Here is a 115,343-nt window from a genome sequence, read left to right on the forward strand (position 1 = left end):
GGCGGAGCTGGACTGGCAGGTGTCGGGTGAAGTCGTTCAAACCGCGGAAGGAACCGGCCGGTTGGTCGTGACCGCCGCCGACGCGGATGGAACGCCGCTCTACGGGGTCGAGGTTCACGCCCTTTTGCGGCATCCGGCCCGCGAAGCATCGGATATCGAAGCCTTTCTGAATGCGGATGGCGGCGGACGCTATACCGCCGATCTGGAGAAGGTTCCGGCAGGCAACTGGACACTTATTCTTGAGATCGAAGAGGGCGGTGCGCGGAAATTCAAATCCGAGAACCGGATTTTCCTGAAGGAATAAGGCAATCGACGTGACGGTTCATCAGCGCGACTGGCAGGCTTTCGTAACGCCCGGCAAGGACGGTGCTGTCCACATGGATCTTGCCGTCGACGGCATCACCTGCGCGGCCTGCATGGGCGATATCGAGCGCGGGTTGAAGCGCCTGCCGGGCATCCGCGCGGCTCGCGTCAATCTGACCAGCCAGCGCCTGGCGGTCGACTGGGTGGAGGACCAGACCGGAGCGGACGAAATCGTCGCCGAGCTGGCACGGCTTGGCTACACCGCCCATCCGTTCGACCCGGCAAGCCAGAAAGACCGTCAGGACCGCACTGGCAAGGAGCTTTTGCGGTGCTTGGCGGTGGCGGGCTTCGCCGGCATGAACATCATGCTCCTGTCGGTCTCCGTCTGGTCGGGCAACGCGACCGGGATCGAGGCGGAGACGAGGGACTTCTTCCACTGGCTGTCGGCCCTGATCGCCTTGCCGACGGTGGCCTATGCCGGACGGCCCTTCTTCAGGAGCGCCTTCAAGGCGCTGGCGTCCGGGCGCTTGAACATGGACGTGCCGATCATGATCGGCGTGGTCCTGGCTGTGGCGCTGTCCGTGGTGCAGACGGTGCAGCACCAGCATCACGCCTATTTTGAATCGGCCGTCATGCTGCTGTTCTTCCTGCTGGTCGGCCGGTATCTCGATCACAACATGCGCGGGCGCACCCGCTCCTTTGCCGAAAACATCGCCGCCCTCAAGGCGGAAGTCGCCGCCCGGATCCTGCCCGATGGCAACGTGCGGGAAGTTCCGCTGTCCAGGATTGCCGCAGGAGATCTCGTTCTGGTGTCCGCGGGCGAACGCGTTCCGGTGGACGGCGTGGTGGAAACGGGCACCTCGGAAATCGACCAGAGCCTCGTCACCGGCGAAAGCGGTCTTGTGCCCGTGGATCCCGGCCAGCGCGTCTATGCGGGAACGCTCAACGGTTCCGGCGCGCTTCAGGTGCGTGTCGAGGCCGCCTCCGGAGCGACGCTGCTCGATGAGGTCAACAGGCTTCTGGAGGCCGCCTCGCAGGCGAAATCGAAATATGTCCGCATCGCCGACCGGGCCGCGCGGCTTTACGCGCCGCTCGTCCACGGCGCGGCCGGGCTGACGTTTCTGGGCTGGCTGCTCGCGGGCATGGAGTGGCAGCCGGCGCTGGTGATCGCCATCTCGGTGCTGATCATCACATGTCCCTGCGCGCTTGGCCTTGCCGTTCCCGCCGTTCAGGTGGTTGCCTCCGGGCAGCTTTTCCGCCGCGGCGTGCTGCTGAACTCCGGCGACGCCATAGAGCGCCTCGCCGACATCGATACCATCCTTTTCGACAAGACCGGCACGCTGACCCTTGCCGAACCGGAACTCTGTGGCCCGTTCGACGCAAAGGATCGTCTGGTGGCGCTGGCGGGTCGCCTGGCGCTTGCCAGCCGTCACCCGTTGTCGATGGCCCTGGTCAGGGCAACGCACGCCATCACGCCCTTGCCGGAGGTGAAGGAAGTCCCGGGGGCGGGACTGGAGACCGTTGTGGAAGGTGAGCGCTTGCGTCTCGGCAGCCCGCAGTTCTGCGGCGCGACGGCGCGGCAGATCGAGGGTGCCTTGAGGGAGGTTCCCGGCGCATCGCTTCTCGCGATCCGCTTCGGCGACGGGCCGGTGCGGCTTCTGCCCTTCCGCCAGAGCCCGCGGCCGGACGCGCGTGCGGTGATCGATCATCTGAAGGCCGCGGGATACGCGCTCGAGATCGTTTCAGGCGACACGGAACCGGCCGTGGCCGGTTGCGCGGATGTGCTTGGCATCCCTCACTGGCAGGCCGGAATGAAGCCCGCGCAGAAGATTGCCCGTCTCGAGGTGCTGCAGCAGGCCGGCCGCAAGGTGCTGATGGTGGGCGACGGCCTGAATGATGCGCCTGCGCTCGCGGGCGCCCATGTCTCCCTGTCGCCCGTCTCGGCGGTCCACCTCAGCCAGGCGGCCTCGGACGCGGTTTTCCTGGGTGACAGGCTGCAGCCCGTTGCCGATGCGCTGCTTCTGTCGCAAAGGGCCCGCGCGGCCATCGAGCAGAACCTTTGGATCTCCGTCCTTTACAATATGATAGCGGTTCCGGTGGCTGTCGCCGGCTTCGTGACGCCGCTGATGGCGGCCGTTGCCATGTCGGCCTCCTCGCTGGCCGTCACGGCCAATGCCCTCAAGCTGCGCTGGGGGGAGGGGCGTCCCGAAGTTAGGGCCGCGCCTGCTCGGACGTCGGGCGAAAGGGCTCAAGGATGACGCTGCCATGGATGTCCTGATCTACCTGATCCCGATTGCGCTTTTCCTCGGAGCACTGGGTCTGGGCGCTTTCCTGTGGTCCTTGAAGAGCGGCCAGTTCGACGATCTGGAGGGCGCCAAGTGGCGCATTCTGGAAGATGACGACTTGCCTGACGACTGAACGAAGCTAATCCTTGCAAACCTCCCGGTGCATCGCTAACGAGTGCCTCATTGATATGGAAGAGGTACAAGGGATGGAACAGTTTCCGGACGCGCACAAGGCGGGCTATGCGGTCTATTCGAAGACATCGCTCGCTATCTATGACGCATTGGTGCTCGGGCTCTCCAACCGGCTCATCTGGCGCTGCCCGAGTCGTCATATGATTGACCTCTACAATCGCCACCTCGCCGCGGACCACCTGGATATCGGCGTCGGTACCGGCTATTTTCTGGACAGGGCGAAATATCCCGTTTCCGGTCCGAATGTGACGCTGCTCGACCCGAACGAGCACTGCCTTCAAAAGGCAGCCGACCGAATTCGGCGTTACAGGCCTCATACAGTCCAGGCGGACGCCCTGCTGCCCTGGCCGGCATCGCTTGGCACGTTCGGCTCCATCGCGCTCAACTATGTCCTGCACTGCCTTCCTGGAACCATGTCCGGAAAAGCGGTGATCTTCGATCGCCTGCTGCCGCATCTTGCCGAAGACGGCGTCGTTTTCGGCGCAACGATCCTGCAGGGCGATGTGCCCCGCTCCGCCGCTGCCCGCCAACTCATGCGCATCTATAATCGCAAGGGCGTCTTTTCCAATGAACACGACACGGCGGAAGCTTTGGAGGCCGAGTTGTCACGCAGGTTTAATCTGGTCGAGATGAAGCTGATCGGCTGTGTCGTGCTGTTTTGCGCGAAGACGCCGAAGGCCTGAGCGCATTCCGTTTCAGGAAAAAAGGTTGGAAAGCACCATGCCGGAGGCCAGCAGCAAAAGTCCGATACCGGATAAAAGCAAAAGATTGTCCCGGATTTTTTCACCGGAAACAGGTTCGGACGGCTTGCGCTCACGCGAAAGCGAATCGTCCTGTTCGAATGATTCCGGATCCCGGGACATGGTTCGTACAATCGTTGACAAAGGTCTCTCGCCTGTTGCTGTGCCCTGGCTGACAATGGTGTCCCAGGCTTGAAAGACCCGTTAACGCCGCTTCGGCAAAAAGATTAACTCCGCGCAAGATTACCGGGCTGTGAATACCGGTGTGTCGTTTCAAAATGTTCCGTAAAGCCCTGATCAGCAATGATCGGGCGCGGCCGCGATATCACGTTCACCGGAGGGCTCATTCATCGGGAATCTCGGGGCTAACCCATTGTTCAGACTTTCATGACAAGACTTGCCTTGAAACTTAGGAGGATTTGGTGAGCCTGGATCTTGCCTCACTGACATTCCTGCTGGTCGAGGACAGTGCCTATATGCGCACGATCCTGCGGACCATGTTGCAGGGTTTCGGCGCACGCCGGATCGTTGAAGCCGAGGACGGAGCGTCCGGCCTCGAGGCGATGGACCGTGCCAATCCGGATATCCTCATTCTGGATTGGGTCATGCCCATTCTGGACGGGGCCGATATGGTCCGCATGATCCGCAGCCCGAACAACCCCTTCGCTTATATTCCGATCATCATGGTTACGGCCCATACCGAGCGTAGCCGGATTGTGGAAGCGCGCCGCCTGGGCGTTCATGAGCTCCTGTCCAAGCCGATCTCGGCCAAGTCCCTATATCAGCGCGTGTCGAGCGTGATCCTGCATCCGCGCGATTTCATAAAAACCGCGACCTATTTCGGACCGGCGCCTCGGGAAATCCGCAACCGCCAGAAAATCTGGCAGGCCGGCCAGGGACCGGAACCGGCTGAGGGCGAACAAAGCGCGGCTCCTATCGGATAATTCTGGAATTTTTGAAGAGTTGCCGCCTGCTGTCAGGCCGCGGATTGCGCATTTGTTTCCGCCGCGTAGGCGTTGTTGCGCGCATTTTCGGACCTTGCTTCCAGCGCATCGGCGAACTGCGCCAGCACATCCAGATCCACCGTATAATGGTCAAGCAGAAACTGGGAGAGAACATCGAGCGGAAGGTTCTGATAGCCTTCTATGGCCGCCATCAGAGCTTCAAGAGTGTCCAGCCGTTCGCGCAGTTTGATCATGGGATTCCGTTGATCTGTTTCATTTCAAACTGGAATATTATTGTTAATAATGCGTAAACCATGTTTAGGCAAGTCGGGGTTGAAATTTATACATTGTATCGGGTCATCATCCACAATCCTATGGTGCAAGACGCGGGTTTGACTGGAACAAAACGCCGCTAAACGCCATTCTGTCGCTGCAAATCAAGGGAACTACTTATGGTTAAGGTCATCTACGTTCTGAACGGACCGAATCTCAATCTTCTCGGCAAGCGGGAACCTGAGATCTACGGATCCAGGACGCTGGATGATGTACGCCTGCTGTGCGAGGCGGAGGCCGGGAAATCCGGACTGCAGGTCGTTTTCCATCAGAGCAACGCGGAACATGAATTGATCGGCTGGGTCCATGAAGCCCGCGAAACCGCGCAAGGGCTGATCATCAATCCCGCGGCCTATACCCATACGTCCATCGCGTTGCTGGATGCTCTTTCCGCCTGCAGCTTTCCGGTGATCGAAGTACATATCTCGAACATCCACAAACGGGAGAGTTTCCGGCACCACTCCTATGTATCCGCCCGGGCGGACGCGGTGATCGCGGGTTGCGGTGTGGACGGCTATCAGCTCGCCATGCAGCACATGGCAACACTGATTTCCGCATCCTGATCCGGTCATAAAAGAAGAGGAGAGAGGGACGGTCCCTCTCTCCTCTTTCAAGATCGGCATACCTTCATCTGAACCCACATGAAGGCAGAAAAGTTGATCGATTTTGAAGTGTTGGAGCATCCAGCGTTGGTTTGAACACAGGATGCTCCCGACTCTGTTGTTATGCCGTCCTTCGTTTATTTGACCGGTTGCATGAGATCCGGTTTCGGCGTCCCGCTGGTGCTGATCGGCAGGATCGGATAGTCCACGCTCGGCCGCTCACCCGTGAGGGTACGCAGGAAGGCGACGATCGCATCGATCTGCTCCTCAGACAGGTCAGCCCCCAACTGTGACGAGGCCATGATACCGACGGCCTGCTTCAGTTCCCACACCTTGCCCGAATGGAAATATGGCGCGGTCAGCTCGATGTTACGCAAGGGCGCGGCGCGGAAGACATACTCCTCGTCCGCCGTCTGGGTCACAGCAAAGCGGCCCTTGTCTTCTACCGGCAGGATTTCCGAGCCGGGTTTTTCGATAACACCGAACGGATAATACCCCTCGCCGCCGACATTGACGCCACCGTGGCAGCTTGCGCAACCGGTATCCATGAAGAGTGTCAGGCCTTCCTTCTCCTGTTCGCTCAATGCTGCCTCGTTGCCTTCCAGGAAGAGATCGAACTTCGAAGCGGGGGTGATCAGGGTGGCCTCATAGGCCTCGATGGCCCGTGCCATCTTGTCGAAGCTTATGGCGGGTCCGTCATTATCCGCAAATGCCCGCGTAAAGCGCTCGACATATTCCGGCATGCTGTTCAGTGTGGCTTCCACCCGTTCCGGCGTGCTGGCCATCTCAACACCGGCCTGCACAGGCCCCTTGGCTTGCGCCTTCAGGTCCGCCGCCCGGCCGTCCCAGAACTGGGCTTCGTTGAAAATGGCGTTCAGGACGGTCGGCGCGTTGCGCGGCCCCTTCTGCCAGCCATGGCCGATCGACGTTTCCAGATTGTCGTCTCCACCCATGCCAAGGTTATGGCACGTGTTGCAGGAAAGCAGACCCGAGCTTGAAATGCGCGGATCGAAGAACAGCATCCGGCCCAGTTCGATTTTCTCCTGCGTCACGGGGTTATCCGGTAGCGAGGGAATGGCATGGGGAACCGGCTCGAAATAGTCACGCGCGTCTTTCAGCAGGTCGGATTCGGCTTTGGCGGCCGAAAGGGAAAGTGCGAAAACGGAGAGCGTGGCTAGGAGAAAACTGGCATGCTTCATCAAAACCTCCATTGTTTTGGGCCTGCTGGAGCCATATCCAGCTGGCTGGCCCAAATTGGTTCTCATCCGGAGCATGGGACGAAGTTATCTGCTGAAATCGGGTGTCCGCCGGACAAGATCTGAGGGTGGGCTGGCTCGGCCAGATCCCTTCAGGAACACGGACAGCTTAGAGAGGGTCTAAACTGACGGCATTGACTCACATGATTGACAAGTAATTTCTGGAGTTCCGAGATTAATTTCCAAAAATTTGATAAATCAATATTTATGTACGACATATTAGAAGTATATTTGTTGAAATTAAAGTTTTCAAACATACATAATATTAAATTATGTCGCGTCTTCTTTTCAACGTTGATTTCCTGATAGATAATTTAAATTCAAAGGCTTGAGGCGTGGCCGGAAATATTGGCATGTAAGTAGAAGCTTCCGGGAAATTGCGGCAATATTTAAATGGCCTCTAGGGAATATTTGCGAGTGTAAAAAATTTCAAAGTCTGCGGGCTTGCGGCGGATTGTCCCGACTGCCATTTCCAGCCTGCGACAAATTCAGCGCTATTCTTGGTAATCGTAATTTATAACAGGTTTGTCCGCTCGTCCGCGCGTTGAGTCCGGAAGGGTTTGCGGACGATAAGCAAAAGGCCTTAATAGCCGCTGCCCCCGAAAAATTCCTGGACGACCGTGTCGGCGAGGATCTTGACGTCAAGCAGGACCGACTGTCTTTCGATGTAACTGAGATCGTGTTCCAGGCGCATGCGGGCGGCATGCCTGTCTTTGGTTTCTCCTCGGAAACCGTTCACCTGGGCAAGCCCGGTGATTCCCGGACGGACCCGATGGCGGTCCATGTACCGGGCATCGAATGCTTCGTATTGGACCCCGGCCGCCAACATGCCGGGCACATGGGGACGCGGTCCCACCAGTGACATGTCACCTTTCAGAACGTTGAGAAGTTGCGGCAGTTCGTCAAAATTGCTGCTGCGAAGAAATCTGCCGACCCAGGTCACGCGCGGGTCATTTTCGACGGTCTGCGAAATACCGGAATTGTCGCACATGTGCAGGTGCATCGTGCGGAACTTGAGGACGGTGAAAAGCGCGCCGTTCAGGCCATGTCTTTGCTGGAGGAAAAAGACCGGCCCGCGGCTGGTCGATTTAATGGCAATCGCAATAAGGGCGAAGAGCGGGATCAGCATCGCCAGTCCTGCCGAGGCCCCGGCAAGATCGAGACTTCTCTTGAGCACTTTCCCGGTGAACCGGTGTAATTTCCACCGCTGAAACAGGACAGGGTTGTAGCCGCCCAGACGCTTTTTGAGTGGAAAGCCGAGGACCTCGTAACCGGGGAATTCCATCGCCTGCCGATGGCCGTCCTTCCGGTCATATGAAACAGTTTCGTCAACCAACTTTGACAGCCTCAACCTATTGCGCGGGGACTAAAACGTTTCCTAAAACCAACATATCCGGTTGCTTTAGCTCACGCCACGGCATCGTTACTAAATGGTTAACAAGTCTTGGAAAATTTTAATCCGTTAAGGATTTGATTACCATGCGGAACACAGCAGGACAACATCGCGAAAGCGAATTCCGCATGAAATATTGGTAACATTTCGCACGCGAATACCGGCCAAATGCAATCCGGCGTTTAAGGCGGGGTGTAGTCACGCGATGGCGGTTGGACGCGGTGCGATCCGCCGCGTTCCTCGAAAGACCAAAAGGGCCACGAAAGCGGCCCTTTTGGTCTTATGCGTTCCGGCGTTTGTGACGCCGTCCGAACTGGCTGTCAGGGAGCGGGTTTTAGTAGCTCCGGCCGACGCTGGTATATTCGAACCCATGCGCCGTCATGTAATCCTGCGTGTAGATATTGCGCAGATCGACAACTTTGGGAGCGTTCAACAGCGACTTGACCCGCTCAAGATCCAGCGCGCGGAACTGGTCCCATTCGGTGACGATCACCACCACATCCGCGTTTTCGATGGCATGGTAGGGACCGTCGCAGAACAGGACGTTGGACATGACATGGCCCGCTTCTTCCATGCTGGCCGGGTCGTAGGCGCGGATCTTCGCACCCGCGGCCTGCAGCTTTTCGACGATATCGATGCTGGGAGCCTCGCGCATGTCGTCCGTATTGGGTTTGAAGGCGAGCCCGAGAAGCGCGACGGTCTTGCCGCTGACGTCGCCTCCCATGAAGTCGATGACCTTGTCCGCCATCTTCTTCTTCCGGGCGGCGTTCACCTCGATCACCGAGTCGACGATCTTCAGGTCGCAGTGGGCATCGGCGGCAATCCTGGAAAGCGCGAGCGTATCCTTGGGAAAGCATGAACCGCCATAACCGGGGCCCGCATGCAGGAATTTCGAGCCGATGCGGTTGTCGAGCCCGATGCCCCGGGAAACTTCCTGGACATTGGCGCCGACTTTCTCGCACAGATCGGCGATTTCATTGATGAAAGTGATCTTGACGGCGAGAAACGCGTTCGCGGCGTATTTGATGAGTTCGGACGTCCGGCGCTTTGTGACGATGATCGGCGTCTCATTGAGGTAGAGCGGACGATAGAGCTCCTTCATCACGCCGACGGCCTCTTCGCTGTCGGTCCCGACGACGACCCGGTCCGGCCGCTTGAAATCGTTGATCGCCGCGCCCTCGCGCAGGAACTCCGGATTGGAAACCACGGCGAATTTGGCGTCCGGATTGGTCCTGCGGATGATGGCCTCGACTTCGTCGCCGGTCCCCACAGGGACGGTCGACTTCGTTACGATCACGGTGAACCCGTCGATCAGCCCGGCGATTTCCTCGGCCGCCGCATAAACGTAGGAAAGATCCGCATGCCCGTCGCCCCGGCGCGTGGGCGTACCGACGGCAATGAAGACCGCATCGGCATCCCTGACGGCTTCTTCCGTCTTCGTGGTGAAAAAGAGCCGCTCTTCCGCCACGTTTTTTGCAACGAGGTCCTGAAGCCCTGGCTCAAAGATCGGGATCTTGCCGGTATTGAGGGCGTCGATCTTGCCGGCGTCCTTGTCGATACAGGTCACCACATGACCGAAATCGGCAAAACATGTCCCGGAAACCAGACCGACATAGCCGGTCCCAATCATTGCAACGCGCATGGCAAGTCCTAAAGTTTTTCAGTGCCGTTTTCATCCGGACTAGGCTGCGTCCATGTCGGGTGGCACGGATGCAGCGATATCCGGAAGGCCGGGCGGAACAATCCTGTGCCACCGAAGCCGTAAACTCAATTCGAGCGCGTTGGTACCGGTTTTCGCCGCGCCAATCAATCGGCTCGAATCGAGATCGATCTCAATGCCCGGATTTTGGCGAAATGCCGCACCATTGGGCGGTAAACAGGGCGATCGTCCGGGTCACCCGTTTCAAGGACGGAAGATTCACGCATTCGTCGATCCCGTGAATGTTACGCGAGAGCGGACCATACGTGAGGGCGGGAATGTTGCCGTGGTTCATGTAGAGCGCCGCATCCAGGTAGCAGGCCATGATCGATCTTCCGAGCCGATCGCCTGTCGCCAGCTTGTGTGCGGCCGAAAGCGTTTCTTCGGCCTGTGTGCCTTGCTCCAGCCGGTAGCCGGCCTGACAGGTGCCGATCCACTCCAGCTTCGGTTGGGCTTTTTCAAGACGCGGGTCTGCGGAACAAAGGCTTTGCAGCGCCCGTTCGACTTCCTCCATCCGGCCGGCAGGAGCTTCCCCCGGGAAAAAGCCGATGCGGCCCTCGAACATGCATTCGAAGGGCACGGAAGATGGCCATTCCCCCCCTTGAATGGTGCCTATATTGAGACTTGCCGGATTGCTCAGCCGCTCGAATCCGGGATGCTTGTGTTTTTCGTCGTTCCAGCGCTTTTCTATTGTCTTCAATTCCCCGATGACGAGAAACGCAGCTTCAATAGCACTTAACCCGGCTTCGGGTTCGCGGGGATGCGCCGGGACGCCCCGGACCGAGATCCGGAACTTGATGACGCCGGAATTGGCGTAGATGACATCTTCATCCGTCGGTTCGGGAATGAGGACGGCATCGGCTGCCGCGCCGCGAAGAATGGCCATGGCCGCGCCGTTGCCGGTGACTTCCTCGTCAATGACGGACTGGAACTCCAGCGGGCCCTCGAGCTGGAAGCCTGCCGCCTCGATCGCATCGACAGCAAAGAGATTGGCCGCGAGCCCGGCCTTCATGTCCCCGGCGCCACGGCCGTAAAGCCAGTCGCCCTCGCGGATCGCGGCAAATGGCGGATGGGTCCAGTGAGCCGGATTGGCGGTCGGCACGACATCGACATGGGCATTCAGGATCAGCGACCGGCCTGCCGCGCTCTGCGGCGGTTTCCGGCCGCTGACATTGAATGTGCCCGCGTAGTCGATCGTTGCCGGCGAATAGGCCGGATGGTTTTTCAGCGCTTCGGTGTCGATCGGATAGGTCTCGACCTGATAGCCTCTTGTTTTCAGCGCGTCCGCGACGGCGCTCTGGACGCCCGCTTCCTCTCCGCGCAGGGAAGGGATGCGGACGATCTCCTGCAGAAAGGCGATTTGTTTTTCGAAGTTCAAGTCAACCGCGTCTGTAATGGCGGAGATGGCGTTTTCAGGCAGGGAGGAGGGCATGGCGGTCCATATCGGAATGTGAAGGCGGGCTGACTATATGCCCGCACCCTATCAATCCGGTCTGCTTCGTCAAATCCCGCGTTGAAGAGAAGGAGGCCTCAACACATCCGGCCGCCTCCCTGGGAGGGCCCATCCAAACAGCACTCTTGCTCGATAGCACTTCGCTGAACTGCCTCGGCAGATTGGTTGCCGGGTGGATCCCGTCACACTGTCAGAAAGCGCCTGACTTCGGTTTCCGACAGATCCGCTCCGGCTCCGGACAGAACGATCTCGCCCCTGTCCATCACGGCATAGTTGTCGGCGAGGTCCCGGGCGAATTCGAAATACTGCTCCACGAGGACGATCGCCATGGTGCCCTGGTCGCGCAGCCAGGAAATCGCCCGGCCGATATCCTTGATGATCGAGGGCTGAATGCCTTCGGTCGGTTCGTCCAGAACAAGCAGTTTCGGCCGGGTGACCAGCGCTCTGGCGATGGCGAGCTGCTGCTGCTGTCCGCCGGAGAGGTCGCCCCCCCGGCGGCCGAGCATATCCTTGAGCACCGGGAAGAGTTCGAAGATGGTCTCGGGAATGAACCGGTCCCGGCGGGCGATCGGCGCGTAGCCGGTTTCGAGATTTTCCTTCACCGACAGCAGCGGAAAAATTTCCCGGCCCTGCGGGACGATGGCAATGCCCTTTCTGGCGCGGGCATGCGCGGGCAGCGAGGAGATGTCTTCCCCGTTCCAGACGATCCTGCCGGACGAAATGCCGTGCTGACCGGCGACCGCGCGCAAGGTGGAGGTCTTGCCGACCCCGTTGCGGCCCATCAGGCAGGTGACCTTGCCCGTCTCGGCAGTGAGCGACACGCTTTTGAGAGCCTGGGCGGCGCCATAGTGAAGATCGATATTGTCAACTTGCAGCATGGGTTCTGACCTAACGGACACAATATCCTGGAAGGAGTTCCGGACTCTGTGTTTCAATTCGGCTTCGGGGATGACGGCGGAGGGACTTCATACCTGATCGTCACCGTCCCAGATAAACTTCGACGACCCGATCGTTGGCTGAGACGTGGTCGAGGGATCCTTCGGCAAGCACGGATCCTTCGTGAAGGACCGTGACCTTGACGCCCAGGGAACGCACAAACACCATGTCGTGCTCGACCACGACGACTGAGTGATCATTGGCAATATCCTTCAACAATTCTGCTGTTTCCGCGGTTTCGGCATCGGTCATGCCGGCCGCCGGCTCGTCGACCAGAAGCAGTTTCGGGTCCTGGGCCAGCAGCATGCCGATTTCCAGCCATTGCTTCTGGCCGTGACTGAGATTGGCGGCAAGCTCGCTGCGTTTTCCGCCGAGCCGGATAAGCTCAAGCAGATACTCGATGCGCTTCTTCTCGCCGCCGGTAATGACATGGAACAGGGTTGCGAACGGCCCGCGCGGCGCCTTCAGCGCCAGTTCCAGATTGTCCCAGACCGTATGGCTTTCAAAGACCGTCGGTTTCTGGAACTTGCGGCCGATGCCCAATTCCGCGATGGAGGCTTCGTCCTCGCCGGTGAGATCGATGGTGCCATCGAAAAAGACCTCGCCGCTGTCCGGCCGGGTCTTTCCGGTGATGACGTCCATCATGGTGGTCTTGCCGGCGCCATTGGGGCCGATGATAGCGCGCATTTCGCCGGGGGCGATGGTCAGGGACAGTTCGTTCAGCGCCTTGAAGCCGTCAAACGAGACCGAAACCCCATCCAGATAAAGCAGACTAGTTGCTCGTGCCATTTTTCTTACTCCGCTGGCTGTGGCTCGGCGCCGGCCGAAGCGGACGGGGTTGGGTTGGGCTTGGTGGCGCTCACATTGGCCGTGGCACCCGGTGACTGCGGTGGCGCGCCTGGCGGAACGTCCGACCCGGCTTCATAGGCGGCGGACACCTTGCGCTGCCGGAGAGCCGTCCAGCCCTGGCTGACCGTGCCGACGATGCCCTTGGGCAGGAACAGGGTGACGAACACGAAGAGGCCGCCGAGAGCGAACAGCCAGATGTCCGGCAAAGCGCCGGTGAACCAGGTCTTGGCGAAATTCACCAGAACCGCGCCGAGCACCGCGCCCACCAGCGTTCCGCGTCCGCCGACGGCGACCCAGATCACAACTTCGATGGAATTGGCCGGGGCGAATTCGCCCGGATTGATGATGCCGACCTGCGGCACGTAAAGCGCGCCGGCTATGCCGGCCATCATGGCGGAGAGCGTCCAGACGAACAGCTTGTAGTGCTCCACCCGGTAGCCGAGAAAGCGGGTCCGGCTTTCCGCGTCGCGCACCGCGACCAGCACCTTGCCGAGTTTCGAGCGGGTCAGGGCCCGGCAGATGATGAAACACAGAACCAGCGCCACACCCGAGGCTGCGAACAGGCCGGCGCGGGTCGTGTCGGCCTGAATGTCGAAGCCGAGGATGTCCTTGAAATCGGTCAGGCCGTTGTTGCCGCCAAAGCCCATGTCATTGCGGAAAAAGGCGAGCAGAAGCGCATAGGTGAGCGCCTGGGTGATGATCGACAGATAGACGCCGGTAACCCGCGAGCGGAAGGCGAACCAGCCGAAGACGAAGGCCAGAAATCCGGGCACCAGCAGCACCATCAGGGCGGCGAACCAGAACATGTCGAAGCCGTACCAGTACCAGGGCAGTTCCTGCCAGTTCAGGAACACCATGAAATCCGGCAGGTTCGGGTCGCCATAGACACCGCGCGTGCCGATCTGGCGCATCAGATACATGCCCATGGCATAGCCGCCGAGGGCGAAGAAGGCGGCATGGCCGAGCGAGAGGATGCCGCAATAGCCCCAGACGAGATCCACCGCGAGGGCCAGCAGGGCATAGGTCAGATATTTGCCCATCAGGGTGACGGCGTAGTTCGGCACGTGGAAGGCGGAGCCTTCCGGAGCCAGGAGATTTGCGGCGGGGACCAGGATGATCGCCGCGGCCATGATCGCCAGGAAGATGCCGGCCCGGGCATCCAGGGCGCGAAAGAGGAAGGACGTCATCATGCTTCAACTGCCCGGCCCTTGAGGGCGAACAGCCCCCGCGGACGCTTTTGAATAAACAGAATGATGAACACGAGCACAAAGATCTTGCCGAGCACGGCTCCGGCATAGGGCTCGAGGAACTTGTTGACGATGCCGAGGGTCATGGCCCCGACCAGAGTGCCCCACAGATTGCCGACCCCGCCGAAGACCACGACCATGAAACTGTCGATGATGTAGCCCTGGCCGAGGTTCGGCGAGACGTTGTCGATCTGCGACAGGGCGACCCCCGCGATCCCGGCAATGCCGGACCCGAGACCGAATGTCATCGCGTCGACCCACGGCGTGCGGATACCCATGGAGGCTGCCATGCGCCGGTTCTGCGTGACCGCGCGGGTGTAGAGCCCGAACGGCGTTTTCTTCAGGACCAGCATCAACCCGGCGAAAACGAGCATCGCGAAGACGATGATCCACATGCGGTTATAGGTGATGGTCATCTGGCCGATCTCGAAAGCCCCGGACATCCAGTCCGGATTGCCGACTTCCTGGTTGGTCGGTCCGAAGATCGAGCGCACCGCCTGCTGCAGCATCAGCGAAATCCCCCAGGTGGCGAGCAGGGTCTCCAGCGGGCGTCCGTAGAGCCAGCGGATGACGCCGCGTTCGATGGCGACGCCGATGACGCCGGAAGTCAGGAAGGCGAGCGGCAGGGCGATGAAGAGGGAATAGTCGAATAGGCCCGGGGCCGAGGTGCGGATCAGTTCCTGGACCACGAAGGTGACATAGGCGCCGATCATGACCATCTCGCCATGGGCCATGTTGATGACCCCCATGACGCCGAAGGTGATCGCCAGACCGATGGCCGCCAGCAGCAGCACCGAGCCCAGTGACAGTCCGTACCAGATATTCTGGGCCGCATCCCATGCGGCGATGGATTTCTGGATCCTGGTGACCGCCTGCGTCGCCGCATCGCGCACCGCGCCACCGGCACTCGACTGGACGCCGATCAGGAGAGACAGGGCATCCCGGTTGCCCATGACCGAAAGGGTCTGGACCGCGTCCAGCTTCTGGGGTTCGTCCAGATCGGAATTCAGCACTGCCGCCGCCCGGGCTTCCTCCATCACCTTGCGCACGCCGTCATCGGTTTCCGCCGCGAGCGCCGCATCCAGCGCTTCGATGCCGTCCGGGTCCCGTGCCTTGAAGATAGCCTCCGCTGCGGCCATGCGGACCTGCGGGTCCGCCGCCATCAGGGTGAGCGATCCCAGTGCGGAGCGCAGGACGCGCCGCAGCTTGTTGTTGACCTTGATCTTGGAAACGTCACGGCGGCCGGCCTCTCCGGCCTGTTCCAGTGTCAGCGGATCCGTGAGTGCATAGCCCTTGCCGGCTTTTGTGGCGATGAACACCGCACCGTCCGACTTGCGGACATAAAGATCACCTTCGCCAAGAGCTTCAAGCGCCGGGGCAACCGCAGGATCGCCGGTCGCGACCAAAGCGCCGATCTGCTTCTCTGTCTCGGCATATTTGCCTTCGGCCAGCCCGTTGATCAGCGGGCGCAGGGCTTCCGGACCGGACTGGGCGAAGGACGGCTCGCTCGCGGCGCAGACCATCAGGCCGACAAGCAGGAAGAATGACTTCAGAAGCGACATCGTGTCCGCCTTGCGAGGGTTGGTATTCTTGCGGTCTGGTTTTTTGAAAGAACCCCCCCCCTAACCCCTCCCCACAAGGGGGAGGGGGATTTGTCCCTGCCTGTCGAGACGCACTGACCCGGCCAACCTGGTTTGGTAAAGTTGGAGACAGTCGGCGGCTTCAGCCAGGTTCCCCTCCCCCTTGTGGGGAGGGGTTAGGGGTGGGGGTGTTTTCCGAGCCCGTGACCGGAGTGAGATTGGGACGGGTCCCGAAAGACCCGTCCCAACGTCGTTTTCCCTTAGGAACCGGAACCGCCGCACTTGCCGGTTGCGGTGTTGAAGTTTCCGCAGGACAGGGGAGCGCGCCAATCGGAGATCAGATCCTTGGAGCCGTCCAGATAATCGGACCACGCATCGCCGACGACGAGGCCGGAGGTTTCCCAGACGGTCTCGAACTGGCCGTCATCCTGGATTTCACCGATCAGCACCGGCTTGGTGATGTGGTGGTTCGGCATCATCGCGGAGTAGCCGCCGGTCAGGTTCGGTACGCTGACGCCGACGATTGCGTCGATGACCGCGTCCGGATCGGTGGTGCCGGCCTTCTTGACCGCTTCGACCCACATGTTGAAGCCGATGAAATGCGCTTCCATCGGATCGTTGGTCACGCGGTTGTCGTCGCCGGTATAGGCCTGCCAGGTGTCGATGAATTCGGCATTGGCATCGGTGTCGGCGGACTGAAAGTAATTCCAGGCTGCCAGATGGCCGACGAGCGGCGCGGTGTCGAGACCGGCGAGCTCTTCTTCACCGACGGAGAAGGCAACGACCGGAATATCTTCGGCCTTGATGCCGGCGTTGCCGAGTTCCTTGTAGAAGGGAACGTTGGCGTCACCGTTGATGGTGGAGACGACGGCGGTCTTCTTGCCGGCCGAACCGAAGGTCTTGATGTCGGACACGATCGTCTGCCAGTCGGAATGACCGAACGGCGTGTAGTTGATCATGATGTCTTCTTCAGCGACACCCTTGGCTTTCAGGTAGGCTTCGAGGATCTTGTTGGTCGTGCGCGGATAGACATAGTCAGTGCCGGCCAGAACCCAGCGCTCGACGCCTTCCTCGTTCATCAGGTAGTCGACGGCCGGAATGGCCTGCTGGTTCGGAGCTGCGCCCGTGTAGAAGACGTTGCGCTGTGACTCTTCGCCTTCGTACTGGACCGGGTAGAAGAGAAGCGAGTTCAGCTCCTCGAAGACCGGCAGAACGGATTTGCGCGAAACGGACGTCCAGCAGCCGAAGACGGCGTCGACGCCGTTGACTTCGATAAGCTCACGCGCCTTTTCGGCGAACAGCGGCCAGTCGGAGGCCGGGTCGACCACGACGGCCTCAAGCTGCTTGCCGAGAAGGCCGCCCTTCTTGTTCTGCTCTTCGATGAGCATCAGCATGGCGTCTTTCAGCGTGGTTTCGGAAATCGCCATCGTGCCGGACAGCGAGTGCAGGATTCCGACCTTGATCGTGTCTTCCTGGGCGGAGGCGCCGCCGATGAGCGTGGAGGCCAACAGGCCAGCCAGAGCGAGTTTGGTGAAGGTCTTTTTCATTGAATTCCCCTTGTGCATGACGCCGCCGGTTCCCATGCCGGCGGTTGGCGGCTGGAAGGAGTGCCGCTGTCGGGGAAGGATCGTGCGCCGGAACTATCGCGCCGCAACATACGTCGTTTGACGTAGTGGGAGGGAGGGGGGCCGGTTTGTCACATTGTGCGCTCGATCCGGCATGAAACGTGCTCTATAGAGGGCTCGGCGCAAACTACGGGGCGAAAAACCGCAATATGGCAAGGGGCATTTGCCTGAAAATTAGGCAAGTGGTGATTTTTGGGGCGATTACCTTAGGTCTTTCCAGTCTTAGGGCAGGAGGCAGCTTGCGGGCAGTCCGTCCTGAAGAGGGGAAAGCCACATGACTGCCCGTCAGCGCATTCTTCCGGTCCGCCGCCAGTACAACAAATGGGTCAACAACCAGACCCTTGAGGACTACGCGCTCCGCTTTACCGCCAAGAGCGCGCGCCGTTTTTCGTCCCGCGCGATTTCCCAGACAGCCATCGGCGCGATCTCCTTTCTGGCGCTGGAGGCGATCGGTGGGGCGATCACGCTCTCGCACGGGACCGCCAACGCGTTCATCGCCATTCTCGTCGGCAGCATTGTGCTGCTCGTGGTCGGCCTGCCGATTGCCCGCTATGCCATGCGCTATGGCGTCGATATCGATCTCCTGACCCGCGGCGCCGGCTTCGGCTATATCGGCTCGACGGTGACGTCGCTGATCTATGCCAGCTTCACATTCATCCTCTTCGCGATCGAAGCCTCGATCATGTCGAGCGCGCTGGAATTCGCCTTCGGCGTGCCGCTCTGGCTCGGCTATATCGTCAGCGCGGTCGCCGTCATTCCGCTGGTGACCCACGGCATCACATGGATCAGCCGGTTTCAGATCGCCACCCAGCCTTTCTGGATCGTCCTGAACATCCTGCCCTTCGTCTTCATCGCCTTCACCGACTGGCAGGCGGTCGGGAGCTGGCTGATGTTCACGGGCATCGATCCGCTGACACAAGCGCCGAAAGCCGGCCCCGGAGGCTGGGAAAGCGTCAATCTGGTCAGTTTCGGGGCCGCATCGGCGGTCATTCTTGCGCTGATGGCGCAAATCGGCGAGCAGGTGGATTTCCTGCGCTTTCTGCCCGCCCAGGACTTCGGCCGCCGGCGTCACCGGCTGGCGCTGTTCCTGGCGGGGCCCGGCTGGGTCGTGCTTGGCGCGCCGAAGATGATCGCCGGATCGTTCCTGGCCGTGCTGGTGCTTTCCCACGGGGTGCCCGTGCAGCATGCGGACGAGCCCTCGCGCATGTACGCGGTCGCTTTCGGCTACATGATCCCCAACGAGACCTTTGTCCTGCTGCTGATGGCGGCTTTCGTCGTCGTCGCCCAGCTCAAGATCAACGTCATGAACGCCTATGCGGGCTCGCTGGCCTGGTCGAATTTCTTCTCCCGTCTCACCCACGCCCATCCGGGCCGGGTGGTCTGGCTGGTGTTCAATGTCGGCATCGCGCTCCTGCTGATGGAACTCGGCATTTATCGGCTTCTGGAAGAAACGCTCGGCGTCTTTTCCATCATCGCAATGGCCTGGCTGTCCGCCATCTCGGCGGATCTCTTCATCAACAAGCCGCTCGGTCTTTCGCCGCCCGGCATCGAGTTCAAGCGGGCCCATCTTTACGACATCAACCCGGTCGGCACCGGTGCGATGCTGCTTGCCGCCGGCATCGCGCTGGCGGCCCATTTCGGTCAGTTCGGCGAGGCCGCCGCGGCCCTGGCAACCTTCCTTGCCATGGGGGTCGCCTTCATCGCCGCGCCCGCGATCGCCATTGCCACCGGGGGCAGGTTCTATCTGGCGCGCAAGCCGCGCAAGAGCTGGCAGGACATGCAACAGATTGCCTGCTCCATCTGCGAGAACCCCTTTGAGCCGGAGGACATGGCCTATTGCCCGGCCTATCAGGCGCCGATCTGTTCGCTGTGCTGCACCCTCGACGCCCGCTGCCACGATTCCTGCAAGCCGAAGGCCCGCTTCGCCCATCAGGTCGGCACAGTCGCCGGCTATGTCCTGCCCGAGTCTCTGCTGGTCTATTTCCGCACGCGCCTCGGGCGCTACGCCCTGACCTCCATCCTGTCGGTCGCCGCCATCGGTCTGGTGCTGTGGATCATCTATGGCCAGGCCGCCAGCCGGCTCGGAGACCCGACAGGCATCATCGGCCAGACTGTCGGGCTGATCTTCTTCGTCTTCGCCATTGTCGCCGGCATCGCCTGCTGGTTTCTGGTGCTGGCCAATGACACGCGCAGGGTGGCGGAAGAGGAATCCGCCCGCCAGAACGCGCTCCTGCAGAAGGAAATCGATGCCCACGGCGTTACCGACGCCGCGCTCCAGAAGGCCAAGGAGGACGCGGAGGCGGCCAACCTGGCCAAGAGCCGCTATGTCGTCGGCCTCAGCCACGAGCTCAGGACGCCGCTCAATGCGGTGATGGGCTACGCCCAGGTGCTGGAGCGCGACGAAACGCTGCCGGCGGCGCGAAAACCCGCCGTCAGCACCATCCGCCGCAGCGCGGAACATCTCTCCGGCCTGATCGACGGGCTTCTGGACATTTCCCGGATCGAGGCCGGGCGGCTGCAGATCTATTCCAACGAAATCAACATTCACGAATTTCTCGAGCAGATCGTCGACATGTTCCGCATGCAGGCGGCCGCCAAGGGCCTCGGTTTCGACTATGTCCGTGCCCCCAACCTGCCGGTCTTTGTCCGAACCGATGAAAAACGCCTGCGCCAGATCCTGGTCAACCTGCTTTCCAACGCCATCAAGTTCACGCAAGAAGGCAAGGTTTCCCTCTCGGTCGGTTACCGCTCGCAGGTCGCCGGCTTCGTCGTCGCCGACAGCGGGCCCGGCATCGCGCTGGACGAACAGGCGAAGATCTTCGAGCCCTTCGGGCGCAGCAAGGCGGCCTATGGCGCGCGCACGCCCGGCCTCGGGCTGGGGCTGACGATCACCAAGCTCCTGGCCGAATCCATGGGCGGCGCCATCGCCCTGTCCAGTGAGCCGGGCAGGGGTGCTTCCTTCGAGGTGCGTCTCATGCTCTCCGCCGTCGACCGTCCGGTGGATACCGTCCGTCTGGAGCGGCAGGTGCGCGGCTATGAGGGCGCGCGCCGTACCATCGCCGTCATCGACGACAATTCCGATCATCGTGCGCTTGTCAGCGACATTCTCAAACCTGTCGGCTTCGCGGTTGTGGAAGCGGAGCACGGCGCGGCCTGTCTGGAGCATGTCCAGGGGCTGAACCCGGACCTCTATCTTGTCGATATCCTGATGCCCGGCATGAACGGCTGGGAACTGGTGGACACCCTTCGGGCGCGGGGTGAGACCGCTCCGATCGTCATGCTTTCGGCCAATATCGGCGATCAGGCCTTGCGCCCGGACGGTCAGGTCCATCACAATGCGACCCTCGCCAAACCCTTCACCATCGGCCAGCTTCTCGATCTTCTGCAAAAACACCTGGGTGTCGTCTGGACGGAAAAGCCGCAGAACGCCGTCGCGGCGTCAGGTCCCGGCAGCCAGCTCCGCTCTCCGGGTGCGGATCATGTGGCGGATCTGATCTCGCTGGCGGAGATCGGCTATGTGGAGGGGATCGAAGCTAAGCTGAGCGAACTTGCGCAGACACCGGAGAACGGCCCGCTGATCGACACGCTGCATGGACATCTCAACCGTTTCGACTTCGACGCCTACAGGCGAGTGCTCAGCGGATTGGAAACCCATGACGGATGATCGCCGCGATACGGTCCTGGTGGTGGACGACAGTCCGGAGACCCTCGGGTTCGTCACCGAGGCGCTGAAGAAGACCGGCATTGCGGTTCTGGTGGCGACCAGCGGCGAGGCGGCGCTGACCGTGTGCGGGAAAGTGACCCCGGACACCATCCTCATGGATGCGGTCATGCCGGGACTGGACGGCTTCGACACCTGCCGGCGGATCAAGGACAATCCGGCGCTCAGGCATGTCCCCGTCATCTTCATGACCGGGCTTTCGGAAACAGAGCACATCGTCAAGGCGCTGGAATCCGGCGGTGTCGATTTTCTGACCAAGCCGATCGACGTCGATGAGCTTAAGGCCCGCATCAAGGTTCACCTGAAAAACGCAAGGTCCGTTCAAAGCGCCCATGTGGCGCTCGACGCGGCGGGTCGTCACCTGGTGGCCGTTTCGACCGACGGCGGCGTGCTGTGGTCGACGCCGCAGATCCAGCACCTTCTGGCAAGGACCGGCGCCGCGGAGGCCAGCCTGTTCCGTCTCGGCCGGGCGCTCGGCGAGTGGCTGGACAGCGCGGAATTCGCGGGCGACCGGCGCAAGAGCTTCATGCTGGGTCTTTCGGAAGACCTCGCGGTCCAGCTTCACCCGCTCGGCCGGGTCGGTCCGGACGAGAATCTCTTCCGCGTGACGGCGGAAGACGAAGCCGGCCAGATCCGTGCCCTGCAGCAGCGCTTCGAGCTGACCCAGCGCGAGGCCGAAGTGCTGATCTGGATCGCCAAGGGCAAGGCCAACAAGGACATCGGCGAAATCCTCGGCCTGTCGCCGCGCACGGTGAACAAGCATCTGGAGCAGATCTTCATCAAACTCGGCGTCGAAAACCGCGCGTCCGCGGCGGTCAGGGCCGCGGAAGTAATCTATGCGCTGTGAGGGAGCTGTTCAGGCGGCGGACGACAGCTTGGACCGGCGATAGATGTAGCGCCTTCGTCAAGGCAAGGAAAACAGATGCCCGTGTTGTCTGCGTGCGGTTTCGATTTCGCGGCGGATCCAGTCTCGCAGATGGCGGTAACCGTCCGTTTCCGCATAGGCAGCCGTCGTTACCAGCCAGTATCTTGCCTTTGAGGCGACAGGCTTTCCGACAACTTCGAGAAAACCTGCCTCGATATCATTTTCGATCAGGAGCGTCCGGCCGAGGGCAACCCCCATGCCGCTGATGGCGGCCTGGATCGCAAGATCGGCCCGGGCAAGGGAATTGCTTATCTTCCCGGGAGCGTCCGGCCAGTTGCGCCCGTTGTAATAGGCGCTCCAGCTGAAGCCCGTTCCATCCGTCTCGCCGGAACTGTCGGCCAGAAGCTGCACGCCGCCATCCCCGGACGCCGGAGCCAGACCGCCGGAAACGAGGCCCGGACGGGCGACCGGGACCAGGTGAGCGCGAATGAGGGCATCTGCGTGGAAACCCGGATAGGGCCCGACACCGTAGCGGATCGCCGCCTGGGCTTCGCCCCCGTGGAGATCGGCCAGCCGATCCTCGACATCGACCACGAGGTCAAGGCCGTCCGCCTGGGCGCGTTGAAGCGCCGGCACGATCCATTTCATGGCGAGGGACGAGGACACGGAAAGGCGAAGGGTCCTGGACGTCTTCACGTCGGCGATCCGCACCAGGGCGCTGCCCCAGATTTCCTGGCAACGCTGCGCGGCCTCGCACACGATCCGGCCCGCCTCTGTCGGCACGATCCGGCGTGTCGTCCGCTCGAACAGCTTCGTACCGAGCACCGTCTCAAGCGACTTGATGCGATGGCTGACGGCCGATTGTTCCAGACCGACCGCCAAGGCCGCCCGGGAAAAGTTTCCTTCCTCGACGATTGCATTCAGAAGGGTCGCATTCTGCATCAGGCGGTTGCGGAGAGCATCTTCGCTATTCATGAATTTCACTCATGTATTCAGGCATTGCGGCTTTGGTTTATCCGGATGATTGTTGTTATCAGTTAATGAGAACAAGGTCACGGATATGAATGAAACCAGAAAAATCGCCGCCCGTATCGTCAACGGGTTCGTCACGCGCAAAAACGCAACACAGGCCCATGGCGGCAATCCCGCCGGGGTCGTGCTCGATGCGGATATGCTGTCCGATGCGGACATGCTTGCGATAGCCGGCAAGATCGGACTTTCCGAGACGGCTTTTGTGTCGAAATCCGCATCCGAAGGCTTCAAGCTGGACTTCTTCACGCCCAACCGGCGGATTGCCCATTGCGGTCACGCCACCATCGCCGCCTTCAGCTATCTGGCGGAACTGGGCCGGGCGCGGGACGGGGTCACGTCGAAGGAGACCGTCGACGGCCCGCGGAAGATCATCATCAAGGACGGCGCCGCCTACATGGAGCAGCTCGCACCCAGGTACGAACACAGTGCGGACTGGGCCGAACGCGATGTCGGCGAGGCGGATGTGCTGGCATCGCTCGGTATTGGCGAAAACGAGCTGGACGTTCGCATCCGCCCGGTGCTCGTCAACACGGGCAACAGCTTCATCGTCGTGGCCGTACGCGACGCCGGCGTTCTGAAGCGGATTGCACCGGACCAGGCAAGGATCGACGCTATCAGCAACAAGCTGGACCTGATCGGTTACTATGTCTTCACGACCGACCGCAGTGCCACGCAGGCGGACGCCACGGCGCGCATGTTTGCGCCGCGATATGCAATCGATGAAGAATCAGCCACCGGCATGGCGGCAGGGCCTCTCGCCAGCGTGCTCCACGACCTGCTGGACATCAAAAAGCCCCGTCTGGTCATCGAGCAGGGCCATTTCATGACGCCGCCTTCACCGAGCGTCATCACCGTCGACCTCGATCTCGAGGACGGAAGGATCACCGGTCTGATGGCAGGTGGCTACGGATCGGTCATGGAGGAAATGACCGTCACGATCTGACGGCGAAAAGGCCGCGCGGTTTTACGCGGCCTTTTCGCGGGGTCACGACGTATCGGCTCATGGCGGGGACAGGCCCAGCCCCGTTGTTCGGTCAGGATCGGCCGGCGAAGACAGACAGGCATTCTTCACAGGAAGATGGTCGCTGCTCCTGGAACCAGAATGACGAGCACCAGAACACACAGCATCACCGCAATAAAGGGGAGTGTGGCGGCGAATATCTGCTCCACCGAGACCGTTGGATCGTTGAGGGTGTTGTGAACGGTGAAGACCGATATGCCGAAGGGGGGCGTCAACAGTCCGATTTCCACCGCGATCACGATGACGATGCCGAAATGGCTGAGGTCGATCCCCATGCTTTGAGCGATCGGGGCCGTAATCGGGACCATGATCAGCAGGATCGATGTACTGTCGAGGATCATCCCCATGACCAGGATGATGAGCGCGCAGAACACCAGAAAGCCGAACGGCCCTAGCCCTGTATCGCTCACGAGGCCGGCGATGGCGTTCGGCAGTCCGGCGATTGACAGCATTCGGGAATAGAAGCTCGCCGCGATCAGCAGCAGCAGGATCGAGACCGAGATCACGCCGGTCTGTTTCATCACCTGCCACAGCTTGTGCCGGTCGAGGGAACGCCGCGACAGCGCCACGAGAAACGCGCCGAAAGCGCCCACGCCGCCGGCCTCGGTCGGAGTGAAGTAGCCGGTATAAAGGCCGCCGAGCACCAGAATGACCAGCAGGACGATAGGGATGAGCTTGCCGATCATCTGTCCGGCGGGCATGCGTTCGATGTCCCGGTCGAGGCGGCGCTCGCGTGAGGCAGCCGGGTCGGTCAGGACGAAGCCCGGGAACAGCGCGGTGACGGTGATCAGCATCGTCACGAAGCCGCCCGCGAGCAACAGGCCCGGCACGATGCCGGCGATGAACATGCCGCCGATGGAAACCTCGGCGAGCACACCGTAGATGATCAGCAGCAGGCTTGGCGGGATCAGCATGCCAAGCACCGAGGACCCGGCCACCGTTCCGGCGGCAAAGGACGCGCGATAGCCGTGGCGGCGCATTTCGGGCACGGCGACACGGGTGAAGACAGCGGCGGAGGCGATGGACACCCCGGTGACAGCGGCGAAAATGGTATTCGCGGCGACGGTGGCAACGCCAAGCCCACAGATCACCCGGCGCAACAGGTCTTCGGCCACTTCGAAGGTGTCCCGGCCGACATTGGACACACTGACGAGCAGGCCCATCAACACGAACAGGGGGATGGTGGCGAAGAGGTAATCGGCGATGCCGCTATAGACCGTCAGCTCCAGCATCCGGAAGGCAAGACCGACATTGTCGCGCATGATCCAGATCCCGGCGAAGGCCACCGTGAACAGCGCGTAGGCGATCTGCATTCCCACAAGGACCAGCACGATCAATGCGCCGACAAGCAGAAGGCCGATGGTAAGCGTCGTCATGCGAGGCTCCGGAACCTGCGGGCTTCATCCTGCGCCCGGTACAGCGCCGCGAGCGCGGCGACAGCCGATCCCAGGACCGTGATCCCGCGGAAGGGCCATGTTGGAACGGTAAAGACACCCTGGACGCCGAAGAACTCCGACGTTTGCCAGGCATCGGCGAATTTCGGCCAGGAGGCCCAGAGGATCGCGGCCAGCACGATCACCCCGGTCAGCGCGAAGATCATTTCGATCATCGCGGCCGCGCGCGGAGAGCTTCCGTTCAGGCGGCGAATGAGAAAGTCGGCCCGGGTCAGGCGCTTCTGCAGGATCGCTGCCGCGATCTGCAGGAATACGATGGCGACGACGGTGCGCCCGGCGATCTCGGCAACCCCGGTGATGGGGGCATTGAAGAAGTTACGGCCCAGCACATCGGCAACGATCAGCACCATCAGGGCACCTATGCCAAGTGTGCCGATGGAAGACATGACGGCGGCGACCGTGCCCAGAAGCGCTCCGAAGGGAGCCTCCGAGTATTTCGGAATGAAGGCGTCGTCATTCTCGGCCGCAATGTCGTCGCTCATTCTTGCATCCGCTCTGTCTTGAAAAAGCCCGCCCGGACATGGTGCCGGGCGGGCCTGTGGTCAGTCAATGGTGGCGATCAAAGACCTTCGTCCCACGCCCGCAGAGGTTTTGCGCCCCGATCGCGCAAGGCGTCGAAATAGGCCTTCAGCACCACGCGTCCGGCATCGCCTGTCTGCTCGAGCCAGGGCGTCACGATATTCGGCAGGCCATTGACCCAGGCGGTCTTTTCAGCCTCCGGCAATTCGTGGATGGTCAGGCCGGCTTCCTGCATTTCGACAAGGGCCCGCTTGGCAAGGTCCTCGACGTATTGGCCATGCGCGGCGGATGTGGCTTTCGCGGCCTCGCGGAACGCCGCCTGAACGGGCTCGGGCAGGCCGTCGAAAAACGCCTTGTTGGCCGCGATGCCGCCGAAATACATCGACCCGATCCCGACGCGGGTCAGTTCGGGAGCAACTTCATAGACGCGCGTCGGCAGGATGCCGGAGGCGAAGGACAGGGTGCCCTCGGTCACGCCGGTCTGGATGTTGGTGTAGTAGGTCGTCAACGCACCGTCGACCGGTGTAGCGCCGGTTTCCTGGAGCCAGTTGGCCGATGTTCCCGGAGCGTTCAGCTTCCGGTTCTGCAGGTCCGCCATCGTGTTGACCGGGAAGGTCGCGTAGATGTCGTAGCTGTCGGTGATGAGCGAGGACAGATGCACCATGCCGTTGTCCGCCCAGCTGTCGCGCAGCTCGGGCAGGTTCTCGGAAAGGTCATCGAAAATCTCGATGATCATCTTGTGGTCTTCGGTCGCGAAGGGCGTAAAATAAGTCACGTTCTGGAGCGGCATGTTGGCGCCTTCCCAGACAGTACCGACCATGCCGACATCGACGATGCCGTCCATGACGGCTTCCCGCGTATCGGTGAACTTGTAAAGTGTGCCGGCATAGGCCTCGACCCAGTCGACCTTGTAATCGCCCGCTTTTTCAAGAATACGGTTCACCTCCGGCTGGAAGGTGTTCTTCATCGCGTAAACCCAGATATTTTGTTCCGGGTGCGACGAGCCGATATTGACCGTGATCGTTTGTTCCGCGGCGGCCCAGCCGGCGGAGCCGGCAATGATCGCGGTTGCTGTTGCTAGAGTTATGAATTTCATTTTTTTTCCTCCCTGGATGAGGGGCTTTTCCTCCAAAGCCCCCGTTGGTTCAGTCCTCCAATACGCCCAGTGCCCGCAGGATCCGCTCCGGTGTGAACGGCATCTCGGTGACCTGCGCGCCCCTTGGACGCAATGCATCGTTGATCGCATTCATGACCGCGGCCGGGGCCCCGGCCGTACCTGCTTCGCCCGCGCCTTTCGCGCCGAGCAGGCTTTCCTTTGTGGGCGTTTCCACATGTCCCACGACCATGTCCGGCATCTCGGCCGCCATCGGTACGAGATAGTCGGCCATCGACCCGTTCAGCAACTGGCCGTCCGCGTCGTAGTGGATTTCCTCGAAAAGCGCTCCGCCGAGGCCCTGAACGATGCCGCCGCGGATCTGCTCGTCGACCAGCTGCGGATTGATGATCCGGCCGCAGTCCTCGACGCACCAGTGTTTCAGCAGCTTCACGACCCCGGTTTCGATATCGACCTCCAGATAGGAGGCCTGCACACCGTTGGTGAACGCGAAGGGATAGTCGGACGTGATGAAATGGCGGGTCTGCACCAGTTCCCTGGGCAGCCCCTTCGGCAACGTGTCTCCACGGAAATAGACGATCCGGCCCAGCTCCTCGAGCGGCATGCGGCTCTCGCCAGTGGCAGCGTCGACGACCTGCCCGTCGCGGATGTCCAGCCGGGATTGCTCCGTCTGCAGCATCGCCGCCGCGACCGTCAGGATGGATTCGCGCAGCGCCCGGGCGGACTGCAACGCCGCCTCGCCGCCGATGCCGGCCCCGCGCGAGGCCCAGGTGCCGCCGCCATAGGGCGTAACCTGCGTGTCTCCGGTAATGACGCGCACCTTGTCCGGCGACACGCCGACACCCTCGGCCACGATCTGGCTGAGCATGGCCTCGGTGCCCTGGCCCTGCTCGGTCACACCGGACAGGGCGACGACGGAGCCGTCCGGATCCATTCGCACGGTGCAGCCGTCCTGCGCCGAAATGCGCGCGCCGCCGATGCCGTACATGAAGGGGGATGGGTTGGTGAGTTCGATGAAGCTCGCGATGCCGATGCCGCGGTGGATCCCCGCCTTACGCAGCTCGGCCTGTTCCGCGCGTAACCCATCGTAATCCATGAGTTCCATGAGTTTGTTCATGGATGCATGGTGCGACAGGCCCTCGAACCGCATGTTGGCTGGGGAGGTCACCGGATAGGCGTCATCGCGGAACATGTTGCGCCGGCGGATCTCGACCGGATCCATGCCCAGCTCCGCCGCCGCCTGATCGACCAGGCCTTCCGTGATCGCCACGGCGATGGGATGACCAACGGCGCGATACTGACACGTTGGGGTCTTGTTCTGGAACACCACGGTGGTCTGCGCGCGGTAATTCTTGAAGTCGTAGGGGCCGCCGCACAGGTTCACCACCTGATTGCCCTCGATGGCGGAGGTGCGCGGATAGACCGAATAAGCGCCGATCGCCGTCCAGTCGTCGATGTCCATGGCAGTGATGCTGCCGTCTTCCTCGACGGCGATCCTGGCTTCGATCTCGTGGTCGCGGGCGTGGATGTCCGTGGTGAAGCTCTCCAGGCGGTCAGCCACGAATTTCACCGGCCGGCTCATAATTTTGGCGATTGCCGCCGTCGCCACTTCATCGGGATAGACATGGACCTTGATGCCGTAGGATCCGCCGACATCGCCGCAGATCACCCGGACCCGGCTTTCCGGAACGCTGAGATGTTCGGCGAGCACCGTCTGCATCATGTGCGGCGCCTGCGTCGCGTGATAGGCGGTCAACTGGCCTTCGGCGGGGTTCCAGTCGACAAGAATGGAGCGCGGTTCAAGCGTCACGCCCGTGTGCCGGGCGGTGCGAAAGCGCGTCGAGACGACTTTATGCGCGGACTTGAACGCGGCCTCGATATCGCCTGCCTCGTGCAGGCGCCGGAAGGCAAGATTGTCGCCCATATCCTCGTGGAGGACGGGCGTCTCCGCATCGAGGGCGCTCATCATGTCGGTCACCACCGGGAGCGGGTCGTAGTCGACGTCGATCAGGGCCGCACCGTCTTCGGCGGCCGCGCGCGAGGTTGCCACCACCGCGGCGACCGGTTCTCCGACCCAGCACGCCCTGTCCACGGCAATCGGATATTCGGGCGGCGACTTCAGGCCTTTCAGGTGCGCCAGAACCGCCACCCAAGGGGTGCAGACCTCGGCGATGTCCTGACCTGTGAAGACCCTGAGCACGCCCTTGACGGACTTTGCCTCGTTGGCATCGATGCCGGCGATGCGCGCATGAGCGAATGGCGAGCGCACGAAGGCGACGTGGACCATGCGCGGCAGCACGATATCGTCGACATATCGCCCGCGTCCCTGCACCAGCCGGCCGGCATTCGGACGCGGCACGGTCTTGCCGATATAGGAGTTTGGTCGGTCGGGATTGCCGAACTCGATGGTCATGCCGCTCCCTTTCCGGCGCGCGCCCGCGCCACGGTTTCAACAGCGTCCACGATGGCTTCATAGCCGGTGCAGCGGCAGTAGTTTCCCGACATGTGCTCGCGGATCTCCTGCCGGGAGGGGATGCCGCCACGGGAAAGCAGGTCTTTCGCGGCGACCAGCATGCCCGGTGTGCAAAAGCCGCACTGGAGCGCGTTTCTCGCCACGAACGCCTCTTGCAGATCCTTGATAGCGTCGGTGTCGCTCAAGCCCTCGACGGTCCATACCTCTGCGCCGTCCGCCTGCGGGGCGAGCATCAGGCATCCCCGGATGGGGGCGCCGTCGACCTGCACGGTGCAGGCACCGCAGACCCCGTGTTCGCAACTGGCGTGCGCGCCTGTCAGCCCGAGTTCCAGCCGCAGAAAGTCCGTGAGATGCTGACCGGCGGGCACGCGTGCCTCGACGGGCTCTCCGTTCACGGTCAGGGAAATGTCCACCTTGTCGCGGAATGCCTCGTTCATGCGGTCGCTCCCTCAATCCTTGCAACGGCGCGGCGCAGGAGAACCTGAGCGAGATGCCGGCGGTAGGCGCCGCTGGCCTGGGTGTCGGAGGGCGGGTCGAGTTCGTCGTGCAGGGCTTTCGCGGCGCCTTCAACGTCACCCCGGTCGAGGGCGGTCATCGCGGTCCTGGCGAGAAGCGGTTTGGGTCCGACCGAAAACAGCGCCACACGATGACCGGCTGCCCGTTTCACCAGGCACAGTCCGGCCAGCGCGTAATCGCCGGACCGGCGGGCGACTTCCTCTATCAGATGCGCTTCTCCCGCCTCGGCTTTCGGCACCGAGATCCCGGTCAGGATTTCGCCTTCGCCGATGGAGGTCTCGAAGATGTCCTGAAAAAAGTCCTCGGCTGCGACGTCCCGCCGTCCGTGCAGTCCCTCGATATGCAAGGTCGCGCCGAGGGCAAGGATGCAGGCCGGGAATTCGGCGGCCGGATCGGCATGGGCGAGGGCGCCGCCGATCGTTCCCCGGTTCCGGATCGCCGCGTGAGCGATATATTGAACGGCCCGGGACAGAAGGGGCGCGTGTTCGCGGATGAGGGGATTGCCGGCGATCTCGACATGCCGTGTCAGGGCGCCGATCAGGAGCCTTTCCCCCGTATCGGAGACCCCGGAGAGGTCTGAAACGCGCGAGATGTCGACGAGGAGATCGCCTGCCGACAGGCGCATGTTCATCGCGGCGATCAGGCTCTGGCCACCGGCCAGAACCCGGCCCAATCCGCCAGACCCCGACAGCAGCTCAAGCGCATGCCGCAAATCGGATGCGCGGGCATATCCGCCCACCGATGCCTTCATGGCCACCCCTCCCGTAATGCCCGCAACGCCTCCTCGCGTCGCTTATTGAGCATTTGATCAATCTTATTGAGCAGATGATCTATAATTCTCGCGCGAATGCAAGTAGAATATTTGGCGAAGCAAAAGCGCGGGCGGAAATATGGATATCAATGGACAGGCGGAAGGCTCCGTCATCGAGGAGCGATCAGCCCGGCGGAGACTGCCGCCGCAGGAGCGCCGCCAGCAGATTATCGACGGCGCCGTGGCCTTCTTCGCCGAGGTCGGTTTCGACGGCAAGACGCGCGATCTTGCCAAACGCCTTGGCGTGACGCAGTCGCTTCTGTTCAACTATTTCGCCACCAAGGACGAACTGATCGAGGCGGTCTATGAGCAGGTCTATCTCAACCGGCTGGCGCCCGACTGGCCCGACCGCCTGACAGACCGGTCGGTGCCGCTGCGCGGCCGGTTGCTGGCGTTCTACTCCGAATACAGCACGCTCATTTTTCAGTACGAGTGGATGCGCATCTTCATGTCCTCCGGCCTGTCCGGAGCCGAGCTGAACCGCCGCTACCTCAAGCATCTGGGCGACGTGATCCTGAGGCCGCTTCTGGGAGAGATCGAATTCGCCGCGCGCTCCGGCGAGATCCCCACCATGGAAGACATCTGGAACCTCCACGGCGGCATCGTCTACATCGGCATCCGCCAGCACATCTACCGCACCCCGTGCCCGGACGATCCGTCTGTCGCAATCACACGCGCGGTCGACCGCTTCCTGCTGGCGTTCGGGATAGACGAGGCGTGACGGTAATCAGAGGCTTGGATGGGACTGGGCAGAGCAACCCAAAAAGGGTGTTCTCTCGCATTGAAGGTCTGAGACTGGCTGGTGACCAAACACCAACAGTTTCAGGATCGATGGATCAACAACCCGCACCGGAATGCCTCGCCCGGCCCGGCCGCGGACTGATGCGGGCTGCAAACTTCGTTGAACTTGCGAAGGCAAGTCGTCCGGGGCATGTTGAACTTCACGGTCATCCAAGCGGAAAGGTGAACTCCCGTAGGTATCTTGAAGGCTGAAAACCGGAAAATCCTGTCTCGTCCTCCCCGCAACACCTTGAGACTGCTCGCGCGGCCGGAACTGGAGCACCGCCTCATCTCCGGCCTCGACGGCCAGGTCGTCCTCATCCATGCCCCCGCCGGTTACGGCAAGACGGAAGTCATGGCGAAGCTGTTCCGGACAGCGGAGCGCCGGGGCAGGGAGGCTGTCTGGTTCAGCCTGAAGCCGGAAGACGGACTGGAAGACCTCCAGCGCCGCCTGGCGGAAGCGCTTTCCATCGAGCGCCATGGCCCCGATTGGCTCGCGGCCCATTTCACCACTCATGACAGGATCGTCGAACTCTATTTCGACGACGTCGACCGGTTGAAGGGCCCGGAGCTTTTCTCCTGGTTGCTGGATCGTCTGCCGGACACATTGCGCATCGTGATCGCCGGCCGCAGGTTGCCCGAGCTTCGCCTCTCGCGGTTGCGCATGCGCGGTCTTCTTGCGGAAATTTCCGATCAGGACCTGCGCTTCAACCGCGGCGAGACCCGGCAGTTGCTCGGCTCGTGGCTGACGACGCAGGAACTCGACAGGGCCGGCGAGACGCTCAACGGCTGGCCGGCTTTGATGCGGCTGGCGCTGATCGAACTGGAGCACGGGGTCAACGGCCTGGAGAGGGCGGCTCTGGTGGAAGGCGAGTCGCGTGTCTACCGCGAGTTTCTTCTCGATGAGGTGATCCCCAATCTGGATGAAATCGAACTCAAGGTTCTGAAAGCTGTCGAGGGCCTGGACAACTTCACGCTCAGGATTGCGTCTTCGCTGGCCGAACTGCCCTTCGACTATCATACGCTGCGCCAGATCGAGCAGCTTTCCCCTTTGATCCAGACCGAGGAGCAGAACGCCGGCTGGTTCCGCCTTTCCACGGTGGTGTCCCGTGCCCTGGCATTTCACGATATCCAGGAGGACGGCGAGAGCCGCAAGGATAGGCACATCCGGGCGGCGAAGCTGTTCGCGGAAAACGGCAATCTGGCAAAATCCGTGCTGCATGCGTCCATAGCCGGCGAGATAGACCTTGCCATCGACACGATCGAACAGGCGGGCGGCGTCGAACTTTTCCTGCGTGCCGGCTACACGGTTCTGCGCGGGATCATCGACGCGGTTCCCCATTCCGTCGTGCTGAAGACGCCGTCGTTGCGCCTCTGCCGGGCGGTGATGCTGGGCAAGACAGGGCAGATCCAGGAGGCTCGCGCGGTCCTCGATGCGCTGCTGGACGACACCAGGGCGGGACGCATTCCAGGCACGGAAAGCTGGGTCGCGATGCTGCGCCACATCGACAGTCTCAACGAAGTCTACGAGGACCGGGCGATGGATGTCGCCGGCATCGCGAGACTGAGGGAGGAAGCGGATGGCGAGCGGAATGAAAACACCTGGCGGCTCGGCTGGATCTACAATCACCTGACTATATGCTACACGCGCCTTGGAGATCTGGAGGCCGCGAAAACCACGGCCCAGCACGGCCTGTCGCTCTACCGGGAGGAAAGGTCGAGCTATCCGCAGGCCTTCATGCTGGCCCACCTGGCGTTCATCGACATGCTGGGGAACAATTTCTCGGCGGCATTCGGCCATCTGGACGAGGCCTTTGGCATTATTCACGGACAGTACTGGAACGACGCCAATCTGCTGGCCATCGCCAACGTTCCGCTCGCGGGCCTGCGTTATCGGCAGGGACAGACGGGCGATGCCGGACGGCTGATGCAGCAAGCCATTCCGATTATGGAAACTGCCGAGGGCTGGGTCGACTTCTATGTCGAGGCCTATGGCATACTCGCCCGTGTGCGGTTCGATGAGAGTGGTATTGCCGAAGCGGAGAAAATTCTCGAAGGCGGAGTAGAAGTCGCCGAGAAGCGCGACTTGCCGCGCCTCCGTCTGGCGCTCTCCATTCTGCGGATGGAGCTCCAGACATGGGCGGGTCTGCACGAGCAGGCGGAACGGGGGCTGAAGCAGTGGCCGCATCCGGAGGATGCGGGCGCCTGGCCGACGGTACGCGAACGCCGGGATGCGGCCTTGGCCATCGGGCGCCTGCGGCTGCGCCAGGACCGTCTTGACGAAGCGCTTGCGCTGCTGGCGCCTGCGGCGAAGGAGGTGCGCGAAACCCGGCGGGCCGACCATCTCATCCGGGTTTCACTGCTCCTTGCGGAGATACACGCACGCAAGGGCGACGATGCTGCCGCGGTCGCGGCGCTCAACGAGGCCGCGTTGCTGGCCCATCCCGGCGGTCAGATCCAGCACTACCGGGACGAAGGCAGGGACTTCGCCGAAGTCATACGCAAGCTCGTTCGCCGGGTCGGGCTTCGCCGGATGGGGCACACCACCTCGCAGTACCTGGCTTCCGTCGTCGTTCCGCAGGTGCGCCGGACACCGAGCGGCAGTCTGCTGAGCCGGCGCGAGCGGGAAGTGCTGACGCTGTTGGCCGAAGGCATGTCCAACAAGAGTATCGCCCGGCGGCTCGATGTGGGCGAGCCGACGGTCAAGTTCCACCTGAAGAACCTCTTCGCAAAGCTCGGCGTCTCTCGCCGTGCGCTCGCCGTCAATGTCGCGCGCACCAGCGGGCTGCTGGATTGAACGCAAAGCGCTTTAGGCTCCTCCAAGAGCGACGTAGTCGGCGTCGATCCCGAATGCGCCCGGACCGAACACGGCCAGCGCTTCCGGGGTGCGCATGATTTCCGGCACCCGGATCCCCAGGATATCGACCCTTTGCCCGTAGCGCAGCCGCTCGGTCGGGATGGCTTCGACAGTGTCGATGTCCAGCACGCAGATCAGGTCCGGCACGACCGCCAGGATCTCGCCTGACTGCTCCAGAAGAAGGTTCTCGTTCTGGATACGGATCTTGTAGGGCTCGCTGTCGTCGAACGGCACGATGGTCACCACGCCAACCGACCAGCCGTTTTCCACCTTGCGTTCGATATCCGAGATCTTGCCGCTGCCCAGAAGCTTTGCGTATCCGTAGTGGGTGGTCGACAGGAAGTCGATCAGGGTAGGGAGAAGCGCTTTCTTTTCCCTTTTGGCTTCCCGCAGGACCCGGCCGATATCCTGGGCCAGAGACATGGTGGCCGGTACGGAGACCCGCTTTGCCGTCGCGCCGTCCATCGGATAATTCACCAGGCAGACTTGCCCGCCCATGCGGATGCACAGCCCCCGGGCCAGAAACTCGGCCTTGGCGGCATCGTCCGCCTCCACCATGGCCAGATTGCCCCGTTCGTCGGCGAGTGCAACGGGAGCAGCCTTCACGCCGTAAACGTTGAAGGTCTCCATTTCCAGTTGGGGAAAAGCCCGGCCCATGCCGTCGGCGTCGATCAGAGGCAGGCCCGTCTGCGCGGCGAGCACGATCGGCAGGCAGGAGTTGAGCCCGCCGGCTTCGAACGGCATGAGCGCCGTCACGGTCTCGCCCGTCACGTCCTCGTAGTGTCTGAGGGCCATGAGCATCTCCTCGCCTGAGGGAATCTTCTCGATAAGGATCGTCGGAGCACCCATGGCACCGCAGGTCACGACCTTTGCATCGTCCGGCAGTTCCTCCAGCGAAATCATCTTCACGGGAGCGTTGGCCTCGATGGCTCCGCGGGCGAGCAGCTTGCCGATATAGGGATCGCCGCCGCCACCGGTCCCCAGGATGGCGGCGCCGACGGCGATGTCTTCCAGATCCTGGGGGTGGATTTCTCTCATGCGGAAAGGTCCTCGATCTTGGTGTAGGGCTCGTCCAGTCCGAAGCAGGAAGGGCCGAACACGGCGAGTGCCTCCGGCGTGCGCATGAGCTCGGGAACCGAGACGGAAATGACCGTCACGCGCTGGCCGTAGCGCAAGTTTTCCGTGGTGATAGGCTCGGCGGTCTCGCTGTCCATGATGCAGATAAGATCGGGAACGATGGCGCGCACCTTGCCGTCCACACGGGCAATGAGATTTTCGTTCTGGATCTCGATTTCCATCACGCCGTCATATGGAGCGAAACCGTCGATCTTCGCCCGGCCCAGGGAAAAGCCGTTGCGGGTCTCGCGCTGCAGATCCGAGATCTTGCCGGAATAGATAATCGTGGCGAAGCTGTAGAGTGTCCCGGGCATGAAGGCGAGCAGGACCTCGAACGGGTTCTGGTGGTTCGCCTTGGCTTCGCGCAGGACGCGGCCGATCTGAATGGCCAGCGACAGGGTACGCGGCACCGCGGTGCGCTTCACATCGGCGCCCGACATGGCGTATTCGGCGATATAGGCCGCCCCGCCCATCCGGATGGCGACGCCGCGCGACAGCCACTCCATCATCTCGTTGGACCGGGCCTCGATCAGCGTGCAGTCGCCCCATTCGTTGGAAACCGCCATCGGGGAGCCGGAAATTCCGTAGACCCCGAAGGTCTCCATCTGCAATTCCGGAAAAGCCCGGCCCATGCCGTCGCCGTCCACGATGGGCAGTCCGAGGCGGGCGCCGACCAGCAGCGGGATGGTGGAATTGATGCCGCCGACCTCGATCGGCATGGTATGGGTCGCGCTCTTGCCCAGTCTCTTTTCAAGCCGTTTGAGCGACAGGATGGCCTCCTCGCCGGAGGGCAGTTTTTCCACCAGCACGGTTGGCGCACCCATCATGGCGGTGGGGATAACCAGAGCGTCGTCGTCGAGCGTATCCGGATCGGCCAGTTCGACCGTCAGCCCGTCGTCGAGACATTTTTGAACCATCTGGCGGCCAATGTAGGGATCGCCTCCGCCACCGGTACCCAGAAAGGCGGCTCCGACCGCAAGGTCCTTCAGGTCCTGTGTGTCGAGTTTCATTCTCAAGCCTCCCCGAATGCGAGGTCGCCGACCGCCTTGACGCGGATACGGGTGGCGGAGCCGGGCAGATAGGCGAGAGGGACTTCCTCGATGTCCATGATCTTGACGCTGTTTCCCACCGCTCCGGCTGCAACGGCATTGGCGGTGGCTTCTTTCTTCGCCTCGTCCAGGACCTCATCGCGCTGGCGGCCTTCCATGGCATAGATCCGGTCCACCTCGCCGCCGACCTGGGCAATGGCAGCCCCGATGGCATTGGCGACGCCGGCGTTTTCCGGCCGGATCACTTCGCTCGCGGATGGCAGTTCGCGCGAAATCAGGACGGAGCCGCCGCCGACAAGAATAACAGGCAGCTTGTCGGCTGACATCTTCATGCGGTCCACGGCTTCGTCCACCATCCGGTGCATGGTCGCAATCGCGGTCTCGACCGTCGCCTTCGGGATCGACGCGACGCGGGAGGCATCGCCGATATCGGCGAGCCCGGCAGCAACGATGATGTCGGTGGTGGTGAGCGTGTCTCCACCGAAGACCAGAGCCTTCTCCGTAATCTCGTAGCCGACGGAATCGGGGCCGATGCGGGCGCCTTCATCCCTCACGAGCGAACCGCCTCCGAGACCGATGGCAAGCACGTCCGGCATGCGGAAATTGGTGCGCACTCCGCCAATATCGACGGCGACGGCACTTTCGCGCGGGAAACCCTGCATCAGCATGCCGACGTCGGACGTCGTGCCGCCGATATCGACAACCATGGCGTCGCCGAGGCCGGCAAGGCGCGCCGCGCCGCGCATGGAGTTGGTGGGACCGGAAGCGAAGGTCAGCACCGGGTAGCGCTCGACATGCTCCGGGGTCATCAGCGTACCGTCGTTCTGGCTGATGAAGAAGGGTGCGGTGATGCCCTTCTCGCCAAGAGCTGCGCGGAAGCTGCTGACCACTTTCACGGAAAGTTCGGCCAGGCAGGCATTCATGATCGCGGCGTTCTCGCGCTCCAGGAAACCGACGCGCCCGATTTCGTGGCTGAGGGACAGGGCGACGCCCGGGCATTCCTCGCGCAGGATTTCGGCGGCACGCAGTTCCATCACGGCGGTCACCGGCGAGAAGACAGAGGTGATTGCCGCCGACCGGATCCCCCGTGCCCTGATTTCCTTTGCGACCTCGAGAAGCCCGGCTTCGTCCAGAGGCGCAATTTCGCGGCCGTCGAATTCATGGCCGCCGTGCAGCATGAACGTGTGCCGTCCGAGCGTGTCGGCAAGATCCGCCGGCCAGTCCGTCATCGGCGGGACGCCGCGCGTGGCCGGCAGGCCGATCCGGATGGCGGCCACCTCAAGCAGGCGGCGGCGTTCGACGACCGCATTGGTGAAATGGGTTGTACCGATCATCACCGCATCGATGGCGTCCGGCTGGACGCCGCTGTCTCCCATGACGACGGACAGGGCGGCGGAGATGCCCGAACTGACGTCCAGTGTGGTGGGCGACTTGCATGCGGCGACGACGGTATCGCCGTCCAGAATGACGGCATCCGTATTCGTGCCGCCCACATCAATGCCTACTCGCATTGGCGGATCCTCTCTCAAAAGGCCAGATTTGTTCCTTGCCCGGCGAGCGGGTGCTCGCCGAGAATTTCGTTAAGTTACTGTGTTGTCTTCCTGTTTTCGGAGCCTGTTAACCGCTGGAACTGCCCGCTCCATCTTCGGGAAGAACCCGTGCCCTGCGCTCCGTCCAGCCGATCCTCACCACGGCTCCCGGGTCCCATTTTTCCAGGTGGAACTGGTTCTGCCGCTCCGCGACGATTTCCTGTCCGGCGACTTCGAGCCGGTACCGCAGCATCGCCCCCTGATAGGTTTCATCGAGAACCGTGGCGGCAAGCAGGGGAACGCCCTGTGCTTCGGCTTCCTGGCCCATCAGGACGTTTTCCGGCCGGATCACCAGCTTTGCCCCGGTTCCCTTGCCGATCAGGTGGTGCGTGCTTGCCTGAAGCACCTGGCCACCCAGTTCGATCGTGGCCTTGTGCTCTTTTACCTCCAGGCATTTGACGTCCAGAATGTTTGACTGGCCGATGAACGAGGTGACGAACAGCGTCCCGGGCTCCTCATAAATCTGTTGCGGTGTGCCGCTTTGCTCGATCTGACCCGCGCGCATGACGCCGATCCGGTCGGACATGGTCAGCGCCTCGTCCTGATCGTGGGTGACGTAGATCGTGGTGATGCCGAGCTTCTGCTGCAGGTTCTTGATCCAGAATTTCATTTCCTCGCGCAGCGTCTTGTCGAGCGCGGAAAGCGGTTCGTCGAGAAGCAGTATGCGGGGTTCCGTCACCAGCACACGGGCGAGGGCGACGCGCTGCTGCTGGCCGCCTGACAGATTGCGCTGAAAACGATCCTCGAAACCGGTCAGGCCGACCTGTTCCAGCGCCGCGCGCACCGCCGTGTCGATTTCACTGCGTGATTTCTTCCGCAGTTTGAGACCGAAGGCGATGTTGTCCGCCACGGACATGTGCGGGAAGATCGCGTAGTTCTGGAAGACGATGCCGATATCGCGTTTTTCCGGCGGCAGCGGCGTCAGGTTCTGACCGTCGACGACGATCCGCCCGGCGGTCGGTTTGACGAAGCCGGCAACCATGCGCAGGGTCGTCGACTTGCCGCATCCGGACGGCCCGAGCAGGGCGTAGAACTCGCCTTCCCTGATTTGGAGAGAGACGGAGTCCACCGCAACCGAATCGCCGTAGCTCTTTGTGAGTTGTTCCAGCCGAATGTCCGACACGTGAGTGATTGCCTCGTCTTGGATGGGTTCAGGAGCTTCCGCCGCGGCCGGGTGCCTCCCGCCGAAGCGGGAGGACCCGGCCGCGTCTTGCGGAGATGGGATCAGGAACCGAAGATCTCGTTGGTGGTCTCGACGATATCGATTTCGTCGACGAGATAGGCGGACCAGTCCGGAATATGCAGACCGGAGGTCGCATCGGCCGTGTTGGCCACACCGAGAGCCGCCATCTTTTCCGGTATCACGGCCTTCTTGTTGGACGGACGCATCCAGAAGGTGTCGGCGAAGGCGGACTGGTAGCCGGGATCGAGGGTGCGGTTCAGCAGCGCGAAGGCGAGTTTCTTGCTCGTCGGATCGGCGTATTTGCTGATCGTCTTGGTCTGGGTCAGGATGCCCTTGTATTCGTCCCAGTAATAGAGATCGACCGGCACGCCCTTTTCCTTCTGCAGGAGGGCTTCGGCGTCGCTCTGCACGGCGATATTGACTTCGCCACGCTCGACCAAGGTTGCCATGTTGCCGGTAAAGTCGGAGATCTTCATCGGCATGGCTTTGCGCATGGCTTCGTAACCGGCGTCGAAATCGGTCTCGCCGCTGCCGAAGGCGTTACAGGAGGCCATGAAGAACATCATCTGCAGGGTGTTGGAGGTGATGTAGGTTCCGCGCTTGCCGGCATATTCCGGCAACCAGAAATCCTTGAAGCTCTTCGGCGCCACTTCCACATCCGTGCGGTAGACATAACAGTAGCGGGAAAACGCCCAGGTGACGCCGACACCGGTCTGCATCGCGAAGTCCCACAGATCCGCGCTGTTGGGAACGTTCGCCTTGACCTCCTCGACCTCCATGAAATAGTCGCCGGCACCCGCCGTCTTGAACATTTCAGGCATGTTCCAGTTCGTCATGGCGAATGGCGGGTCCTGCGGTCCGGCGGCGACATATTTCGGGAACCAGGGGAAGGTGCTGTCATAGCGGATCTGGCAGTTGAAATCCTTCTGGAACTTGTTGAGCAGGAGCTGGTTCTGGGTTTCCTCCCAGTAGCCGCCCCATTCGGAAATATTGAGAACGGCGCCGCCCGCATCGAACACTTCGCCGGAATAGGTCACGTCCTGCGACCACACGTGATTGATGTTAAACAGGCTGACACCTGTTGCGGCGGCACCCGTTTTCAGGAGCGTGCGGCGGCTGAGGCCCTTTTTTTCATCGTTCATGCATATTCCCTTTCTGGAGGTTGACGTCTTATCGGCGGCTCAACAGCTTTTTCAGATTGGAGAGTCTTGTGCTTATCAGTGTTGAGACAGTGACGAGGCAGATGGCGAAGATGCCGGCGGCGGCCGCGGTCGGCTCGAAGGCGTAGCGAAGCGAACTGTAGATCGCGAGCGGCAGTGTCTGCAGGTCCGGCGTGGCCAGGAACAGGGTCAGTTCGAACTGGCCGAAGCTGACAATGAAGGCGAAGATCGAGCCGGCCGAGATGCCCGGCGTGATCAGCGGAAGCGTTACCTTCCAGAAGGCCTGAAGGGGTGTGGCGCCCAGGGATCGCGCGGCTTCTTCCACCGACAGGTCGAGATCGACCAGCGACGCCGTTACCGTTGCGATCACGAAGGGCATGGTAACGAGCACATGGCCGATGATCAGTCCCGCCAGGCTGCGGGCAAGGCCGACATCGGTCCAGATGAAGAAGACGTAGAGCGCGAGACCGAGCACCACACCAGGTAGCACGACCGGCAGAAAGAACAGGCCGCGCAGGAATTCGCGCGCCTTGCTGGCGCTTCGGGTCAGGAAGATCGACGCCAGCGTACCGAGCACAGTGGAAATCAGTGTCGTCGCCAGCGCCAGGCCGAAGGACAGCTTGAAGGCCGGCAGGAACGTGGGCGAGGTGAAGAAGTTCTCCACCCAGCGGAGTGAGAAGCCTTCCGGCGGAAATGTCAGGTATTCGCCGGAATTGAGCCCCGCCAGCACCACGATCAGCACCGGCACCAGCAGCACCATGAGGGCGAGGGCGGCTATGAAGCGGAAGGTGAGGGGGACCGGATTGACATCGTCCATCAGACACGGCCTCCGGCGTTGCGCCGCAGGGCGACGATGTAGAGCGCCATGGCGCACAGGGATGTGAGGAACAGGATCGCGGCGACCGCGGCGCCGAACTGCCAGCGCCCGACTTCCGCGATCTGCTGGTAGATATGGATCGGCAGGGTGATCACCTTCCAGCCGCCCATGAGGGCCGGCACGACATAGGAGGAGATCGCAAGCGCGAAGACCAGCAGCGTTCCGGCGTAGATCCCGGGAAGGGACAGCGGCCAGGTGATCGTGCGCATGACGTGCCAGCGCGAGGAGCCGAGGCTGCGTGCCGCTTCCTCGAGGGCCGGGTTGATCGAGCGGATCGAGCCGATCAGCGACAGGATCATGAAGGGCAGGGTCACCTGAACGAGACCGACGATCACGCCGACCCAGTTATACATCAGCGGCAGCGGTTCGGAGATGATGCCGAGCGCGATCAGTCCGTTGTTGATCAGGCCCTTGTCGCCCATCAGCACCATGAGGCCGTAGAGACGGATGACCATGTCGAGCTGCATGGAGCAGAGAACGAGGATGGTGATCAGTGTGGCGATGCCCGGCCTCAGGCTGCGGGCGATGATGAAGGCCAACGGATAACCGATGACCAGGCAGACCGCCGCCACCGCGGCACCGATCCAGACCGAGCGCCAGATGGCGGTGTAATAGAGCGAGCGGGTGAAGATACGTTCGTAATTGTCCCAGGAGAAATTGCCCTGGAAGGTAATCTGGCCCGGCATGGCCTTGTCGAAGCTCGAGGCGAACAACGACAGCACCGGGATCAGGAAGAAAAGCAGAATGAACAGGATCGCCGGGATTACCAGCCACCAGAGATTGGGCGTGAGCCATGCGGGTCGCGTGCCGCTCACAGGGGGGCTGTCAGGAGGGCTGGCTGTCAGCTCGGTCATTGCGTCACTCCGCCGCCACGGTGTGAAGATCCGGCATGTCGTATCCGGGCATCGCCTTGCGGGGCGGCAGCGGAAAGGTGTGCGCCGAGTGGCTCAGGTGGCTGCGCACCAGCGCGGCAGCCGTGTTGACGGCGGTGGGTATGGGGTCGATCACCGGAATATCGATGCCGTGCCCAAGCAGTCCCTGCCGAACGGCGGCCGCGCAGCCGAAGAGACCCGTGCAGCCGAAAATGACCGCGTGGGCACCGTCGATTTCAACTGCTTTTCGGGCCTCTTCGATCAGTGCGGCTCGTGTCGCCTCCATGTCCTTTTCCAGGTCCAGAACCGGAATGTCTACGGATCTCGCGGAGGCCATCCGTGTGGACAGGCCGGCAAGAGCCGCGGCGTTCTCGAACTGGGCGAGAAGACGGCGCATGACGGTGACGACGGAAAACTTGTGGCCGAGCATCGCGGCAACATGCATGCTTGTGTTGCAGGGGCCGAGCACCGGAATTGTCACAGCCTCCCGGGAGGGCTTCAGCCCCGGATCGCCCATGCAGTCGATCACACAGGCATCGACGCCCTCGCGCTCGGCTTCGATGATCCTTGCGATCGTATCGGGTGCGGCCATGGCGCCTTCATACTCGCTCTCGATGGAGCCGGGACCTTTGGAGATCTGTGTGGCCGAAACAACGAGACCTGGCGCCTCCAGAGATTTGATGTCGATATCCGTGCGAAAGCCGGTCGTGGTGATCGGGGATATGATGCGGACATGAACCTGCTGGTGCACAGAAATTCTCCCTGCCGGATTACGAGGCAATTTGCAGTCTCATAGTGTGGGGCGGAAGGGAATGAGAGGAAGACATTTCACGAATAGGTTTCGTGCTTATTTGGAGAAATTTTTCTAATCTAAAATTTTAAAAAACACTCCTATAGTATAGGGTATCTATTTTTTATATAAATAAATCAGTTAGTTGACCTGCGGATTTTTCCGGATAATAACCTTAAAAGCCTATCCTTTGTTTCCGCGTCCGCACTTGCACGACTATGAAATCGAGACCAGAATTCGCTTTGCAGCATTTTGGAGGCAGTCTTTATGTCCGGTTCTCTGCTCGAGCCACGCCCGCCGTTTTCCAGGCAGATCCGTTCCCTGTCCGCCCTTTTTGCCAACGGGTTTCGCGACGCGCGCCGGTTTTGGCGCAGTTCCTTTACCGGCCACGTGAAGTCGCGGGAAAACCTCAGGGCGCGCATCGCCATCAGCCTGCATTTTCTCGAATACGGCGGCGCGCTGAAGGGGTCTGCCCAGGGTCATGGGCTGGACCGCGCGCTCATGCTGGCGTCCGACATCGACAGCTACATCGGCCACTTCGGGCCCGATGCGACGACGGAAATCGCTTTGCGGACGCTGGAGGACTATCTGGCGTTCAACGAAGGCAGCGGACAGGATCTTGATGCGATCGCGCAGGTGGTCGCGCGGCACGGCAAAGGCGCAAGCACCGGACTGAGGGGCGGAGTGGAAACCGTCACTTCCGAGGATATCCGCGCGGCTGGCATGATCGACTTCCTCTCATTTGCGCAAGCCCGCCATTCAATTCGCACATATGCGCAAGGCGAGGTTCCGCGTGTTTCGATTGAGCGGGCCGTCCGTGCGGCCCAGCAGTCGCCGTCTTCCTGCAATCGCCAGACTTGCCGCGCCCATGTCTGGACGGCTCCGCAGAGCGTTGAACGTGTGCTTTCGCTCCAGAACGGCAACCGGGGCTTCGGCGATCAGCTTGGGGGAGTGGCCGTCATTACCTCCGACCTGTCGCATTGGGAGCATGCGCACGAGCGGTATCAGGCCTGGGTCGATGGCGGCATGTTCGCCATGAGCTTTGCATACGGGCTTCACGCTGAAGGCCTCGGTGCCGTCATGCTGAACTGGTCGGTCACACACGATCAGGATCGCAGGCTGCGCCGCCTCACAGGTCTTCCGGAAAGCGATCTCGTGATCACAATGGTCGGCTTCGGTCTGCTTCCCAAGACGCTGAAGGTTCCCGTTTCCCAGCGAAAGCCGCTTGACTACGCCCTGGTGCTGAACGCTCCGCTTTGTGCGGCCGGATAGAGAAACTCGCAAGAGCAGGTCATGAGCACTTCATGAAAAACCGGACCGTGACGACAGCTGCAAACTGCCGGTCTCCAGGAATGACGAGATAGGTACATGTCGAAACACGGGAGCCACGATGCGGCTGCTATGGCTGGAGGCTGTCAAAGGCGAGCGCCCGCACTCTGCATTGAATGACCGGGCCCTGGCTTTCCATGCGTGGACCCGGGCCAACCCAATCGCCCGCGGTTCCCCGTCAGCGAGTATGGAACACAATTGGCTGATTGCTCAAGGGAGAGATTTTGGCTCATCTTCACCATTCAGGAGCAAAGCATGAGTCAGAAGCCCAAGTCCACAGCGACGGTTTTGGGCCCAGCCCAATGAACGACAAAAGCAGTGTGAATGGGTGTTCTTGGCAAGAGCAACCGTTAATTCGAGTTCACCGGTCGGACACGCCAGATACGCTTCGAGGTGTCTCCTAAATTTCGGCTGGAAAGCCAAAGACAATGAGAACGGCGTAATCTTTGCGGTTGCAGCCTTGAACAGGCGGTGGGGTTTCTTCAGGTTTCAACGGGAATACCTGACGGTTGGCGCCTTCGGGAGAACACGTGCCGGATGCGCCTTCGGGAGTGTAGCGAGCCGAGCGGCAAGGGCCGTGCGTGACATTGCCGATGGTCTTGTCATCTGACAGTGACCACGCCTGTTTTCCGTCTGCGTCTGGTTTTTCAACAGTCAGTAAAGATGACTGATCCACGCCGTTCGTGACGTAATATTCTCCCGCGGGAATCGGGAACTCAGGCGCTTTCATGATCAAGCCGTTTTCATCCAGCCACCAATCGTCGATATTAAAACGCCAGCCAGCCGGCGCGATATTGGCTGCTTTTTGCAATGTTTGGTAGAACAACAGATAGACGCCAATAGGGCCGGGATCTTCGCGCCAGAGTCCCCATGTTTCTGCGCCAGTTCCCTTCCTTGCGTCACCTGGGGCAAGGACGGCGATGTATTGCGGTGAGACATACCGAATATTTGCCTGGGCGAAGAGCGGCCTGGAGAATGTCGTCGCCAGGAAACCAAGCGCTGAGGCGAGCCATTGGCGGCGGGTGAAATTGAGATGACGCTTCATGTCGGCCCCCCCCCATATGTTTTACAATTTGCGCAAAACTAACATAAATCTGTCATTAATGACACTGGTACGCGACCGGAACGGTAGCCATGTCAGCACAGCCGGTATCAAGAGGTACCAAACATCTACAAAAAAGAGGCCATCTTCGTCTGAATAGCTCCCGGATTTGTAGACGCCTTCTTCCCTAACTTTAAGGCAAGGAGGCCATGATGGGCACAAGCAACTTCAGTGACGCTTTCAATTGGAACGCGGTGGCGCAAATCACCCGCACCGATCGTCCGATTGCGAGGTTTCGCAATTAATATAAAGAGCTATAAAAATAATTTAATAAGCCAAATTTCCCGGTGTCGACGACGGTCTCGAGAGAGGTCGCCTGCGGCCCGCTCGCTGTCACGCGGACATGAGGGCTCGGTGCAACTTGCGGTGACATTCCCGGTGATGCGAGGATTCACTGCAATTCCGAGGTCGGGACAACTCGTGGAGACATGGCTCAAATGCCTATTTGACAATAAGCTGTATTTATAGTCTTTTCATTCGAAAGTACGATGTCCGGGTACGGGGTTCACGAGCTTCCGTCGCGGATGCAGCAGAGATTGTGGAGCCGCCAGTCGCCCCCCGGTGAGGATAGATGTACAGATTCGACTATACCGACCTGGTCGGGGGTATGCTGCTCTTTTTTGTCGGCGCCGGTGTCAGCCTTGTCTCTATCGGCAATTACCCGCTTGGGACCCTGCCGAGGATGGGGCCGGGCATGTTTCCGGCAATTCTCGGGGTGGTGCTTGCCGCACTGGGGGTGTCGCTGGCGCTGCAGGCGCTGCGCCGGACGGGTAGCCGTCCCGATATCCGTTTCTTCTCGCCACTGTTCGTGCTGGGCGGCGTCACGGCCTTTGCGCTGACGATTGTTCCTTTCGGCCTGATCCCGGCGATTGTTGCCATCGTGGTGATCTCGTCGCTTGCCGAACTGCGCATCCGGCCCGTCAGTCTTGTTCTGCTCTGCCTTGCGCTCTGCCTGATGGCGCCGCTGGTCTTTGTCGTCGGTCTCGGACTTCCCATTCCGCTGATCCGGTGGCCGTTCTGATGGAATTCCTCGGCAATATAGGGCTTGGTTTCAGTGTCGCGCTGAGCCTTACCAACATCTTCTACTGCTTCCTGGGCGCGCTACTGGGCACGCTGGTGGGCGTTATCCCGGGGCTGGGCGTTCTGGCCGCGATCTCGATGCTGTTTCCGTTGACCTTTCACCTGGAGCCCACGACCGCGCTGATCATGCTTGCCGGCATCTGGTACGGCACAACCTATGGCGGGTCCACCGCATCGATCCTGCTCAATCTGCCGGGCACGCCGGCCAACGCCGTGACCTGTCTTGACGGCTATCCGATGGCCAAGCAGGGCCGTGGCGGAGTGGCGCTGTTCATGACAACGGTGGCGTCGTTCTTCGGCGCGTCCTTCGGGATCATTCTTCTGACCCTGTTCACACCGGTCATCGCCGAATACGCGCTGCGCTTCGGTTCGGCCGAATATTTCGCCCTGATGCTGATGGGGCTGGTAGCGGCTTCCACGATCTCGGAGGGCTCGGCCATCAAGGGGCTGGCGATGGTGGTTCTTGGCATCATCATCGGGCTCGTCGGCATGGACACGCAAAGCGCCACAATTCGCTTCAGTTTCGGCGTTCTCGGCCTGTTGGAAGGCGTGAGCCTGATCGCGCTTGCCATGGGTATCTTCGGCGTGGCCGAAATCATCATGTCGGTGCGGCGTGTCAAGACGGCGGATATCGATCCCGAGACCCTGAAGCTGAGCGCGATCAAACCCACCCGGGACGACGTGCGCCGGTCCTGGTTTCCGATGCTGCGCGGGGCGTCTATGGGCTCGTTCTTCGGAACGCTGCCGGGCACCGGCCCGTCCATCGCGGCCTTTCTGTCCTATGCGGTCGAAAAGCGGATCTCGAAAACACCCGAGCGCTTTGGCAAGGGTGCGATCGAAGGGATCATGGCGCCTGAAGCCGCGAACAACGCGGCGGACCAGACAGCCTTCATTCCGACACTGTCGCTGGGTGTGCCGGGCAGCGCGACCATGGCGCTCATGCTGGGTGTGCTGATGATCCACGGCGTCGCGCCCGGACCGAACCTGATTTCCTCGCAGCCCGAGCTTTTCTGGGGGCTGATCATGAGCTTCTGGGTCGGAAACGTGATCCTGCTGCTCTTGAACATCCCGCTTATCGGGGTCTGGGTACGGATGCTGACCATTCCCTACCACATCCTGTTTCCCTCGGTGCTGATGTTCATCTGCATCGGGGCGTACACCTCGGGGTTCTCGACACTCAATATCTGGATGGTCACCGCTTTCGGCACCCTTGGCTACCTGATGCGGATCTTCCGCTTCCCCGGTGCGCCACTGCTTCTGGGCTTCGTTCTGGGGCCGTTGATGGAGGAGCATTTCCGCCGGGCAATGGTGCTGTCGCGCGGAGATTTCATGACGTTTTTCGACCGTCCCATCAGCGCAACCATCATGGCGCTTACGGGCTTGGTGCTGATCTGGAGTATCTGGAGCTCCGAAACGGTGCGCAAGCGCCGGGCTCCGCCAGAGGGAGAAGTGGCATTGGCGCGGGACGCAACCGACGCCTGAATGACTGACAACCCAGGAGGAAACCCATGAAATCCATTCTGACAGCCGCGCTGATGGCTGTGGGACTGACCCAGCCGCTTGCCGCGCAGGACTTTCCCAGCGGACCGGTAACGATCATCGTGCCCTATTCGCCCTCGGGCAATACGGACGTCTTCACCCGCCACCTTGCGCCTTACCTTGAAGAGCAGTGGGGCCAGCCGGTCGTGATCGACAATCGCCCGGGTGGCGGCTCCATGGTGGGCACCGCGCAGGCGGCGCAGGCCAAGCCTGACGGGCACACGCTGCTCATCACCACTTCGGCTTTCGTAACCGCGCCCGCGATCCAGGACGCGCTGCCTTTCGATCCGCGCGAGGACCTGACCCCGGTCGCCAATGTGGGGCATGTCTCCTACATCCTGGTGACCAACGGTGACTCGGAATTCAACACGCTGGAAGAATTTATCGATGCCAGCAAGAAAGCTCCGAAATTTGCAGCGACCGCCGGGCTTGGGACGACCACCCATTTCGCCATCGAGAAATTCATCGCCGATAGCGGCGCCGATGTCGATGTGGTGCATTTCAAGGGCGGCGGCCCGGCTGTGGTGTCGATCCTGTCGAACGAGACTGATATCTATGGCTCCTCCGTCTCCTCGGCCGGTGAAAACCTCAAGAACGGCAAGGTCAAGGCACTGGCGGTGCTCGGCAACGAGCGGATAGATGCGCTGCCCGATGTCCCCTCGACCGGAGAGCTGGGCTTCCCGGATCTCGAGATCAAGCAATGGGTCGGCGTGTTCGCTCCCGCCGGCACGGATCCGGCGATCATTCGCAAGCTCAACGCCGACGTGAACACCGCGTTGAAGAACGAGGCGTTCGTTGCCACCGTCACGCCGCTTGACTGGACGTTGCGCGAAAGCACGCCCGAGGGTTTCGCCGAGCAAGTGGACGCTGAGTTGAACAAATGGAAAGCTCTTGCGGTAAAACAGGGCATCAAGAAGTAACTGTCTTTGGGCCGGCCCGCCCGGGCCGGCCCTTTCCAATATGGATATCACCATGAACGACCTCCCGATCTGTGCCATTCTCGACGATTATCAGGATGCGGCATTTTCTTGCGCCAACTGGTCGCTCCTCGATGGTCGCGTCACGCTCCGCCGTTACGGCACACATCTGGGAGACGAGGACGCGGTCGCCGAGGCGCTTGCCGATTGCAGCATCGTGATCGCCATGCGCGAACGCACTCCATTCCCCGCCAGCCTGCTGAAACGGCTGCCCAAGCTGAAGCTTTTGGTGACCACCGGCGCGCGCAACCGCAGTATCGATCTGGACGCCGCCCACGCCCTTGCCATCACTGTCAGCGGCACGGGCGCCGCCGGAAACCCGGCTGCGGAGCTGGCCTGGGCCGGACTTCTCGCCTACATGCGCAAGCTGCCGGATGAAGTTGCCAATTTTCGTGCGGGCGGTCCCTGGCAGAGGGGTCTCGGCCGTTCGCTGCAAGGCCGGAAACTGGGTGTCGTCGGACTGGGGAAACTTGGTCGCCGGATGGTTCGCTTCGGTCAGGCCTTCGGCATGGAGGTCTGCGGTTGGACACGAACGGATCTGGCGTCCCGCGCCGGGGCGCTGGAAATCGAACCGGTGACATTGCCGGAACTTTTCCAGACCAGCGACGTGATCACCGTTCAGCTCTCGCTTGTGCCGGAAACGCAGGGGCTGATTTCCTCGGACTTGCTGCGGGAGATGAAAGGCGACGCGGTCTTCGTCAACACCTCTCGCGGGCCGGTCGCGGATGAAGAAGCCCTGATCGCCGCGCTGGAGGACAAGCGCATCGGGGGAGCCGTGCTCGACGTCTTCGGGCAGGAGCCGCTGCCGGACGATCATCCCTACCGCCGTCTGCCCAACGTGCTGGCGACGCCGCATATCGGCTACGTCACGGAGGAGAATTATCGCGTCTACTACTCCGATGCGGTCGAAAACATTCTGGCCTGGCTCGATGGCACGCCGCTGCGCGAGCTCACATGAGCGACGCCGCCCCGCCCGCTGCCGCTGCACCATGCAAAAGCGCCCTTTGGCGCTGTCTCCAGTGCGCTTGAAAGATGAAGGATGCGCGTGACATGAAGGAGGGGCCATTGAGCACCGCTTTGTCCGGCGAAATCAGGTTTGTGGAAAACGGTGCCGCCAGCATCGCCTATACGGTGAGCGGTCCCGACGGCGATGATGCGCCGACACTCTGTCTTGTCGCCTCCACCGGGCGCGGACCGGAGGATTTCGCCCATCTGGCCGAAAAACTGACCGAAGCCGGTCTGCGCGTGGTCCTGCCGTGGCCGCGCGGGACCGGCCGGAGCGAGGGGCCGCTCGACGGGATAGACTTCCACGACCTCGCGGCCGATGCCGCCGCTGCGCTCGAAACCGAAGCGGGGCGAGGCGGCGCCGTGATCGTCGGTCACGCCTATGGCTGCTGGATCGCGCGAACCGTGGCCCAGGACCGGCCGGATCTGGTTCAGGGCATCGTCCTTCTGGCGGCGGGCGGTGGAAAATGGCCATCGGAATTGTCGCGCGGGATCGATGTCGCGATGGACCCGGATGCCCCGGAAGCGGAAAGACTGGCGGCGCTGCGGTTGTGCTTCTTCGCCGAAGGCCATGACCCGCGTCCCTGGCTCAAGGGCTGGTCGGGGGAGTTGGTCAAGGCTCAGCGCGCCGCGCGCACCGAAACCGGCCGGGACAGCTGGTGGTCCTCCGGGACGGCTCCCATCCTCGATATTGTCGGGTTGCAGGATCCTTTCCGTCCGGCGGATGCGCGCGACTTCTACCTCCAGGAATTCGCTCCGCGTGTGGACCTGGTAACCGTCGACGGTGCCAGCCATGCCTTGCCCGACGAAAAGCCGGACGAGGTCGCCGCGATCATGGTCCCGTGGGTCCGGGCGCTGCCGGGCATCGCGGGCTGATCAGGCACGCAAATCAAGAAACGAAAGTGCAAGAGACGTGAACAAGATCGTTACGGAAAAAGCGCCTCACCAGTCACCGGGGCGGGTGGATTTCGCCATGCAGGGTGAAATCGCTGTGCTGACCATCGACAATCCGCCGGTGAATGCCGGATCTCATGCAGTGCGCAAGGGCATCGTCGAAGGCATCCAGGCCGCTCACGCCGCCGGCGCGAGCGGGGCGGTGCTCATCGGGGCAGGCCGTTGCTTCGTCGCCGGCTCGGATCTGCGGGAATTCGGCAAGCCGCTTGTCTGGCCCGAACTTCCCGATGTGATCGCCGCGCTCGAGCAGGCGCCTTTCCCGGTCGTGGCGGCGCTGCACGGTGTGGCCCTTGGCGGCGGGCTGGAGCTCTCGCTGGGATGCGACTATCGCATCGCCGCGCCGGACACCGAAGTGGGCCTGCCGGAGGTAAGCCTTGGTTTCGTTCCCGGCGCGGGAGGCACCCAGCGCCTGCCGCGTCTTGTCGGCCGTGCCCTTGCAATCGACCTTATTTGCCGCGCCGCGCGTATTCCGGCAACCAGGGCGCATGACATCGGGCTGGTCGATGCCCTCGCTGAAGGCGATCTGCTGGAGGCAGCAATAGCATTCCTCAAGGAACGGCGTCCCAAGCGGATCGCCAGGAACCTGACTCCGCCGAATGAGCCGGACGAAGCCATCGAGGCCGCCGCTGCTGCGGCGCTCAGGCGCGGCAAGGGACGCCCCAACGTCGCCGAAGCGATCCGGCTGGTAAAAGCTTCCGCCGGAGACGCGCAGGCGGCCCTGGCCGATGAACGTGCGGTCTTCCAGAAGTTACGATTGAGCGCGGATGCCGTCGCTCTGCGATACCTGTTTTTCGCCGAACGCAAGGCCGCTTCCATCGACGGGCTCGACATGTCGGCTGCCCGCGCGGTGACAAGCGTTGCCGTGATTGGCGGCGGCACGATGGGGCAGGGCATCGTCCGGACGTTTCTCGCTGCCGGACTTCCCGTTGTCCTGATCGAACGCGACGAGGCCGCGCTGGCGGCGTCTATGGAAAAGATTGCCGCGAACCTGGCGGAGCAGGTCCGCAAGGGGCGACTGGATACCGAGACCGCAGACGCCCGCAAGGCGGCGCTCAGTGGCGCGGTGGACTATTCCGCGTTGAGCGGTTGCGACCTCGTCATTGAAGCGGTGTTTGAGGAAATGTCGGTCAAGAAGGACGTTCTGAGCCGGCTTGAGGCGGTTCTTTCGCCCGAGGCGATCATTGCGACGAATACCTCCTATCTCGATATCGACGAAATGGCGGCGGAACTGGCGCGGCCAGAACGGGTGCTCGGTCTGCATTTCTTCAGCCCCGCCGATATCATGAAACTGCTGGAGGTTGTGCGCGCCGGCGCGACTTCCGATGCCGTGCTGGCAACCGGGCTGAAACTGGCGCGCAAGCTGGGCAAGCAACCCGTCGTTGCCCGTGTTGGAGAAGGCTTCATCGGCAACCGCATCTATGCCGCCTATCGCCGCCGGGCCGAGCTTCTGGTGCTGGACGGGGCTTCCCCGCAAGCGGTCGATGCGGCCGCGACATCGTTCGGCTTCGCCATGGGACCGTTTGCGGTCTCCGACATGTCGGGCCTCGACATCGCCTGGGCCATGCGCAAGCGGCAGGCGGCAACACGGGACCCGAAGGCGCGCTATGTCACCATTCCCGACAGGCTTTGCGAAGCCGGCCGGCTGGGACGCAAGACCGGCAAGGGCTGGTACGATTATGCTTCGGGCAAGGCGCAGCCCGATCCGGAAGTCGCGGACCTGATCGAGGCCGCAAGGGCTGAGTCCGGTGTAACGGCGCGCGGTTTCGATACGCAGACCATCCAGCGCCAGTTGCTGGCCGCCATCGTGAACGAGGCGGCCTGTCTACTGGACGAGGGCGTCGCGCAGCGGGCCTCCGATGTCGATGTGGCGCTGACAAACGGCTATGGCTTCCCGCGCTGGCGGGGCGGCCCACTTTACTGGGCGTATCAGCAGGACCGGGCGGCGCTGCGTGCCGATCTCGACGCCCTGGCCGAGGCGGTCGGGCCAGGGCGTCGCACCGGTCCGGTGGACAGAATTCTCGACCAGATTGAAATCCCACAGGAGGGCTGAGCGATGCAGACAGTCTATATCTGCGACTATATCCGCACCCCGATCGGCCGCTACGGCGGCAGCCTGTCGTCGATCCGCACCGACGATCTGGCCGCGCTGCCGCTGAAGGCTCTTCGGGACCGTCACGCGGACCTCGACTGGGATGCCGTCGTGGACGTCATCTATGGCTGCGCCAACCAGGCTGGTGAGGACAATCGCAGCGTCGCGCGCATGGCGTTGCTGCTGGCGGGCCTGCCGGAGACTGTGTCCGGCACCACGATCAACCGCCTCTGCGGCTCGGGCATGGACGCTGTTCTGTCCGCATGGCGGCGGTTGGCGGTCGGCGAGGGCGATCTCGCCATCGCCGGCGGTGTTGAAAGCATGAGCCGCGCGCCCTTCGTCGTGCCAAAAGCCACCAGCGCTTTTTCCCGCCAGAGCGCCATGGAGGACACGACCATCGGCTGGCGCTTCATCAATCCGGAGATGGACCGGGTCTACGGCACGGACTCAATGCCCGAAACGGCGGAGAACGTGGCGGAGGAGTTCGGTATCTCACGTGAGGATCAGGACGCCTTTGCGCTCAGATCGCAGGATCGCGCCGCGGCGGCGATAGCCTCCGGCGTGCTGAGCGAAGAGATCGTCCCGGTTGCCGTTCCCCAACGCAAGGGCGCCCCTGTCGTCTTCGACACGGATGAGCACCCGCGCGCGACCACAGCCGGGAAGCTGGCCTCGCTGCCCGCGCCATTCCGCAAGGGGGGCTCGGTAACGGCGGGCAATGCGTCCGGCGTCAATGACGGCGCGGCGGCGCTGATCCTGGCGACCGCCGAAGGCGCGAAACGCCACGGATTGACGCCACTGGCCCGCATCACCGGCGGAGCGACAGCCGGTGTGGCGCCGAGGATCATGGGGATCGGCCCGGCGCCTGCGACGGAGAAGTTTTGTGCGCGGCTCGGCCTGTCGCCCGCAGATTTCGACGTAATCGAACTGAACGAAGCTTTCGCCAGCCAGGCGCTGGCGGTCCTGCGCCGTCTCGGCTTGCCGGACGATGCCGATCATGTGAACCCGCGGGGCGGCGCCATCGCGCTTGGTCATCCGCTTGGCATGTCCGGTGCCCGGATCACCGGAACGGCCGCACAGGCGCTCGCTCGCGGTGAAGGTAAAACGGCGCTTGCCACCATGTGTATCGGCGTGGGGCAGGGCATAGCGATATCGCTGGAGGCGGTGTGAAATGATGAAACTGCATTGGTCCCCTCGCTCACCTTTCGTCCGCAAGGTGATGATCGCGCTACACGAGACCGGGCTGCTCGACGAAGTCGAATGCATTCGGTCCGTGGTGGCGGTTCATCTGCCGCCCAACGAGCAGGTGATGCCCGACAATCCGCTCGGCAAGATCCCGGTGCTCGTGACGGACGAGGGCAAGAGCGTCTTCGACAGCCGGGTGATTTGCGAATATCTCGACATGAAGTCGGGAACCGGCCTTTTTCCCGTCGATCCCGTCGCGCGGCTCGATCAGCTCCGCTGGCAGGCGCTGGCCGATGGACTGACCGATATTCTGCTGATCTGGCGCACGGAACTTTCGCGCGAAAGCGGCCCGTGGCAAGCGGTCACCGAGGGCTGGCTGATCAAGGCCCGCGCCGCGATGGCCCGGCTCGAAAAGGAGGCGCCGGCCCTGGAGGCCGCCGACTTCGGCATAGGTCATATCGCGCTGATCTGCGCCCTCGGGCAACTTGACTTCCGCTGGTCCGATTGCCGCTGGCGCGATCATTTTCCTGCCCTGTCCGAACTGGAAGCCCGCATGGCGAAGCGCCCTTCGGTTGTCGCTACGGCGGTTGTGGACGATCAGGACAGCGGCGCCGGTGACCTGATCAGGGGAAATCTGGCTTTCTGAAAGGCTGCCGGTCACAAGCATAAAGTATTAAAACTAGATTTTATGATTGATAGCGCCTGCCGGTCCCCTTAGTCTATGTGGGAACCAATTAAGGGAGCCTCATGGCAGACGTAAAGTCAGACAACGCGACCGTCCAGGCGTTGCAGAAGAGCAATGTCTCGCGCTACATCCAGCTCGCCAGCCTGTTCCGCCAGCGGATCGAGAGCGGCGAGTGGGATGTCGGCAGCCAGATCCCCACGGTGAAGGAACTCGCCGAACAGTGCGGCGTCGCGACAATGACGATCCGTCAATCGCTGGACATCCTTGAAAAGGAAGGTCTTATCGAGCGCTACCGCGCAAAGGGCACCTTTGTCGTGGAACGGCCCAAGCGTGACTTGTGGTGCGAGGTCAAGACCGACTGGACGGGCATGCTGATCGCGCGCGACAACGCAACGATCGAGATCCTGGGCGTGGAGCCAGGTGCTCATTTGCCTCGCCATGAAGGCGACACGGGCAATGCGGCGCCCTCCTACCGCCACTTGCGGCGCAAGCACAGCCGCAACGGCCAGGCCTTCCTGCTGGCCGATGTGTTTATCGACGAGCGGATCTGCGAGCATATCCCGGAAGAAAATTATACCAAGGTCACCGCCATGCGGCTGGTGGCGGATATTCCCGGCCAGACGGTAGCGAATGCCAACCAGATCGTGACCATCGGCTCCGCCGATCTGGAAACCGCGACGCATCTCAACATGTCCATCGGCGACCCGATAGCGCGCGTGCAACGCATTGCGGTCAACCAGAACGGCGACATCATCCTGCTTGCCAACGGAATCTATCGCGGCGACATGATGAAGATCGAAGTCAAGCTGCGTTAGAGCACCTGCCCGGTCCTTGTCGAACTCAGGTCTTGAACACCGGCGCGCGCTTGTCGCGGAAGGCCGCCATGGCCTCGGCCGTGTCCTCGGATGTGGACAGCGCCTTGGTCTGGCCCTGTTCGAACCGGTAGCCGTCGTAAATCGAAATCCCTTCTGTCATCTGGAACGATTTTTTCGCCGCGCGCACGGCGGAAGGGCTGGCCTTGGCGATGTCGGCGGCGATGCCCCGGGCGGTGTCCATGAGCGCCTCCGGCGCCACACACGCCGAGGCGGTATTCATGCGCAGAAGCTCGGGTCCGTAGATCCGGCGGGCCGTGTAGATCATCATCCGCGCATCGCTTTCACCCAAATGGCGGCGCACATGGGCGACACCCCCGGCGAGTCCCACCGTCACCTCGGTCATCTGCAGAAAGCCTTTTTCCGACACCACGAGGATGTCGCAGCACAGCGCGGTGACGCAGCCCGCGCCAATGGCGGCGCCGTTGACGGCTGCGATGATCGGCTTGGGGCACTCCAGAAGGCAGTCGAAGCTGGCTCTGACCCGGCGGTTATGCGCGGTGTAGTGTCCTGGCTCCTGCGTGGGACGTTCGGAAAGATCCGCGCCCGCCGAAAAGGCCTTTCCTTCGCCGGTCAGCACGATGGCGCGCACGTCGCTCCGGTCGCCGAGCATGTCGATTACCTCGACCAGTTCCTCGCGGAAACGGTTGTTCTGTGCATTCACCGGCGGGCGGTTGATGGTGATGCTGGCGATGAATTCGTTTACGTCCAGCGTAAGGGTTTCGTAGTTGCTCATTGGCGTGTGACCTGTCTCTGGCGCGTGGTTCAGTGTTCGGACGGCACCGGGCGCGGCATTTCGAACGATCGGATGGTGACGCTGTAGTCACGATACCCCAGCCGCGCGAGCGGTTGCATGAGCTCGATGTCCACCTTGCCGTCACGCAGCACGGTGTCGTCGATATGAATTCCCACCACTTCGCCGAAGGCGACACGGTTGGAACAGGGTGCGCCGGTCGAAGGCGACAGGCTTACGATCTGCGATAGTCGGCACTCGATGGAGACAGGCGCCGCCGCCACCCGAAGGCAGGGGATGTTGGTGCAGGGTTCAGCGGCGATATCGGCAGCCGCAAACTCGTCCACATCGGCCGGGAATGGCGCGGAGGAAATATTCATCTTCTCGCGCAGGGCATAGTTGACGATGTTGATACAGAAATAGCCGGTCGCCTCGGCATTGGCGATGCTGTCCTTCGGGCCATCGGAGGAGAACATCACGAAAGGCGGATTGGAGGCGACCGTGTTGAAGGCACTGTAGGGGGCGAGGTTCGGCGTGCCGTCCGGTGACACGGTCGAAATCCAGCCGATCGGCCGTGGAACGATCAGAGCCATCCACGGGTTGTGCGGCAGGCCGTGATCCTCGCTTCGGGGGTCGTAAAACATGAGAATTCCTGGTCTGGGTGTCAGGCGTCGGTGGTGCCGGGGATGTCCGCCAGTTTGCCGGGTTCCACGGGAAGGGAGGATGTCATTCCCTCGGGCAGGGGAATGCGGTGCACGTTCAATGTCATCGCCACCATGGAGTAATAACCGATCACTGCGGTCAGTTCGACGGCGCCGACTTCCCCCCAGCGGGAAACGATCCGGGCATAGGTGTCCGGATCGACGTCTCCCTTTTGCACCAGTTGGCCCGCGAAGGCATAAACGTCGCGGCCGTCGGCATCCGTTCCGAACGCGGGTGTTCCGCCGAGCCGGATGGATTCGATGATGCCGGCGCTCAGTCCGGCGCGGGCGGCATCGCTGGCATGGATTGTCCATTCCAGCCCACTGTTCCAGCGTCGTGCGGTCACAAGGATGGCCAGCTCCGACAGGCGCGTCGGCAACGATGTCTCGAACCGCAGCACCTGTCCCAGCCGCTGCCAGCGGTCCGCCAGAACCGGGTTGTGCAATGCCGCGCGCAAGGGCCCGACCAGCGTCCGCCGCGGACCGGAAACGATCTGCTCATAGACTGTGCGCTGCGCCTCGCTCATGGTTTCGGGTGTCGGAAAGCTGATCCGTCCGCCGCCGATAGTTGTGCCATGGCCATTCTTCATTGCTGCGTCTCTCCAAGTCCGAGTGCCGAGAGCACTTCTTCGGTATGTTCGCCCAACAATGGCGGTGCCTTGTCGAAGGACAGCGGCGCGTTGCGGAAATTCAGCGGGTTGACCACCTGCTTGACCGTACCTGACAGCGGGTGCGGAATGTCGCGCAGCATCTTGCGGTGCTGTATCTGCGGTTCCTCGAAGACACGGTCGATCGTGTTGATCGGTCCGGAGGGCACACCGGCGGCGGCAAAGGCTTCGCACCACTGGGCGATCGTCCGGCCGGCGAGCGCCTCGATCAACATGCCTTCCAGCTCTTCCAGGTTTTCGACACGGGCGGCGTTGGTGGCGAATTTCGGTTCGTCGGCCAGAGACGCCTGCCCGATCACCTCGCAGAACTTGCGGAACTGCCCGTCGTTGCCCACCGCGAGCACGATAAAGCCGTCGGCGACCGGATAGACGTTCTGCGGCTGGATATTCGGGTGACGGTTGCCGCGTCGAACCGGCTTCTGGCCGGAGACCAGGAAGTTCATCGCCTGGTTCGCCAGCATCGCCACCGACACGTCGAGCATCGCAAGGTCTATATGCTCGCCCTTGCCGGTCTTGTCGCGGTTCGAAAGAGCCGCCAGCACGCCGATGGCGGCATACATGCCGGTCATGATATCGACGATGGGTACACCGACCTTCTGTGGACCGCCGCCCGGTTCGCCATCAGGTCCGCCCGTGACACTCATCAGTCCGCCCATGCCCTGGATCATGAAATCATAGGCTGCGTCCTGGGCCTGGGGACCTGTCAGGCCGAAGCCGGTGACAGAACAATAGACGAGACCCGGATTGACCTCTTTCAGGTCCTCGTAGCCGAGGCCCATCCGCTCCAGCGTCCCTGTCTTGAAGTTTTCCAGCAGGATGTCGCTCTTTGCCGCCAGCGCGCGCACCGCGTCACGGCCCTCCTTGCTTTTCAGGTCGAGCTCCACCGAGCGTTTGCCGCGGTTCACCGAAAGGTAGTAGCCGGCTTCCTGCGTAGGGTTTCCTTCGCTGTCCTTCAGGAAGGGCGGACCCCAGCGCCTGGTGTCGTCGCCCGCGCCGAGACGTTCCACCTTGATCACGTCGGCCCCCAGATCAGCGAGGATCTGGCCGCACCACGGACCCGCCATGATTCGGCTGAGGTCCAGGACACGTACATGCGAAAGCGGGCCGGGCATCAACGGAGCTCCTTGGTTTTGGCCGCGGCGTGAACGCCGAGAAACGCAAGCAGCGCGGCATTGAAAGCATCGGCTTCCTGGAAATTGGGCACGTGGCCCGCACCGGGGATCTCTGTGAATTGCGCGTTCGGCACCAAGCTGAACTGAGCACGGATCGTTTCGGGCATTGCCCCGTCCTTCTCGCCGGCAATGCCCAGAAACGGGCATGTGAGTGAGGGCAGGACCGCGCTGTAGTCGTAACTCTGCAGCGCCTGGGTAGCGGCGGCATAACCCTCCACGGGCGTGGCGGCGATCATGGCGGTAAGGTCCTGCGCCTTCTGCGCTTCAGCGTCGATACCAGGGAGCCAGCGGGCGACTGTGTCGGTGGCGATCCTCACCATTCCTTCGGCGCGGGCGGTTTCACGCCGCTCCGTCCAGAAGGCCTCGCGTCCGGCTCCGCTCCTTGCAACCCCGTCCACCACCACGAAGGCGCTGAACCGTTCGGGCCGCGCGGCAAGAGCGGCAAGGCCGGTGGGGGCCCCCATGGACAGTCCCACGAATGTGCAACTGGTGACGTCACAGGCATCCAGAAGCGCCAGAAGGTCGGCGCCGTAGTCGTCGAAGCTCATGGGGCCCTCGGGAACGCTGGATGCCCCGTGGCCGCGCTGGTCGTAGCGCAGCACGCGGTAACGGCCCGAAAGCGCGGCAACCTGGTCCTTCCAGATGGAAAGGTCGGTCGCGACCGAGTTGGAGAACACAACCAGGGGTGCGTCCCGCGGCCCGTCGAACCGGGCATTGATCTGGCCGCCACCGGGCAAGGGAACGGTCATTTGTCCGGTCATTCGACACCTTTCACGTCTGCCGCGAAAGCAGATCTTTTGAGGAAGCCCATTCTCATCACCTCTGCCAGGGCGGGAAGCCCGGAAAGGTCCGACGTTGCATGGACGCCCTGAATTGTCTGTAACCGTAGTGATAAAACATAAAAAGTCAATCTTATAACTTATATAGGGTTCGAGCGGCCTGTGGCGCTAGCTCGGCAGGTCGAGAACAGCCTTCGCCAGCACGTTGCGCATGACCTCGGTCGAGCCGCCGAAAATTGTTGTGGGCCGGGCTGAAAGGTAGGTGGCGGCGGCGTGAAGCTGCCTGTCCGCTTCGGGAGGAAGGCGCAGGCCGGACTCCTCTTCCGCTACCTCCATCATCAGATCGGAAATCCTCTGATAGAGCTCGCTCTGGAAGATCTTCAGCATGGCAACGTCGGCGCCGATGTCTTCGCCGCCGCGCAGCTTGTCCACATAGGTTTCGAAGAGGTCGGTAAGGTCCATGACATCGCATTGCAGCGCGACGTAACGATCGCGGAAAACCGGATCTTCCCAGACCCCCGCCCGCCGCGCGATCCGCTTCAGCCGCGACATCGCGCTGGCCGAGAGGCGCGGCGCGCCGATGAACACGCGCTCATGGCCCAAAAGCGCCTTGGCGGCGGTCCATCCCTGGTTGACTTCGCCCAGGATATGATCCGCGGGCACCCGGACATCGTCGAAGAAAACCTCGCAGAATTCCGCTTCCAGCTCCAGGTTCAAGATGTTGCGGATGGTTACGCCCGGTGCGTCCATCGGCACGAGCAGAAAGCTGATCCCCGCCTGTTTCTTGACCGTCTTGTCGGTACGGACGAGGATGAAGATCCAGTTGGCGTCCATTCCCAGCGTGGTCCAGGTCTTCTGGCCGTTGATCACCCATTCGCCGCCGTCCAGCACGGCTTCGCAGCGCACCGCGGCCAGATCGGATCCAGCGCCCGGCTCGCTGTAACCCTGCGCCCAGATGTGGTCGCCCGAAAGGATATTTGGCAGGAAATACGCCTTCTGTGCCTCCGTACCGTATTTCAGCAGCAGCGGCCCCAGCATGACCGGACCGATATCGTTGACGCGGGCGCAGCCGTAGCGCTCGAATTCCTCAATCAGGATAAGATGCTTGCCGGCGTTCAGCCCCATGCCGCCATTCTCGCGCGGCCAGGTTGGGCAGATCCAGCCATGTTCTGACAGGATCAGGTACCATGGTTTAACCTCCTCCCAGTGCAGACGGCTGAGGGCATGGCGCGGGATGTCGGGGTAATTCTCCTCCACGAAGCTGCGCACGGTCTGGCGGAAATCCGCATCGTTCATGGCGTTGTAATCGGGCAGGGAAATCATGCGGCGTCCTCCTGATCGAGCAAGGCGGCCAGGGTCGCGCGCTGCTGCCGCGGACCGCCGAAAAGGTTGGCCTCGGTCATGGCCTTGCGTACGTAAAGGCCGATATCGGCTTCGTCGGTGATCCCCATGGCGCCATGCATCTGAACCGCCTCGCGCGCGACCAGCATCGCCAGGTCCGCGGCGCGCAGCTTGCAGCGGGCCGCGTCCCGGGAGCAGGTCCGGTCATCGGCGCCTGTATCGAAGCGGCGCGCGGTGGCGTAAATCGCCGCGCGGGCAAGTTCCAGCCGTATCTTCATTTCGGTTGCCCGGTGCTGAAGCGACTGGAAGCTGCCGATGGGACGGTCGAACTGCTTGCGCACCCGCAAGTAGTCCAGCGTGATTGCAAGTGCCCTTTCGGATAGACCGAGCAGATAGGCCGAATGGGCGAGCCGGGCATCCTGGAGAACCCGCTCGACCCGGTCGCAAGGGAGGAAATCCACCTCGACGCCGTTGAAGGTCAGAAGACCCGTTCGGCCGCCATCCAGTGTTTCCTCGCCGGCAACGGTCAGACCGTTCGCATCGCGCGGCACCACGGCAATGCCGTCGCCGGTGATCACCGCGAAAAGATCCGCGCCCGCGGCGCCGGGCACATTGAGTTTCTGACCCAGCAGTCTGCCGCCCGCTGAGCCGCCCCGCCAATCCTGAGCCCCTGTCCGGTCCTGCCAGGCGGTGACGATCACCGCCTCGCCGGCCAGGGCCGCCTCGGGCAGCGCTTCTTGCAGCAGGGATGCCGCCATGATGGAAGACAGCACCGGCTCGGGCACCAGCCCGCCACCCAGCAGCTCCATCAGCGCGCAGGTCTCGCGCATACCAAGGCCAAGCCCGCCAGAGTCTTCCTTGACCCGCATCAGCAGCCAGCCGAGTTCGGCAGCCTGCCGCATCACGTCCCGGTCAAATCCCGATCCGTGGAACCGGGCCTTGCGGATGCGGTCCAGGTTCCCGTCCGCAGGCACGACTGCGCGAGCGCTGTCCACGATCATCCGCGCGTTTTCCTGCCAGTCCTCGTTCATTGCTCCACTCATGGCAGCCTCCTATTTCACGATGCCGGCGTCGCGCAGCGCGGCGATCTGGCTCTCATCCAGGCCAAGTCCGGTCAAAATTTCATCCGTATGCTGGGCGAAACGGGGAGGGGGCACGGCATTGACGATGTCCGCGTTCGAGAACCTCACCGGATTGGCCACATAGCGCACACGCCCGGCGGTCTCGTGCCGCATTTCCTGCAACAGGCCGCGCGCCTCGACTTGTTCCATGCGGAAGACATCATCGAAGGTATTGAGCGGCCCGGCGGGAATGCCGATGGCTTCCAGCTCCGCATAACAGGCGTCGGCCTGTTTCCCGGCCAGCTTGCCGGCGATCATCGGCACCAGGGTATCCGCGTTGCGGACGCGGGCCAGATTGGTGGCGAAGCGTTCGTCCTCGGCAATACCTTCAAGGCCCAGATATTCGGTGAAGCGGGCGAATTGCGCGTCGTTGCCGATGGCGATCATGATCGGCCGGTCGGCGCAGTCGAACACCTGCCACGGGCATGTGATCTGCGAGGCGGTGCCATTGCGGCGCGGCAGCGTGCCCGACGAAAGGTAATTCATCGCCATGTGTGAGGCGGCGTGGATCTGCGTGTCGAGAAGCGCGATGTCGATGAACTGCCCTTCACCGGACACCGCGTCGCGCTGGTTCAATGCCGCGAGGATGGCCGAGACCGCGTATTGCCCCGCGGTGATATCGGAGATCGAATAGCCCACCAGGGCGGGGCCCGCGCCGGGCTTGCCGTCGCCAATGCCGGTCATGCTGAGCAGGCCGCTCATCGCCTGAAAGATCGGATCGTAGCCCGGCAGGTGTTTCATGGGGCCAGTCTGACCGAAGCCGGTGATCGAGCAGTAGACCAGCCTGGGATTGAGCTTTGCCACCGTTTCGAAATCCAGCCCGAAGCGTGCCAGCGTACCGGTCTTGAAATTCTCTATCAGGATATCTGCATCGGCGATCAGCCGGCGCGCGATCTCCTGGCCTTCGGGCTTCGAAAGATCCAGGGCGAGTGACCGCTTGCCTCGGTTCATGGCCAGAAACGATGACGTTTCGCCGGTGGGTTCACCGTCGGTGCCGAGATGCGGCACGCCCATGCGGCGCACGTCGTCGCCGCCTTTCACATGCTCCACCTTGACGACATCGGCGCCGAAATCGGCCAGCATCTGGGCCGCCCATGGCCCGGCAAAGACGCGGCTGAAATCCAGAACCCGGATGTGGCTGAGTGTTCCGGCCATCATGCTTCTCCTCGTTGAGTTCCTTGCGTAAGTACCCCGTGGAGGATCGTTTGCACAAGCAAAAATATATAATTATGATTCATTGATTTGATTCGCGCCCGCGGTTCCGGTAACGGGAGTGCGCCTTGCTGTATGCCATGCGGAACGAACGGATTTCGCTTGTCACGCCGGTAACGTACGCGGCGCGGGATGGTCTGGCCGGCCAAGCCGGCAGTGCAACTCCGTCCGGCTCCGCGGGAAGATTTGAAGTGTGATAACTCCAGTCTCCTCGCTCCGGTCCGAATGATCCGGCATCAACAGGATGATCTAGCCCTCCCCGAGGGGGACCGATTTGGCCTTGCTGCGTACCGCGACAATGTTTCGAATCCCGCCGAGCACAGCCCACACCAGCATCAGCGCCGAAATGGCCAGGAGGGATCCCGTCAGCGGGTCCGAGACCATGCGTACCGGGTCGCCCCGTGCCATGAGCATTGCGCGGCGCAGGTTTTCTTCCAGCATCGGTCCAAGGACGAAACCGAGAATAAGCGGTGCAGGTGAATAGCCTGTTTTTTGAAACAGATAGCCCAGGGCCCCGAAAATCACCACCAGGCTGACGTCGAAGACGCTGGTGCGCATCGAAAAGACGCCGATACATATCAGGGCGATCACCACCGGATAGATGTATTTGTAGGGGAACTGCAGAACGCGCACCCACAGGCCGATCAGCGGAATATTGAGGACCAGCAGGAACACGTTGCCGATCCAGAAACTTGCTATCAGTCCCCAGAACACGGTTGGATGATCGGAAATCAGCAGCGGACCCGGCGAGATGCCATGGATCATAAGCGCCCCCAGCATGATTGACATGGTCGCGCTGCCTGGAATGCCGATCGTCAGGGTCGGGATGAAGGCCGTCTGGGCGGCGGCGTTGTTAGCGGACTCCGGAGCGGCGACGCCCTCGATGGCACCGTTGCCGAAGCGCGTCTTGTCTTTCGCGAGGCGGACTTCCGTCGCATAGGCCATGAATGCCGCGATCACCGTTCCAGCGCCGGGAAGGGCTCCCAGGAATCCGCCTATGGAACTGCCGCGTGCTATCGGGCCGAATGTTTTGCGGATGTCTGCACGGGTCGGTATCATGCTGCGCGCCGTGACTTTTTCCGTGATCGTGCGGGTTTTCGAACCACGAATTGAACTGATAACCTCCGAGACTCCGAAGAGGCCCATCGCCATGCCGACCAGGCTAACCCCGTCGCGCAGTTCCAGAAAGTCGAAGGTGTAGCGAAAATCGCCGGTTGTGACGTCGGTGCCGATCGTTCCGAACAACAGGCCCAGCACGACCATGATGAGGCCCTTGATCACGGAGCCGCCACCGACAGTCACCGCCGCCACGAGACCCAACAGCATGAGCGCGAAATAATCTGCGGGGCTGAAACCAAGTCCGAGCCTGGCGATGGACGGGCCAAATCCCATGAGCGCCACGATGCCGACGGAGCCGCCGATGAAGGAGGCGATCGCGGTGATGAAAAGGGCGACTCCCGCGCGGCCCTGTTTGGCCATCGGATTGCCGTCGAGGCACGTCACCGCGGCCGACGGGGTTCCGGGCAGATTCAGAAGGATCGAGGCGATGGAGCCGCCATACTCGCCGCCGTAGTAGATCCCGCCCAGCATGATCAGGGCGGTTGTCGGTTCGAGATAGAACGTCAACGGCAGCAGCATCGAGATTGCGGCGAGGGAGCCCAGCCCGGGCAGGACGCCGATGAATGTGCCAAGGAAGACGCCGAGGAAGCAGTAAGCCAGATTTTCCGGCGTGAAAGCGGTCGCGAAACCCAGGAGGATATTCTCAAACATATCGGTTAAAGCCCCAGGCGGAAGAGCGGCAGGGCCATTCCCAGAAGCTGCGAGAACAACAACCAGGCCCCGATGCAAGTTATGATCGAGAGGATAACCGCAGGCTTCCAGCCATAGCCGCGCTCCGAAAGGGTCGAGAGGCCGATGACTACGAAGAAGGCCGGGATCAGGCCGAAGAACGCAATCGTAATCGCGAACCCCGCAACGGCACTCAGGATGGCCAGCAAAGGCCGCCAGTCGACTTTGGAAGAGGGGTTTTCGGGGTCGCGCTTCACGATGGCGGACACCCCTTCCGCCAGGGCGAGCAGGACCAGGACGGCAGACAATACCACTGGAAAGTAACCGGGGCCCATTCTGCGGGCCGAGCCAAGGTCATAGGTCGATCCGACGACGAGGGCGGTAAGGCCGATTCCAGCCAGAAGTGCGGCAACGACAAGCCGAAGCGATACGGTTTTCATGGAGTTCTCTGAATCCTGGCGTGCGGAGCGAGGCGGCCGCAACCGCCACACTCCATTTTATTCTTATTTTTTCGTTACACCCGCAGTTTTGATCACACTTTTCCATTTCGTGCGTTCATCGGCAAGGAATTGAGTTGCTTCTGCCGGGCTGGTGATCGTTGGTGCCAGGCCTTTCGTGGCGAATTCACCGACCACGCGGATATCCTTCATTGCTTCATTCAGAGCGTCTGACAGTTTTGCCTGAACATCGGCAGGTGTGCCTTTGGGCGCCACCAGAAGGTTCCAAAGCGTAGCGGTGTAGCCTTCAAAGCCGCCTTCGATCACGGTAGGCACATCGGGCATGAGCGAGGACCGGTCGGGCGAGGATACGGCGAAAGGCTGAATATTCTCGGCACGGACGTGCTCGGCCGCGCCCGGGGTCGTCAGCATGGCGATATCGACGTGCCCGCCCACGACGTCGTTCAACAGCGGCGTGTTTCCCTTGTAGGGGATATGCAGCATGTCGACGCCGGCGAGGCTCTTGAGATATTCCATCGCCAGATGACCCGGTGTTCCGACCCCGGAACTGCCATAGGTGAGGGCTTCCGGATTTGCCTTGGCGTATTCCATGAGTTCCGGCAGCGTTTGCGACTCAAGTCCGTTGCGGCCGACGATGACGAGGCCAAGGGTTCCCATGACGCCGATCACGTCAAGGTCATTGTCGATGTCATAACCGGAATCGCGGCCCAGGGCGTCGATCAGGATCGATGCGCCGACGCCGCTGACACCCAGCGTATAGCCATCGGGCGCGGAAGCGGCGACGTGGGAAATGCCAACCGTTCCACCGGCGCCCGGCCGGTTTTCGACCAGAACGGGCTGACCCAGTGTCGTGGCCATGTGTCCGGCGAGGATACGTGCGACAACGTCGGTCGATCCACCTGGCGGGAAACCGACGACCATCGTAATCGGCCGGGTTGGATAATCCTCGGCCATGGCGGCCCCTGCGGAAACGGCCGCGAGCCCGCCGATGACGCCTGCGGCAAGCGTGCGGCGAATTTTGTTCCAGTGAAAACTCGGCATGTGGTAAACCTCCCTATTCGAGCCCGATGACACGCGCATTATTTTCCTGCGATCTCATAAAGCTAGTAATATAGTTTTTAACTTTTTTCATCGGTGGCGCAAGTTTTTTCTTCCCCTCCGCGCCAACGCAATGGAGCGTTGATCTTCAGGGCGGGATCGGACGACCGGTTTTGAAGGCACTCTTTACCTTCTGACGGACGTTTTTGACCGGTCGTTCGCACCGGGCGTCAGGTCCCGGTTGAGGCCTTTCAGGCTTCGAAGCTGTCGCGCTCGGCGCGCATCGCGTCCAGGATGGACGCCCGCTTTTCGAGCGATTCTTTCGAGGTCCGGTCGTAGATGCTGTTGCCCCGGGCATCGATCCCGACGGTCAGGGGGCCGAGGCGTTCGACCTCGATCCGGGCGATCCGGTAGTGCGAGATCATTTCCGGCCAGCCGATGCCGGTGACCTTGCGGATACCGGCGGTGATGATCGGCGCGCCGCCCCCCAGAAACGAAAGATAGACGCAGCCGTTCTCCGCCATGGCGCGGGCACAGGCCGCATCCAGCCCGCCCTTGCCGCCGGTCGCGCGCAGGCCAAGCCCGGGGATGAGGCGGGGCATATGCCGGTTGAAGCGGGTGCTGGTCGTGGGGTTCATGTAGACAATGCTGAGCGAACCGTCCTCGGCTTCCTCGTTCAGGCTGCCAAGATGAAAGAGCGCGCTTCCGCTCATGTCGAACGGCAAGGGTTCGGCGCCCTCCAGGCATTTCAGCAGCCGGTCATGGGTCGGAAGGCCCGCGGTGGCGAAGATTTCCCCCGTCAGATAGACGAAATCCCCCAGGTTCAGCTTTTGCGCCGCCTCATGGCTGAGGGGCAGGGTCAGCTCATGCTCGGTTACGCTCATTCCGACCACTCCATGCGTCCGTCTCCCCAGATACGCACACGGGCGCGGCGGTTGATCCAGCAGTTGAAGCACACAGCGACGGGGGTAAAACCATGCCCGCTCGAAAAATCCACATGTACGCCCAGGACGGTTGTGTCGCCGCCTGTTCCCATCGGTCCGAAGCCAAGCCCGTTGATGGCTTTGGTCAGCCTCGCCTCCATCGCCGCCAGCACGGGGTCCGGGTTCTTCTCGCCGATCGGCCGCAGGGTCTGTTTCTTGGCGAGACCCGCGCAATGGTCGAAGGTTCCCCCGATGCCGACACCCATGAGGACAGGCGGGCAATGCTGCGCGCCGGCCTTGATCGCGACATCCAGGATATAGGTCTCGATCTCCTCAAGGGTGGGGAAGGTGAAGAGTTCCAGAGCGGCCCAGCGGCCCGACCCGAGCGCCTTGGGTGAGCAGACCATCTCGACATAATCGACGCCGCTCTCGAAATCGTAGGTCACGATCGGCATGTCCTTGCCGTGATAACCGCGTTCCAGGGTGATCGGGTTGGTGACGTGTTTCAGGAGCGGGGGATCGATGGTCTCAACCAGTGTTTCATAGCCTCTTCGGATGGACGCCTTGAAATCACAGTCAAGCTCGGCCTTGCTGCCGACCTTGACGAAATAGACAGGCACACCACTGTCGGAACAGACGAAACTGTCCTTGTTTTCGGCCATCTCGGCGCTTTTGAGCTGAAACTTGAGGGTCTGTCGCGCGGTTTCGCTGGTTTCCGTCTGCATGGCGGCGGCCAGCGCTGCCTTTGCATCTTCAGGGACTTTCCTGAGCGAGCGGGAATAGAGCTCCCCGGTGGCTTCGATTATCATGTCGTCGGTGATTGGCATGGCGGCTTGCTGGCCTCGGCTTGAACCGTGGACGCACGCGCGTTGGCGCGGTCGGCGGTGAACGGAATTTCAATCCGGTCGGGCTCCGGAGGTGCCCCCACGCTATGGGGCGAAATTATAAAAGTCAATTATATGATTTTTAATTAAATTCTCCCTTGCTCCACATGAATGAGCAACCCTGCAATCTCTCGCCTTCTCGTTGGTATCGCTCTTTCGAGTGACCGGAACCGGTCGCTTGCGCGAATAAAAATATATAATTATATTTTATTGAGTTTATGCACCGGACAAATTGTCGATCCTGGGGGAGGATATCAAAATGCTTTGCTTGGCCGAACCAATGGATTTCGCGCTTCATGCCGGTGCGGACCTTGGTGTGACGGACTGGACGGAGATCACCCAGCAGCAGATCGACGCTTTCGCCAAGCTGACCGGCGACGATCACTGGATCCATATCGACGAGGCGCGCGCCGCCCGCGAACAGCCGGACGGCCGCACCATCGCCCACGGGCTTTTCCTTCTGGCCCTGATCCCGCGCCTGCAGCGCCAGCTCTTTTCCATCGCCAGACGCGGCGCCGGTCTCAATTACGGCTATGACAGCGTGCGCTTCACGGCGCCGGTTCCAGTCGGATCCAACGTCCGATTACGTCAGCAGGTCGTAGGAGCCAGCCAGAGAGGCACAAGCGTTCGTATCGAAATCCGGTCCACAATTGAGCTCAAAGGGTCCGACCGGCCAGCGCTCGTGGCAGAGGGTATATTGCTGATCGCTGAGGTGCGGTAGACGCTCGAAACCGGAGCTTTCGGCTCTGATCGCATCGGCGCCTGAAGGGCGCTCGCAATATTGACTGCGAGTAGCCCCACTCGATCTGGTGGTTGCTCTCGCCGTGCAGGAACATGTTCATCTTGGCGAGCGCTCAGGTGGATCCGATGGCCTCCTGACCGAACAATGCAAAGGGAGGCTTGCCGTTGCCTGATCTGATTTCACGGGCACACTTCAGGAGCAGGGAGCCGGACCCGCAGGTCGGGTCGCAGAGCTCGTCGCCTTCCTGGGGTTCCACCAGCCTGGCCATGAGCTGTGAAACCTCGGCGGATGTGTAGAACTCCCCGGCCTTCTTGCCATCCGTGGCGGCGAAGCGGGAGATCAGGAACTCGTAGGCCCAGCCGATAATATCCAGAGTGCCGACCCGCGAGGGCCGCATGTCCAGAGTCGGCTTGGCGAAGTCTTCCATCAGGTGACGCAGGATGTCGTTCTTCTGCTCCTCGTCGCCCAGCTTGTTGGCGTTGAAGGAAATGTCCTGGAAAACGTCTCTCAGCTTCGTTCCATTGGTTTCCTCAAGGGCATGAAGAGCCCGGTCGATCCGCTCCCCGTTCCCGGCCTTGTGGCGCTGAGCATGGAGAGCATCAAAGCTGGCCCCTCCGGCAGCACGAACTGCTCGTCCTTCATCATCGCCGCGATCAGCTCGGGATGATCGCCATGCGCTGCCTTGTAGGCCTCATCGTGGTCCTTCCACACATCCGAGATGTACTTCAGGAGCAACATAGTCAGGATATAGTCCTTGTAGATCGACGGATCGACCACGCCCCGAAACGTGTCACACGCTGCCCACGCGGCCTTGTTCATCTGATCCTGCGAACCCGTTCTGCGGACATCTGATTCCTAGTGGTTGTCTGTGGTTGTGGTGACGTTAGCGGGGGAGAGGAAGGGGGCGACGTGAACTATGGACAGTCAGCTGATTCTTCTCTTAGTTTTATTTTGTGAAATTCGCTCTCAATGATTGCCGGGTATGATCTTAGCCGACCTCTTGAAGGCCCGCTGATCTGGCAGAAGAAGAGCAATCGCTCGAAAATGAGCGAAAGACAGAGGTTAGAGAGCAGATGGCGGCCAAGATTTTCTTTTCCTATAGCCACCAAGATGAAGCCTTGCGAGATCGGCTTGAGGTTCAACTTACCATGTTGCAACGGCAGGGGCTGATAGAGGTTTGGCACGACAGGCGCATGTCCCCCGGCACAAGATTGAACTTTGAAATAGACCGGCAACTGAACGAAGCTGACGTCATTCTTCTGCTCATAAGCCCTGACTTTCTTGCTTCAGACTATTGTTACAAGATTGAGAAAAGCCGCGCACTAGCGAGGCATAAGAACAACGAGGCGCGATTGATATCCGTCATCTTGCGACCTTGCGACTGGACGCATACCGAGTTGGCGGACTTTTTAGTAGTGCCGACGGATGGCAGGGCCATAACTCAATGGCCGGACGAGGATGAGGCCTTTTTAGACGTCTCTAACCAGATTAGGCGTGCGGTCGAGGAATTGGATCTGGGACAAGATTCGCTGGATACGCACTTATGGATTGAGGCAGATATGAAGGCAACGGAACCTGTAGAGGCAAAGGTGTCCGCGCTGCCTCGTTCCTCAAATCTTCGACTCAAAAAGTCGTTCACTCAAGCTGACAAAGATCAGTTTCTCGATGAGACGTTTGAACATATCGCAAAGTACTTTGAGGGTTCACTAAACGAGTTATGCGAGAGGAACGGGGGCATAAGTCATCGGCTTAGGCAAGTGAATGCGAACCTATTCCAGGCCAAGATCTACAGGGAGGGTGAAGAAGTAGCCTCCTGCACAATATTCCGCGGCGGTGCATTTGGCGCTGACGCCATCAGTTACAAGGAGGGGACTACGGAAGACACCAACAGTTTGAATGAAAGCCTAACTGTTGAGCACGATGACCAGTCCCTATATCTCAAGTCTATGGGATTTTCGATGATGGGCGACGGTCGCGAGGACGCAAAGCTTTCCATGGCTGGCGCAAGTGAACTCTACTGGTCTAGGTTAATTGCGCATCTGCAGTAACAGCGAAAAAGATAGGCTGGGAGTGTTCGATGAGCAATCTTTTTGAAGTTTCTGCAGGCAGGCTGAAGCCGATCGCCAAGGCGTCTCTTGCGACTGAAGATCAAATTGAAACCTGGGTGGCTGAAAATCCGGCGATTCTGGGGCTGGATGTGCTGATCATCGGTCGGCAGATAACCATCGACAACCGTGGTCGGCTGGACCTGCTGGGGCTGGATGCGTCTGGCGATCTCGTAATTCTCGAGCTGAAACGGGATCGTACCCCGCGCGAGATCGTGGCCCAGATCCTTGACTACGCCAGTTGGGCGGTGATGCTTCATACCCGTGAGGTTCACGACATCGCCAATGCTTATCTTTCCAAGCCGCTGCCGGCTGCCTTCAGGGAACGGTTCGACCGGAGCTTGCCGGAAACACTGAACGGCGATCATCAACTGGTCATCATCGCGAGTGAACTCGACCCCACGACGACCCGCATCGTTGAATATCTCTACGACCGCTACGACATGGCCATCAACACGGCGTTGTTTCGGGTGTTCCAGGACGGTGAACGGCAACTTCTGGCGACTGACTGGCACTTGGACCCGGAAGAGGTCGAGGAGCGTTCTGCCGCCAAGGTCAAGGCTCCCTGGACAGGCTATTGGTATGTCAATGTCGGTGAAAGCGAGCACCGATCGTGGGAAGACATGCGCCGTCATGGCTTCATCGCCGCAGGCAATGGACGGCTCTATTCGGGCAAGTTCGATCAGTTGTCCGTCGGCGACAAGATCTTTGCCTATCAGAAGGGGCGCGGCTATGTTGGCTATGGCGAAGTGACCGCGTCATCTGTCATGGTGAAGGACTTTGTCACCGAAACCGGCAGCCTTTTGTCCGCCGATCTGGTTCAACCCAATCTCGCCCATGACAGGGATGACGAGGACCTCGCTGAATATGCGGTAGGCGTGAACTGGATCAGGGCATTTCCGTTGACTGAGGCAAAGACTTTCCGGGGAGTGTTCGCCAACCAGAATGTCGTCTGCAAACTGCGCGATGCGGCAACTCTGGAATTTCTATCCGGTGAGTTTGGAGTGTCCATGGCCTCATAATTGCGGGAGCGGCGATGGGAATGTTTTTGGTAAAAAATTCTGAGCGGGCAATCGGAGTATAGGCTCACACGGCCCCGGGGTGCAGTGACTGTAGTGTACTCAGGTCAATACCAAAAAAATATGTGAAATCAATGGTTTGGATGGTGCTGCCGGAGAGATTCGAACTCTCGACCTCTCCCTTACCAAGGGAGTGCTCTACCCCTGAGCTACGGCAGCATCCGGTGCGTCTTTGAGGCGGGCCGCTTTGGGCTTTTCTAGGGGAAAAGCGCGGGTTTAAGGACGCAAATGCCTGGTCCGATCAGCGGGGCCGACCGGATTGAGGGCGCTTTTGCCATATGCGGGCCGGGGACGCAAGCGGTGATTTCGATTTTTTCCCACCCTCGAATCCGGCCGGCGGAAGACATCGCCTCACGGGACGGATTTCGCCCTGTAACCTGCTGCGAAGGCGCGGGTTTTGCCGCCTGTGGATATCGGGTGCGGTCGGGCCGGGGGTGGTTCATATGGGAGCCGGGAGCGAAAAGGGGGTGTCGACGCCGGATAGGGGGCGACATGCGCTGCCCGATGGAAATGCGACACTCGGACCGCGCCACTTGATGAAGAGGTCAGCCCCCGATCCGACAGGCTGGGCCGGGTTGCAAGGCAGATGCAGGGAGGAAGGCGATGGCTGCATATCGACAAAGCGGACTGTTCACCGCAGGGCGGGCTTGGTAAAGAGAAGGGGATCCAGTCATTTGAAGCGCATTGCCATGAGCGAAAAAGACCAGCCGGGCCAGCCGGTTGCCAACGAACCCGGCGAGGCGGCCGGGACCGGGGACAAGGAAGTTCGCAAGGACAGGGAAACTTTGCGGCAGGAGCGTCTTGCCGAGGCCCTGAGGGCCAACCTGCGCCGCCGCAAGAGCGCCGCCAAAAGCCGCAAGGAGGAGTGAGGCGGACTGACGGGACAATTAAGGCGATTGCTCGCCCGATTGATTGCCCCTGCAATGCCCATGGTCTGCCTTGCATGGGCCACAAGTTGCGTGTAGATCGCAGGACTTGTGTGAGTTTGGCCGGATCAGCCTTGTTCTTAAGTGCTCTATATGAAGATGATCGGCCGTGAAATATTCAGAGCCTGCGTTCATCCGGACGCGGGAGATTCCAGGAAAAGACCGCGCCGGTCCGCGGTTCGGGTTCGGGGAAGACTATGGACAGTATCAAGGTTGTCGGCGGCAGGGAACTGAACGGGGTCATCCCGATTTCCGGAGCCAAGAACGCCACGCTGCCGCTGATGATCGCCTCGCTCCTGACGGACGAGACCCTGACGCTGACCAACGTGCCGCGCCTGCGCGACGTGGCGCAGCTGACACAGATCCTTTCCAACCATGGCGTCGACTATTCGGTGAACGGCAAGCGCAACGGCCAGGATGACCTGGCCGGACAGACGCTGAACCTCACCGCCCGCGAGATCGTCGATACCACCGCGCCCTATGAGCTGGTCTCCAAGATGCGCGCCAGCTTCTGGGTTGTCGGCCCGCTGGTCGCCCGTTGCCGGGAAGCCCGGGTCTCGCTGCCCGGCGGCTGCGCCATCGGTACCCGTCCGGTGGATTTCTTCATCGACGGACTGGCCGCGCTCGGCGCCGATATCGAGATCGAGGCCGGCTATGTGGTCGTCAAGGCCCCCGGTGGCCTCAAGGGCGCCCGCGTCGAGTTTCCGAAAGTTTCCGTCGGCGCCACCCACACGATCATGATGGCCGCGACGCTTGCGCAGGGCGAAACGGAAATCGTCAACGCGGCCCGCGAGCCGGAAGTGGTCGATCTCGCCAAGTGCCTCAAGGCGATGGGCGCGAAGATCGAAGGCGAGGGCACCTCGACCATCCGCATTCAGGGCGTGCCGCGCCTGCATGGCGCGCGCCATGCCGTCGTGCCGGATCGGATCGAAACCGGCACCTATGCCATGGCGGTCGCCATGACCGGCGGCGATGTGCTGCTGCGGGGCGCGCGGTCGGATCTTCTGGAAACGGCGCTGGACACCCTGCGCCAGGCCGGCGCCGAGATCACCCAGACGGCGGACGGCATCAAGGTGTATCGCAACGGCAACGGCATTCAGCCCGTCGATGTGACCACTGAACCCTTCCCGGGATTCCCGACGGACCTGCAGGCGCAGTTCATGGCGCTGATGACAAAGGCGGGCGGGGCCAGCCGGATCACCGAAACCATCTTCGAGAACCGTTTCATGCATGTGCAGGAACTGGCGCGGCTCGGGGCCAACATCCATGTGGACGGCCGCACGGCGACTGTCGAGGGTGTCTCCACCCTGCGCGGCGCGCCGGTGATGGCGACCGACCTCAGGGCCTCCGTGTCGCTGGTGATCGCCGGTCTCGCGGCGGAAGGGGAAACCACCGTCAACCGCGTCTACCACCTAGACCGCGGTTTCGAGCGCCTGGAAGACAAGCTCACCCGCTGCGGCGCTCAGATCGAGCGGATTTCCAGCTAGGTCCCGCCAGGTACGGGCAGGCGCGGGCGCGATAGCCGGAAAGCCGTCCGGGTCAGGGGTGCGCCTTATTCCCGATTGCCAAATCCCTCATTCCCCTTTACGTCAACAGCCTTGGGAACCGGGCAGGCCGGGCTTATATGCGGTTTGCCGGAAAATGTATGACGGGAGCAGAATTCGACCGCTATGGATCAATTGAAACTCGCCGCCCTTGATCAGGAGGACCTTCAGGTTCTCTCCGCCCATTTGCAGGACGCCGTCCTGACCGTCGCCGATATCCGTTATCTGCCGAAGGAGAACAAGGCGGTTTTCGTCGTGAACCGCTTTGTCTGGGACAAGCAGGCCGACAAACGGTCTAAAAAACACGAGCGCCGCCGCTCGGCGCTGGCCTTTGCCCAGGTCAACGCCATGAAGGCGCAGAATATCCGCCAGGATGCCAAGGGCGCCGTGCTGGAGCTGCTCGCCGTGACCTTCAAACCCGAGAAAGAACCGTCCGGCCAGATCGAGCTTGCCTTTTCGGGTGGCGCGAGCCTGATCCTGGACGTGGAATGTATCGAGGCGCAGCTCTCCGACCTCGGCGCTGCCTGGTCGACCCCCAACCTGCCGCGGCACGATCTGGATTGATTGCGCCAATGCCTGCACGCCAGGACCGGGAATTGGGGCTGATAACAGCCGCTGAGAATTGTCGCTCAAAATAATGGAGAGTTGCGTGGTTCAACGCCTTTCAGACAAGGACGCCGGTTTCGAGGCGAAATTCGCGGACCTGCTGGCCGGCAAGCGGGAAGTGTCGGAAGATGTCGATCACATCGTCCGCGATATCCTTGAAAATGTCCGCACCCATGGCGACCGGGCCGTTCTGGACTACACGCGCGAATTCGACCGGCTGGACGCGGCCGCCATGGCGGAGCTGACGGTCACGTCCGCGGAGATCGAAGCCGCCGCCGGAAAGGTTCCGCGCGAAACGTTGGATGCGTTGCAGCTCGCCCATGACCGGATCCACGCTCATCATGCCCGGCAGATGCCGAAGGACGACCGCTACACCGATGCGCTCGGCGTGGAACTGGGATCCCTGTGGACCGCGGTCGAAGCGGTCGGCATCTATGTGCCTGGAGGAACGGCCAGTTATCCGAGTTCCGTGCTGATGAACGCGGTTCCGGCGAAGGTTGCCGGCGTGGAGCGCATCGTCATGGTGGTGCCGAGCCCGGACGGCGTGCTCAGTCCACTGGTTCTGGCGGCGGCAGGGATCGCCGGCGTCACGGAAATCTACCGGATCGGCGGCGCCCAGGCGGTCGCGGCCCTTGCCTATGGCACCGATACGATTGCCCCGGTCGCCAAGATCGTCGGTCCGGGTAATGCCTTTGTGGCTGCGGCCAAGCGCCGGGTGTTCGGCACGGTCGGCATCGACATGATCGCGGGCCCCTCGGAAGTCCTGATCGTTGCCGACGGCGATAACAACGCGGACTGGCTGGCGGCGGATCTTCTGGCGCAGGCCGAACACGATACCGCTGCCCAGTCGATCCTGATCACGGACAGCGCGGATCTGGCCGATCAGGTGGAAACCGCCGTCGAGGCGCAGCTCAAGACACTGCCGCGCGAAGACGTCGCCCGCGCGAGTTGGCGGGATTTCGGCGCGATCATTCTGGTGGACAGTCTTGAAGCGGCCATGCCGCTCGCCAACCGGATCGCGCCGGAGCATCTGGAGCTGGCTGTGGCCGATCCCGAAGCGCTGTTGAAAAAGGTGCGCAATGCCGGGGCCGTTTTCCTCGGTCATTACACGCCCGAAGCCATCGGCGACTATGTCGGCGGCTCCAACCACGTTTTGCCGACGGCGCGCTCGGCCCGGTTTTCCTCCGGCCTTTCGGTGCTGGAATTTGTCAAGCGCACGTCGGTTCTCAAATGCAGCGCGGATAATCTGAGAGCGCTCGGCCCGGCGGCCATCGCCCTTGGTGAAGCGGAGGGGTTGTGCGCGCACGCGCGCTCTGTTTCCATCAGACTGAACCTGTAGCCGGGACGTAAGAGAGGCTTTTGAAGCATGAGCGAACCGCAAGCGGACACCGATCCGAGCGCCTCCGGCGGCAAGCTGGTGGATGTGATCCTTGACGAAGCCTCCATTTCCCGTTCGACCCCGGAAGTGGAGCACGACAGGGCGGTCGCGATCTACGACCTGATCGAGGAAAACAGGTTCCAGCCGGTGGGCCATCCGTCCGCCAGGTTCATCCTCAATCTCTCGGTGATCGAAAAGAAACTGATTTTCGCGATCAGGACGGAAGACGGGCAGGAGGTCATCACCCACGTCCTGTCCCTGTCGCCGCTGCGCAAGATCGTCAAGGACTACGACCTGATCTGCCAGAGCTATTACGAGGCGATCCGCCATGCGACGCCCAGCCAGATCGAGGCCATCGACATGGGCCGGCGCGGTGTCCACAACGAGGGCTCTACCGTCCTCATGGAGCGGCTGGAGGGCAAGGTCGACGTGGACATGCAAACCGCGCGGCGGTTGTTCACGCTTGTCTATGCCTTGCACTGGAAGGGTTGACCGGCATGACCGGGCCGGGCCTGCGTCCGACTGCGGTAATGTTCGCCTGCGGGATGAATTCCGTACGCTCGCCCATGGCCGAGGCCCTGACGCGGAAACTGTTTCCGAACCAGGTCTATGTACGTTCCGCCGGCGTGCGCCAGGGCAAGATTGACCCGTTCGTCGATGCGGTCATGGCCGAGATCGGCGTGGATATGAGCAAACACCAGCCGAGGACATTCGAGCAGCTGGACGAATCCGGGTTCGATCTGGTTGTGACCCTGGCCCCGGAAGCCCACCACAAGGCGCTCGACATGACCCGGACCGAGGCCGTCGACGTGGAATACTGGCCGACGCTCGACCCGACCATGGCGACAGGCAGCCGCGAGCAGATTCTCAACGAATACAGGGCCGTCAGGGATCAGCTGATGATGCGCATCAAGAAGCGCCTCGACTGGGCCCCGCCGCCGAGCGGCTGACCTGCCTGAGAACTGCCGGCGTGCCGGAAATTGGTTTCCAGATCGGGACGCAACGGGTTTCCTCGCGCCTTGTAACGACGCGGCAAATGGCGCAATTGCGCGGTCCTTGCCTTCCATACAAGGCTTGAAGACCCATATTCGACGCAGGGGAAATGCGGACGCCAATGTTTCTTTGTTGAGCGGTGGAAAGAAAGGTTCACTTTCTGTCCCTAATCCGCTAGTTTCCCCCGCACCCGCGGGCAGCCCCGCTTTATTCAGGATATCAAATGGCCAAAGAAGAAGCTCTGGAGTTTCCGGGCGTCGTAACAGAACTGTTGCCGAACGCGACGTTCCGCGTAAAACTTGAAAATGAACACGAAATCATCGCCCACACAGCCGGGCGCATGCGCAAGAACCGGATCCGCGTTCTGGCGGGCGACAAGGTTCTCGTCGAGATGACCCCGTATGACCTCACCAAGGGGCGGATCACCTACCGCTTCAAATAAGCGGATTGCAAGGTGACCCTGGCTGCAAGGTTCGCGTTTTCATGATGAATGCCCCTCAGTTGATCCTGGCCTCCGCATCGCCGCGCCGCCTCGCGCTGCTGCAGCAGATCGGGCTGGAACCGGATCATCTCCTGCCTGCCGATATCGACGAGACGCCGAAGAAGCATGAGACGCCGCGCGCTCTCGCGCTGCGGTTGGCCCGCTCGAAGGCCGAAGCCGTCCGTCAGACGGTCGACGCTTCGGACAGCCTGCGGGACAGTGTGGTTCTGGCCGCCGATACGGTCGTCGCCGTCGGCCGCCGGGCCCTTCCGAAAGCGGAGCTTACGGATCAGGCGCTCATGTGCCTGTCGCTCCTGTCCGGCAGGGGACACCGGGTCTTCACAGGCGTTGCCGTGGCTGAAGCCAACGGCAAGGTGCGCTCAAAGCTGGTGGAGACGCGTGTCCGCTTCAAGCGCCTGTCGCGCAAGGACATGGACGACTACGTCGCCTCCGGTGAATGGCGCGGCAAGGCCGGGGGCTATGCAATCCAGGGCCTGGCGGGCAGCTTTGTCGTCAAGCTGGTCGGCTCCTATCCCGCTGTCGTCGGGCTGCCGCTGGTGGAGACCGCGTATCTGCTGGCCGCGGCCGGATATCCGGTTCACAAGGGCTGGGCGACAGCCGCCGCCTGATCGTCGGCCGGGCCATTCGCTCAGTCACACAAACAAGGGGAGGCCGTCATGGCCGGGACCACATCCCAGAAACCGCAGCGCCGCATGCGTCCCTGTCCGATCTGTTCGAAACTGTCGACGCCGGACGACTACCCGTTCTGCTCCGACCGTTGCGCCAAGATCGATATGAACCGCTGGTTCACGGGAAGCTATTCCATTCCCGTGGTCGAAACCGACGATATTGACGACAGTAATATTCCGGACGAATGACCGGCGCGCCCAAGCGTCTTTCATCGCGCCTTCCATCCTGCCGGGGCGCAAACGGCTCCCTTGATTGCGCAATTTATTTATATGGCTAAATTTCAATCGGCCTGACTTTGCGTAAGTCACTTGCAGCCGTCATAAATCTGCACCAAGATCGCTCTACACCGACAGGCCCGGTCCGTTCGATCCCGGTTGTGGTTTGCCTGGCCGCACCAGTCGGCGGCAAGCCGGCAAGGGGTCCAGAGCGGAAGCGGGGGGTGAGAGCCGGAGCACACGACCTCCGGGCTCGGCACGATAACCAATCCGAAGGGCGAGGGTCCGATGAACAAACGTTTTCTGAGCGCCGCGGTGCTGTCCATGACGACAGCGCTGTCGACAGCAGCTTTTGCTGATTATTCTCTGACGATCTTGCACACCAACGACTTTCACAGCCGCATCGAGCCGATCAGCAAATACGATTCGAGCTGTAGCGCCGAAGACAACGCGGAAGGCAAATGCTTCGGCGGCACCGCGCGTCTGGATACGGTCATCAAGGACCGCCGCGCGGCCAGCAACAACGCCATCCTTGTCGATGGCGGCGACCAGTTCCAGGGCACCCTGTTCTACACCTACTACAAGGGCAAGGCCGCTGCCGAATTCATGAACAAGCTCGGTTACGACGCGATGACCGTTGGCAACCATGAGTTTGACGACGGCCCGGAAATCCTGCGCGGCTTCATGGATTCGGTCGATTTTCCGGTTCTCATGTCCAACGCGGATGTGTCCGGCGAACCGCAGCTCGCCGACGTCCTCAAACCCTCCATCGTGATCGAGCGCGGCGGCGAGAAGATCGGCCTGATCGGCCTGACACCGCAGGACACCGACGAACTGGCCAGTCCCGGCCCGAACATCACCTTCTCCGATCCGGTCGAGGCGGTGACGAAGGAGGCTGAAAAGCTCGCGGCCGAAGGCGTCAACAAGATCATCGTCCTCAGCCACTCCGGCTACAAGGTCGACCAGAAAGTCGCCGCCGGGGCGCCGGGCATCGACGTTATCGTCGGCGGCCATTCCAACACTTATCTGTCCAACACGTCGGACAAGGCCGAAGGCCCCTATCCGACCATGATCGACGGACCGGACGGCACGCCGACCGCCATCGTCCAGGCCTACGCCTATGGCAAGTTCCTGGGCGAACTGAACGTGACCTTCGACGACAACGGTGTCATCACCGAAGCCGCCGGCGAGCCGATCATCATCGATGGACAGGTCGTTGAAAATCCGGAACTGGTCGCCCGCATCAAGGCGCTGGCCGAACCACTTGACGAAATCCGTCAGAAAGTCGTTGCCCAGGCCACGGCGCCGATCGGCGCCGACCGGGAAGTCTGCCGGGCCAAGGTCTGCGAAATGGGCGTTCTGGTCGCCGATGCCATGCTGGAGCGTGTGAAGGACCAGGGTGTCCAGATCGCCGTCCAGAACGGTGGCGGTCTGCGCGCCGCCATCGATGGCGGTGAAATCACCATGGGGGAAGTTCTCACGGTCCTGCCGTTCCAGAACACGCTGTCCACCTTCGAACTCAAGGGATCTGACGTGATCGCCGCCCTTGAAAACGGCGTGAGCCAGGTGGAAGAAGGCGCCGGCCGTTTCCCGCAGGTCGCCGGCCTGAAATACAGCTTCGACGCCGCCAAACCGGCAGGCGAGCGGATCTCCGATGTGATGGTCCAGGAGGGTGACAGCTTCGTGCCGCTCGATCCGGAAAAGGTCTACGGCGTCGTCTCCAACAACTACATGCGCGGCGGTGGCGACGGTTACGACATTTTCGAGACCAACGGCATGAACGCCTATGATTTCGGTCCGGACCTGGCCGATGTGGTCTCCGAATATCTCGCTGCCCAGAACGGCTACACGGCCTATACCGACGACCGCATCACCGTGAAGTAAGTCTGCGGCCGGCCGGAAACGTCCCAAATCACGAAAGCGCGCCGCCACGGCGGCGCGCTTGAGACCGCCTTGTCCGGCGACTTTCAAGACGGCTGGTTCGCGGTGCCATCGCTCACTGTTGCGGCCTTGCCGGAGCGAAGCTGTCAACGGTATCGACGCGATGAGAAAATTATTGTTTTTCAGACATTTAACCGCTGGAGACGTTTTTCCCTGTTGCCTTGCCGCGAACCGGCAAAAAACTTTGCCGGGGCGCTGGACAAGGTCATGGCGAGCCTCTATAAGAACCGGGCTTTCAGCGAACGGATACCGTTCCGGACGCTTCGCAAGGCACGCCCAGATAGCTCAGTTGGTAGAGCAGCGGATTGAAAATCCGCGTGTCGCTGGTTCGATTCCGGCTCTGGGCACCACTTCCCCTTCAGATTTTCATTTGAAATACGCCGTGCCAGGTAGTTCTGCGCGTAGGCGGATGCGCCGGCGTTGCTTCTGTAGCAGGCTGGGTTTGGATGATCGCGAATTGATCTGGCCTATAGCATGTCGCGTTTAAGCGGATTCATGGTTTCAGGAAGACGCCCGAGGCAGCGTTTGCATTGCAAATGCGTTCGGGCGATTTCCTGAATTCAATTTAACGCGGCACGCTTTAGCTGGCGGTATCTGCCGGCAATTTTACCTGAAATGGCTTTTGCAAGAAATGAAAACAAGCTATAGCTGCATCTGAATTTAATCCAATCTCTGGTAGCGCGTGACCGTGACTTCAATGGAAGCCAACAAGGATTATCCGGAAAACAGAACGAAGAGTGCCGTTGCTGCATCAAACCTGCGGCCAGAAAGCGTATATGATTGTATTGACTTGTCTTTTTGCGCTTACCGGGAAAATATAGCCGTCACATGCGAGGGTTTCGACTATTCCTACGGCGATCTCGCACGCAGAGTGGACGACATTGCCGCAAGTCTTCTGGAGGCCGGCTGCGGCGAAGGCACCAGGATCTGTGTTGTCCTGTTTCATAACCTGGATCTGATTGCATCCGTACTTGCAATTCTCAAGATCGGAGCGGTTTACGTCCCGATTGATCCGCGCACTCCCGATATTCGCGTCAATTTTATTATTCAAGACAGCGGTTCAAGGTTCGTCCTGTTCAGCGATGAATATGCGGGTGTCGTGTCCGGCGTGACGATCGGCAAGATCTGTCTGGAGGAGATCGCTGAAGGCTCGCCGGCGGTCACGCCGCGTTCATCCGGAAAGGGACTGGCTTACATACTTTATACGTCCGGATCGACAGGACGGCCGAAAGGCGTCGAGATCACTCATGAAAACCTGTTGAATTACTGTTTGTGGGCCAGCCGGACGTATTTCGATGCCGAAGATGACAGAATCGCGCTTTATTCCACGCTGGCCTTCGATTTCACGGTCACCTGCATATTCCCGCCGCTTATGCGCGGGGCGTCGATTGCCGTCGTCGATGGGGTAAACAACCCGATGGCCATTCAGGAAATCGTTGATGATTATTCGATAAATATCATCAAGATAACGCCTTCATACCTTTTTCTGCTGTCCACCATGATTGACGACAGCTCCAGTCTCCGCAGGTTGATCGTCGGGGGTGAAGACCTGGCGGCTTCGCTTGCCGAGAAGGTCCAGGAGCGTCTTGGCCCGGATGCCGAGATCGTCAACGAATACGGGCCGACGGAGGCCACGGTCGGCTGCATAACTCATACATTCGATCCCGAAACCGACATCGGGGGTTCGGTGCCGATCGGCCGTCCCATGGGCGATATGGAAGCCTATGTCGTCGATGGCGGCGCAAACGTGATCGAAGATGGCCGTGAGGGAGAACTCTACCTGGCCGGCCCCGGTCTGGCATCGGGCTACGTCAACCTGCCCGAGCAGACACGCCAGGCATTCACAAGCCTGTCAGCACTTCCCGGGCGGCGCGTCTACAAGACCGGAGATCTTGCCAGGCGGAACCCGGACGGCAACCTGGTGTTTTTGGGCCGTATCGACGATCAGGTGAAGATACGCGGAAACCGGGTCGAGCTGTCCGAAGTGGCCGCGGCCATTCGAGCGTATCCACGCGCTGAAAACACCTATGTGACGGCGGTTCCCGAACTCGGGACATATTCCCTGGTCGGGGTTGTGACCGGATCGCCGGAACTACGGAAGGCGGACCTGCTGGAAGCGCTCAGACGGCAGCTCCCGGCGTATATGGTGCCCACGACCCTGGAAGTGATCGACGAGATCCCGATGACTGCCAACCAGAAGGTCGACAGGGACAGCGTTCTGAAAATTCTCGGCAAGACCTGAACCTGGGTGCGGGGCTCGTCCGTCGCGGGCAGCCGCCGGGGGTTTCTCCGGTACGTTTCGTCTTTATGGCGCCACCTGAACATCCAGCAGCGCCAGCGTCCCCTGATCGTCGATATGCTTCAGTGCCGCCTCGATGGCCCCCGGCAGGTCCGCGCCGTGCTCGACGCGCTGGGCGTGGGCGCGGCTTGCCCGGGCGATCATCGCGAAGTCGGGCACAGGCGAGAGGCCCGTCAGGGGGACCTGATTGCTACGGGCGGCATGGCCGTCCGGATAAAGGCCGAGCACAGACTGCCGGACCGCGCCCCATTCCGCGTTGTTGAGGATGACGAGCAGGATGGGAAGCCGGTGGGCTTCGGCGATCTGGTGGCAGGCGACCGGATTGGAAAAGATGTAGGAGCCGTCGCCCATGGTGGCCACAATAGTGCGCTCCGGCGCGCCGATCTTCATGCCGAGCGCCGCCGGGAAAGACCAGCCCAGCCCGCCGGAATGCGGCTCCTGGTACCAGGCCTTCGAATGGGTGAGGGACATGGCGTCCATCGGGCAGCCCAGTTCGGACAGAACGGACGCGTCCCGGCCTGCAAGCGCTTCGGACAGGCAAAGGCTGACCCAGCTTTTTGTCATCGGGTCCCGTTCGCCGGCCTTTGCGGATGCGATGGCCTTCTTGCGGGAGCCGGCGTTTGTTTCCGCCCAGAATTTGCGCCTTGTTTCCTCACGCCCTGACGGGGTGAATGCCTCGAGTTTCTTCTTCAGGGCCAGCAGGCCGGGCTCCACGTCCGCCGCGAGGGCCAGATCGCACTGGAAGTTGCGCACCGGGACGCGGCTGAAGAGCGGATCCTGGCCAAGATGAATGACTTTCGCTCCCGGACGCGGGCCGTGGGCGTCCGGCGCCCAGGGGGCGAGGCAGTCGATCACCAGAATGACGTCGGCCTTTTCCAGAAGCGGGGCGGGCGGGGCCGCCGCCGCCATGGGATGGTCGCTGTCGATCGCGCATTGCACGGCCCAGTACTGGCACACGGGTATGCCCCATTTTTCCGCCAGTTCACCGAGTGCGGCAAAACCGTCCGGGCCACCGGCGCCGTGCTGGGCGAAGATGACCGGATTTTCCGCTTCCGCGAGCCAAGTCGCCGCGGTCTCGAAATCCGCCTCGCTCAGGCCGGGACGGGCAGGGCGCATGAGCGGCGGAAGATCGAGTTGCTCCGTGCCTGTCGGCTCGCACAGCACCTCGCGCGGCAGGCTGACATAGACAGGGCCGCGCGGCACGGTTTCCGCGATGGCCTTGGCCCGGTCGGCGGTCTCCACCGCCTGTTCGGGGAACCGTAGCTCGTAATCCCATTTCGAGGCTTCGCGCACCAGGGCGGTCTGGTCGCGCATCTCCTGGCCCCAGCCGATGGGCACCGTCCGCGATCCGAACCGGCCCTTTTCCGTCGTCGGCGTGCGCCCGGAAAACAGCAGAACCGGAACATGCTCTGTCGCCGCGTTGATCGCGCCGATGGCGCAGTTGGCAAGGCCGACATTGGTGTGCGCCATCACCGCCGCCGTCTTGCTGGTTGCCAGGTAATAGCCGTGCGCCATGCCCATGGCGGCCGATTCATGCGGAATGACCAGGCTTTCCGGCAGGTCTATGCCGCTCGCGGCAGCTTCCGCGAGGCCCTCGATGATCGGCGGGAAGTCGGTGCCCGAATTGGCGAAGATGTAATCGATCCCGAGCGCTTTCAGCCGGGAAAGAAGCGCGCCTCCGCATGTCATCCTCGCCGGGCCGGCCTTGCCTGCCGCATTCGCGGTTTCCGTCTGCTGCACTTTGGACTTCGGACCTGCCGCCATCTTGACATTCTCCATTATTACTATAATAGTAATTCATATATCTTATATTGAAATAACTGACTTCATCCGTCAACAGTCCCGTTCGCGGACCAGGAAAGCAGGCTCAACAGGCGATGGTGGCGCAGATCAACGGTTCCGTAGTGAAGGCCTTTGAAATCCTGAAGCTTTTCAACGCGGACCGGACGGTCATCTCCGCTGCCGACGTGATGGCCGAACTGGGCGTGAATGCCGTCACCGCGCACCGTTTCCTCAAGACGCTGGAGCATGTCGGCGCGCTCATCGCCGTTGAGCGCGGCCGCTACCGGCTGGGGTTCCTGTTCGCCGGCCTGGCGGAACGGCTGCTTGACGGCGGGTCGCTCGCGGGTCTCCTGCAGCCGGCCCTGAACGCGCTGACGGACCGTCTTGGTGAAGCCTCCATGGCAACCCTGTTCCGCTCGGACAAGGTGGTCTGCATCGCGCGGGCCGTTCCCGACCGGCCCGTGCTGGTCGATATCCGGGTCGGCTCGGAACTCGAAGCCTGGTGCACCGCGCACGGCAAGCTCTGGCTGGCGCATCTGCCGGACAAGGACCTGGACGCCTATTTCAAACGGGTCGAGCGCAGGGCATTTACCGGCGCGACCATCACTGGCGAGGACGCGCTGCGCGCGGAGCTTGAACAGGTCCGCCGCGACGGATTTGCCGAAAACCGGGGCGAACGGGAAGACACGCTCCACGCGGTCGCCGTTCCCCTTTTCAGCGGCAGCGGCCGGATGATCACCGGCCTGTCGGTCTTCGGCCCGGCGGCGCGCCTTTCGGGCAAAGCAGCCGGGACGGCGCTGGCGCATTTGAACCGTGCGGCGGAAGACCTTCGCAGCAGCCTCGCCGAGCCGCAACGATAGCCGTTGATCAGCAAACCCATGCGCAAGCTGCGCTTCTCTCCTTACACGGGAACGGTCTCCTCAGGCTGCTGCCGTCTTTGCCAGAATGCACTGTCCAAAAAGCGCGTTTCCTGCGCATAGATGCGCCTGCGGCCGGTCAGAAATTCCTGAACGCCATTGGCGACGCGCCGCGCATAGATATCCGGTGCATGCGGATCTCCCCCGAGCCTTGCCGCGGCGGCCTGAGCTCCCTGAATTCCTGTCCACAGCGCCGAGGTCATGCCGTGCGAGGACAGCGGATCGAAGGCGGCGGCTGCATCGCCGACGGCCAGCCAGGTGGCCCCGGCGCATGGCGCGAACCAGGTGGTGGCGGCGCTGGCGAGCATCGGTTTTTCCGGCAGCCGGAAACCGGCCTCTTCGATCCATCGCCGCACGGATATCGAGGATCTCAGAACGGCTTCCCAGGCCGGTTCCTTTCCGCCGGAGGCGTCGCGCATAAGGTCCGCGTCGGTGTAAAAATTCAGGGCAAGACGGCCGTCGGCAAGACATGTGGCGTAGAACCAGCCATCGGGCACGGCCTCAACCAGCGTTGCCGGTGTCGGCTCCACATCCGAGCCGGGGTCCTGTTCCAGAAACCCGTAAAGCGCAGCAAGCCGGTCGGCGCGGAACCGGGTGGCCCGGTCGCGGACCAGGACGGCCTTCCGGCCGCTGGCATCGATGGCCAGATCGCAGGATACCTTGCGGTTTTCGCATTCAAGCCGCCATCCCTGCCCTTCCGGAGCGCAGCGTAGCAGGGGTTCCCGGACGAGCTCCGTTCCCTGAGCCGCAAGACCGGTCAGGGCGCGTTCGAAAACCGCGCGGTGCAAAACAGTCTGCGGTCCCTCCAGATGCACGATGCTGCTGCGTTCAGCCAGACTGTCGCTGCCCCAGGCGGAAAACATGCTGTGCGCGGGCCGGTGCGCGCTCGCTGAAAGAAGTCCTTCCGCATCCAGGGCCGCAAGAAGCGGCCGGGCGGCGGCGGACAGCAACTCGCCGGGCTTGTCCCGCACCGGTTCGGCGGGCGCGATCCACAGGGGCCGGAAGCCGATCTGCGTCAGCCTGAGGCAGCAGGCGGCGCCTGCGATACCCGCCCCGACCACTGCGATCCGATGATGATCTGCCATACCTATTCGGGCAACATGCCGTCAGCCGGTGACCAGTTGAACCGGAATTCCATCTCGGCCCGGCCGGTCTCCACATACAACTCGTCCGGCACGCCCTCCGGCCGGCCCGGATCCTCCGGTGCCGGTTTCCTCACCACGAAGCCCATGCGCTCCCATAGCGTGATCATGTTGGTTATGCCGTCCCAATAGCTGGCGTTGGCATGATAGCCGATGCCTGCCACACCGCGGGACCAGGCAACCCTGCTGTTCAGAAACTTGAGCCGGTCCTGTTCCGGCAGGTCCGGACGCATGACCTGCAGATAATATTCTTCCGGCAATACATCGATCGGCAGCAGGGCGGGCCACCAGACCGCGGTCGGCAAGTTTTCCTGCATGAGAACCTGCTGGCAGCTGAAGGCATCGCATTGCCAGGGCAAACCCATCCATCGGGTCAGGTCTCCGGCCGATTGCGGTCCGATTGGCGGCGGCGCGCCATTGCCTCCTTCTGACGCCTTTTCCAGTGTCAGGAGCCGGCCGATCGTCTGCACCAGCTTCGGCCGGTTGCCATGGGCAAGCCGGAACGGCTCGGCGGTATTGTCGGTGTGGCGGGCATACATCGGTGCGAGGCGCAGATAGTAGCTCAGCTCGACACCGGGATGAAACCCTCCGCCCGAACAGGGTTCAAGCGCGGCTTCCGTCAGTGCGGCCGGCTGCTGCTCAAGCGGGATATCGTCCAGCGTTTCGATGGCATCATATTGCGGATCGTCGAGATCGTTGCGAAAGTCGCCAGCCGCCCAGGCCTTCAAGGCGTCATATTGCAGGGCCGGGAACTGAAACCACTGAAGAGGGCTGCCGTCGTAATTGACACCGTCTCCAAGCATATAGGGAATCTTGAGGCGTTCTTCCTTGAAGGCGTCCGGACCCATGTTATCCGGATTCCGAAACAGGCTGAAAATCTTCTTGCGAAAGGCTTCGTTCTCCGGCGAGGGATCGGCCAGTTTTTCAGCGAAGCCCGGCGCCGAGAAATCGACGTCGAGCCATCCGGACCGGTGCAGGGCTGCATTTGTCAGCCAGTCCATCAGTGCGACACGGCGGAAAGTAGGGTAAATGTCACGCCGGAAAGACAGCGGCAAGGCCGGTGAAGGCGTCCAGCCCCGGGCGACATTCAGGTTTTGAATCGTATCGTAAAGTGTTGTGATCGAAGGAATTTCAGGGGCGAAATTTGGTCCGACACTGGCAACCCAGCTTGGCTCGGCTACAAGTTTCCGCCCGTCCGCGAGCGTAACGGTTGCGGTGACGGGACCGTCACACCAGTCATCGTACCACCCGTCATTGTCGGCAAAACTGGAAATAGGAGCATTGGTTGGCGAGGACGAGACCCCATTCGGTGGGAACACGAGCAGGCGTCCGTCCGCATCGGTTCGCAGCTCACCCAGAGCGACCGGATAGCGTCCCCAGAACGTTCCCTCGAAACGATAGGCGGGATTGCCGCCACCTTCATTGGTGTCCTTGCCTGAAATTTCCTTCAGACCACCGTCGATGACGAGATTGGCTTCACGCGCCTCATCGTCGACAAAATACTGGTTTCGCATCTGTCCTGGCAGACCTGGCGCGGCCTCGCCGTTGTCCAGTGGATTGTTGAACCCGTACCAGGCGGCCTTGGTGTTGGCCAAACGCACCTGCCAGTCGATCGTCGCGTCATCGGCCTTGATCTCGCCGATCACCCGGTCCTGATCGTCAAAGGCGTAGATCCGGAACCTCTGCACCTGTTTCTTGATCTGCCGGTCGCCATCCTTGAAACCGCCTTCCGGCTTTGGCGGCAGGCCAGGGACCTCGGGGGCCAGAAACCAGCGCGGGCTGCCTCCGACCCGGCAGATCCCGATGGCCGGATAGACCCGCACCCGTGCGGGTGTGGCGCCTTCAGGAGCTGGCTCGGCGGAGCCGGATTGCGCAATCGCCGGTTTGGGCAGAAAGGCCAGACCGGTCAGAGCCAGGGCGGCTGTTGATTGAGCGAGGAAATCCCGCCGTTTGATACCATTTGAATCGGTCATGTTTCTCCACGGGACTAGGCTGTAAACCGGATCTGAATCGCGCTGCTGCCGTATGTTGACCTGGACAACGTAAAGTCAATCAGCCGACTTTTGCAAATTGTGATTGCAAGTTGTGAGAACTCGCGACAGCGCGCTTGTTTCGTCCGTCTCCTGACTGAGCTATCCGCTGCCGGCAGTCATTGTGGAGACCAAAGCGATCACCGCGACAGCCGCCAGGTTCACCAGAAAGCCCGCCCGCATCATTTGAGGAATGCTGACCTGCCCGGTTCCGAAAACGATGGCATTCGGAGGCGTCGCCACGGGAAGCATGAAGGCGCAGGACGCGGCCATGGCGGCCGGCGCGGCCAGGAACAGCGGATCCAGGCCGGCCTGCATGGCAACAGCCCCCACGACCGGCAGGAAAGCGGCGGTCGTCGCCGTGTTGCTGGTGAGCTCGGTCAGAAAGATGACGAGCAGCGAGACGGCCAGCACAAGAGCGAAAACCGGCCAGGTTTCAAAAAAGGACAGGCCGTTGCCGATCCACGAGGCAAGACCGGTCTTGTCCACCGCCTGAGCCAGGCTCAGGCCGCCGCCGAACAGGATGAGAATATCCCAGGGAGCCCGCTTCGCCCAATTCCAGTCGAGCAGAAAGACACGCGCATGTGTGCCGGAGGGGATCAGAAACAGCAGCAGCGCGCCGGAAACTGCAATGCCTGCGTCATGAAGACCGGACAGCCCGGTCAAGTCGGCGGTCAGGGGATTGAAGATCCAGAGCGCCGCGACGAGCGCGAATACCGCCGCGACCCGTTTTTCCGCGGCGCTCACCGGGCCCATTTTGTCCAGTTCCTGCCTTATGACCTCAGATCCCGCCTGGGAAGAGGTGTCTTCCAGGTGAAAATCCACCCTGGTGAGGAGGAACCAGGTGATCGGCAACATCGCCAGAACCACCGGGAGCGCGATCACCATCCAGTCCATGAAGCCGACATGAATGCCGTGGCGTTGCTCCATATATGCGGCGAGCAGGGCATTGGGCGGCGAGCCGACGAGGGTGGCCAGTCCGCCTATCGATGCGGAATAGGCAACGGCCAGCAGAAGCGCGGACGAGATGCCTGACTTCTCGCGTTGTCCCGCATCCGTCAGGACTGATGTCAGGGACACGGCCAGCGGCATCATCATCATGGCGGTGGCTGTGTTGCTGATCCACATGCTCAAAAATGCGGTTGCCGCCATCACGCCGCCAATGAGCGCGGACGGGCTGCTGCCGACGACCGACAGGATATGAAGCGCGATGCGGCGGTGGAGGTTCCATCGCTGCATCGCGAGCGAAATCAGGAAGCCACCGAGAAACAGAAATATCAGCGGATTGGCGAAGGGGGCGGCTGTCTGACCGAAATCGGAGATGTCGAACAGGGGAAAGAACAAAAGCGGCAACAGGGCCGTCACGGCCACCGGCAGGGCCTCGGTCGCCCACCAGATCCCCATCCAGACGGCAATCGCGGCAGTCGCCCAGCCCTGGAATGTCAATCCCGCGGGAACGGGAAGTACCAGCATCGCCAGCGCGGCAGCCGGGCCGATCAGCATTCCGGCCAGGCTGTAGCCCTTCACCACCGTACCCCCCGGATTTTCTTCGCTCATGTCTTTCCGGGGGTCATGCATCGGGGCGTTTTCCGTTTCGGCGTGTGGGTCCGCTTCCCGCGCGGCGAGCGGACGCCCTGGACATCCGGGGTGGATAAGACCTGGGTTCCCTCAAAGCTGTATACGGACATTCCAGCGCGGCATACCCCGGTTCAAGCGTCAGTCCTACCGTGCCACGGCCGGGGTCGAAACAAAATATATTTCAAATACCTACTGCCACGCTCGCGTTCTCAACCAGGATTCCCTTTCTCACCGACCGCCCTCAGCACCTCGCGCGCAACGACCTGTGCCACCGGCGTCAGCACCTGACCCTTGCGGGTCAGGAAAGAGTAAGTCTCCACGGACAGCGGCAGGTCGCTTTGAAGTTCGGTGAGAGATCCGGGTGTGCCGTCCGCACCCTCGGCGAAACTTCTGGCGACGGACTGGGCCACAGGAGCGATGGCATTGGTCCTCTGCACGGTCGCAAGAGTGAACAGGAAGGAGGACGTGGTCAGCACTCTCGAGGGCAGGGTCAGCCCCTTGTCCCGCAGTGCCTGTTCCGCCGTCGCCCGGATCGGTGCGCCGGCCGGGGGCAGAACCCAGTCGAAACCGAGCAGGGCTTGCGCGGGAATGGGGGTGTCGGTTCGTGTCAGCGGGTGATCGATGCGGGCGATGATCGAGGCCGGTTCCCTGAGAAGCGGCCGCTCCTCGAAGAGGGCGGGGTCCTCATCCACCGGGACCCGGCTCAGGGAGAAATCCAGCCGGCCGTCCTCGAGTTTCGGCGCAAGGTCCCGGCTGGGAGCGACATCGACGGAAATCGAGATGTCCGGATAACTGAGCCGGATATGGCGCAGTGCGGGCAGGACATATTCGATGGCCGGTCCGGTAACCGAGCCGATGCTGACATGTCCGCTCTGGCCGGACATGTGCTGGTCGATGTCCCGGCCCGCATCGTCAAGTTCCTGCAATATACGCACGCAACGTTCCGCTAGCTTCCGGCCCACTTCGGTCAGCTCGATACCCCGGCCGCTGCGCACATAGACGGCGGCTTCCGTTATCCGTTCGATTTCCGAAATCAGCCGGGAGGCCGCCGGTTGGGTGATGCCGATCGCGGTAGCGGCGTTGGTCAGCCGCGATTGCCGGGCCAGTTCGGCGAGCAGGCGCAGGTGCGATATTTTCAGACCGCGACGCAGCAGATCCAGGCTCATGATGGCTCACTTCAAAGAACGTCAAATTTATACCGGTATCGGTATGTAAGGATAATGAATAATAATTTGACCGTCATGTTGTTTTTCTCGCATCTGTAGCCGCGGCATCATCAGTACATGCCTGAAATAAGTTTTGTGGCCGGTCGGAAACCGGCCTGGGAGGAAAATATGAAGTTTGTTTCCAAGGCTCTGGTCGCGGCTGCGGCCGTGGCAACTCTCATGTCCGGTGCCGTGATGGCGCAGGACAAGGGCACCATCGGTATCGCAATGCCGACCAAATCCTCGGCCCGCTGGATCTCCGACGGCAACTCCATGGTCGAGCAGTTCACCGAAGCCGGCTACACCACCGATCTGCAGTACGCCGAAGACGACATTCCGAACCAGCTGGCCCAGATCGAAAACATGATCACCAAGGGTGCGGATGTGCTGGTGATCGCGGCGATCGACGGCACCACGCTTTCCAATGCGCTGGAAAATGCAGCCGCTGCCGGCATCAAGGTCATCGCCTATGACCGGCTGATCCGCGATAGCGGCGATGTCGACTATTACGCGACCTTCGACAATTTCAAGGTGGGCGTTCAGCAGGCGACCTCTCTGGTCGGAGGCCTGAAGGAGCGCTTCGGCGACGGTCCTTACAATGTTGAATTGTTTGGCGGTTCCCCGGACGACAACAACGCCTATTTCTTCTATGACGGCGCCATGTCGGTTCTCCAGCCGCTGATCGATGACGGCACCATCGTCATCCAGTCCGGCCAGACCGGCATGGACACGGTCGGCACCCTGCGCTGGGACGGCGCGGTAGCTCAGTCCCGCATGGATAATCTCCTGTCCGCCCACTACACCGACAAGACGCTGCATGGCGCCCTGAGCCCGTATGATGGCCTGTCCATCGGCATCCTGTCGTCCCTGAAGGGCGTCGGCTATGGCTCCGGCGACCAGAAAATGCCGATTGTCACCGGTCAGGACGCGGAAGTTCCGTCCGTGAAATCCATTCTCGCCGGCGAGCAGTATTCCACCGTCTTCAAGGACACGCGGGAACTTGCCCGCGTGACGGTCGGCATGGTCGACGCGCTGCTGGAAGGCGGCGAGCCGGAAATCAACGACACCAAGACCTACAACAACGGTGTCAAGATCGTGCCCTCCTACCTGCTGGAGCCGGTCGCGGTCGATGCAAGCAACTGGGAAGAGATCCTGATCGGCAGCGGTTACTACACGGCTGACCAGGTCAAATAAACAAGACTTTCCAAGCAGCACCTCCCGCCCGCAGATCCGGTCACTCCTTCATTCCCGCGCAGACCCGGGAATGAAGGAAGCTGATCGAACCCGGGACAACCGGATCTGCGGGTGGATTTTTTCGGAATTCGGAGATCGGGGTCCATGGCACTCCTTTCCATGCAGAACATCAGCAAGACCTTTCCGGGCGTGAAAGCGCTGGATCGCGTCAATCTGGATGTTCAAAAGGGCGAGATCCACGCTGTCGTCGGCGAGAACGGCGCGGGAAAATCGACGCTCATGAAAATCCTGTCGGGGGTTTACGCCCACGGCGATTATGACGGCGACATTCTGTTCGACGACAAGCCGGCTCGGTTTGCCGGCATTTCGGACAGCGAGAAACAGGGCATCATCATCATCCACCAGGAACTGGCCCTCGTGCCGCAGCTCTCCATCGCGGAGAACATCTTCCTGGGCAACGAATGCGCGTCGAACGGCGTGATCGACTGGCGCCGGACCAACCGGCGCACCGACGAACTCCTCGCCAAGGTCGGCCTTGTGGAGGCTCCAACGACCAAGGTCGACAATATCGGCGTCGGCAAGCAGCAGCTCGTCGAAATCGCCAAGGCGCTCTCCAAGGACGTCAAGCTGCTCATTCTGGACGAACCGACAGCCGCGCTGCAGGAAAACGACAGCCGCAAGCTGCTCGACCTGATGCTGGAACTGAAGGCGCAGGGTGTCACCTGCATCATCATCTCCCACAAGCTGAACGAGGTCCGTTACGTGGCCGACAGCGTGACGGTCATTCGCGACGGCATGACGGTCTCCAAGCTGGACGCCAAGGCGGGTCTCAGCGAGAACGAGATCGTCCGCGACATGGTCGGCCGGGACATGACCCATCGCTTCCCGGATCACAAGCGCACACCCGGCAAGATGCTTCTGGAGGTCGAGGACTGGAATGTCTGGCATCCCGAACACGCCGGGCGTCAGGTCATCCGCGACGCCTCCTTCAATGTGCGCGCGGGAGAAGTCGTCGGCATCGCTGGCCTGATGGGTTCCGGCCGGACCGAGCTTGCCATGTCGATCTTCGGCCGCTCCTACGGCCGCAACATTTCCGGCGCCGTCAGGCTCAATGGCAAGCCGGTGGATGTCAGCACCGTGGACAGGGCGATTGCCGCAGGGATTTCCTATGTGACGGAGGACCGCAAGGCGCTTGGGCTGGTGCTGGACGAAACCATCCGGTTCAACACGACGCTTGCCAATCTGGACGGCGTTTCTTCCGGCTCCGTGCTGAACCGCAACGAGGAAACCAGGGTCGCGGAAAGATACCGCAAGGCGCTGGCGATCCGGACCCCGTCGGTGTTTCAGAAAACGGTCAATCTGTCGGGCGGAAACCAGCAAAAGGTGGTTCTGGCGAAATGGCTGTTCACCGCGCCGGAAGTCCTGATCCTGGACGAGCCGACGCGAGGCATCGATGTCGGTGCGAAATACGAAATCTATTCCATCATCAACGACCTCGCCGCCGAAGGGAAGGGCGTGGTCATGATCTCGTCGGAGATGCCGGAACTGCTCGGCATGTGCGACCGGATCTACGTCATGAATGAAGGGGCTCTTGTCGGCGAACTTGCCGTCGGCGATGCGAGCCAGGAGCGCATCATGTCGCTCATCGTCAACGAATGAAAGAGTGAACTCAATGGAAGTGGCTGAAAGCGACACCAAAGCGGCGCCGGACGTAAGGACCAAAGGCATCGGCGCGTATATTTCCGCGCATCTGCGGCAATACGGTCTGCTCTTCGCGCTGATCGCGGTGATGTTCTTCTTCCAGGTCGTCACCGACGGCACGCTGCTGCGCGCGGTGAACGTCACCAACCTGCTGCTGCAGAATTCCTACATCATCATCATGGCGCTGGGCATGCTGGTCGTCATCGTCTCCGGCAATATCGACCTGTCCGTCGGGTCCGTGATGGGGTTCATCGGCGCCCTGGCCGCGGTGTTGATCGTCGAGCTCGACCAGCCGGTAATTCTTACGATCCTCATTTGCCTGGTCGCGGGCGGTCTTATCGGCGCGGCCCAGGGCTATTGGGTCGCCTACTGGAAAATCCCGTCCTTCATCGTGACGCTCGCCGGCATGCTGGTGTTCCGCGGCCTGTCGCTGTTGCTTCTGGAAGGCCAGTCGGTCGGCCCGTTCCCCAAGGAGTTCCAGTTGATCGCAACCGGCTTCGTGCCGGATATCTTTCCGGCCGGTCTGGGGGAATGGCTCGCGGATTTGCTCGGCGCGCGCAAGGTGAATGTCCTGGCGCTGGCGACGGGAATTGCCGCCGCCGCGCTGGTTGTCTGGATCGGTCTGCGCCAGCGGGCCCAGAACAAGGCCTACGGCATCGAGGACGAGCCGAAAAGCTTCTTCATCGCCCGCACAACCATCATCGCCGCGGCGCTGATCTTTGTCATGTACAAGCTCTCCCTGTTCCGGGGGCTGCCGAATGTGCTGATCACCATGGGGGTCCTGACGGTGATCTATGCCTTCATCACCGAGACCACCACAGTGGGCCGGCGGATCTATGCGCTTGGCGGCAACCAGAAGGCCGCCAAGCTGTCCGGCATCAAGACCGAGCGGCTCACCTTCCTGGCCTTCGCCAACATGGGCGTTCTGGCCGCCGCCGCCGGTCTTGTGTTCGCGGCCCGTCTCAACACCGCGACGCCAAAAGCCGGCTTCGCGCTTGAACTGGATGTGATCGCCGCGGTCTTCATCGGCGGGGCGTCCATGTCCGGCGGTGTCGGGACGATCATCGGCGCCGTGGTCGGGGCCTTCCTGATGGGCGTGCTCAACAACGGAATGTCGATCATGGGCATCGGTATCGACTACCAGCAGATGATCAAGGGCCTGGTGCTGCTCGCCGCCGTGATTTTCGACGTCTACAACAAGAACAAGCAGGGATAAGAGGATGCTGATTTCCCAAATACTGGATGAGCGCGGCAAGCTGGCTGTTGTCGTCCGCGATGGCAGCGAGGCCTGCATCCTGAAAGGTGCCGGATCGACCTATGAGCTTGTCCGGGAGGCGATCGGCAAGGGTCAGAGCCTGGCGGAATGCATTCGCGGTCATGAGCTCGGCAAGGCGGTCGACCTGGAAAAGCTGGCGGAGGAAAAACGCCTCCTGCTGCCGATCACGCATCCAGATGCCGCCCACCTGCATCTGACCGGCACCGGTCTCACCCATCTTGGCTCCGCGGCGACGCGCGATGCCATGCACGCCAAGACCGGCACCGGGGAAGAGGATGCCAATGTCTCCGATTCCATGAAGATGTTCCGCATGGGGCTTGAAGGCGGACGGCCGGAAGGCGGCAGGGTCGGCGTGCAGCCGGAGTGGTTCTACAAGGGTAACGGCGCGTGTGCCGTCGCGCCCGGCGGCGATCTGGTCAGTCCGGGATTTTGCGAGGACGGCGGCGAGGAACCGGAAATCGCCGGAATCTATTTCATCGCCGATGACGCTACGCCGTTCCGGGTCGGTTTCGCGCTCGCCAACGAGTTTTCCGACCATGTGATGGAGCGGCGGAACTATCTCTATCTGGCGCATTCCAAGTTGCGCCCGGCGTCCTTCGGTCCCGAGCTTCTGGTCGGATCCCTGCCGGAAAGCGTCAACGGCACCAGCCGTATCCTCCGCGACGGCAAGGTCCTGTGGGAAAAGCCGTTCCTCTCGGGTGAGGCAAACATGTCCCACACTCTGGCAAATCTGGAACACCATCATTTCAAATATGGCGTCTTCCGCCAGCCGGGTGACATTCACGTTCACATGTTCGGCACGGCGACACTGTCCTTCGCCGACGGCATTTCCTGCCGGGACGGTGACGAGGTCGAAATTTCCGCGCCGGGCTTCGGCGTTCCGCTCAAGAACCGGCTGACCTTCCAGCCTGCGGAGACGGCGGCCACGCAAGTGAAAGTTCTTTAGATCATGAGCTTCAAACCGGCGAAATGGCCCCGCAAGCTGCGGTCGGCGGAATGGTTCGGCGGCACCAGCCGCGACCACATCTATCATCGCAGCTGGATGAAGAACCAGGGGCTTCCGGACGACCTGTTCGACGGCCGCCCGGTGATCGGCATCTGCAACACCTGGTCCCAGCTTACACCCTGCAACGCTCATCTGAGGGATCTGGCCGAGCGGGTGAAACACGGAATTTACGAGGCGGGGGGATTTCCCGTCGAGTTTCCCGTCTTCTCGACCGGCGAAAGCACGCTGCGTCCCACGGCAATGATGTTCCGCAACCTCGCCAGCATGGACGTGGAGGAAGCCCTTCGCGGCACGCCGCTCGATGGCGTCGTGCTTCTGGTCGGCTGCGACAAGACAACCCCGTCGCTTCTCATGGGTGCCGCGTCCGTCGACCTGCCGGCCATCGTGGTCACTGGCGGTCCAATGCTCAACGGCTGGTTCCAGGGCGAGCGCGTCGGGTCGGGCACCCATCTGTGGAAATTCTCCGAGGCGGTCAAGGCCGGGGAAATGACTCAGGAGGAGTTCCTGGAGGCGGAAGCGGCCATGAGCCGGTCACCCGGCTCATGCAACACGATGGGCACGGCCTCCACCATGGCTTCCATGGCCGAAGCGCTCGGCATGGCGCTGTCCGGCAACGCGGCCATTCCCGCCGTCGACAGCCGCCGCCGCGTCATGGCGCATCTCTCCGGCCGCCGGATCGTCCAGATGGTCAAGGACGACCTCAAGCCGTCGGACATCCTGACCCGGCAGGCGTTTGAAAACGCCATCCGCACCAACGGCGCCATCGGCGGATCGACGAACGCCGTCATCCATCTGCTGGCGATTGCCGGCCGGGTGGGCGTGGATCTGTCGCTTGAGGACTGGGACAAGCTCGGCCGGGATGTTCCGACCGTCGTCAACCTGATGCCCTCCGGCAAGTACCTGATGGAGGAGTTTTTCTATGCCGGCGGACTGCCGGTCGTGATCAAGCGCCTTGGCGAAGCGGGCATGCTCAACAAGGACGCCATCACCGTCGCCGGCGAGGCGATCTGGGATCAGGTAAAGAACGCCAGGAACTGGAACGAGGATGTCATTCTCCCCGTGGAGAAAGCTTTGACCCAGCAGGGCGGCATTGCCGTCCTGAAAGGCAACCTCGCTCCTCATGGAGCCGTTCTGAAACCCTCGGCGGCTTCGCCGCATCTGCTGCGGCATCGGGGCAGGGCGGTCGTCTTCGAGGATATCGACGACTACAAGGCCCGCATCGATGACGACGCGCTCGACATCGACGAGACCTGCATCATGGTCCTGAAGAACTGCGGACCCAAGGGCTATCCCGGCATGTCCGAGGTCGGCAACATGGGCCTGCCGCCGAAAGTGCTGAAAAAGGGCATCACCGATATGGTGCGGATCTCCGACGCGCGCATGTCCGGCACGGCCTATGGCACGGTCGTCCTGCACACTTCGCCGGAAGCGGCCGCCGGCGGCCCCCTGGCCGTGGTGCGCACGGGTGACATGATCGAGCTGGACGTTCCGAACAGGAAGCTCCATCTGGGGGTTTCACAAGAGGACCTTGCCCGCAGGCTTGACGAGTGGACACCGTCCCACCACGTACCCGACAGTGGATACGCACGCCTGTTCCACGATCATGTTCAAGGCGCCGACACCGGTGCCGACTTCGACTTCCTGAAAGGATGCCGCGGGTCCGCGGTACCAAAGGACTCTCATTGATGGCTGAAAAACTGGCGCTGGTGGGCATCGGAAAGATTGCCCGCGACCAGCATATCCCCGCGATCGGGGCAAACCCCGACTGGTCACTGGAAGCGGCTGTCAGCCGCCATGCCACAGTCGAGGGCATCGATCATTTCGAGACGCTGGACGCCCTGCTGGAAACCCGTCCGGACATCACCACAGTGTCGCTCGCAATCCCGCCGCAACCGCGCTTTGCCTATGCCGCGGCGGCGCTCAGGGCCGGCAGGAATGTCATGCTGGAAAAACCTCCGGGCCAGAGCCTTGCCGAGTGCTACGCGCTTGAAGCGCTGGCGAAGGAAAACGGCGTGACAATCTTCGCGACCTGGCATTCGCGCCATGCCGATTGCGTTCCGGATCTGAAGGCCTGGCTGGCGGAGCGGACCCTGAAGAAGCTCACGATAACCTGGAAGGAAGATGTCCGCCTCTGGCATCCGGGACAGGAATGGATCTGGGAGCCCGGCGGAATGGGTGTCTTCGATCCGGGCATCAACGCGCTCTCGATCCTGACGGAAATTCTGCCCCATCCGGTGCACCTGTCCGGCGCGACGCTGGAGTTCCCGGAAAACCGCGACACGCCGATAGCCGCCCGGCTCGAATTCGCCGATCCCTCCGGTGCCCCGATGACCGCCGATTTCGATTGGCGGCAGGAGGGTCCGCAGACCTGGAACATCGAAATCGACACGGATCGCGGCAGCGCCCGGCTGTCGCTTGGCGGCGAACGGCTGGAGATCGACGGAGCCCTTGTCAAACAGGGCGCAAATCATGAATATGCCAACCTCTATGCCCGCATGGCGGCCTTGGTAAAAGCTGGCGAAAGCGATATGGATCTCTCACCGATGATTCACGTCTGTGACGCCTTTTCCCTTGGAAAGCGGGTCGTCACCGCACCGTTCCACTATTGATACCCTATTGAAACCGGAAGGTTTATCATGACTTTTATGCCGCACGGAAAGCAGCTTATCGCGGGCGAATGGGCCGCGAGCGAAAACACTTTCAGCTCCCAGCCGGCCCACGGCCAGTCCTTCGATTTCTCCTCCGGAACCGTCAAGGACGTCGATGCGGCCTGCAAGGCCGCGGAAGAAGCCTTCTGGAGTTACGGTTATTCCTCCAGCGAGGACCGGGCGAAGTTCCTGAATGCTATCGCCGATGAAATCGAGGCGCGCGCGGACGCGATCACGGCCATCGGCACATCGGAGACCGGTCTTCCCGAAGCCCGCCTTCAGGGCGAGCGCGGACGCACGAGCGGTCAGCTCCGTCTGTTCGCCAGCCATATCCTGAAAGGCGACTATCTGGACCTGCGTCACGACGGGGCGCTGCCGGACCGACAGCCCCTGCCGCGTCCGGACCTGAAGCTGGTGCAGCGGCCGATCGGGCCTGTGGCCGTCTTCGGCGCGTCCAATTTCCCGCTTGCCTTTTCCACCGCCGGAGGCGACACCGCGTCGGCTCTGGCCGCCGGCTGCCCGGTCGTCGTCAGGGGCCATCCGGCTCATCCCGGAACCGGCGAAATCGTTGCCGAAGCCATTGCCGCCGCCGTGAAGTCCTGCGGACTGCATCCCGGCGTGTTCTCCTTCATCCAGGGCAACGGCTACGATGTCGGCCAGGCACTGGTCCAGCATCCGCTGATCACGGCCGTCGGCTTTACCGGCTCGTTGCGCGGCGGACGTGCCCTGTTCGATCTGTGCGCCCAGCGTCCGGTGCCGATCCCGTTCTTCGGAGAACTTGGCTCGGTCAACCCGATGTTCGTTCTTCCCGTGGCCCTGGGGGCTCGCGGCGAGGCGGTCGCCAAGGGCTGGGCGGGTTCGCTGACCATGGGGGCAGGGCAGTTCTGCACCAATCCGGGCATCGTGCTTGTCCTCGAAGGACCGGATGCGGACGCGTTCGTCAACACGGCCAAGGACGCGCTTTCGCAAATCGGCGCGCAGACCATGCTCACCGACGGCATCGCCGAGGCGTTCCGCTCCGGAAGCCGGAAGGTATCCGGCTCGACCGGTGTCCGCGAGCTGATCGGCACCTCCTGCGAAACCCGTGAAGCCGCGCCGTATCTCTTCGAGGTCAGCGGCGAAGCATGGCTGGCCGACGAGGAACTCGGCGAAGAGGTCTTCGGACCGCTTGGCATCGTCGTGCGCGTCAAGGACGAGGCGCAACTGCTGGAAATAGCACGGAGTCTGGTCGGTCAGCTCACCTGCACGCTGCAGATGGACGACGGCGACACGGACCTTGCCCGGCGCCTGTTGCCTATCCTGGAACGCAAGGCCGGCCGTGTCCTGGCCAACGGCTTCCCGACCGGCGTCGAAGTGGCCGATGCGATGGTTCACGGCGGACCCTATCCGGCGTCCACCAACTTCGGCGCGACTTCGGTCGGAACCCTCGCCATCCGCCGCTTCCTGCGCCCGGTCTGCTACCAGAACATCCCGGACGCGCTTTTGCCGGCGCGCTAACCGGGACAGAGCGGGCAGACGTTTTGGAGCCTGTTCCAAGAAGATATCCTCATCCTGAGGAGGACCGTCATGTCCGCTTCAGGGTGAGGTTTTTGAGTTTTGAAAGACATAAAAGATTTTTACCAGCGGCGGTAGATATTACACGTTCAGCTCGATCTTCCGCCCGGCCAGGATGACCGCCTCCATCGCGTCATAAGCGCCCTTCGCATCGCCCGCCTTGATCGCGGTGACAATCGCCCTGTGGCGTTCGACGAAGTCGTAGGTTTCCTGATCGTTGCGCTCGTTGGCCTCGGCAATGAACAGCGAATAAAGCGCGGCCTGTACAAGATCTCCAAGGGACTGCAGGAAGCGGTTGCCGGACAGTTTCAGGATCAGCTTGTGGAATTCCAGATCCGCGACCGCAACGGCGGCCCTGTCCTTGCCGGTCGCGAGATTGTCACAGAGCTTTGACAGGGCGGCGCATTCGGCATCCGACACCCGCCGGGCGGCCTGGCTGGCGGCGGCCGGTTCGAAAATCAGCCGGATCTCGAAGAGTTCTTCCAGGAACGGACGCTGGTTCTTGAGCGCGGCATGCCAGCGCAGCACGTCGGGATCGAACATGTTCCATTCCGAAGCCGGGCGCACATGGGTGCCCACCTTGGCCTTGGACTGGATCAGCCCCTTGGCGATGAGGGTTTTCTTCGCTTCACGCACGACGGTGCGCGACACGGCGAACATTTCCGAAATGTCCGGGTCCAGCGGGATCATCGTCTCCGGCGGATATTCGCCGGCAACGATGGCCCGGCCGATCTGTTCGACAACTTGATCGGTGTGATTGCCGGTCTGACTTCCCAATCCGCCGGTGGCGACGAATGTCATGATTGCGCGGCGAACTCTGGCGCTGGTTTTCTGCGCAGTGTCGTTGCCCAAGTGAGACCCTTCTGAAGCAGGATGAAGCCAAAGAGCAGACCGCCAATCACGATTTTGGTCCACCAGCTCGACAGTGTTCCATCGAACACGATAAAGGTTTGTATCAACCCCATGATCAAAATGCCAAAGAATGTACCCGCGACGAAACCGGTGCCGCCGGTCAGCAGCGTGCCGCCGATGACCACGGCGGCGATGGCGTCAAGCTCGACGCCGACGGTGGCGAGCGAGTAGCCCGCCGAGGTGTAGAGCGAAAAGACGATCCCCGCCAGCCCGGCCAGTCCGCCGGAAGTGGCATAGATCCCGATAGTGGTTTTCGCCAGCGGCACGCCCATCAGCCGGGCGGTCTGAAGTCCGCCGCCTAAGGCGTAGACATTCTGGCCGAAGCGAGTCCGGTGAGCGGCGATGATCCCGGCCGCAAAGGTCAGCAGCATGATCAGTCCGGTCAGCCGGAAGCGCCCGCCGCCCGGAGCCTTCCAGTAAAGCGACTGCAGCGTGTCGTAGAATTCATGCGTGATGGGAACGCTGTCGGTCGACAGGACATAGGCCGCCCCGCGCGCCAGGAACATGCCCGCCAGCGTGACGATGAAGGGCGGCATTTCCAGATAGTGGATCATGGCGCCCATGGCGGCGCCGAACGAGATGGTGATGAGCAGAATGAGCGCGAAGGCAAGAAGCGGGTGGATCGACGTATCGCGCAGGATCACCGCGAGGAAGACCCCTGTGAAGGCGATCACGGACCCGATCGAGAGGTCGATGCCCCCGGACAGGATGACGAAGGTCATTCCGACCGCGGCGATGCCCAGAAAGGCGTTGTCCGTCAGAAGGTTCGCCAGAACCCGGGTCGACAGCATGGCCGGATACTGCCAGCCGCACAGCGTATAGGCCAGCAGGAAGGTGGCAATGGTGATCAGCAGCGGCAGATGGGTGGAACGGATCATTGCGGACTTTCTTTCGCTTCCTTGATGGATCCGGGGGGCAGGGGGTCCGCCGACGCGCGCAGGATGTAGAGCGCGTGTTTGACGGTCGGCGACTGGATCACCAGAATTGCGATGATGATCAGCGCCTTGATGACGAGGTTGAATTCGGGCGGCATGCCGGACAGCAGAATGACCGAATTGACCGACTGGATGATCAGCGCCCCGAGGAGCGAGGCGATGATGGAAAACCGGCCGCCCAGCAGGGAGTTGCCGCCGATCACCACCGCCAGAATGGCGTCGAGTTCCAGCCAGAGGCCGGCATTGTTGGCATCGGCGCCCTTGATGTCCGCGGCGACGATCACGCCGGCCAGCGCCGCGCAGAAGCCGGAAATCAGATAGACCGAAATGATCAGCACCCGGCTGTTGATGCCGGCAAGGCGGGACGAGCTTTCATTGATGCCGATTGCCTCGATCAGCATGCCGAGCGCGGTTTTGCGGACGACGGCGGTGACGATCAGTCCGAGGCCGAGCCAGATGAGGATGGGTGTCGGGATGCCCACGACCGTTCCGGAGCCAAGATGAACCAGACCGGGATTGACGAAGGTCAGGATCGTTCCTTCGGTGACGAGTTGGGCAATGCCGCGCCCGGCCACCATCAGCACCAGGGTCGCCACGATCGGCTGGATGCGCAGCACGGCGACCAGGACGCCGTTCCATGCGCCGCACAGGGCACCGGCGCAGAGCGCGCCGAGCAGCGCCACCTGCCAGCTGTGACCGTCCACGACCAGAGCCGCGGCGACCGCGCCGGCAATCGCCATGACCGCTCCCACCGACAGGTCGATGCCTCTCGTCGCTATGACAAGGGTCATTCCGATGCACAAAAGGGCGGTGGGCGCACCTCGGTTGAGCACATCGATCAGGTTGCCGAAAAGGCGGCCATGCTGGAACTCGATCCGGAAAAAGTCCGGAAAGACCAGGAAATTCAGCAGCAGAACGCCCGCGAGAATGACCAGCTGCGGCGCGATGCGCCTGAGGGTGGAATTGACGTGGTTCATCATCGGACCGCCCCTGCCATGGGTTCGTCGGCAATCGCCGAGACGATGTTGGCGGTGGTGATCTCCTCGCCTTTCAGTTCGCGCATCTGGCGCCGGTCTCGCAACACGATGACCCGTGTCGAATAGGCAACCAGCTCCTCCATTTCGGAGGATGCGACCAGCAGGGCAAGGCCGTCCTCGCGCAGCCGCTCGATCAGGGCGATGATTTCCGCATGGGCACCGACATCGATGCCGCGTGTCGGTTCGTCGAGGATCAGGAAAGCGGGGTTTGTCGCCAGCCAGCGGGCCAGGAGCACCTTTTGCTGGTTGCCGCCCGACAGCAGCCGGATGGGCATATCGAGACTGGCGAGACGGATATCGAGCGCCTTGACGTAGGCCTCCGCCAGTTCGTTGACCTTCGCCTTCGGCAGTGGCCGGAACCAGCCCTGCCGCGCCTGAAGGGCCAGTATGATGTTCTCGCGAACGGAGAGGTCGCCGACAATGCCGTCGTTCTTGCGGTCCTCGGGGCACAGGGCGAACCGGTGCGCAACCGCCTCTCGCGGGTTTTTCAGACTGATCTTGCCGCCCTCCAGCAGGGCCTCGCCCTGATCCGCCTGGATGGCGCCGAAGATCAGGTTCGCGGTTTCCGTCCGGCCGGAGCCCAGCAGCCCGGCCAGGCCGACGACCTCACCCTTGCGCACGGTCAGATCGAACGGTTCGATGACTCCGCGCCGGCCATAATTGCGCAGTTCCACCAGGATGTCGCCGGTCTCCGCCGGGGCGCGGTCCTGGACACGGGCCTCCAGCTGACGGCCCAGCATGAGCGTGATGATCTCCGTCTGCGTCGTTTCCGCAAGCCGCCGCGTTCCGATAACGCGGCCGTTCCGGAGAATCGTGGCGCGGTCTGAGATCTCGAACACTTGATCGAGGAAATGGGTAATGAAAACAATGGCAAGGCCACGGGCCTTCAGCTTTTCGATCACCGAAAAGACGAGCTCCACCTCGTCCCTGTCGAGACTTGCCGTCGGCTCATCGAGTATAAGCACCTTGCCCGACAGCTCGACGGCCCGGGCGATCGCAATGACCTGCTGGACCGCGACGGAATAGGACGACAGCGGCTCGGCGGGATTGATCACAAGTCCGAATTCCGCCAGCAGGTCGCTGGCCATCGCGTGCATCTTGCGCTGTGAGATCAGCCCGCGCTTCATGGGCTGACGTCCGAGAAACAGGTTTTCGGCAACGCTCAGGTTCGGCAGCAGGTTGACTTCCTGATAGACCGTTCCGATACCGAGCTTCTGGCTCTCCTGGGTGCTGTTCGGCGAGATTTCGCGGTTCTCCAGCACGATCGTTCCCGCGTCGCGCCGATAGGCTCCAGTCAGGCACTTGATGAGCGTGGACTTTCCGGCGCCGTTCTCGCCAAGGAGGGCATGAACCTCTCCAGGGTAAAGGGTCAGGTCAACCGCATCCAGGGCTATGGCCCCGGGAAAAAACTTGGAAATCCCCTTGCATTCAAGCACAGGGCCAATCGCACTCGCCATCTATCGGCGTCCCCCCGAAATCAATCCCTGATCGGTTCCTTAGTGTTAGAGCATCTTTTAGGGCGTTTCTTAAGCGCCCGATGCTCTAAGTCGTACCGGGCGGTATAACCGCCCGGTACGGGATCGTGATCAGTATCCAAGGTCTTTCTTCATCTCGTAGATGGCCATGTTATCATCATTGAGAGTGTAGAGTTTGGACTCGGTCTGGATCCATTTCGGTGGCGTTGTGCCATCCGCGAGATAGGCTTCGAGCGCATCCAGGGCGGGGCCGGCCATGTTCGGGGTCAGCTCGATCGTGGCATTCGCCTCGCCGTTCGCCATCGCCAGATGAATATCCGGAACGCTGTCGATCGACACGATCTTGATGTCCTCTCCGGGCTTCAGACCCGCTTCCTTGATCGCCTGGATGGCACCGACGGCCATGTCGTCGTTATGGGCGTAAAGTGCACAGATGTTTTCGCCGCCGACAGCTTTCAGAAAGCTCTCCATCACGACCTTGCCCTGGCTGCGGGTAAAGTCGCCTGTCTGGCTGCGGACGATGGTCAGATTGTCGTGGCCGGCGATGGCTTCCTCGAAGCCCGTTTTCCGGTCGATCGCCGGTGAAGAACCGGTGGTGCCCTGCAATTCGACGATGTCGCATTTGGCGCCTGCCGTCTCATCGACGAGCCATTGTCCGGCAACCCGTCCCTCATGCACGAGGTCGGAGGTGACGGCGGTCATGTAAAGATCGTCGGGCGCATCGACTGTCCGGTCCAGCAGGATCACCGGAATTTCGGCGTCCCTGGCTTCTTCCAGAACGTTGTCCCAGCCGGTCGCGACGACCGGCGCGAGCAGGATGGCATCGACGCCCTGGGCGACGAATGACCGGATCGCCTTGATCTGGTTTTCCTGTTTCTGCTGGGCATCGGCGAATTTCAGATTGATGCCCCGCTTCTCCGCTTCCTGCTTGGTGACGGTGGTCTCGGCGGCGCGCCAGCCGGATTCAGATCCGATCTGCGAAAATCCGATGGTCAGGTCGGCCGCCATGGCGGTCATCGGGACGAACGACATCGCCCCGGCAATGAGCATTGCCTTGAATTTCATAGTCTCCTCCACAAGGTATATTTTCCTCACGAAGCTATTAAGTAATACTTTATTACTTTTGTAAAGTGGATGGCTTATACGGAAGAAAAATTTGAATTAACAGTCTGATAAATATAGAAAAATAAGGAAATTTTCTCCCGCTGTCCAAGAGAGTGTCCGACAGGTAACACTGTTTGAAATACCAAAAGGCCCGGGCAAGGGAATGCCCGGGCCGTGTGCAGGAAAACCAAGGTATCTACCCGTCCAGTTTCACCCAGGCGGCATTTCGGGACGAGGAGCGGACGCAGGCGTCGATGAACCGCTCGCCAGCCAAACCGTCCTCAATGCCGGGCACCAGCGAGGCGGCGGACTTGCCGCTCTGGTGCGCCCGGATGGCGTCGGCCGCTTCATTGTAAAGGTTGGCGAAGCCTTCCAGATAGCCTTCCGGATGGCCGGGCGGGACACGGGTGGTCGGCGCGAGCGCGGCGGACATGCCGGCACCGCCGCGAGTGAGCAGTTTCTGCGGCTCGCCGAGAGGCGTGAACTGGAGATAGTTCGGGTCCTCCTGGTGCCATTCCAGCCCGCCCTTTTCGCCATAGACCCGGATCTTGAGATTGTTCTCGTTGCCGGGCGCCACTTGCGAGCACCACAGCAGGCCCCGCGCGCCGCCGTCGAAGCGCAGCATGACATGCGCGTTGTCGTCAACCTGCCGGCCCGGCACGAAAGATTGCAGATCGGCCGCAAGGCTTTCAGCGGTAAGCCCGGTGATGAAACAGACCAGATTGAAGGCATGCGTGCCGATGTCGCCCGTCGATCCGCCGATTCCGGAGCGGGCCGGATCCGTGCGCCAGTCCGCCTGCTTGTTGTGCACATCGGTCGATAGCCAGTCCTGGGCGTATTCGACCTGCACAACGCGGATCTTGCCGAGATCGCCGTTCCCCACCAGCTCCCGAGCCTGGCGGACCATCGGATAGCCGGTGTAATTGTGGGTCAGGAAGAACAAGGCATCGGAGCTTTTCGCCGCTTTGGCGAGTTTCTTGGCATCGGGCAGTGTCGAGGTCAGCGGCTTGTCGCAGATCACATGGATACCGCGCTTCAGGAATTCCTTGGCGGCCGGGTAGTGCACGTGATTGGGCGTCACGATGGCGACGGCCTCGATGCCGTCCTTCAGCCGTGCCTCGCGCTTTGCCATATCCTCGAAGGAAGCATAGATGCGATCTTCCCTGAGGCCGAGCGCCCGCCCGGATTCCAGCGCTTTTTCAGGCGTGGAGGAAAGAGCCCCCGCAACCAGTTCATACCGCCCGTCGATCCGGGAGGCGATCCGGTGAACCGCGCCGATAAAGGCGTCCTTGCCTCCGCCGACCATGCCAAGCCGGATTGGGCGCACCTGCGGGTTGTCTTTTCCTTCATTCGCCATTTTTGTCCTCCTGTTTCGTCTTCCCGGGTCTTCGACGCCGGGATTTCAATCGATTTTATCTCTACAAATAAATTGCATCCTGAGGAAGCGCGAGAGCTGTCTTAAGGGATGGCGGTCTGCTCTTCATGGGACGAACGTCCTTCGGGACGGACCTTCCGGAATTCCCGAAATGAGATCCCGTGCCGCGTTGTCCTTCAGTTTGGGTAGTGACAAGGATCTGAGTATCGAAAACTAACCGATGCCCAGCATCTTCCGGTTGGCTGCCTCATCAGTACCGCCACCGGCAAAATCATCAAAGGCTTTTTCGGTCACGCGGATGATGTGATCGCGGACGAAGCGTGCCCCTTCGCGGGCGCCGTCCTCAGGATGTTTCAGGCAGCACTCCCATTCCACGACCGCCCAGCCGTCGAAATCGTTGGCCGCCAGTTTCGAGAAGACGGCGCCGAAATCGACCTGTCCGTCCCCGAGTGAGCGGAACCGCCCGGCGCGGTCGATCCAGGGCTGATAACCCCCATAGACACCCTGGCGCCCGGTCGGATTGAACTCCGCGTCCTTGACGTGGAACATGCCGATCCGGTCGCTGTAGATGTCGATATTTTCGAGATAGTCGAGGCACTGCAGGACGTAATGGGACGGATCGTAGAGCATTTTGCAGCGGCCGTGCCCGTTCAGACGCTCAAGGAACATCTCGAAGGTGATGCCGTCGTGCAGGTCTTCGCCGGGGTGAATTTCATAGCAGACATCGACACCCATTTCGTCCGCATAGTCGAGGATCGGCCGCCAGCGCCGGGCGAGCTCGTCGAAGGCGGTCTCGATCAAGTGGGCGGGGCGCTGCGGCCAAGGGTAGACATAGGGCCACGCCAGCGCTCCGGAAAATGTCGCGTGCGCCGAAATGCCGAGATTGCGGCTCGCCGCCAGGGCAAGCTTCACCTGGTCCACCGCCCAGGCCTGCCGCGCCGCCGGATTTCCGCGGACTTCCGGGACGGCAAAGCCGTCGAAAACCGTGTCGTAGGCCGGATGCACGGCGACCAGCTGGCCCTGAAGATGGGTGGAAAGCTCGGTGATCTCAATGCCGTTGTCGCGGGCGGTTCCAACCAGATCGTCGCAATAGGTCTTGGAACTGGCGGCTTTCTCCAGATCGATCAGCCGGCCGTCCCAGCTGGGGATCTGCACGCCGGCATAGCCGCAATCGGCCGCCCATCTGGTGATCGAGTTCCAGGAATTGAACGGTGCGTCGTCCCCGGCAAATTGCGCAAGAAACAGAGCGGGGCCTTTTATCGTCTTCATGACTGCCTCCTGGCGTTGGGAGTTGGGAATTTTGGAACAAAAAAAGAGCCGGAACCCCATCGCGACAGGTCCCGGCCCGCTAGTTGCCGGTGCCTTAGAACGGCGATTCCGGGAAGTAGTAGCTTTCAGCGTTTTCAGGCGTGATCAGTGTCGCGCCGAGGATATAGCGGCCCGCGACCGGTCCGTTTGACTTGAAGGCCGCGACGGTTGCGTCCATTGCGGTGGCGATCATCGCGGGCGGGTAGAGCACATCGACCGGAATCAAGGTGTCGCCGTCCATGATGCTCTTGATGGTTTCCTTCATGCCGGCGCCGCCAACGACAAACATGCCGTCACCGTCGCGGCCTGCCTGTTTCAGGGCCGCGACCACACCGATGGCGATATCGTCGTCCTGCGCCCACACCGCGTCGATGTCCGGGAAGCGGGACAGGAAATCCTGCATGACTTCAAAGCCGTCATCGCGGTTCCAGTTGGCGTGCTTGTGGTCCAGGACGTTGATGCCGGAGCCCTCGATCTCTTCCATGAACGCGTCGAAGCGCTCATTGTCGATCACGGTCGGAATGCCGCGCAGGACAACGATGTTGTCGCCATCCTTCAGACGGGTCTTCATGTACTTGGCGGAGACCCGTCCCAGTTCCGGGTTGTTGCCGGCGACATAAAGGTCCTCGATGCCCGGCTGGCTGAGACCGCGGTCGACGACCGTGATCCAGGCGCCGGATTTCTTGACGTTCAGCACCGGATCGGTGAGCGGCTCGGACTCGAACGGCAGCACCACCAGCGCGTCGATCTGATGGACCGAGACAAGGTCTTCCAGCGCGCTCGCCTGAGCGCTCGGATCGGGAGAGTTGACCAGGATCAGGTCCACATCCGGATAAAGCGCTTCCAGACGCTTTTCAGCCTGCTCGGCGTGCCAGTTCATGCCGGCCGCCCAGGCGTGGGTCGGGGTCGGGTAACTGACGCCGATCTTGATTTTGTCCTGTGCAATCGCGGATCCGGCAAATGCCAGGGCCCCGGTCACGGCCATCACTCCCAAAGTTTTCTTCATGAGCATTGTTTCCTCCTCCAACGCAGGTGATCTGGACGCACCTCTCCCGTCCGGTGCGAGCCGTTCTTATTGAATTTGGGGACGGGTCCCGATCTCTATGGGTTGCGCGTTACGACTTTTTGTTCTTGCCGAGCTTCCAGTCGCTGCGCTGTAAAAAAACCGCAACGATAATGATCAGGCCCTGCATGGTGCCATTCAGGTAATTGGAGATCATATCGGTGAAGTTCAAAATGTTGCCGATGGTCGTCAGGATCAGGGCGCCGAGTATGGTGCCGCCGATCCGTCCGTAACCGCCCTTGAGCACGGTGCCGCCGATGATGACCGCGGCAATCGCCTCCAGTTCCCAGAGCACGCCGGTCGAGGCTGACGCGGAGCCGAGGCGGGGAACATAGATGATGGTGGCGAAGGCGACGCACAGGCCCTGAATGATGTAGGTGAGCGTTTTGATCCGGTCGACATTGATGGCCGAATATTTCGCCACCGCCTCGTTTGAGCCTATCGCCGTGCAATAACGTCCGAACGCCGTCCTGTTGAGCAGCAGCCAGCCGCAGATGGCGACGGCGATGAACACCCAGACGGGGAAGGGGAGGCCGAGAAAGCTGTCGTAATAGACCGGCCGGTACGTGCCCCGGACCTCGAAGTTCAGGGAAAGCGTGCCGCCATCGGCAAAATAGGTCACAAGCGAGCGGTAGATTCCCATAGTTCCGAGGGTGACGATGAAAGCCTCGATCTTGCCCTTCGTCGTCAGCACGCCGTTGATCCAGCCGGCGCCGATACCGAGTATGATGGCGACGCCGCAGCCCAGCAGCACGGTCGGAACGCCGGTGCCGAGCGTCTCCACCGCGTTGTCCATGACGATGATCATGACCCCGGCGATGGCGGCGGCCATCGAGCCGACCGAAAGATCGATGCCGCCCGCGGTGATCACGAATGTTGCGCCGACGGCGATGATGCCGATGAAGGCCGACCGGGTCAGCAGGTTGGTCAGGTTGCCCTCACTGACGAAGGCCGGATTCAGCAGGAAACCGATTATGCAGAGCAGCAACAGCGCCAGTGCCGGGCCGAGCGTCTTGAGATCGACGGAAATCCGTCTGGGGCTCTTGCCTGCCGTGCCCTCGGATGCACTCGTCATGGTCAATGGAGTTCCTCTCGCTTCAACCCTGCGGCATAGCGCATTATTTCGTTTTCATTGATGTGATCGCCGGTCAGCACGCCGGTGATATGCCCTTCCCGCATCACGATGACGCGATGGCAGATGCCGATGATCTCCGGCATTTCAGACGAGATGACGACGACGGAAACGCCTTCGGCGGCAAGCGCGGCGATGAAGTGATAGATCTGCTGCTTGGTGCCCACGTCGATGCCGCGCGTCGGCTCGTCGATCACGACGATCCTCGGATCGCACTCCATGATCTTGGCAAGCAGCAGCTTTTGCTGGTTGCCGCCGGAGAGTTTTCCGACCGTGATTTCCGGATCGAGGGCGCGCACGTCGAAGCGGCGGATAGCGCGTTTCAACGCGTCTTCTTCCGCCTTGCGGTCGATGGCGAGGTTCTTCACGAACTTCGGCAGCGCGAACAGGGTCAGGTTCGGCCGCATCTTCTTGTTGAGCAGCAGCCCTTTTTCTTTCCTGTCCTTGGTGAGATAAGCGAGGCCCACGTCCCGGGCCTCCGCGACGGTCATGGGGCCAACGTCGCGTCCGAATAGTCTGATTGTGCCGCTTTCGATCGGAGCCAGGCCGCAAATAGCCTCGAAGACGGCCGTTCTGCCGGCGCCGATCAGACCGGAAAAGCCCAGGATCTCGCCCTTGCGCAGGCTGAAACTGACATTGTCGACATCGTGTGTACAAAGACTGTCGACCTCAAGCACAAGTTCCGCATCGACATCGGCCTCCTGCATGGGCGGGTAAAGATCGGAGAGTTCACGTCCGACCATCATCTGCGCCATCATGTCCGGCGTCAGGTCCCGCGAGGGGCGCGTGTCGATCCACTGTCCGTCGCGCAGAATGGTCACGCGGTCGGCAATCGCCTTTACCTCGTTCAGCTTGTGAGAGACGAAGACGATCCCCACGCCGCTTCTTTTCAGCTTTTCCACCTGCCGGTAGAACACCTGGGTCTCTTCCTCAGTCAGAACCGCGGTCGGCTCGTCCATGATCAGGATCCGGGCATTGCGGCTCACGGCCTTGACGATTTCCACCATTTGCTTCTGGGCAATCGTCAGGCTGGAAATCCGGTCCGTCGGCAGAATGTCGAGGCCGATTTCATCGAGATGTTTCTGGACGATCGCCCGCATGGCCGCGCGGTCCAGAAAGCCGTTTTTCTTCATTTCCCGGCCGAGAAAGACATTTTCCTCCACCGTCAGTTGTTCGGCGAGGTTGAGTTCCTGGTGGATCAGCACCACGCCGAGTTTTTCGGCGGCGCCATTCGGGGGGAGGGAGGCCAATTTGCCGTCCAGCCGGATCTGGCCGGAGGTCGGATCGTGGAAGCCGGAAAGAATTTTCATGAGGGTCGATTTGCCCGCGCCGTTTTCTCCGATCAGCGCATGGACCTCACCGGGGCGCACATCCATGCTGACGCTGAACAGCACAGGGACCGGCCCGAAAGATTTGCTGATATTCACAGCCTCGATGATCGCCGCCGGAGCGGACGTTTCAGCGTGCATGCATGTTTCCTCCCAAGCGCCGATGCCCTCTTCCACATTGGCGCCAATTTCAAAATGTAAACGTTTTCATAGGCGATGTAAACCTTTACATAGATCAATGTAAACCTTTTCATAAGTCGGAATAGGAACTATACAGCTTAGACAATGTTGAAAATCATGCACTTAAATAAGGCCCGCACTGCAGCAGGGGCGAGAGCGGATAATGAGTGAAACGGCGGACCGGCCGGCGACAATTGAAGATGTTGCAAAGCTTGCGGGCGTGTCCATCGCCACCGTCAGCCGGGCCTTGCGCTCGCCGGAAAAGGTTGCCGAAAGCACTCGGAAAAAAGTCACCGCCGCGATCGCCCGCACGGGCTATACCGCCAATGCCATGGCGCAGAACCTGCGCATGCAGCGATCGCAGATGGTTCTGGTTCTGGCATCCTCGATCGCCGATCCGAATTTCGCCGGCATCCTGACCGGGCTTGAAAAAGCCGCCAATGACAGGGGCTACGGTGTTCTGATCGGCAATACCGAAGGCACGACGGGTCTGGAGCAGAATTACCTGCGCTTCCTGTCGACCGGCATGGCCGACGGCCTGGTGCTTCTGACCGGGCATATTCCCGTGGCGGGTGAGCCGCAAGCGCCGCTGACCACGCTGCCGCCGATTGTGGCGACGGAACGGCCTGTCGCCAATGCGGAGATATGCTATGTGGGCGTCGATGACGTGGCCGCCTCCAAGATGGCGACCGAATATCTGATTTCCCTCGGTCACAGGAAGATCACCTATATTTCCGGCGGACCGGCGGACATCCGCAGCGATTTGCGTCATTCCGGCTACAGGCGGGGATTGATGGAATCGCCGGAGTTGCTGCGCGACTGGCGGGTGGAAGGCGAGGGCACCAGCGAGAGCGGCCGCGCGGCGGTGGAACGGCTCTTCATCAAGGATGACCTGCCGACGGCGTTTTTCTGCTTCAACGACAATACCGCGATCGGAGTGATCTCCGCCCTGCAACTGCGCGGCTATCGGGTACCGGAGGACTTTTCAGTTCTGGGCTTTGACGACATTCCCTTTGCCAACAACTTCACCCCGGGCCTGACCACCATCCGCCAGCCCCGCCATCACATCGGTGAAAAGGCGATGAACATCCTTCTCGACCGCCTGGCGAACCGGTCCCTCGCCAGAGAAACGCTGCTGCTTCACGGCGATCTCATCGTGCGCGAGAGTTGCGCGGACGTCAGCAGAAAGACCCGGTAGACAAAGCCTGTACGGAAATCGGCTTACCCGCCCTGCCAGACCTTGATCGCCTCGACCGGGTAGACCAGCATCAAAACGTTCAGCGTCAGATTGTCCCGGATCACCCAGAGCGCCAGCAGTTCGAAGACAACGCCGGTCAGGACCGTCACCCAGACCGGCAGGCGCCAGGCAAGGAGGAACCCGGCAAGCATCCACAGGATGTCGAAGACCGAATTCAGGACGCTGTCGCCGGTATAGGCAGCCGCGATGGTCGCCTCGCGGTAGCGGTCGATGATCCAGGGGCTGTTCTCGGCGATTTCCCATGCGGCTTCGATGAAGATCGCGCCAAGCGCCCGCTCGCACACGCTGGTGCGCCGGAACACGAGCCACAGGAGCCAATAGAACAGAAACCCGTGG

Annotated in this window: 102 protein-coding genes and 2 tRNA genes (2 of these 104 cut by a window edge); 46 read left to right on the forward strand and 58 right to left on the reverse strand. The window is 61.6% G+C overall.

Translation table 11 applies throughout. The annotated features are described in order from the left end of the window. The 5 genes from CLV41_RS09415 to CLV41_RS09435 form a co-directional block, all read left to right on the forward strand. A protein-coding gene (locus CLV41_RS09415) for a FixH family protein (RefSeq protein WP_103222085.1) crosses the window boundary here: on the forward strand, positions 1–304 show its 3' portion. It extends 209 nt beyond the left edge of the window; the window shows 304 of its 513 coding nt (coding positions 210–513); its start codon lies beyond the left edge, outside the window; the stop codon is at positions 302–304. 10 nt (positions 305–314) lie between these two features. Then, on the forward strand, positions 315–2,561 hold the full coding sequence (locus tag CLV41_RS09420) for a heavy metal translocating P-type ATPase (protein WP_103222086.1): 2,247 nt from the start codon (positions 315–317) through the stop codon (positions 2,559–2,561). A gap of 7 nt (positions 2,562–2,568) precedes the next feature. Continuing rightward, complete coding sequence (gene ccoS / locus CLV41_RS09425; RefSeq protein WP_103222087.1) at positions 2,569–2,721, forward strand: cbb3-type cytochrome oxidase assembly protein CcoS; 153 nt, start codon at positions 2,569–2,571, stop codon at positions 2,719–2,721. A gap of 73 nt (positions 2,722–2,794) precedes the next feature. Next, a complete protein-coding gene (locus tag CLV41_RS09430) occupies positions 2,795–3,463 on the forward strand; it encodes a class I SAM-dependent methyltransferase (protein WP_103222088.1) in 669 nt (222 codons plus the stop codon). Positions 3,464–3,942: 479 nt separating this feature from the next. Next, entirely contained in the window at positions 3,943–4,464 is a 522-nt protein-coding gene (locus tag CLV41_RS09435; RefSeq protein ID WP_103222347.1) for a response regulator, read from the forward strand. A gap of 32 nt (positions 4,465–4,496) precedes the next feature. Here the strand turns inward: CLV41_RS09435 and CLV41_RS09440 are convergent, their stop codons facing one another. Continuing rightward, positions 4,497–4,718 (reverse strand): hypothetical protein, encoded by a 222-nt coding sequence (locus CLV41_RS09440; protein ID WP_103222089.1) that lies wholly within the window; start codon positions 4,716–4,718, stop codon positions 4,497–4,499. Positions 4,719–4,916: 198 nt separating this feature from the next. Between CLV41_RS09440 and aroQ the strand changes: the two genes are divergently transcribed. Continuing rightward, entirely contained in the window at positions 4,917–5,360 is a 444-nt protein-coding gene (gene aroQ, locus CLV41_RS09445; RefSeq protein ID WP_103222090.1) for a type II 3-dehydroquinate dehydratase, read from the forward strand. Positions 5,361–5,536: 176 nt separating this feature from the next. Here the strand turns inward: aroQ and CLV41_RS09450 are convergent, their stop codons facing one another. The 9 genes from CLV41_RS09450 to urtA all read right to left on the reverse strand — a co-directional run bounded on the left by CLV41_RS09450 (position 5,537) and on the right by urtA (position 17,359). Continuing rightward, on the reverse strand, positions 5,537–6,598 hold the full coding sequence (locus CLV41_RS09450; RefSeq protein WP_103222348.1) for a cytochrome-c peroxidase: 1,062 nt from the start codon (positions 6,596–6,598) through the stop codon (positions 5,537–5,539). 640 nt (positions 6,599–7,238) lie between these two features. Continuing rightward, positions 7,239–7,991 (reverse strand): sugar transferase, encoded by a 753-nt coding sequence (locus CLV41_RS09455; RefSeq protein ID WP_235867100.1) that lies wholly within the window; start codon positions 7,989–7,991, stop codon positions 7,239–7,241. Between the two features lie 391 nt (positions 7,992–8,382). Beyond that, positions 8,383–9,690 (reverse strand): UDP-glucose dehydrogenase family protein, encoded by a 1,308-nt coding sequence (locus CLV41_RS09460; RefSeq protein ID WP_103222091.1) that lies wholly within the window; start codon positions 9,688–9,690, stop codon positions 8,383–8,385. Between the two features lie 190 nt (positions 9,691–9,880). Further along, positions 9,881–11,179 carry an ArgE/DapE family deacylase gene (locus CLV41_RS09465; RefSeq protein ID WP_103222092.1) on the reverse strand — a complete coding sequence of 433 codons (1,299 nt, stop codon included), beginning with the start codon at positions 11,177–11,179 and terminating at the stop codon, positions 9,881–9,883. A 203-nt stretch (positions 11,180–11,382) separates the two neighbouring features. Continuing rightward, the gene (gene urtE, locus CLV41_RS09470; RefSeq protein WP_103222093.1) at positions 11,383–12,078 is read right to left on the reverse strand and encodes an urea ABC transporter ATP-binding subunit UrtE; all 696 of its coding nucleotides are present in this window, start codon (positions 12,076–12,078) and stop codon (positions 11,383–11,385) included. 100 nt (positions 12,079–12,178) lie between these two features. Continuing rightward, entirely contained in the window at positions 12,179–12,925 is a 747-nt protein-coding gene (urtD, locus tag CLV41_RS09475) for an urea ABC transporter ATP-binding protein UrtD (RefSeq protein ID WP_103222094.1), read from the reverse strand. A gap of 5 nt (positions 12,926–12,930) precedes the next feature. After that, entirely contained in the window at positions 12,931–14,175 is a 1,245-nt protein-coding gene (urtC, locus tag CLV41_RS09480) for an urea ABC transporter permease subunit UrtC (protein WP_103222095.1), read from the reverse strand. Beyond that, positions 14,172–15,794, reverse strand: coding sequence for an urea ABC transporter permease subunit UrtB (gene urtB / locus CLV41_RS09485; protein ID WP_208987411.1), 1,623 nt, complete (start codon positions 15,792–15,794; stop codon positions 14,172–14,174). The genes urtC and urtB overlap by 4 nt, the downstream gene beginning before the upstream one ends. A 278-nt stretch (positions 15,795–16,072) precedes the next feature. Further along, positions 16,073–17,359, reverse strand: a complete 1,287-nt coding sequence (urtA, locus tag CLV41_RS09490) for an urea ABC transporter substrate-binding protein (RefSeq protein WP_103222351.1) — start codon at positions 17,357–17,359, stop codon at positions 16,073–16,075. 352 nt (positions 17,360–17,711) lie between these two features. Between urtA and CLV41_RS09495 the strand changes: the two genes are divergently transcribed. Together CLV41_RS09495 and CLV41_RS09500 are read left to right on the forward strand one after the other, a co-directional pair. Beyond that, complete coding sequence (locus tag CLV41_RS09495) at positions 17,712–21,101, forward strand: hybrid sensor histidine kinase/response regulator (RefSeq protein ID WP_103222096.1); 3,390 nt, start codon at positions 17,712–17,714, stop codon at positions 21,099–21,101. Continuing rightward, positions 21,091–22,005: a response regulator transcription factor gene (locus CLV41_RS09500; RefSeq protein WP_103222097.1), complete on the forward strand. Its 915-nt coding sequence runs from the start codon at positions 21,091–21,093 to the stop codon at positions 22,003–22,005. Before CLV41_RS09495 ends, CLV41_RS09500 begins: the two co-directional genes overlap by 11 nt. A gap of 57 nt (positions 22,006–22,062) precedes the next feature. Here the strand turns inward: CLV41_RS09500 and CLV41_RS09505 are convergent, their stop codons facing one another. Further along, complete coding sequence (locus CLV41_RS09505; protein WP_103222098.1) at positions 22,063–22,998, reverse strand: LysR family transcriptional regulator; 936 nt, start codon at positions 22,996–22,998, stop codon at positions 22,063–22,065. Positions 22,999–23,083: 85 nt separating this feature from the next. Here CLV41_RS09505 and CLV41_RS09510 point away from each other — a divergent pair, with 85 nt between their 5' ends. Further along, a complete protein-coding gene (locus tag CLV41_RS09510) occupies positions 23,084–23,998 on the forward strand; it encodes a PhzF family phenazine biosynthesis protein (RefSeq protein ID WP_103222099.1) in 915 nt (304 codons plus the stop codon). A 125-nt stretch (positions 23,999–24,123) separates the two neighbouring features. On the opposite strand, the gene CLV41_RS09515 is transcribed toward CLV41_RS09510, so the two are convergent. The 6 genes from CLV41_RS09515 to CLV41_RS09540 all read right to left on the reverse strand — a co-directional run bounded on the left by CLV41_RS09515 (position 24,124) and on the right by CLV41_RS09540 (position 30,903). Beyond that, positions 24,124–25,452: a TRAP transporter large permease gene (locus CLV41_RS09515; protein ID WP_103222100.1), complete on the reverse strand. Its 1,329-nt coding sequence runs from the start codon at positions 25,450–25,452 to the stop codon at positions 24,124–24,126. Beyond that, complete coding sequence (locus CLV41_RS09520; protein WP_103222101.1) at positions 25,449–26,012, reverse strand: TRAP transporter small permease subunit; 564 nt, start codon at positions 26,010–26,012, stop codon at positions 25,449–25,451. The genes CLV41_RS09515 and CLV41_RS09520 overlap by 4 nt, the downstream gene beginning before the upstream one ends. A gap of 77 nt (positions 26,013–26,089) precedes the next feature. Next, a complete protein-coding gene (locus CLV41_RS09525; protein ID WP_103222102.1) occupies positions 26,090–27,145 on the reverse strand; it encodes a C4-dicarboxylate TRAP transporter substrate-binding protein in 1,056 nt (351 codons plus the stop codon). 49 nt (positions 27,146–27,194) lie between these two features. After that, complete coding sequence (locus CLV41_RS09530; RefSeq protein ID WP_103222103.1) at positions 27,195–29,576, reverse strand: xanthine dehydrogenase family protein molybdopterin-binding subunit; 2,382 nt, start codon at positions 29,574–29,576, stop codon at positions 27,195–27,197. Next, on the reverse strand, positions 29,573–30,073 hold the full coding sequence (locus tag CLV41_RS09535; RefSeq protein WP_103222104.1) for a (2Fe-2S)-binding protein: 501 nt from the start codon (positions 30,071–30,073) through the stop codon (positions 29,573–29,575). The genes CLV41_RS09530 and CLV41_RS09535 overlap by 4 nt, the downstream gene beginning before the upstream one ends. Next, on the reverse strand, positions 30,070–30,903 hold the full coding sequence (locus CLV41_RS09540; RefSeq protein ID WP_103222105.1) for an FAD binding domain-containing protein: 834 nt from the start codon (positions 30,901–30,903) through the stop codon (positions 30,070–30,072). The genes CLV41_RS09535 and CLV41_RS09540 overlap by 4 nt, the downstream gene beginning before the upstream one ends. A 139-nt stretch (positions 30,904–31,042) precedes the next feature. On the opposite strand from CLV41_RS09540, the gene CLV41_RS09545 reads away from it, so the two are divergent. Further along, positions 31,043–31,684 (forward strand): TetR/AcrR family transcriptional regulator, encoded by a 642-nt coding sequence (locus CLV41_RS09545; protein ID WP_103222106.1) that lies wholly within the window; start codon positions 31,043–31,045, stop codon positions 31,682–31,684. 309 nt (positions 31,685–31,993) lie between these two features. Next, positions 31,994–34,540, forward strand: coding sequence for a LuxR C-terminal-related transcriptional regulator (locus CLV41_RS09550; RefSeq protein WP_103222107.1), 2,547 nt, complete (start codon positions 31,994–31,996; stop codon positions 34,538–34,540). A gap of 12 nt (positions 34,541–34,552) precedes the next feature. On the opposite strand, the gene CLV41_RS09555 is transcribed toward CLV41_RS09550, so the two are convergent. The 8 genes from CLV41_RS09555 to CLV41_RS09590 all read right to left on the reverse strand — a co-directional run bounded on the left by CLV41_RS09555 (position 34,553) and on the right by CLV41_RS09590 (position 43,197). Further along, positions 34,553–35,638, reverse strand: a complete 1,086-nt coding sequence (locus CLV41_RS09555) for a DUF917 domain-containing protein (RefSeq protein WP_103222108.1) — start codon at positions 35,636–35,638, stop codon at positions 34,553–34,555. Next, on the reverse strand, positions 35,635–36,726 hold the full coding sequence (locus CLV41_RS09560; protein WP_103222109.1) for a DUF917 domain-containing protein: 1,092 nt from the start codon (positions 36,724–36,726) through the stop codon (positions 35,635–35,637). Before CLV41_RS09560 ends, CLV41_RS09555 begins: the two co-directional genes overlap by 4 nt. A 2-nt stretch (positions 36,727–36,728) precedes the next feature. After that, entirely contained in the window at positions 36,729–38,276 is a 1,548-nt protein-coding gene (locus CLV41_RS09565) for a hydantoinase/oxoprolinase family protein (protein ID WP_103222110.1), read from the reverse strand. Between the two features lie 106 nt (positions 38,277–38,382). Beyond that, the gene (locus tag CLV41_RS09570; protein ID WP_103222111.1) at positions 38,383–39,477 is read right to left on the reverse strand and encodes an ABC transporter ATP-binding protein; all 1,095 of its coding nucleotides are present in this window, start codon (positions 39,475–39,477) and stop codon (positions 38,383–38,385) included. Positions 39,478–39,578: 101 nt separating this feature from the next. After that, complete coding sequence (locus CLV41_RS09575; protein ID WP_103222112.1) at positions 39,579–40,679, reverse strand: type 2 periplasmic-binding domain-containing protein; 1,101 nt, start codon at positions 40,677–40,679, stop codon at positions 39,579–39,581. A gap of 28 nt (positions 40,680–40,707) precedes the next feature. Then, on the reverse strand, positions 40,708–41,514 hold the full coding sequence (locus CLV41_RS09580) for an ABC transporter permease (RefSeq protein WP_103222113.1): 807 nt from the start codon (positions 41,512–41,514) through the stop codon (positions 40,708–40,710). After that, positions 41,514–42,428, reverse strand: a complete 915-nt coding sequence (locus CLV41_RS09585) for an ABC transporter permease (protein ID WP_103222114.1) — start codon at positions 42,426–42,428, stop codon at positions 41,514–41,516. Before CLV41_RS09585 ends, CLV41_RS09580 begins: the two co-directional genes overlap by 1 nt. Before the next feature lie 4 nt (positions 42,429–42,432). After that, the gene (locus tag CLV41_RS09590) at positions 42,433–43,197 is read right to left on the reverse strand and encodes an aspartate/glutamate racemase family protein (protein WP_103222115.1); all 765 of its coding nucleotides are present in this window, start codon (positions 43,195–43,197) and stop codon (positions 42,433–42,435) included. 306 nt (positions 43,198–43,503) lie between these two features. Between CLV41_RS09590 and CLV41_RS09595 the strand changes: the two genes are divergently transcribed. Next, complete coding sequence (locus CLV41_RS09595) at positions 43,504–44,508, forward strand: nitroreductase family protein (protein ID WP_103222116.1); 1,005 nt, start codon at positions 43,504–43,506, stop codon at positions 44,506–44,508. Positions 44,509–44,965: 457 nt separating this feature from the next. Here the strand turns inward: CLV41_RS09595 and CLV41_RS09600 are convergent, their stop codons facing one another. Continuing rightward, positions 44,966–45,610 (reverse strand): hypothetical protein, encoded by a 645-nt coding sequence (locus CLV41_RS09600; RefSeq protein ID WP_103222117.1) that lies wholly within the window; start codon positions 45,608–45,610, stop codon positions 44,966–44,968. 628 nt (positions 45,611–46,238) lie between these two features. On the opposite strand from CLV41_RS09600, the gene CLV41_RS09605 reads away from it, so the two are divergent. From CLV41_RS09605 to CLV41_RS09645, 9 genes are all read left to right on the forward strand, one after another. After that, complete coding sequence (locus tag CLV41_RS09605; protein ID WP_103222118.1) at positions 46,239–46,688, forward strand: tripartite tricarboxylate transporter TctB family protein; 450 nt, start codon at positions 46,239–46,241, stop codon at positions 46,686–46,688. Next, positions 46,688–48,229, forward strand: coding sequence for a tripartite tricarboxylate transporter permease (locus tag CLV41_RS09610; RefSeq protein WP_103222119.1), 1,542 nt, complete (start codon positions 46,688–46,690; stop codon positions 48,227–48,229). The genes CLV41_RS09605 and CLV41_RS09610 overlap by 1 nt, the downstream gene beginning before the upstream one ends. Before the next feature lie 26 nt (positions 48,230–48,255). Next, a complete protein-coding gene (locus CLV41_RS09615) occupies positions 48,256–49,206 on the forward strand; it encodes a Bug family tripartite tricarboxylate transporter substrate binding protein (protein ID WP_103222120.1) in 951 nt (316 codons plus the stop codon). 52 nt (positions 49,207–49,258) lie between these two features. Next, positions 49,259–50,221: a D-2-hydroxyacid dehydrogenase family protein gene (locus CLV41_RS09620; protein ID WP_103222352.1), complete on the forward strand. Its 963-nt coding sequence runs from the start codon at positions 49,259–49,261 to the stop codon at positions 50,219–50,221. 107 nt (positions 50,222–50,328) lie between these two features. Continuing rightward, positions 50,329–51,144 carry an alpha/beta fold hydrolase gene (locus tag CLV41_RS09625; protein ID WP_208987412.1) on the forward strand — a complete coding sequence of 272 codons (816 nt, stop codon included), beginning with the start codon at positions 50,329–50,331 and terminating at the stop codon, positions 51,142–51,144. Between the two features lie 37 nt (positions 51,145–51,181). Next, complete coding sequence (locus tag CLV41_RS09630; RefSeq protein ID WP_103222122.1) at positions 51,182–53,272, forward strand: 3-hydroxyacyl-CoA dehydrogenase NAD-binding domain-containing protein; 2,091 nt, start codon at positions 51,182–51,184, stop codon at positions 53,270–53,272. Between the two features lie 3 nt (positions 53,273–53,275). Next, positions 53,276–54,478, forward strand: coding sequence for a 3-oxoadipyl-CoA thiolase (gene pcaF, locus CLV41_RS09635; protein ID WP_103222123.1), 1,203 nt, complete (start codon positions 53,276–53,278; stop codon positions 54,476–54,478). A gap of 1 nt (position 54,479) precedes the next feature. Continuing rightward, positions 54,480–55,139, forward strand: coding sequence for a glutathione S-transferase family protein (locus CLV41_RS09640; RefSeq protein WP_208987413.1), 660 nt, complete (start codon positions 54,480–54,482; stop codon positions 55,137–55,139). A 101-nt stretch (positions 55,140–55,240) separates the two neighbouring features. Then, positions 55,241–55,993, forward strand: a complete 753-nt coding sequence (locus tag CLV41_RS09645) for a GntR family transcriptional regulator (RefSeq protein WP_103222124.1) — start codon at positions 55,241–55,243, stop codon at positions 55,991–55,993. 25 nt (positions 55,994–56,018) lie between these two features. Here the strand turns inward: CLV41_RS09645 and CLV41_RS09650 are convergent, their stop codons facing one another. The 13 genes from CLV41_RS09650 to CLV41_RS09710 form a co-directional block, all read right to left on the reverse strand. Then, positions 56,019–56,786 (reverse strand): enoyl-CoA hydratase/isomerase family protein, encoded by a 768-nt coding sequence (locus CLV41_RS09650; RefSeq protein ID WP_103222125.1) that lies wholly within the window; start codon positions 56,784–56,786, stop codon positions 56,019–56,021. Between the two features lie 29 nt (positions 56,787–56,815). Further along, complete coding sequence (locus CLV41_RS09655) at positions 56,816–57,427, reverse strand: flavin reductase family protein (protein ID WP_103222126.1); 612 nt, start codon at positions 57,425–57,427, stop codon at positions 56,816–56,818. Positions 57,428–57,447: 20 nt separating this feature from the next. Continuing rightward, the gene (locus tag CLV41_RS09660; protein ID WP_103222127.1) at positions 57,448–58,074 is read right to left on the reverse strand and encodes a carboxymuconolactone decarboxylase family protein; all 627 of its coding nucleotides are present in this window, start codon (positions 58,072–58,074) and stop codon (positions 57,448–57,450) included. Then, positions 58,071–59,264, reverse strand: coding sequence for a CaiB/BaiF CoA transferase family protein (locus CLV41_RS09665; protein WP_103222128.1), 1,194 nt, complete (start codon positions 59,262–59,264; stop codon positions 58,071–58,073). Before CLV41_RS09665 ends, CLV41_RS09660 begins: the two co-directional genes overlap by 4 nt. Further along, positions 59,264–60,085 (reverse strand): alpha/beta fold hydrolase, encoded by an 822-nt coding sequence (locus CLV41_RS09670; protein ID WP_103222129.1) that lies wholly within the window; start codon positions 60,083–60,085, stop codon positions 59,264–59,266. Before CLV41_RS09670 ends, CLV41_RS09665 begins: the two co-directional genes overlap by 1 nt. 186 nt (positions 60,086–60,271) lie before the next feature. Then, on the reverse strand, positions 60,272–61,426 hold the full coding sequence (locus CLV41_RS09675; RefSeq protein WP_103222130.1) for an acyl-CoA dehydrogenase family protein: 1,155 nt from the start codon (positions 61,424–61,426) through the stop codon (positions 60,272–60,274). After that, entirely contained in the window at positions 61,423–62,487 is a 1,065-nt protein-coding gene (locus CLV41_RS09680; RefSeq protein ID WP_103222131.1) for an acyl-CoA dehydrogenase family protein, read from the reverse strand. Before CLV41_RS09680 ends, CLV41_RS09675 begins: the two co-directional genes overlap by 4 nt. Positions 62,488–62,496: 9 nt before the next feature. Then, a complete protein-coding gene (locus CLV41_RS09685) occupies positions 62,497–63,720 on the reverse strand; it encodes a CaiB/BaiF CoA transferase family protein (protein WP_103222132.1) in 1,224 nt (407 codons plus the stop codon). Between the two features lie 306 nt (positions 63,721–64,026). Further along, complete coding sequence (locus CLV41_RS09690; protein ID WP_103222133.1) at positions 64,027–65,547, reverse strand: tripartite tricarboxylate transporter permease; 1,521 nt, start codon at positions 65,545–65,547, stop codon at positions 64,027–64,029. A 5-nt stretch (positions 65,548–65,552) separates the two neighbouring features. After that, positions 65,553–66,005 (reverse strand): tripartite tricarboxylate transporter TctB family protein, encoded by a 453-nt coding sequence (locus tag CLV41_RS09695; protein ID WP_103222134.1) that lies wholly within the window; start codon positions 66,003–66,005, stop codon positions 65,553–65,555. A 63-nt stretch (positions 66,006–66,068) separates the two neighbouring features. Continuing rightward, the gene (locus tag CLV41_RS09700; RefSeq protein WP_170107156.1) at positions 66,069–67,064 is read right to left on the reverse strand and encodes a Bug family tripartite tricarboxylate transporter substrate binding protein; all 996 of its coding nucleotides are present in this window, start codon (positions 67,062–67,064) and stop codon (positions 66,069–66,071) included. 248 nt (positions 67,065–67,312) lie between these two features. Continuing rightward, the gene (locus CLV41_RS09705; protein WP_103222136.1) at positions 67,313–67,945 is read right to left on the reverse strand and encodes a fumarate hydratase C-terminal domain-containing protein; all 633 of its coding nucleotides are present in this window, start codon (positions 67,943–67,945) and stop codon (positions 67,313–67,315) included. After that, a complete protein-coding gene (locus tag CLV41_RS09710; RefSeq protein WP_103222137.1) occupies positions 67,942–68,811 on the reverse strand; it encodes a fumarate hydratase in 870 nt (289 codons plus the stop codon). Before CLV41_RS09710 ends, CLV41_RS09705 begins: the two co-directional genes overlap by 4 nt. A 316-nt stretch (positions 68,812–69,127) precedes the next feature. On the opposite strand from CLV41_RS09710, the gene CLV41_RS09715 reads away from it, so the two are divergent. Next, entirely contained in the window at positions 69,128–69,589 is a 462-nt protein-coding gene (locus CLV41_RS09715; protein WP_103222138.1) for a MaoC family dehydratase, read from the forward strand. A 133-nt stretch (positions 69,590–69,722) separates the two neighbouring features. Here the strand turns inward: CLV41_RS09715 and CLV41_RS28085 are convergent, their stop codons facing one another. Both CLV41_RS28085 and CLV41_RS28090 read right to left on the reverse strand, forming a co-directional pair. Further along, on the reverse strand, positions 69,723–70,037 hold the full coding sequence (locus tag CLV41_RS28085) for an HsdM family class I SAM-dependent methyltransferase (RefSeq protein WP_235867101.1): 315 nt from the start codon (positions 70,035–70,037) through the stop codon (positions 69,723–69,725). Positions 70,038–70,117: 80 nt separating this feature from the next. After that, positions 70,118–70,429, reverse strand: coding sequence for a type I restriction-modification system subunit M N-terminal domain-containing protein (locus CLV41_RS28090; RefSeq protein ID WP_235867102.1), 312 nt, complete (start codon positions 70,427–70,429; stop codon positions 70,118–70,120). 254 nt (positions 70,430–70,683) lie between these two features. Here CLV41_RS28090 and CLV41_RS09725 point away from each other — a divergent pair, with 254 nt between their 5' ends. Both CLV41_RS09725 and CLV41_RS09730 read left to right on the forward strand, forming a co-directional pair. Next, entirely contained in the window at positions 70,684–71,658 is a 975-nt protein-coding gene (locus tag CLV41_RS09725) for a toll/interleukin-1 receptor domain-containing protein (RefSeq protein WP_103222139.1), read from the forward strand. A gap of 29 nt (positions 71,659–71,687) precedes the next feature. Next, positions 71,688–72,737 carry a PDDEXK family nuclease gene (locus CLV41_RS09730; protein WP_103222140.1) on the forward strand — a complete coding sequence of 350 codons (1,050 nt, stop codon included), beginning with the start codon at positions 71,688–71,690 and terminating at the stop codon, positions 72,735–72,737. A gap of 141 nt (positions 72,738–72,878) precedes the next feature. Here the strand turns inward: CLV41_RS09730 and CLV41_RS09735 are convergent. After that, a tRNA-Thr gene (locus CLV41_RS09735) sits at positions 72,879–72,953 on the reverse strand. 530 nt (positions 72,954–73,483) lie between these two features. Here CLV41_RS09735 and CLV41_RS09740 point away from each other — a divergent pair. The 13 genes from CLV41_RS09740 (at position 73,484) to CLV41_RS09795 (ending at position 83,810) form a co-directional block, all read left to right on the forward strand. Then, a complete protein-coding gene (locus tag CLV41_RS09740; protein ID WP_103222141.1) occupies positions 73,484–73,663 on the forward strand; it encodes a hypothetical protein in 180 nt (59 codons plus the stop codon). A 254-nt stretch (positions 73,664–73,917) separates the two neighbouring features. Continuing rightward, complete coding sequence (murA, locus tag CLV41_RS09745) at positions 73,918–75,207, forward strand: UDP-N-acetylglucosamine 1-carboxyvinyltransferase (protein ID WP_103222142.1); 1,290 nt, start codon at positions 73,918–73,920, stop codon at positions 75,205–75,207. Between the two features lie 183 nt (positions 75,208–75,390). Beyond that, positions 75,391–75,828: a DUF2948 family protein gene (locus CLV41_RS09750; protein WP_103222143.1), complete on the forward strand. Its 438-nt coding sequence runs from the start codon at positions 75,391–75,393 to the stop codon at positions 75,826–75,828. Positions 75,829–75,901: 73 nt separating this feature from the next. Next, positions 75,902–77,209 (forward strand): histidinol dehydrogenase, encoded by a 1,308-nt coding sequence (gene hisD, locus CLV41_RS09755; protein ID WP_208987440.1) that lies wholly within the window; start codon positions 75,902–75,904, stop codon positions 77,207–77,209. Between the two features lie 27 nt (positions 77,210–77,236). Next, positions 77,237–77,740, forward strand: a complete 504-nt coding sequence (locus CLV41_RS09760; protein WP_103222144.1) for a UPF0262 family protein — start codon at positions 77,237–77,239, stop codon at positions 77,738–77,740. A gap of 5 nt (positions 77,741–77,745) precedes the next feature. Further along, a complete protein-coding gene (locus CLV41_RS09765) occupies positions 77,746–78,198 on the forward strand; it encodes an arsenate-mycothiol transferase ArsC (protein ID WP_103222145.1) in 453 nt (150 codons plus the stop codon). A 266-nt stretch (positions 78,199–78,464) separates the two neighbouring features. Continuing rightward, positions 78,465–78,683: a translation initiation factor IF-1 gene (gene infA, locus CLV41_RS09770; protein ID WP_068413114.1), complete on the forward strand. Its 219-nt coding sequence runs from the start codon at positions 78,465–78,467 to the stop codon at positions 78,681–78,683. Between the two features lie 41 nt (positions 78,684–78,724). Continuing rightward, positions 78,725–79,351: a Maf-like protein gene (locus CLV41_RS09775; RefSeq protein WP_103222146.1), complete on the forward strand. Its 627-nt coding sequence runs from the start codon at positions 78,725–78,727 to the stop codon at positions 79,349–79,351. Between the two features lie 48 nt (positions 79,352–79,399). Beyond that, positions 79,400–79,600: a DNA gyrase inhibitor YacG gene (yacG, locus tag CLV41_RS09780; RefSeq protein WP_103222147.1), complete on the forward strand. Its 201-nt coding sequence runs from the start codon at positions 79,400–79,402 to the stop codon at positions 79,598–79,600. 315 nt (positions 79,601–79,915) lie between these two features. After that, positions 79,916–81,511 (forward strand): bifunctional metallophosphatase/5'-nucleotidase, encoded by a 1,596-nt coding sequence (locus CLV41_RS09785; RefSeq protein ID WP_103222148.1) that lies wholly within the window; start codon positions 79,916–79,918, stop codon positions 81,509–81,511. Positions 81,512–81,580: 69 nt separating this feature from the next. Further along, complete coding sequence (locus CLV41_RS27505; RefSeq protein WP_146048543.1) at positions 81,581–81,877, forward strand: hypothetical protein; 297 nt, start codon at positions 81,581–81,583, stop codon at positions 81,875–81,877. Next, a tRNA-Phe gene (locus CLV41_RS09790) sits at positions 81,843–81,918 on the forward strand. The genes CLV41_RS27505 and CLV41_RS09790 overlap by 35 nt, the downstream gene beginning before the upstream one ends. 440 nt (positions 81,919–82,358) lie before the next feature. Continuing rightward, the gene (locus CLV41_RS09795) at positions 82,359–83,810 is read left to right on the forward strand and encodes an amino acid adenylation domain-containing protein (protein ID WP_170107157.1); all 1,452 of its coding nucleotides are present in this window, start codon (positions 82,359–82,361) and stop codon (positions 83,808–83,810) included. Positions 83,811–83,873: 63 nt separating this feature from the next. On the opposite strand, the gene CLV41_RS09800 is transcribed toward CLV41_RS09795, so the two are convergent. Beyond that, positions 83,874–85,631 carry a thiamine pyrophosphate-requiring protein gene (locus CLV41_RS09800; RefSeq protein ID WP_103222150.1) on the reverse strand — a complete coding sequence of 586 codons (1,758 nt, stop codon included), beginning with the start codon at positions 85,629–85,631 and terminating at the stop codon, positions 83,874–83,876. Positions 85,632–85,744: 113 nt separating this feature from the next. Here CLV41_RS09800 and CLV41_RS09805 point away from each other — a divergent pair, with 113 nt between their 5' ends. After that, entirely contained in the window at positions 85,745–86,509 is a 765-nt protein-coding gene (locus CLV41_RS09805) for an IclR family transcriptional regulator (protein ID WP_103222151.1), read from the forward strand. 41 nt (positions 86,510–86,550) lie between these two features. On the opposite strand, the gene goxB is transcribed toward CLV41_RS09805, so the two are convergent. The 4 genes from goxB to CLV41_RS09825 all read right to left on the reverse strand — a co-directional run bounded on the left by goxB (position 86,551) and on the right by CLV41_RS09825 (position 92,482). Beyond that, entirely contained in the window at positions 86,551–87,651 is a 1,101-nt protein-coding gene (goxB, locus tag CLV41_RS09810) for a glycine oxidase maturase GoxB (RefSeq protein WP_103222152.1), read from the reverse strand. Between the two features lie 2 nt (positions 87,652–87,653). Further along, positions 87,654–89,681 carry a CTQ-dependent glycine oxidase GoxA gene (goxA, locus tag CLV41_RS09815; RefSeq protein WP_103222153.1) on the reverse strand — a complete coding sequence of 676 codons (2,028 nt, stop codon included), beginning with the start codon at positions 89,679–89,681 and terminating at the stop codon, positions 87,654–87,656. 159 nt (positions 89,682–89,840) lie between these two features. Next, entirely contained in the window at positions 89,841–91,295 is a 1,455-nt protein-coding gene (locus CLV41_RS09820) for an SLC13 family permease (protein ID WP_103222355.1), read from the reverse strand. Positions 91,296–91,525: 230 nt separating this feature from the next. Then, positions 91,526–92,482: a LysR substrate-binding domain-containing protein gene (locus CLV41_RS09825; protein WP_103222154.1), complete on the reverse strand. Its 957-nt coding sequence runs from the start codon at positions 92,480–92,482 to the stop codon at positions 91,526–91,528. A gap of 168 nt (positions 92,483–92,650) precedes the next feature. Here CLV41_RS09825 and chvE point away from each other — a divergent pair, with 168 nt between their 5' ends. The 7 genes from chvE (at position 92,651) to CLV41_RS09860 (ending at position 101,843) form a co-directional block, all read left to right on the forward strand. Continuing rightward, positions 92,651–93,715: a multiple monosaccharide ABC transporter substrate-binding protein gene (chvE, locus tag CLV41_RS09830; RefSeq protein WP_103222356.1), complete on the forward strand. Its 1,065-nt coding sequence runs from the start codon at positions 92,651–92,653 to the stop codon at positions 93,713–93,715. Positions 93,716–93,859: 144 nt separating this feature from the next. Beyond that, entirely contained in the window at positions 93,860–95,374 is a 1,515-nt protein-coding gene (gene mmsA, locus CLV41_RS09835) for a multiple monosaccharide ABC transporter ATP-binding protein (RefSeq protein ID WP_103222155.1), read from the forward strand. Positions 95,375–95,387: 13 nt separating this feature from the next. Beyond that, on the forward strand, positions 95,388–96,632 hold the full coding sequence (gene mmsB / locus CLV41_RS09840; protein WP_103222156.1) for a multiple monosaccharide ABC transporter permease: 1,245 nt from the start codon (positions 95,388–95,390) through the stop codon (positions 96,630–96,632). A gap of 4 nt (positions 96,633–96,636) precedes the next feature. Continuing rightward, positions 96,637–97,638, forward strand: a complete 1,002-nt coding sequence (araD1, locus tag CLV41_RS09845; protein ID WP_103222157.1) for an AraD1 family protein — start codon at positions 96,637–96,639, stop codon at positions 97,636–97,638. A 3-nt stretch (positions 97,639–97,641) separates the two neighbouring features. Continuing rightward, positions 97,642–99,384 (forward strand): L-arabinonate dehydratase, encoded by a 1,743-nt coding sequence (gene araD / locus CLV41_RS09850; RefSeq protein WP_103222158.1) that lies wholly within the window; start codon positions 97,642–97,644, stop codon positions 99,382–99,384. Further along, entirely contained in the window at positions 99,384–100,307 is a 924-nt protein-coding gene (locus CLV41_RS09855; RefSeq protein WP_103222357.1) for a Gfo/Idh/MocA family protein, read from the forward strand. Before araD ends, CLV41_RS09855 begins: the two co-directional genes overlap by 1 nt. 27 nt (positions 100,308–100,334) lie before the next feature. Beyond that, entirely contained in the window at positions 100,335–101,843 is a 1,509-nt protein-coding gene (locus CLV41_RS09860; RefSeq protein ID WP_103222159.1) for an aldehyde dehydrogenase (NADP(+)), read from the forward strand. 138 nt (positions 101,844–101,981) lie between these two features. Here CLV41_RS09860 and CLV41_RS09865 read toward each other — a convergent pair whose 3' ends face one another. From CLV41_RS09865 to CLV41_RS09910, 10 genes are all read right to left on the reverse strand, one after another. Beyond that, positions 101,982–102,701 (reverse strand): FadR/GntR family transcriptional regulator, encoded by a 720-nt coding sequence (locus CLV41_RS09865; RefSeq protein WP_103222160.1) that lies wholly within the window; start codon positions 102,699–102,701, stop codon positions 101,982–101,984. Continuing rightward, positions 102,698–103,687 carry a galactofuranose ABC transporter, permease protein YjfF gene (yjfF, locus tag CLV41_RS09870; protein ID WP_103222358.1) on the reverse strand — a complete coding sequence of 330 codons (990 nt, stop codon included), beginning with the start codon at positions 103,685–103,687 and terminating at the stop codon, positions 102,698–102,700. Before yjfF ends, CLV41_RS09865 begins: the two co-directional genes overlap by 4 nt. Next, the gene (locus tag CLV41_RS09875; RefSeq protein WP_103222161.1) at positions 103,687–104,727 is read right to left on the reverse strand and encodes an ABC transporter permease; all 1,041 of its coding nucleotides are present in this window, start codon (positions 104,725–104,727) and stop codon (positions 103,687–103,689) included. Before CLV41_RS09875 ends, yjfF begins: the two co-directional genes overlap by 1 nt. Continuing rightward, positions 104,724–106,241, reverse strand: a complete 1,518-nt coding sequence (locus CLV41_RS09880) for a sugar ABC transporter ATP-binding protein (protein WP_103222162.1) — start codon at positions 106,239–106,241, stop codon at positions 104,724–104,726. The genes CLV41_RS09875 and CLV41_RS09880 overlap by 4 nt, the downstream gene beginning before the upstream one ends. A 129-nt stretch (positions 106,242–106,370) precedes the next feature. After that, positions 106,371–107,324, reverse strand: coding sequence for a galactofuranose ABC transporter, galactofuranose-binding protein YtfQ (ytfQ, locus tag CLV41_RS09885; protein WP_103222163.1), 954 nt, complete (start codon positions 107,322–107,324; stop codon positions 106,371–106,373). Positions 107,325–107,559: 235 nt separating this feature from the next. Next, positions 107,560–108,720: a Gfo/Idh/MocA family protein gene (locus CLV41_RS09890; RefSeq protein ID WP_103222164.1), complete on the reverse strand. Its 1,161-nt coding sequence runs from the start codon at positions 108,718–108,720 to the stop codon at positions 107,560–107,562. Positions 108,721–108,951: 231 nt separating this feature from the next. Continuing rightward, complete coding sequence (locus CLV41_RS09895) at positions 108,952–110,007, reverse strand: sugar phosphate isomerase/epimerase family protein (RefSeq protein ID WP_103222165.1); 1,056 nt, start codon at positions 110,005–110,007, stop codon at positions 108,952–108,954. A 94-nt stretch (positions 110,008–110,101) separates the two neighbouring features. Then, entirely contained in the window at positions 110,102–111,058 is a 957-nt protein-coding gene (locus tag CLV41_RS09900; RefSeq protein ID WP_103222166.1) for a substrate-binding domain-containing protein, read from the reverse strand. Positions 111,059–111,161: 103 nt separating this feature from the next. Beyond that, on the reverse strand, positions 111,162–112,190 hold the full coding sequence (locus CLV41_RS09905) for an ABC transporter permease (protein WP_408013710.1): 1,029 nt from the start codon (positions 112,188–112,190) through the stop codon (positions 111,162–111,164). Next, positions 112,187–113,710, reverse strand: coding sequence for a sugar ABC transporter ATP-binding protein (locus tag CLV41_RS09910; RefSeq protein ID WP_103222359.1), 1,524 nt, complete (start codon positions 113,708–113,710; stop codon positions 112,187–112,189). Before CLV41_RS09910 ends, CLV41_RS09905 begins: the two co-directional genes overlap by 4 nt. Positions 113,711–113,912: 202 nt before the next feature. On the opposite strand from CLV41_RS09910, the gene CLV41_RS09915 reads away from it, so the two are divergent. Then, positions 113,913–114,947, forward strand: coding sequence for a LacI family DNA-binding transcriptional regulator (locus CLV41_RS09915; protein ID WP_103222168.1), 1,035 nt, complete (start codon positions 113,913–113,915; stop codon positions 114,945–114,947). A 23-nt stretch (positions 114,948–114,970) separates the two neighbouring features. Here CLV41_RS09915 and CLV41_RS09920 read toward each other — a convergent pair whose 3' ends face one another. Continuing rightward, positions 114,971–115,343, reverse strand: partial view of a DUF2585 domain-containing protein gene (locus CLV41_RS09920; protein ID WP_103222169.1) — the 3' portion only. Its footprint extends 182 nt past the window's final position; the window shows 373 of its 555 coding nt (coding positions 183–555); its start codon lies beyond the right edge, outside the window; the stop codon is at positions 114,971–114,973.

The organism is Roseibium marinum (assembly GCF_002906165.1).
Lineage (GTDB): Bacteria > Pseudomonadota > Alphaproteobacteria > Rhizobiales > Stappiaceae > Roseibium > Roseibium marinum.

Coding starts and splice junctions, on each gene's coding strand:
- ccoS (WP_103222087.1), top strand. CDS start 2,569: ATGGATGTCCTGATCTACCTGATCCCGATTGCGCTTTTCCTCGGAGCA.
- CLV41_RS09430 (WP_103222088.1), top strand. CDS start 2,795: ATGGAACAGTTTCCGGACGCGCACAAGGCGGGCTATGCGGTCTATTCG.
- CLV41_RS09440 (WP_103222089.1), bottom strand. CDS start 4,718: ATGATCAAACTGCGCGAACGGCTGGACACTCTTGAAGCTCTGATGGCG.
- aroQ (WP_103222090.1), top strand. CDS start 4,917: ATGGTTAAGGTCATCTACGTTCTGAACGGACCGAATCTCAATCTTCTC.
- CLV41_RS09450 (WP_103222348.1), bottom strand. CDS start 6,598: ATGAAGCATGCCAGTTTTCTCCTAGCCACGCTCTCCGTTTTCGCACTT.
- CLV41_RS09460 (WP_103222091.1), bottom strand. CDS start 9,690: ATGCGCGTTGCAATGATTGGGACCGGCTATGTCGGTCTGGTTTCCGGG.
- CLV41_RS09465 (WP_103222092.1), bottom strand. CDS start 11,179: ATGCCCTCCTCCCTGCCTGAAAACGCCATCTCCGCCATTACAGACGCG.
- urtE (WP_103222093.1), bottom strand. CDS start 12,078: ATGCTGCAAGTTGACAATATCGATCTTCACTATGGCGCCGCCCAGGCT.
- urtD (WP_103222094.1), bottom strand. CDS start 12,925: ATGGCACGAGCAACTAGTCTGCTTTATCTGGATGGGGTTTCGGTCTCG.
- urtC (WP_103222095.1), bottom strand. CDS start 14,175: ATGATGACGTCCTTCCTCTTTCGCGCCCTGGATGCCCGGGCCGGCATC.
- urtB (WP_208987411.1), bottom strand. CDS start 15,794: ATGTCGCTTCTGAAGTCATTCTTCCTGCTTGTCGGCCTGATGGTCTGC.
- urtA (WP_103222351.1), bottom strand. CDS start 17,359: ATGAAAAAGACCTTCACCAAACTCGCTCTGGCTGGCCTGTTGGCCTCC.
- CLV41_RS09495 (WP_103222096.1), top strand. CDS start 17,712: ATGACTGCCCGTCAGCGCATTCTTCCGGTCCGCCGCCAGTACAACAAA.
- CLV41_RS09500 (WP_103222097.1), top strand. CDS start 21,091: ATGACGGATGATCGCCGCGATACGGTCCTGGTGGTGGACGACAGTCCG.
- CLV41_RS09505 (WP_103222098.1), bottom strand. CDS start 22,998: ATGAATAGCGAAGATGCTCTCCGCAACCGCCTGATGCAGAATGCGACC.
- CLV41_RS09510 (WP_103222099.1), top strand. CDS start 23,084: ATGAATGAAACCAGAAAAATCGCCGCCCGTATCGTCAACGGGTTCGTC.
- CLV41_RS09515 (WP_103222100.1), bottom strand. CDS start 25,452: ATGACGACGCTTACCATCGGCCTTCTGCTTGTCGGCGCATTGATCGTG.
- CLV41_RS09520 (WP_103222101.1), bottom strand. CDS start 26,012: ATGAGCGACGACATTGCGGCCGAGAATGACGACGCCTTCATTCCGAAA.
- CLV41_RS09525 (WP_103222102.1), bottom strand. CDS start 27,145: ATGAAATTCATAACTCTAGCAACAGCAACCGCGATCATTGCCGGCTCC.
- CLV41_RS09530 (WP_103222103.1), bottom strand. CDS start 29,576: ATGACCATCGAGTTCGGCAATCCCGACCGACCAAACTCCTATATCGGC.
- CLV41_RS09535 (WP_103222104.1), bottom strand. CDS start 30,073: ATGAACGAGGCATTCCGCGACAAGGTGGACATTTCCCTGACCGTGAAC.
- CLV41_RS09540 (WP_103222105.1), bottom strand. CDS start 30,903: ATGAAGGCATCGGTGGGCGGATATGCCCGCGCATCCGATTTGCGGCAT.
- CLV41_RS09545 (WP_103222106.1), top strand. CDS start 31,043: ATGGATATCAATGGACAGGCGGAAGGCTCCGTCATCGAGGAGCGATCA.
- CLV41_RS09555 (WP_103222108.1), bottom strand. CDS start 35,638: ATGAGAGAAATCCACCCCCAGGATCTGGAAGACATCGCCGTCGGCGCC.
- CLV41_RS09560 (WP_103222109.1), bottom strand. CDS start 36,726: ATGAAACTCGACACACAGGACCTGAAGGACCTTGCGGTCGGAGCCGCC.
- CLV41_RS09565 (WP_103222110.1), bottom strand. CDS start 38,276: ATGCGAGTAGGCATTGATGTGGGCGGCACGAATACGGATGCCGTCATT.
- CLV41_RS09575 (WP_103222112.1), bottom strand. CDS start 40,679: ATGAACGATGAAAAAAAGGGCCTCAGCCGCCGCACGCTCCTGAAAACG.
- CLV41_RS09580 (WP_103222113.1), bottom strand. CDS start 41,514: ATGGACGATGTCAATCCGGTCCCCCTCACCTTCCGCTTCATAGCCGCC.
- CLV41_RS09585 (WP_103222114.1), bottom strand. CDS start 42,428: ATGACCGAGCTGACAGCCAGCCCTCCTGACAGCCCCCCTGTGAGCGGC.
- CLV41_RS09595 (WP_103222116.1), top strand. CDS start 43,504: ATGTCCGGTTCTCTGCTCGAGCCACGCCCGCCGTTTTCCAGGCAGATC.
- CLV41_RS09600 (WP_103222117.1), bottom strand. CDS start 45,610: ATGAAGCGTCATCTCAATTTCACCCGCCGCCAATGGCTCGCCTCAGCG.
- CLV41_RS09605 (WP_103222118.1), top strand. CDS start 46,239: ATGTACAGATTCGACTATACCGACCTGGTCGGGGGTATGCTGCTCTTT.
- CLV41_RS09610 (WP_103222119.1), top strand. CDS start 46,688: ATGGAATTCCTCGGCAATATAGGGCTTGGTTTCAGTGTCGCGCTGAGC.
- CLV41_RS09615 (WP_103222120.1), top strand. CDS start 48,256: ATGAAATCCATTCTGACAGCCGCGCTGATGGCTGTGGGACTGACCCAG.
- CLV41_RS09620 (WP_103222352.1), top strand. CDS start 49,259: ATGAACGACCTCCCGATCTGTGCCATTCTCGACGATTATCAGGATGCG.
- pcaF (WP_103222123.1), top strand. CDS start 53,276: ATGCAGACAGTCTATATCTGCGACTATATCCGCACCCCGATCGGCCGC.
- CLV41_RS09640 (WP_208987413.1), top strand. CDS start 54,480: ATGATGAAACTGCATTGGTCCCCTCGCTCACCTTTCGTCCGCAAGGTG.
- CLV41_RS09645 (WP_103222124.1), top strand. CDS start 55,241: ATGGCAGACGTAAAGTCAGACAACGCGACCGTCCAGGCGTTGCAGAAG.
- CLV41_RS09650 (WP_103222125.1), bottom strand. CDS start 56,786: ATGAGCAACTACGAAACCCTTACGCTGGACGTAAACGAATTCATCGCC.
- CLV41_RS09655 (WP_103222126.1), bottom strand. CDS start 57,427: ATGTTTTACGACCCCCGAAGCGAGGATCACGGCCTGCCGCACAACCCG.
- CLV41_RS09660 (WP_103222127.1), bottom strand. CDS start 58,074: ATGAAGAATGGCCATGGCACAACTATCGGCGGCGGACGGATCAGCTTT.
- CLV41_RS09665 (WP_103222128.1), bottom strand. CDS start 59,264: ATGCCCGGCCCGCTTTCGCATGTACGTGTCCTGGACCTCAGCCGAATC.
- CLV41_RS09670 (WP_103222129.1), bottom strand. CDS start 60,085: ATGACCGGACAAATGACCGTTCCCTTGCCCGGTGGCGGCCAGATCAAT.
- CLV41_RS09675 (WP_103222130.1), bottom strand. CDS start 61,426: ATGATTTCCCTGCCCGATTACAACGCCATGAACGATGCGGATTTCCGC.
- CLV41_RS09680 (WP_103222131.1), bottom strand. CDS start 62,487: ATGAGTGGAGCAATGAACGAGGACTGGCAGGAAAACGCGCGGATGATC.
- CLV41_RS09685 (WP_103222132.1), bottom strand. CDS start 63,720: ATGGCCGGAACACTCAGCCACATCCGGGTTCTGGATTTCAGCCGCGTC.
- CLV41_RS09690 (WP_103222133.1), bottom strand. CDS start 65,547: ATGTTTGAGAATATCCTCCTGGGTTTCGCGACCGCTTTCACGCCGGAA.
- CLV41_RS09695 (WP_103222134.1), bottom strand. CDS start 66,005: ATGAAAACCGTATCGCTTCGGCTTGTCGTTGCCGCACTTCTGGCTGGA.
- CLV41_RS09700 (WP_170107156.1), bottom strand. CDS start 67,064: ATGCCGAGTTTTCACTGGAACAAAATTCGCCGCACGCTTGCCGCAGGC.
- CLV41_RS09705 (WP_103222136.1), bottom strand. CDS start 67,945: ATGAGCGTAACCGAGCATGAGCTGACCCTGCCCCTCAGCCATGAGGCG.
- CLV41_RS09710 (WP_103222137.1), bottom strand. CDS start 68,811: ATGCCAATCACCGACGACATGATAATCGAAGCCACCGGGGAGCTCTAT.
- CLV41_RS09715 (WP_103222138.1), top strand. CDS start 69,128: ATGCTTTGCTTGGCCGAACCAATGGATTTCGCGCTTCATGCCGGTGCG.
- CLV41_RS28085 (WP_235867101.1), bottom strand. CDS start 70,037: ATGGAAGACTTCGCCAAGCCGACTCTGGACATGCGGCCCTCGCGGGTC.
- CLV41_RS28090 (WP_235867102.1), bottom strand. CDS start 70,429: ATGAACAAGGCCGCGTGGGCAGCGTGTGACACGTTTCGGGGCGTGGTC.
- CLV41_RS09725 (WP_103222139.1), top strand. CDS start 70,684: ATGGCGGCCAAGATTTTCTTTTCCTATAGCCACCAAGATGAAGCCTTG.
- CLV41_RS09730 (WP_103222140.1), top strand. CDS start 71,688: ATGAGCAATCTTTTTGAAGTTTCTGCAGGCAGGCTGAAGCCGATCGCC.
- CLV41_RS09740 (WP_103222141.1), top strand. CDS start 73,484: ATGAGCGAAAAAGACCAGCCGGGCCAGCCGGTTGCCAACGAACCCGGC.
- murA (WP_103222142.1), top strand. CDS start 73,918: ATGGACAGTATCAAGGTTGTCGGCGGCAGGGAACTGAACGGGGTCATC.
- CLV41_RS09750 (WP_103222143.1), top strand. CDS start 75,391: ATGGATCAATTGAAACTCGCCGCCCTTGATCAGGAGGACCTTCAGGTT.
- hisD (WP_208987440.1), top strand. CDS start 75,902: ATGGAGAGTTGCGTGGTTCAACGCCTTTCAGACAAGGACGCCGGTTTC.
- CLV41_RS09760 (WP_103222144.1), top strand. CDS start 77,237: ATGAGCGAACCGCAAGCGGACACCGATCCGAGCGCCTCCGGCGGCAAG.
- CLV41_RS09765 (WP_103222145.1), top strand. CDS start 77,746: ATGACCGGGCCGGGCCTGCGTCCGACTGCGGTAATGTTCGCCTGCGGG.
- infA (WP_068413114.1), top strand. CDS start 78,465: ATGGCCAAAGAAGAAGCTCTGGAGTTTCCGGGCGTCGTAACAGAACTG.
- CLV41_RS09775 (WP_103222146.1), top strand. CDS start 78,725: ATGATGAATGCCCCTCAGTTGATCCTGGCCTCCGCATCGCCGCGCCGC.
- yacG (WP_103222147.1), top strand. CDS start 79,400: ATGGCCGGGACCACATCCCAGAAACCGCAGCGCCGCATGCGTCCCTGT.
- CLV41_RS09785 (WP_103222148.1), top strand. CDS start 79,916: ATGAACAAACGTTTTCTGAGCGCCGCGGTGCTGTCCATGACGACAGCG.
- CLV41_RS09800 (WP_103222150.1), bottom strand. CDS start 85,631: ATGGCGGCAGGTCCGAAGTCCAAAGTGCAGCAGACGGAAACCGCGAAT.
- CLV41_RS09805 (WP_103222151.1), top strand. CDS start 85,745: ATGGTGGCGCAGATCAACGGTTCCGTAGTGAAGGCCTTTGAAATCCTG.
- goxB (WP_103222152.1), bottom strand. CDS start 87,651: ATGGCAGATCATCATCGGATCGCAGTGGTCGGGGCGGGTATCGCAGGC.
- goxA (WP_103222153.1), bottom strand. CDS start 89,681: ATGACCGATTCAAATGGTATCAAACGGCGGGATTTCCTCGCTCAATCA.
- CLV41_RS09820 (WP_103222355.1), bottom strand. CDS start 91,295: ATGAGCGAAGAAAATCCGGGGGGTACGGTGGTGAAGGGCTACAGCCTG.
- CLV41_RS09825 (WP_103222154.1), bottom strand. CDS start 92,482: ATGAGCCTGGATCTGCTGCGTCGCGGTCTGAAAATATCGCACCTGCGC.
- chvE (WP_103222356.1), top strand. CDS start 92,651: ATGAAGTTTGTTTCCAAGGCTCTGGTCGCGGCTGCGGCCGTGGCAACT.
- mmsA (WP_103222155.1), top strand. CDS start 93,860: ATGGCACTCCTTTCCATGCAGAACATCAGCAAGACCTTTCCGGGCGTG.
- mmsB (WP_103222156.1), top strand. CDS start 95,388: ATGGAAGTGGCTGAAAGCGACACCAAAGCGGCGCCGGACGTAAGGACC.
- araD1 (WP_103222157.1), top strand. CDS start 96,637: ATGCTGATTTCCCAAATACTGGATGAGCGCGGCAAGCTGGCTGTTGTC.
- araD (WP_103222158.1), top strand. CDS start 97,642: ATGAGCTTCAAACCGGCGAAATGGCCCCGCAAGCTGCGGTCGGCGGAA.
- CLV41_RS09855 (WP_103222357.1), top strand. CDS start 99,384: ATGGCTGAAAAACTGGCGCTGGTGGGCATCGGAAAGATTGCCCGCGAC.
- CLV41_RS09860 (WP_103222159.1), top strand. CDS start 100,335: ATGACTTTTATGCCGCACGGAAAGCAGCTTATCGCGGGCGAATGGGCC.
- CLV41_RS09865 (WP_103222160.1), bottom strand. CDS start 102,701: ATGACATTCGTCGCCACCGGCGGATTGGGAAGTCAGACCGGCAATCAC.
- CLV41_RS09875 (WP_103222161.1), bottom strand. CDS start 104,727: ATGATGAACCACGTCAATTCCACCCTCAGGCGCATCGCGCCGCAGCTG.
- CLV41_RS09880 (WP_103222162.1), bottom strand. CDS start 106,241: ATGGCGAGTGCGATTGGCCCTGTGCTTGAATGCAAGGGGATTTCCAAG.
- ytfQ (WP_103222163.1), bottom strand. CDS start 107,324: ATGAAATTCAAGGCAATGCTCATTGCCGGGGCGATGTCGTTCGTCCCG.
- CLV41_RS09890 (WP_103222164.1), bottom strand. CDS start 108,720: ATGGCGAATGAAGGAAAAGACAACCCGCAGGTGCGCCCAATCCGGCTT.
- CLV41_RS09895 (WP_103222165.1), bottom strand. CDS start 110,007: ATGAAGACGATAAAAGGCCCCGCTCTGTTTCTTGCGCAATTTGCCGGG.
- CLV41_RS09900 (WP_103222166.1), bottom strand. CDS start 111,058: ATGCTCATGAAGAAAACTTTGGGAGTGATGGCCGTGACCGGGGCCCTG.
- CLV41_RS09910 (WP_103222359.1), bottom strand. CDS start 113,710: ATGCACGCTGAAACGTCCGCTCCGGCGGCGATCATCGAGGCTGTGAAT.
- CLV41_RS09915 (WP_103222168.1), top strand. CDS start 113,913: ATGAGTGAAACGGCGGACCGGCCGGCGACAATTGAAGATGTTGCAAAG.